This is a genomic window from Dactylosporangium sp. NPDC006015, from assembly GCF_040614215.1.
GTDB lineage: Bacteria > Actinomycetota > Actinomycetes > Mycobacteriales > Micromonosporaceae > Dactylosporangium > Dactylosporangium maewongense.
Map to the genome: position 1 here is coordinate 1 of NZ_JBEXUD010000035.1, position 115,343 is coordinate 115,343.

Here is a 115,343-nt window from a genome sequence, read left to right on the forward strand (position 1 = left end):
CGCGCGCGTTGGCGGCGGCCTGGTGGGGGTTGTTGTGGTGGCGCCTGCAGACCCTCGCCTCGCGCTCGCGCCGCATCTTGGCGTGGGGGGGGGGGGGGGGGGGGGGCGCCCCCCCCCCCCCGACGCCATGCCGTCAGAGGGACGTCATGCGAAGGCCTCGACCGACCAAAGCGAGTAGCCATACGACGTGCCCCGGGCGGTGCCGTAGATCCGCAGGTAGCGGCCCGATCTCTCCACCGTGAGGTCGTCCACGCCGCCGTCCCCTTCACCCGTCGAGTAGACCGTGTCCCAGTTGGTCCCGTCGTTGGACAACTGGACCTCGTAGCCCCGCGCGTACGCGAACTCCCAGGTCAGCCGCACCCGGGAGATCGACTTCGTCGAGCCGAGGTCGACCTGCAGCCACTGCGGGTCGCTGTACAGGCTCGACCACCGGGTGCCGGGGTCGCCGTCCACGGCGTACATCGCCGCCAGGGCCGGGATCTCCACGCTGGACGCGGTCGCGGGCTTCCCGTAGGCCAGGTCGAGCGGGTGCTTGGCGACCTGCTCGGCCGTCTGGATGGCGCCGAGCATGTAGTCCACCGCGGCGATACCCTCGGTGAATCCCGGCACGGTGGCGATCCGGACAGTGGCTTCCTCGAGGCGCTGCCGCAGCAGCTCGGACCGGGTGCCCTGCAGCTCGTTGAAGCACCCTCCGATCGGATCCTTCGTGGTGTAGTTCGTGCAGGGAACGAACGTCGGCTTCTGGCCGGCGGTCGCGGTCGGCTCCGGCTTGCCTGCCTCCGGGGCCTTCACCACGCACTTGCCGTCGCCCGTCACGGACGAGCAGTAGTTGTCGCGAGCGGTCGCGAACGGCGCCAGCACCCGCTGCTCGCCGTGGTCCGAGGGCACCCGCTCCGTCCCCAGCAGGTAGAGCCCGACTCTCTCGTCCTGCCGCATCGACTTCGCGAAGCCGAGCTTCGTGTATGCCTCGAGCAGCATGACGGTCTGGGTGAGCTTCGTGTTGAGGTCGTTGAGCGTCGTACCGGGTGTGAGCAGCTCTCGCGTCACGTCTGCGTAGTACTGCCCGGCTGCGCCGTACAGCCAGTCACGCACCTTCCGCACCGCTTCGGCATTGTCGGAGCGGGTGGCGGACTGCTGGAACGTCGCCTTGTACGTCGACACCCAGTTCGCCCGCATCGCGTCGTCGGGTTTGGTCAGCCACGACTTGCGGGTGTCCCGCGGCGGGTAGACCTGCGCCATTTTCCCGTACGGGATCACCTTCGTCCAGGTGCGCGCGACGACCGGCTGGCCGTTCCACACCTGCTGCACCCGGAACTGCACCTCCAGGTCGGCGTAGAGCGCGTAGGGCTTGTCGGTTTGCTCCGGCGGCTCGGTCATGTTGACCCACGCGGCCTGGTAGCAGGTCTGCACCGGGGTCTCAGCCCGTCCGCGGTTGGCGACCCACAACTCGTTCAGGTCCAGGCTGACCACGTTGCTCGGGCGGGAGGCGGTCATGCCGGACCCGGCGCAGACGGAGATGCCGCCCGGCTCTTCGGCCGGCTTCGGCACCTGCTGGCTGGGCAGTCCGGCGATGTTGACGTCCGTGGCCTGGTTCAGCGCGGCGAGCTCCTTCTTCTGAAACTCGGTGGCCATCGCGGACGCGGTGGTGCGGTAGGTCTCCAGCAACTTCGTGTAGACCGGGTTCAGCCGCGGGCCTCCTGCCGGCTGTGGCAGGCTGAACTGCCGCACCGCGTACTGGATGGCCTCGCCCGCGTTGGTGACGTCAGCCGTCACGCCGTTGACCGTCGACGCCTGCGCCGGGTTCTGCGCGAGCAGCGTCTTGTAACCCTCGGCGGCCAGCAGCCAGAACTCCACCGATGGCGTGTCGCTGACTCTGCTCGTCTGCGGCAGACCGAGATTCGCGTAGGCGTACTGGTTCAGCCATGCGATGGAACCGTACTGCCCGTAGTCGCGCAGCGCGTTCTCCGGAGCTTGCACGCCGAGTGGCGCGGCCTGCGGGTGAACTGTGCTCTTGTTCGACGCGGCACCCTGCAGGGACGTCGCCGCGTCGAAGTAGTAGGTGGACGACATCTCCCGGCCGGCTCTGAACCGGTAGTCCAGCGAGTTGTTCATCGTCGTGATGACGGCGTCCTTCCCGGCCTGCTGGTCGGCCGTGAGGAGTGCATGACCCCAGTAGTCCACCTGCTCCGTCAGCTTGGCGAGGTTGGCCGTGATCGTCTGGAGCTGGGCCTGGGTCGCCTGGTGCAGCTTCACCACCACGTCGAACTGGTCGTACAGCGCGTCGTAGAGATTCCCCAGAGCCGTCTCGATGCGGTTGAACCGCTCGTTCATCTCGTTTTTGAGGTCCTTGACCTGCTCCTTCAGTGCCGTCATCTGCTCGAGGATCTGCTGCTCCGGTGACGGCCCGGACGCGAACAGCGGCAACAGCGACTGGACGGCGCCGAGCACGTTGGCGGCCAGCCCGATGCCGGTCATCGAGAACAGCGCGCCGCTCAGACCCTTGGCCGCGATCGTGGGCAGGAAGTTGTTGACCGCCGTGGCGATCTGGACGGCCGCGTTGCCGGCGACCGACACGAACTTGCCCGCATCCTTGTTAGCGAAGCCGACCAGGATCGACAGCAGCTTCACCGCGCCCGCCGCCTGGTCGATCCACACCTGCCGGGCCGCCGCGTTGGCCTTCGCCACCTCATAGTCGGACGGGCTCGGGTTGGCGCCCTGCACGGGGAACTTGGTGTTCAACCGATCGAGCTCCGCGTTGGTCGCGCCGACCTGCGCGTTGATCTCCTTGAGCAGCTTGGTCAGTTGCCGGTTGCCCTCCGCGAGGTAGAGATCGGAGTTGACCTGGAGATCCTTCAGCGCCTGTACGTCGACGAACGTACCGATCAGCGGGTCGGCCTCGAGCGCCTCCACGGTGGCGTCGGCCGAGACGCCGTACAGGGCGCCGATGTAGCCGTTCCACGCGGCGCGGAACTCCGGGTCGTTGGCGCCGTAGGTGGCCACCGCGGTCCACTGGTTGTCCATGACCTGGAAGACCTGGGTGAGGTATGCGCTCTCGAACTGCGACGCATAGATCTCGTCGACCATCGTCCCGTACTTGGTCAGCTGCTTGCCGAGCGTCTCCTGCATCATCTGCTGCAGGATGGGGGCGGCGATCGAGCCGGCCGGATTCTTCGCGGTCAGCTCGAGAAGCTTGGTCGCCAACAGGTACATCGGGCGTTCCAGGTCGTTGGCGACCAGGTGGCTCTTGTAGTACTCGTTCATCTTGACGCCGTGTTCGAGCACCTGCCTCGCCGTGGCGTTCGGGTTCAGCTGCTTGTAGCCGACCATCTCCGCGCTGACGTACATGTTGCGCAGGCCCTCATGACCGCTCGTCCGGCTGCGCATGTACGCCGAGAACAGGCCCCGGCGGCGCTGTTCCGGGTCGGTCGAGACGGGCGCCGCGTGCGCCGTCGTCGGCAGCACCACCACGCTGCCCGTGCTGACGGCCAGTGCCACCAGCGCAGACGCCAGCAGCCGACCCCATCGGCCGGCGAAGGGACCTGGACGGGCCCTTCGATATCCTATTTTGACCACTTGTTCTCCTTCGTTGTACTTTCCGTGGCGCGGCCGCGGATCATGACCACGGCGCGCGGCCACCGGACAATGCACTCGGATTGGTCGTGCCGGCGGAGCGTAGGTGGGGACACTCAACGTCCGCGTGCAATTCACATGCACAAATGCACAGCGGACCTCGCCCACCGTCGTCGCGTCAGGGGCCGTTCGTCTTACAGGCTCACGTGGGCCGGCCGGCGCCATCCGCGGGCATGGCACGCGAGGCGGGCATGGGCCATGGGCGTGCGCGTGCGGCCGCGGATGCGGCGCCGGCCTGCGCGGCGAAGGTTTGTGCAAGGTGCATGGCAGGCCTGGTCGACACCCTGAGCCACGACTCGACCGGCCGAACCGTTCGGCCGGCGTGGCGAAAGGAAACGGCTTTGAACCGATCGACCATCCGCCGGGCGGCGATCACCGCCCTGGTGCTCACCTGCGCCGGCCTTGGGGTGCCCGCGCCTCCGGCGAACGCCTTCGCGATCTACGTCGTCACGAACGTCAACGACACCGGGGCCGGGTCGCTGCGGGACGCCATCGACATGGCCAACGGCAGCCCCGGGCTCGACTCGATCACGTTCGCCCTGCCCGGCGCCGGGCCGCGGGTGATCGTCCCGCAGAGCGACCTGCCGGCGATCACCGATCCGCTGATCATCGCCGGCTACACCGAACCGGGCGCGTCCCCGGCGACCGCGACCACCCCGGCCACGCTCACCGTGGTCATCAACGGAACGTTCATGACCACCGGCCTGACCATCGACGCCGACAACAGCGCCGTGTCCGGGCTCGTCATCAACAGCGTCGCCGGGGCCGGCGGCGACTGCGGCGGCGCCGGCATCTGCGTGCGCGGCGATCACAACCTCATCCGCGGCAACTACATCGGCACGGGCAACGCCGGCGCGGTCGCCCTGCAGAACAACGACTCCGGCGTGATCGTCCTCGGCGCCGACAACCAGATCGGCGGTGAGCACCCGGCCGACCGCAACCTCATCTCCGGCAACCGGCTGTACGGCGTCGAACTGCAGGGCACCGGCACCAAGGTGCTCGGCAACCGCATCGGCAGCGACGCGACCGGCACGAACGCGCTCGGCAACGGCAGTGGCGGCATCCTGGTGAACGGTGCCGGCAACCAGATCGGCAGCGACGAGGCCGGCGGCGGCAACGTCATCTCCGGCAACCCCGGCATCGGCCTCGACATCGACAACGGCGCCGACTTCACGATCGTCCACGGCAACCTGATCGGCGTCAACGCGACCGCCACCGGGGCCCTCGCCAACGACAGCGGCATCGAGGTGAGCAGCAACTCCAATGAGATCGGTGGCTTCCTCACCGGCACCGCCAACGTCGTGTCCGGCAACACCGGCGTGGGTCTCGAGGTGGACGGGATCGCCGGGTCCAACCAGATCGTCGGCAACCTCATCGGCGTCGCGCCCGGACCGATGGGCCCGGTGGACATCGGCAACGGCGGCGACGGCGTCTGGCTGCGCAGCAGCACCGTCAACTCCCTGGGCACCGACGACGCGGGCGGCGGCAACACCATCTCCGGCAACGACGGCGACGGCGTCCGGGTCGACGGCAACGACCAGGACATCAAGGGCAACCGCATCGGCACGGCGATCGGTGCCGCCGGAACGCTGGTGCCGCTGCCCAACACCGGCAACGGCATCACGGTCAGCGCCGACCGGACGATCATCGGCGGTGACGACACGGGATCGGCGAACGTGATCGGCACCAACCGCGCCAACGGCATCGAGCTCGACGCCGCCACCGACGAGACCGTGATCCGGGGCAACGCGATCGGCACCGACCCCACCGGCGCGATCACCCTGTCCAACACCCTCAACGGCATCCTGATCACGGACGCCGACACCAACCACATCGGCTCGGTCGACCCGCTCGTCCCGCCGAACCGGATTGCCTTCAACGGCCTCGCCGGGATCGCGCTGAGCGCCGGCGCGGTCGGCAACGACATCCTCGGCAACCTCGACTACGGCAACGTCGGCCTCGGCATCAACCTCGACCTGGCGCTGGCGCCGCCCGCGGTCGTGCCCAACGACTTCCAGGACCCGGACGCAGGCGCCAACAACCTGCAGAACTACCCGATCATCACGGCCGCCACCTTCGCCGCGGCTGTCACCACCATCAACTGGCGCCTGAACAGCACCCCGTTGACCATGTTCCGGGTCGAGTTCTTCGCCGCCGCGGCCTGCGGCGTGGGCGGCGTGAGCCCGGCGGAGACCTTCCTCGGCGCCGTCACGGTCGTCACCAACGCCAACGGCAACGTCGTCGCGGCGACCGTACCGCCCGTCGCCACCCCGGCCGGCACCGTGGTCATGGCCACCGCGACCGAGATGCCGGCCGCGGCCACCTACGCCTCGACGTCGGAGATCGGCGCCTGCGTCGTCGTCGTGTAATCCCTGAGGGCCGCCCGGACGTCAACCGGGCGGCCCCAGCGCCAAGCGCAGGTCAGCAGCGGCGTTTCGCCTCCGCCTCGAAGTCCGCCGAGGACATGACCGTCTCGGACACGTTGTCCTCGCCGACCGTGAGGATCTGGCCGTCGGTGAGCGCCGTCACCTCCGAGCCGGTGAAGGTGACTCTCACCGACGGCATCGGTCCGCCGTGCGCCCGCAGGGAATACTCCGTGTCCGGGCTCAGGGCGATCGGGCCGCTCCGGTCGTCGCGCCAGCCCGCCGGCACGGTGCCGAACTGGACTGTGTACGACGAGCGGTTGTCGGACTGGTTCGTGATGTGCCACAGGTCGTCGCTGAAGTCACCCTGGGTCCGTGCCGCTGTCGGTAGAGCTGTCGGCGTGGTGTCGTCATGGAGCACGATGAACTGCGTCCGCTGCCCGGAGCAGAAGCGGACCTCCAGCGACGGCGTGCCGCCGGCGTTGGAGACACCGATGAGCATCTTCGTCGACGGCGCGTGGTGGACCGCATCGTCGCAGGCCGTCAGCCAGGCCAGGCCGGCCGTCACGAGGACGGCCAGCCCGGCGAGCCGATGACGGGGCAGGGTGCGCATGGTCATGAGTATCCATGGGGCCGACTGCCCGTCCCCGGGCGGCTTCGACGGCTGGGTCACGTTCTAGCCCAGGTCCTTGAGCAGGTAGAACGCGGTGTCGCTGCGGTACTCGGCGAGGGCGGCCCGCAGCGCCGCCCGGTAGGCGTCCCGCTCGTCCTCGGTGCGCTGCGGCGCTCGGTACAACGGGAACAACGCCTGCAGGGCCATGTCCCTCCCGTCGTGGCCCACCTCGGGCGCGAGGGCCATCAGCTGCGTCCACGCGCCGGGCACGCGGCCGGCGCAGCGCGTGATCGGGTGGCTGAAGTCGTCGTAGTGGAACCGTCCGGGCTGCGCGCCGACCCGCACGAGCGCCTCCAGGGCTTCGGGCGTGACGCTGTCCATCCGCTCGAGGTGCCACGCGGCCTGCACGGCCCGGCCGTCGTCGGCCCCGTGCAGGTCGGCGAGCACCGCCGCGAGGATCTCGGGATCGGGCCGCAGCCCGGCGCAGACCACGCACCCGCACCGCTTCCGCGCGGCGCCGACGCGGCCGGTCTCCTCCTCGGTCAGCTCGTCGAGCGGCAGCAGGAGGTTGTCGCCCCGCAGCCCGTCGTCCTCCACGAGCCACAGCCGGTCGCGCAGGACCACGAACCGCTCGTCGCCCGCCGTCGCTTCGGGCCGCGGCCCGGTGATGGTGGCCCCGTGCCGCCTGGCGACGTACCCGACCCGCTCCCAGTCGACGGCGACGGCGACGGCGCACCAGTGCGCCCAGGCGAGCATCGAGCGCAGGCAGCTGCCGGCGGGGCTGGGAAACCACCAGTACATCCGCCGGTCCCCGGCCCGATGCGGCTCAGCGGCCGGTTCGAGCCCGTCGAGGTAGTGGTCCAGCTCGTCGTAGGCCTTGCCGCCGAGCACATGGAACCACTGCGCGAACGTCCGCATCTCCTCCCACACCGCCACGCGCGCCGTGTCGACGTCACCGTCGCCGTCAATGCTGATCGAGAACCCGATGCCACCCATGCGCGCGGACGCTACCAACCGCGCGCCACCCGCCCGGCCCACTGGATCTGGGCACCGGCCCTGGCGCAGCCGCTGCGAGGCTGACGGGTCAGCGGGATGCTGATGGCGCGGGCGAGCCGGGCTTCGGTGTCGTGACGGTGCCGGTGAGCTTCGCCTCGCACCGCGGGCTCAGCGAGTGCCGCTGGGCGACGATCGAGCCGTCGACCCACAGGATGCACTGCAGCTGCGGGATCTGCGTGCCGATCACGGCGTCGCCGTCCGGGGCGGCGTTGCCGCCGAGGACCACGGTCGTGACGTCCGGATACACGATGGCGACCTGCGTCGTCCAGGTCGACTGCGGGGTGTCGAACGACGCCGACGCGCCACGCTCGTCGGTGTAGGCGCCGACGATCTTCAATCCGGGACCGCCGGAGTGGAACAGCTCGTAGGTCACCGTGTGGGTCACCTTCGCAGCCGGAGGCGAGTCTTCCGACGGTGTGTTGCAGCCGCTCAGTGCACCCGCCGCCACCAGCAGAGCAGCGACCGGCGTTGCGACCCGTAGCATGCGTGAACTCCCCGTGGTAGCCGACGGTTGGCAGCTTAGCCTCGATGCCTCCTGACGGGGAAGGAGCACACCGAGCTCGACCCCGCGCTCATCGTCGACGTGCCGCGGGGCCGGCGTTCAACCGGTTTGCAGGGCGTCTCGGACCTGTGGGTTCGGCGGTGAGGTGATCGCCGGTGGTCGTCCGCGTACCGCGTCCCAGGCGGCCTTGCCGCTGGCGAAGTAGTCGCGCACGGCCTTGCTGGCCAGCAGGCCGGCGGAGCAGCCGCCGCAGCGGGCGTTCACGCCGTCGGTGTCGATGCCGACCTGCCGGCACAGTGTCACCGCGCGGGACAGGTGGTAGGCCTGGGTGACGACCAGGGCCCGGGTGATGCCGTAGACGTCCCGCGCCCGTACGCACGTGTCGTAGGTGTCCAGGCCGTGCGGGTCGGCCACGATGCGGCGCGGAACGATGCCGAGGCCGGTCAGGTATGCGGTCATCACGGCCGGTTCGTCGCCGGACTCGCCGCCGCCGTCGCCGGATACCAGGATCACCCGGGCGCGGCCGCTGTCCACGAGTGCGGCGGCGGTGTCCAGCCGGCCGGCCAGGCGTGGCGCGGGCGTGCGTTTGTCCGCCGCCACTTCGCCGCCGAGCACGATGACGACGTCGGCGGCCGGCGCATCCGCCTCGTCGTGCACGTGGCCGCGCGCGGCGATCTGTGTCCACAGCCATGGCGCGCTGGTGAGCAGCAGCGCGGCGGCCGCGCCGAGCACCACCCGCCGGCGCCACCGGCGAACCGGTTTCGCCTTCTCCTGTGCGTCCGTCATGCGACGCACACTATTCGCCGGGCGCCAACTCATCGTGCCTCCGGCAGCCCGGGCGCCGATCGGATCACGCCAGCGCCAGGGCCAGGGCAAGGGCACCGACGAGCGGGGCGTCGTCGACGAAGGTGGCGGTCGTCAGCTGTGGCGGGAAGGGCACCGAGCGCTGGAGGGCTGTCGCCACCCGCGGGAGGATGTGCTGGGCGGCACCCATCAAGCCGCCGCCGATGACGACGCGTTGCGGGTCGAGGGTGATGCAGAGGTTGGCGATCGTCCGGGACAGGGTGTCCAGTGCCTCGTCCAGCAGTTCGCCGACGCCGGGTTCGGCGTGCAGTTCGAACAGTTCGGCGGCGGTCACCTCCCGGCCGAGCAGGGCTGAGCCACGGCGGGCCAGGGCGCTGCCGGAGACCGCCTCCTCCAGCGGGGCGTGGCCGTCGGCGAAGGCCGGGGCGGCGGCGGAGTCGCGCAGGTAGCCGATCTCGCCCGCGGCGCCGTGGGCACCGGGCAGGACCCGGCCGCCGGCCACCAGCGCGGCGGCCAGACCGGTGCCCAGGTTGACGTAGAGGCCGATGTCGACGCCGCGGAGGGCTCCCCAGCGCAGCTCGGCGGCGGCACCGGCGTTGACGTCGTTGTCGATCGCGACGGGGGTGTCACCGAACTCGGTCCGCAGGAGCCGGGGCAGTGCCATGCCGTCCCATCCGGGCACGTTCGGGGCCAGGCGGATCACGTCGTCGCGGACCACGCCGAAGGTCGAGACCCCCACCGCTGCCGGGGTGCTGAGCAGGTCCCGCGCGGCCGTCAGGGTGCGCTCGACGACCTGCAGCGCCCCCCTGGAGCCCTGGGTGGGCAGGCGCATCATGGTGTGCGGGCGGCCGTCGGGCGCGTCGACGGCCGCCGTTCCCAGCGCGACCTTGGTGCCGCCGAAGTCGATCGCCAGTACGTGCCGCGTCACCTGGGCTGCCCCCGCCGGGCGAGCGAGTCGATCGCCACGGCTACGGCGAGCACCGCGGCGGTGACCATGTACCGCACCGAGGAGTCGACGCTGAGCAGCAGCATGCCGTTGGTGATCGACTGGATCACCAGGATCCCCAGCAGCGCGGCGTAGGCCCGGCCCCGGCCGCCGAACAGCGACGTGCCGCCGATGACCGCCGCGGCGATCGCCATGAGCAGGGTGTCGCTGCCGCCGGAGCTCTGGTTGACCGCGGCGAGCCGGCTGGCCGCGAGAATCCCGCCGAACGCGGCCAGGGCGGACCCGGCGACGAACGCGAGGACACGGATCCGGGTGATGTTGATACCGGCCCGGCGCGCCGCCTCGGCGTTGCCGCCGACCGCGTACATGTGACGGCCGAAGACGGTGTGCCGCAGCATCAGGTCGAGGCACACGACCAGGGTGCCGAAGATGACGAGCAGCAGCGGCACCCCGCGGTCAGCGGTCAGCACCAGCACCACCACCGCGAGGACGCCGGCCAGGCCGGCCAGCCGCAGGGTCAGCCACAGGCCGGAGGTGACCGGCAGGTCGGCCTCGCGGCGCAGCCGCCGGTTGACCAGTGCGCCGGCGCACCAACCGGCGACGATGAGCGCGGCCACCAGCCAGCCGGCCCACGGGGGCAGCCAGGTGTCGCTCAGCCGCGCGAGAAGCCCGTCGAACGGCAGGTTGATCGTCCCGCCGCGGCCCAGCAGGTACAGCATCAGGCCCTGCCAGCCGATCAGCCCGGCGAGCGTGACGACGAACGAGGGCATCCGCAGCTTGGTGAACATCCAGCCGTGCAGCAGGCCGACCAGCACGGCGCAGCCGAGCGCCGCGGCGACCGCGACCAGCGGGTGCCAGCCGTGGCGCACGGACAGGATCGTCATGACGACCGCGCACAGGCCGCTGACCGAGCCGGCCGACAGGTCGATCTCGCCGAGCAGGATCACCATGATGATGCCGAGTGAGATGGTGCCGGTGGCCGCCATCTGCAGGGCCAGGTTGGTGAGGTTCTCCGCCGACAGGAAGTGCTCGTTGAGGGACCCGAACACCACCGCGATCAGGATCAGGCCGCCGACGACCGGCCATGCGCCGAGGTCGGTACGCGTCGCCGCGCGCAACGGTTGCAGCGGCTTGACGAGTGTCGTGGTCATACGGTGCCTCCGGTGATGGCGGCGACGACGGCCTCCGGGGTGGACTCCGCGGTGCTGAACTCGCCCGCGTTGCGGCCCAGCCGGAGCACCACGATCCGGTCGCTCACCGCCCGGACGTCGGCCAGGTTGTGGGAGATGACGAGCACCGCCAGCCCCCGGTCGCGCAGGCGGCGGATCAGGTCGAGCACCTGCGCGGTCTGTTCGACGCCGAGCGCGGCGGTCGGCTCGTCGAGGATCACGACCCGCGGCTCGCCGATGAGCGCCCGGGCGATGGCGACGGACTGCCGCTGGCCGCCGGAGAGCATCGCGACGGGCACCCGGATGTCACGGATCCGGACGTCCAGCGAGGACAGCAGGTCCCGTGCCGAGCGCTCCATCCGGATGTGGTCGAGCACCGTCCAGCGACGGCGTTCGGCGCCGAGGAACAGGTTGCCGACGACGTCGAGGTTCTCGCAGAGCGCGAGGTCCTGGTGGACGGTCGACACGCCGAGCTGCTGCGCCTCGTGCGGGCTCGCGATCCGGACCGGGCGGCCGTCCTGCTCGATCGCCCCGTCGTCCGCGGTGACGACGCCGGAGAGGACCTTGACGAGGGTCGACTTGCCGGCGCCGTTGTCGCCCACCAGGGCGACCACCTCGCCGTCCGGCAGGTCCAGGCTCACCCCGTCGAGAGCCTGGACCGCACCGTAGCGTTTGCTGATGTTCGAGGCGGCGAGCACTACTGGATTCCCGCCTTGGTGCACGCCGGGACGACCGGTCCGGTGCAGATGTCGGACGCCTTGTAGAAGCCGTCCTTGACGATGGTGTCCTTGATCCGGTCCGCGGTGACCGCGATCGGGTCGAGCAGGAACGCGGGGATGTCCGCGGTGCCGTTGGCGACCTTCGTCGGCGCGGCCGGCTTCTCGCCCTTGGCGAGCGCGACGGCCAGTTCCGCGGACTTCTCCGCCTCCTGACGGATGTCGAGGTAGATGGTCATGTACTGCTCTCCGGTCAGGATCCGTTGCACCGCCGCGAGTTCCGCGTCCTGGCCGGTGATCGGCGGCAGGGTCGGGTAGCCGGCACGCTTCATCGCCGCGATCGCACCGCCGGCCATGCCGTCGTTGGCGGACAGCACGCCGACGATGGTGTCCCGGCCGAGCGCGGTGATGGCCTGTTCCATCTCCTGCTGGGCCTTGTCCGGGCTCCAGTCGGGCGTGTCGAACTCGCGGCCGATCTGGACCTTGCCGTCGAGGACCTTGTGCGCACCGGTCTTGTAGTCGGCCGAGCTGGGGTCGGTCGGGGCGCCGTTGAGCATGACGATCTTGCCCTTGTCGGCCGTCCCGGCCTTGGTCAGCGCGTCGAGCAGGGCCTGTCCCTGCATCTCGCCGACCCGGACGTTGTTGAAGGAGACGTAGTACTCGTAGCTGATCTCGGAGATCAGCCGGTCGTACGCGATGACCGGCACCTTCTTCTGCTTGGCCTGGTTCACCAGCGACGCGACCGCGCTGGCGTCGACGGCGTCGAGCACCAGCACGTCGGCGCCCTGGGCCAGGGCGGCCTCCACCTGCTGCTGTTGCTTGGCGGCGTCCTGGTCGGCGTTGGCGTAGAGCAGCTTGCAGTCGGCGCACAGCGCCTTCACCTTGGCCTCGAACAGGGGCCGGTCGAACGCCTCGTACCGGGTCGTCTTGGACTCCGGCAGGAACAACGCGATCGTCGGCGCGTCGTCGCCGGTCGGCTTGTCTTTGGCGTTGCCGCCACACCCGCTGACAACGGCGGCCGCGACGACGACTGCGACGAACCATCTGGCTCTCACGGAGGGACACCTTTCCTGAGAAGGGTTCTGCAAGCATGCTGAGCCACCTGGCGGACCTTGGCAAGGTCCTTTACGAATTTGATAAATGACCTTTCTTAACTGGTATGGCACGCTGGTCAGGTGCAGACCACCGGCACCGCGAGCACGACCAGCGTGCTGCGGGTGATGAACGAGCGCGCCGTCTTCGCCGAGATCTTCCGGCTGGGCAGGGTGTCGCGCCCCGAGCTGGCCCAGCACACCGGGCTGTCCAAACCCACCGTGGCCGTGGCGCTCACCAACCTCGAACGCGCCGGGCTGCTGCGCCAGGTCGGGATGCGCGCGGGCGCGGCCGGACGCTCCGCGGTGCTGTACGAGGTGCGCCCCGAAGCTGGCTGGGTGTTCGCGGTCGACGTCGGCCGCTCGTACGTCCGCGTCGGCCTGGCCAACCTGGTCGGCACGGTCGTCGCGCGCAAGGACGAGTCGTCGCGGGGGACCCGCGCCCGCGACCTCGTCGCGCAGCTCACCCGCCTCGCCGAGGAGATGGTCGCCACGGCCGGCATCACGCGCGACGACATCACGCTCGCCGTCTTCGGTACCCCCGGCATCCACGACAAGGCGACCGGCGCCCTGCATCTGGCACCGAACCTGCCCGGCTGGGACCGGCGCGGGAGCGTCGAGCGGCTGGCGGGCATCGCCGGCTCGACGTATGTGGTGGAGAACGACGTCGACCTGGCGGCCGTCGGTGAGGCGAGCTACGGGCTCGGCCGCGGTGTCCAGCATTTCGTCTACGTCTCCATCGGCACCGGCACCGGCATGGGCATCATGATCGACGGCAAGCTGTACCGCGGGTTCCGCGGCGCGGCCGGCGAGATCGGCTACCTGCCGGTCGGTGAGGGCGACCCCCTGCTGGACGCGCCCGCCGCGCGGCGCCGCGGCATGTTCGAGTCGGTGGCCTCGGCCGACGGTGTGGTCGCGTTGGCGCAGCGGATGGGCCTGCACGACGCGGCGAACGCGAAGGACGTCTTCGACGCCGCCCGTGCCGGCGACGAGACCGCGCGGCTGGTCGTGTCCAGAGTGGTGGACCATGTCAGCCACGCGCTCGCCGGGATCACGGCGGTGCTCGATCCGGAGCTCGTCGTCCTCGGCGGCGGCGTCGGCAGCCAGCCCGGCGACCTGCTCACCGGCCCGGTCGCCGAGCGGCTCCGCAACCTCGTCGCGCTGCATCCGCCCCGCATCGAGGTCTCCACGCTCGGCACGGACGCCGTCCTGCTCGGCGCGCTCGCCGTCGGCCTGGCCGAGGCACGCGACCTGGTCCTCGACCGGACGGCACCCGCCCGCTGACACCGGCGACGCCGGGGCGGCGGGCCTGCGACCCACCGCCCCCGCGCTCCGGATCAAGGCACCGGCACCGAGACGGTCGGGACGTTGTAGCCGCGCACCCGCAGATGGGCGGGCAACCCGCCCAGATCAGCGGTGGCGTAGACCGCCGTGATCCGGGTCGACTCGCCGGGGAAGAGCGAGACGTAGTTGTCGGTGTAGGTGACCGGCACGACCTCGTTGCCGCCGCTGCCGGCGGTCACCTCCGGTCGTACGAAGAACGCGACGTTGGTCGGGCTCGTGTTGGTCAACGTGATCGTGACCGTCTCCTGCCCGCCGGCGACCGATCGGGACACGCCCGTGGTGACGCCGGTGTTGGCGGCGAGGCTGTTCAGCCCGGTGAGGTTGGCGTAGGTCTTGATGCTGGTGGAGTACCAGTTCTTCTTGTTGCCCAGCGCGTCGGCCGTGGTGGAGTACCAGTAGAGGTTGTTGCTGACGGTCGTGCCGCTGGAGTCCTTCAGCTGGAGGCGGACGAAGTAGGTCGACGTCAGTCCGGTGATCGCCGGCAGCGTCAGGATCGGCGCGGAGGCGTTCGCGGGCGCGCCGACCGCGACGCTGGTGGTGTACTTCTGGGTCAGGTCCGGGACGTTGTACACCGTGGCGGTGGCGGTCAGCCCGGTCCGGCCGGTGAGGGTGGAGTTCACGACGTATGCGTTGCGGGTGAAGTAGTCGTAGGCGATGTGGACCGGCTCGGTGGCCTTCCTGGTGCCGTAGAACGATCCGCCCGGCTTGAAGTAGTAGTCGTAGAGGTTCCAGTGCAGCGCCGGCCAGGCGTTGTTCTGCATCCACCAGATGCTGCCGAACGACTGGGTGTGCTGCCGGGCGCTCCACGCCTCGAAGAACGAGCGGGTGTTCTCGTAGTTCATCACCTCGGACTTCTTCGAGTAGTCCGCGGCGCTGGTCGTGGTGCCGTAGCGCCGGTTGAGGGCAGTGGTGTAGACGTCGGTGTTGTCGAAGACGCTGCCGCCCCGGCCGACGTGGTAGTTCCAGGCCGGGTTGCCGACCGGCCAGGTCTGTGCCGGGGTGAGGAACCGCGAGAGGCTCTCCAGCGGCGGCGGCGCCTCGGTGCCCTCCTCACCGGTGGTCCCGAACGCCGAGCCCTGGCGGGTGAGGTCCCACCACAGCACCGGCGGCTCCCATTTGTAGGGGCCGTCCATCTTCATGCCCGCGTTCGCGTTGGACCAGGTCGCGACGTTGTCCACGGTCGGGTTCTGCCAGTGCAGGCCGGCGGCGATGTTCTTGTACGCGGTCAGATGCGCCGCCGTCGGCGGCTGGTCGCTGCCGTAGTTCCACATGAACGTGCTGGCGTGCGCGCGCAGGGCCCGCATCTGGGTGTTGAGCGATGCCTGGGCGACGGTGGTCTGCTCCGCCGTCCAGCCGCTGTCGTTCTCCCAGGCGCTGCAGCAGACGAATCCCGGCATGACCATGATGCCGGCCGCGTCGGCGAGGTCGTAGAGCTCCTGGTTGCCGAGCGTCCCTTCGAGGCGGATCGTGTTGAGGCCCATGCCCTTCACGTAGTCGACGTGCGCCTTGTTCGTCTTGGTGTCCCACCGTTGCAGCAGGTCCCAGACGTACCCGCCGCCGCGGAACAGGATCGGCTGGCCGTTGACCTTGTACCCGACGAAGGAGGTGCCCTGCACCGTCGTGCGGTAGTCGGTGAACTGCCGGACGCCGAAGTTGACCGTCTTGCTGTCGGACGCCGCACCGGAAACGCTTGCCGCCGTCGTGACCTGGTAAAGCTCGGGGCTGCCGAATTGGTACGGCCACCACAGCACGGGGTTGACGACGTGCAGCTGCGGGTAGCCGGCGGGATCGAAGACGAGCTCGCGGCGCTCGCCCGCCGCCAGTGTCACGGTCTGGCCGGCCGTGATCGTCGGCTGGCCCGGCTTGCTGATGGTGGCGGTGACGGTCGTGGTGACCGGCGCCGCCGTCGCGTTGATCGCGTCGGCGTAGACGGTGAGGTCGGCCGCATTGGTGGCGGGCAGTGGCAGGACGGTCTTGACGTACGGGTCACGGACGGCGACCGGACCCGTCGTGTCGACGGACGTGCGGCCCCAGATGCCGGCGTTCATGTCGGGCGCCTCAGGGTTCCAGTCGACGGTGCACACCGACAGGTCGGCGCAGGCGTGCCGCGGCGGGGTCACCCGGATCGCGATGGCGTTCAACGCGCCGGGCACGATGGCGCCGGTGACGTTGTACTCGTGCGAGACGAACGTGCCGACGGCGTTCGCGTCGAGCTGCGTGCCGTTGAGCCAGACCTGGGCGCGGTAGCTCAGGCCCTGCAGCCGCAGCCAGTAGACCTGCCCGGGGCTCGCGGCCGCGGCGGTGAACTGGCCGCGGTACCACCAGTCCTGGCCGGTCAGGTCCGGCACGGACTGCAGGTTCGTGCCGGCGTAGATGTCGGTGTAGACGTTGTTCGCCACCAGCCCGGCCAGCACGGTCGAGGGCAGGGTGACCGGGCTCCAGCCGGCGGCCGGGTAGCCGACCTGGGAGATCGTGGCGCCGGTGTCGGCCAGGCCGGTGGCGGAGCGCAGGGCCCAGCCCGAGGTCAGCTCGGTGGAGCCCACGGTGGCGGCCGAGGCGCCGCCGGGGCCGAGCGCACCGATGGTCAGGACCGAGGTCACGGTGAGCATGAGCGCGACCAATGCCCGCCGATACATCATCCGATTTCGTGACATTTTGCACCTCCGACGGGTGTGCGGGGCCGCGCGCCCGGTGGCGTTGCGGCTCCGCCGGCGGTTACGAGCCGCTCGGCCAGGTGACCTGGGTCGAGTGGTAGTAGTTGATGCCCATGACGTTCCAGCGTGGTCCCTGCGCACCGAGGCGCTGCTTGAACGCGGTGAGGTTGTGCGTGCTCCATGGCGACCAGCCCAGTTCGGCGATCGCGGGCAGCCGCGGGAAGGCCATGTACTCGATGTCGGCCGTGGTCACGAGCGTTTCGGACCACAGCGGTGCCTCGACGCCGAGCACGGCGGTCTCGCCGGCACCGGTGAGGTAGGCACCCGGGTTCCATTCGTACGCCGTGTTCACGTCGATGAGACCGGCCCACTTCTGACCGAGCCTCGTGTTGTTGCGGTACTTCATGTCCAGGTAGGTCTTGTTGGCCGGGGACATGACCACCTTGGTGCCGTTCGCCACCGCCGCGGCCAGCGGCGCGTTGCTGGTGGTGGTGCCCCAGAACTGGGCCACCGTCGAGGGCGGCAGGGTGGCGTTGGCCACGTCGTGCCATCCGACGACGGTCTTGCCGTGCGCGGCGACGATCTGCTGCACCCGGTTGATGAAGTACGAGTAGTCGGCCGCGGTGGTGGAGCTGGCCTCGTCGCCGCCGATGTGCACGTACGGCCCCGGGGTCAGCGCGGCGATCTCCCCGATCACCTGGTCGATGAACGTGTATGTCAGCTCCAGCGGCACGCACAGCGAACTGAACCCGACCTGCGTGCCCGTGTACCGGGCCGGCGCCACGCCGTTGCAGTTGAGCTGCGCGTACGAGGCGAGCGCGGCATTGGTGTGCCCGGGCATGTCGATCTCGGGAATGACCGTGATGTACCGGTCGGCCGCGTAGTTCACGATCGCCGTGTAGTCCGCCTGGGTGTAGTACCCGCCCGGTCCGCCGCCGACCTGCGTGCCGCCGCCGTAGGTTGCCAGATTCGGCCAGGAGTTGATGGCGATGCGCCAGCCCTGGTCGTCGGACAGGTGCAGGTGCAGCACGTTGATCTTGTACAACGCGAGCTGGTCGAGGTACCGCTGGACCTGGGCCACGGTGAAGAAGTGCCGCGCCACGTCGAGCATCGCACCGCGGTGCGCGAACCGCGGGTGGTCGACGATCTGCCCGCCCGGCACCGGCCATGGTCCGGGCTGGAGGGTCGCCGCGTCGGCGGCCACGGGCAGCAGCTGCCGCAGCGTCTGCACGCCGCGGAACAGCCCGGCGGGCTGGTTCGCCCGGATGGTGATCGCGCTCGCGGTGACGTCGAGTTGGTAGCCCTCGGCGCCGACGCCGGGCGGCGCACCGGTGAGCAGCAGGGCGATCCCGTCAGCCGGGCCGGCGACGGTGGTGACGACCGGCAGCGGCAGCCCGGTCGAGACCCGCAGCCGGGCCGCGAGCTGGTTGGCGATGGCCGCCGCCGGTGCGGAACCGGGCGCGGCGTAGATGGTGGTGGACGCGGTGATGCCGTGGCTGACCCCGGGCGTGGCGGTGGCCGTGACCGGGGCCGGGACGACCGAGCTGAACGCGACAGCGGTCGCGGCGGCGGCGGGAGCGGTGGTGGCGGACAGGAGGGCGGCGACAACGCCGAGGCCGGTGAGGGCCCCGCCGAGTCGTCGTGGCAGGGACGGGGTGGCCATGACGGTCCTCTCGCAGAACGCACCGGCCTGCGGGTGGGCTCGCACCCACCATCAGGCATTTGCATTTGACGATCCCCAGCCCAGCCAGGATGGCACGGGCCCAAGCGAAAGGCAAGGTGCTTTACAAATGGCGCTCGAGTCATGCCTGATCGTGGCGACGGCGCTTGCCTGGCGGCGCACCGTCGTCAGCGCTCCACGCTTCCGTGACCGGCAGGAGCGTCTGACGTCGGCTGCGAGCCGCCGCCTTGCGGACATGACGCGGCCCGCAGCGCACCGGGTGGTGCGCTGCGGGCCGTCGGCTTCGATCCCTGGCTACTTCCCGCCACCGGCGCGGAATGCCACCCAGGCGTCACTCATCCGCTCCGCCTGCCCGGCGGTGAACATGTTCATGCACGAGTCCTGCGAGTAGTCCATGAAGTTGTGGATCGGGTCCAGCCCGGGAGCGCTGCACGTGTCCGCGCCGACCGGGCAGTCGAACTGAGGGATGGCCTCGCGCGGGGTGTCGGCCACGAAGTCGCCGGACGCGGCGCACCCGTGCGCGAAGGTGTGCTCCAGCATCAGCCAGTGCCCGACCTCGTGCGTCAGGGTGTCGCCCTCGGCGTACTTGCCGGCCGTCCCGCCGGGCATCGATTCGTCGAGCATGACCACGCCGTCGATGTAGTCGCGGCCGTTGTTGTACCCCTTCGGGAAGTACGCCCAGCCGAGCAGCCCGCCGCCGATGTTGCCCGCGTACACGTTGAGGGTTCGGGCGTCGCCGGTGTACAGCGCCCGCTTCATGTCCCGCTCGTTCTTGCCCGGCACGACGGTGTACCAGTCACTGTTCACCGTCCAGGTCGTGCTGGTGAGCGAGAACCGGAACGGTGTGTCGGACGCGTCCGCGGCCGTGCGACCCGAGTACGAATCGTTGAGCACCGCCATCTGTGCCGCGATCAGCGTGTTCCACCGATCCTTCTCGGCTGCGCCGAACGGGTGGTCGGAGATCATGTGAAAGACCGTGGGCACGGTGACGCTGCCGTTGGCCAGACGCGGCGAATCCTTGAGCACACCGTAGGCATTCGCTTCGTTCTTCGGGTACAGCTCCGGCTCCTGAGCGGTGGCGCCCTCGCCCACCCTCGCCCCGCTGGCACCCGGGTCGCACGCCGCGGCGCCCGCGGAGGCATGCACGGCGCCGGCCGCGCCGGCCACGCTGGAACCGCCAACCGCCGCCACGAAACTCGCCACGGCAGCGGTCATGACCGCCAGCCGTAGCGTTGATCTTCTGCGCATCGTTCACCTTCCACAGACCGCTGTAAGCAGGCGGGATCGCCGCCTTCCGGCATGAGAACACGCCGCGGTCGTGGCGAGAAGACTTGAGTGCGGCAACCAGGGGTCGTAATAGGGTTGGGCGCGTTGAAGCGAGACGAACGCGGCCACGGTTACGCACATGATCGACGGCAGCAGGAGACTCCTGTGCCGCACCTCGTGGTGCGCGACTCTTCGTCCCTAAGGGCTGACCACAGGTCCAAGATCGCTCGGCGGGGAGCCTCCGTGCGAAACGACGGGGAGCGTCGCGCGCAGTTCCGTGCCGCCGTCCGGCGGGGCCACGACGTCGATCGTCCCACCGAGCGCCTTGACGCGATCCTCCAGACCGGTCAGACCCGAACCTCGGGCGGAGGCGACGCAGCCGCAACCATCGTCGCGGACAGACAGGGTGAGCGCGCGATCCGAGTTGCTGACCCGCACCGTCACGCCCGATGCTCGGGCATGCTTCGCCACGTTGCTGAGCGCCTCGGACACGACGTGGTACGCGGCCACCTCGATGCCCTCGGGAAACCGGGTGTCGATGCGTATGTCGTAGTCGGCGGGAACCGTGGAGCGGCGGATCAGCGCCTTCAGCGCGGGCTCGAGACCCCCCTCGGACAGGATCGTCGGATGGATCCCCCGCGAGAGCTCACGCACACTGTCGGCCAGCTCCTTCAAGCCCTCCTTGACGGACGACAGCTGGACGTGCAGGTCGGACAGTTCCGGCGGGGCGGATGACTCGGCGATGGTCAGTTCGAGGGCCAACGAGATGAGCCGCTGCTGCACCCTGTCGTGGAGTTCACGCTCCAGCCGCCGCCGTGTCTCGTCGGCCGCGGCAACGATACGGGCGCGGGAGGTGGTCAGCTCGGCCTTGTTCTGGGTGTTGGCGATGCTGGCGGCCAGCAGCTCCGTGAAGTCACAGATGCGGGTCTCGGATTCGGCCGGAAGCGGGGCGGGCCGCGTCACGGCGGCGATCGCGGCCCCCCAGAGACGCCGGTCGACGACGATCGGCGCGGCGACGGTCGAGCAGATGCCCAGTTGTCGCGCCAGGTCCGCGGCAGGTCCGAGGACTCGGGCGTAGTCGTCGACCCGCGCCGGGCAGTGGGACTGGAACACCGCCGTCGCTACGACGGAACCATCGAGCTTGTAGTTGACGCCGGGCCGCAGAGCGCTTGGTCGTCTGCTCCAGACGGCGACCACGGTCGCGGTGGAGTCCGGCTCGAAGCGCACCACGGTCGCAAGGTCGGTGTCGAAGATCCTGCCGACCTCGGCGGCCACCGCGGCGAACACGTCGGCCGGCGGCGCGTCCTGCGCAACCAGCGTCGCCACCCGCCGTAACGCCGCCTGCTCGCTGGTGAGAAGGCTCCGCGCCGTCTCCGCCGCCACGCTCCGGCGCTGGGCCATGGCGGCGAACTCGCCGACGGCGGTCGCCAGCAGGAGGAACACCACGGCCTCTGTCAGGTCGCCGCCTGCGGGGATCCCGATCGGATGCGTGGGTGGCAGGTAGTACCAGTCGAAGGCGAGGAAGCTCGCCAGCGCTACCGGGACGCCGAACACGACGCCGGCATAGTGGGTGATCGCGACGATGCCGGCGATGCCGAAGACGATGAGGATCTCGATCGGGATGTACGGCCCGACGTGCTGGACAAGGACGCCCACAAGCGGAAACGCGGTAGCACCTGCCAGGAGAGCGAGCGCCGGTCTGCCACCTGCCCGTATGGCCCGCCAGAGTACGGACGTGCTCACAGCCCCGACATTAACGCGGCGCCGACCCGTTTTCGGCTGCGCCGAACTCAAACGCTTGGCCGGACGGCGAGTCCTGACCGATCGAACGTGTCGACGCCCGCATCCGCCGGGCCGTGCGGGTTCTCGGGCACTTTCGGGATCCGTCTCAGGGCGTAGGCGTAGAGGGTGACCATGCAGATGAGGCTGGCGGTCGATCCGGCGAGCAGGCCCCAAGCGGCGCCGCGCAGGCCGCCGTGGTCGGCGCCGAAGGTGAGGCCGCTGAGGGAGACGACGACGAAGAAGACGTATTGCGCGAAGAGCATCCGGGCGCGGTGCATGCCGCGCATCGCGGCGGTGAAGGGGACCTGGAACAGGTAGAGCGCGCCTTGCAGGGCGATGGGCAGGACCAGTGGGGCGGCTTCGGCGAATTTCTGGGTGTGGACCAGTGCGTAGGAGACGACGGGCCAGAGGGTGAGCACCATGAGCGCGCCGACGACGGCGAAGGCGATCGCCAGTCGGCGGGTCTGGCGGCGCAGGGCGAGGGCGGCTCGGGCGCCTTCGGGGCCGGGTTCGGCGGCGTCGGCGGCATTGCGGGAGACGTGGGGGACCAGCAGGTTCTGGACGGCGGTGATCAGGTTCTGCACGGGTTGGAGCTGGACGGTCTGCACGAAGCGCAGGTTGGCCAGGTCGATCTTGGACAGGCGGCCGGCGACGATGAAGCTGATCGCCAGGACCTGGACCTGGGCCACGACGGCGGTGACGGTGAACCAGCCGGACAGCTGCCTGGTGTCTGCCAGCCAGGCCAGCGGGCTGCCCTGCCAGGGCAGCCGGTGTTCGCGGATGAGGTACACGGTGATGCCGGCGGTGGCACCGAGACCCCAGCCGGTGAGCAGCCCGCCGGCGCTGGAGGTGTGGGTGAGGATCATGGTGACGACCATGACGGCCTGGGTGCCGGCCCAGACCAGGTCGATGCCGAGGGCTTTGTCCGGGCGGCGGTCGGCCAGATAGTCGAAGCGGGCGGTGTCGTGCAGCATGATCGGGACCATGAACGGCGCGAGCCAGATGAGCTGGCGCAGGTCGATCCCGCCGCGGCCGGGGTGGAGGGCCCACAGGACCACGAAGACGACAGTGGTGATCAGGCCGGAGCACAGCGCGGTGGCCAGGCCGTTGCGGGCCAGGCGCACGCGGGGCTCGCCGTCGTGGCGCGATGCCAGCGCGAGCAGCACGTCACCGACGATCGCCCGATTGAGGCACGTCGCGAAGTAGCCCACCGCCAGCGCCAGGGCGAGCGCGCCGAACTGCCCTTTGGGTAGCAGGATCCCACCCAGGAGGGTGTTCGCCGAGTTGGCGGCGGCGATGACCATCTGGTCGAGCAGCCCGGCACCGGCGAGCCGGCCTCGGGCGCGCGGGATGCGCGTCCGCTCAGACGTCCTGGGTCTGGCCGGCATTGTCGACCAGCCTCGGCGGCTGTCCGTCGGTCCGGCTCGCCAGCACCGCGGCGGGAGCGGGCGCGGCGAGCATCGGGTCGTCGTAGTGGCGCTCGCCGCGGACCGTGGTCAGCACGGCGCGGACGAGCAGTTGCAGGTCGAGCAGCACGCCTTGGTGCTCGATGTAGGCGAGGTCCTTCGCCAGCCGCTCCTGCGGCGGCATGTAGAACCTCTCGATCTGGGCGATGCAGGCGATGCCGGGCCGCACCGTGTGCCGTTCGGTGTAGCCGGGCACCGACTCGAGGTGCTTGCGGACGAGCACGGTGCGCAGCGGCCGCGGCCCGACCAGGCTCATCGAGCCGCTGAGCACGTTGATCAGCTCGGGGAGCTCGTCGAGGTGCCAGCGACGCAGCCGGCGACCGACCTTGAGCGTGCGCGGGTCACCGGCCGGCGACACGACCGGTCCCGTGAGCCGCTCGGCGCCGTACTGCATGCTGCGGAACTTGAACTGGCGGAACGTGCGGCCGCCGCGGCCCACGGAGTTCTTGGTGAAGAAGATCGGCCCGGGCTCCTCGAACCAGATGAGCAGTCCGATGATCGGCCACAGCGGCAACGTGAACGCCAGGCCGACGAGCGCACCGGTCACGTCCAGGACCCGCTTGCCCCGCGGTACCGGGCGCACAGTGCAGGCATTGTGATACCTCAGGACCGCGCGCTGGACGGCGGGCGACGGCGGCGCGTTGTCCTCGACGATCCCGGCGGTGGCGCCGCTGAGCACGATCCCGCCGGCGAGCGATCCGGTGATCAGGATCATGGCGACCCGTGCCGGCACCTCGTGGTCGAGGCGCAGCCAGATCCACGGCGCGGCGATCAGCGCCGCGGTGACGACGAAGGCGACCCGGCAGGCCCAGGCCCGAACCCGCTTGGGGACGGAGGAGGTGAGGACGACGGCGGGCAGCAAGGCCAGCAGCAGCGGGAAGAGCAGCCACCAGATTCTCACGGGATTTCGGACCTCCAGAGCAGGCGGGCACGCGCCGTCGTCATCGGTATGCCTTCTCCCGCTCGGCCCACATGGTGAACAGCAGCAGGATCCAGATCTCACGGGCGTGTTCGGCCACGCCGCTGAGGTGGCGCTCGACGATCTCGTTCACCGCGTCGAAGCGCAGATAGCCCTGCCGCCGCAGGACGTCCCGGCACAGGTACTCGCGCACCAGCGGCCGGAACTCGCCGCGCAGCCAATGCGGCAGCGGGGCGTTGAAGCCCTTCTTGCCCATGGCGAGCGTCCGTGGCGGCAGCAGGCCGGCCATCGCCTGCCGCAGCAGCCGTTTCGGTTGCCGGCCCGGGAACTTCATCGAGCCCGGCAACGAGAAGGCGAACTCGAGCATCGACGTGGCCAGCAGCGGGACCCGTACCTCCAGGGAATGCGCCATGCTCACCCGGTCGACCTTCGTCAGCACGTCGTCGGGCAGGTAGACGTGGGCGTCGGTGTACTGGAACCGGGTCAGCCGGTCGAAGCCGGCGCCGGCTTCGTAGTGCGCCTCGTGCGTGTCGTACGTGTCGCACAGCTCGGCGAGCACGTCCGGCTGCAGCAGCCGCGCCTTGTGCGCCTCCCGGAACACGACCCGCCACAGGTAGTGACTGCGGCCGGGCTCCTCGAGGGCGTTGTCGGCGAAGCGACGAGCCTTGAAGTCGAAGCTCGCCCTGGCGCTGGAGCGCGGAAGGAAGCGCAGCAGGCCCGGCACGATCCCGGCCGTCACCGCGCGCGGCAGGTGGCGGTAGTAGCGGGCGTACTTGTCGGCCTGATACGTGAGGTAACCGGCGAAGAGCTCGTCGCCGCCGTCGCCGCTCAACGCCACCGTCACGTCCTGGCGGGCGAGGCGGCACAGGTAGTAGGTGGGCACCATCGACGGGTCGGCGAACGGCTCGTCGAAGGCCGGCAGGATGCCGTCCATGACGTCCGCGGCCGTCGGTTCGACCACGAGCTCGGTGTGGTCGGTGCCGAACCTGGCCGCAGTGAGGGCGGCCCCGGAACGTTCGTCGTACGACCGGTCGGCGAAGCCCACCGAGTAGGTCTTCAGCGTGGCGTCAGGCAGTGCGCGCCGGGCGGCCGCGACGACCGTGCCGGAGTCGATGCCGCCGCTGAGGAAGAAGCCCACCGGCACGTCGGCCGCCAGTTGCTGGCGGACGCATTCGACCGTGAGGTCACGCAGGATCGCGGACGCGCGGGCGGCGGTGAGATGGCGCCGCTGCGGCACGTCGGCGAGCGCCCAGTAGCGCTGCACCGTGCAGCGGTTGTCCTGCCAGACCAGCGTCGTGCCCGGTTCGAGCTTGCGGATCTCCCGGTACATCGTCCGCGGTGCGGGCACGTACATCAGCGACAGGTACGCGCTGAACGCCTGCAGGTCCGGTGTCCGATCGGGGATCGCGCACAGCACCGCCTTGATCTCCGAGCCGAACACGAGGCCGTCGGGGCGCTCGGCGTAGTGCAGCGGCTTCACCCCGACCCGGTCGCGGCACAGGACCAGCCGGTGGTGGGCGCTGTCGTACAGCGCGATGGCGAACATGCCTTCCAGGTGCTGCGCGAAGCCGGTGCCGAACTCCTCGTACAGGTGCGGGATCACCTCGGCGTCGTTGCCGGAGCGGAAGGTGTGGCCGCGCGCGGCGAGGTACTGCCGCAGCCTTTGATGGTTGTAGATCGCGCCGTTGAGCACCGCGTGCACGGTGCCGTCCTCGGACCGCACCGGCTGCCGGCCGTGCAGCACGTCGATGACCGCCAGCCGCCGCACCGCCAGGCCGGCGGTGGCGGTGACGAAGAAACCGTCCTCGTCCGGGCCCCGGTGGGCGAGGCTGCCACACATGGCGCGCAGCCGATCCTCGTCGACGGCAGGCCCGTCGTCGGCCACTACGATTCCGGTGATTCCGCACATGAGTCCTCCGCCTCGGTCGATCGATGAACAGGCGAGCGCGGGTCAGACCGGTGCGGGTTCGGCCGGCCGGTGCGAGGGCACGGGCACGGGCGGCTCCCACAGCCCCACCTTCTGTGCCGACAGCCGCACGAGGTACCGGGGGCCGAGGATCAGGTAACGCCGCCACAGCCGGCGCGGCTCGAGGACCAGCCGCCACATCCAGGCCAGGCCGTTGCGTTGCATCCAGCGTGGTGCGTAGCTCAGCAGCCCGGCGTGATAGTCGAAGGCGGCCCCGACCGCCAGCAGCGGCATGGCGAGCAGCGGCCGCATCGCGTGGACGAACGACTCCTGCCGCGGACAGCCGAGACCGACCAGGACGAGGCGGGCTCCCGATGCGTTGACACGTTCGGCGATGCGCGCGTACTCGCCCGGCTCGGCGTCACGGAACCGCGACGGTTCGGCGCCGGCGATCCGCAGCGTCGGGACCGTCCGGGTCAACGCCCCGGCCAACCTCGCGACGGTCCGCTGCGTGGACCCGTACAGATAGACCGGCAACTCCTCGGTGGCCGCGCGCCACAGCACCCGGTGGGTCAGTTCCGGCCCGCTCACCCACTCGCGCAGCTCGGCCTGGTGCAGCAGGTTCAGCGCCCATCGCACCGGCTGGCCGTCCGGGACGATCACGTCGAAGGCGTTGAGCCGGGCGTTGTGCCGCCGATCGGACACCCCGGTCATCACACCGTGCACGGCCAGCGCGGTCAGGATGAACGGGCGCTGCTGCTGGGCGGCCGCGAACACCTTCGCGACCGCCGCGTCGTAGTCGATGACGTCGACCAACACCCCCATGACGCTGCGTTTTCCCGCGTCGACCAACGCTCTTCCTTTCCTCTCGCCCCGCCGGCACGCGCCGACCACGCCGGTCGGGTCGAGGCAACGAACGCCAGCCTCGACTGCGGGATGCTGAGCGCGCCTGTACCCACGCGGTTGCCGACAAACGCCGGATGGCAGCCGAGCGGAGGTGACTTGTGGTGGGCGGCCATGTGCCCGCGACGTCATGGCGATGTGTCCCTCGGCCCGCCACCCGCGTTATCACCTGTCGTCTTGACAGCTCCGGGTGCCGCTGCGCAGACTGCTTTCACTAACTAATTAGTGAAAGCAGTCTGGAGTGATCGAGTTCCGCATCGACCGGCGCTCGGGTGTGGCGACATATCTGCAGCTGGTCCATCAGACCAGGCACGCGCTCCGGCTCGGGCTGCTGCAGCCCGGCGATCGTCTCCCGACGGCCAAGGAGGTCGTCGCGGCCACCGCGATCAACCCGAACACCGTGCTGAAGGCATACCGGGAGCTCGAACGCGAAGGGCTCGTCGAGCCGCGACCGGGGCTGGGCACATTCGTGCGGCGCTCGCTCGCCAGCGCGGGCACCCAGGCCGACGGGCCGCTGCGCGGCGACCTCGACGGCTGGCTCCGGGCGGCGAAGGCCGCGGGGCTGGAGCGTGAGGACGTCGAGGCGCTGTTCAAGTCCGTGCTCGACACGCACTACTGACCATCGCACCGCTGACCATCGCACCGCTGGTCATCGACACACGAGGGAGCAGGCACATTGGGCACCGACACGGGTCACGTCGCATTGGCGGCGCGCGGCCTCGGCAAGCGGTACCGCCGGGGCTGGGCGCTGCGCAACTGCACGTTCGAGCTGCCACTGGGCCGGGTCTCCGCGCTGGTCGGGCCCAACGGCGCCGGCAAGAGCACGCTGATGGCGCTGTCCACCGGCCTGCTGCGCCCCAGTGAGGGCGCCGTCGAGGTGCTCGGCAGCACCCCGGGCACCGGCGGGACGGACTCCAAGCCGGCGTTCCTCGCGCAGGACAAGCCGCTGTACCGCAGGTTCACCGTCGACGAGATGCTGCACGCGGGCAGGGCGCTCAACCCGCGCTGGGACCACGCGTATGCGCACCGGCTCGTGCAGGACGCGGGCGTCAACCCGGCGGCAAGGATCAGCACGCTGTCCGGCGGGCAGCGCACCCGGGTCGCCCTCGCGCTCGCCCTCGGCCGCCGCCCGCAGCTGCTCATGCTGGACGAGCCGCTCGCCGACCTCGACCCTCTTGCCCGCGAGGAGGTCATGCAGGCGGTGATGGCCGAGGTGGCCGAGACCGGCATGACCGTGCTGCTCTCCTCGCACGTGCTCGCCGACATGGAAGGCGTGTGCGACCACCTGATCCTCCTCGCCGGTGGCCGGGTCCACCTCGTCGGTGACATCGAGGACCTGCTCGCCAACCACCGGCTGCTGATCGGCCCGCGCCGCGCCGAGGGCCACGGGCTGCCCGCCCGGGCGGTGATCGAGGCCCGTGCCACCGGCCGGCAGGAGACCCTCCTCGTCCGTGACGGCGGCTGGACCGCCACGACCGGCTGGGAACAGCTCGAACCGACCCTGGAAGAACTCGCGATGGCATACCTGCGCTCCGCGTCACCGTCCCGCTCGTCCCGCAGCCCGGAGGTGGCGGTCGCATGACCTGGATCGCATGGCGGCAGCAGCGCATGCAGGTGCTGCTCAGCATCGCCCTCATCGCCGTGGTCACGGGCGTGCTCGTCTACTTCCGGTTCGACGCCGTCACCTACATGGCCGATCACGGGATCAGCGGCTGCGTCGACATCGACGAAGGCAGGTGCAGCGCCTCGGCGATGGACGCGTTCGCCGGGCGGTACAAGAGCTACGTGGCGGTCCTCCCGCTCGTGCTGCTGTGCCTGCCGGTCCTGCTCGGCATGTTCGCCGGCGCGCCGCTCTTCGCGCGGGAGTTCGAGCAGGGCACCCACATCTTCGCGCTCACCCAGTCAGTCGGCCGGATCCGCTGGTGCTCGACGAAGCTGCTCATCGCGGCCGTGCCGGTCCTCGCTGGCACCGCGCTGCTCGGGCTCGTCGCCACCTGGAGCCTGCGCCCGTTGAGCTTCGTCGCCCACGGCCGCATGACCACGCCGGGCTTCGAGACGCAGGGCATCGTGGTCACCGCGTACACCCTGCTCGCGATCGCCGTCGGCGCCACCGCCGGCCTGCTCTGGCGCAACACGGTCGCCGCCATGGCGCTCACCATCGCCTGCTACCTGCTGCTGCTCATCGGTGTCGCCGCCGCGGCCCGACCCAACTACACCGACCCGGTCGAGCGCCGCGGCACGGTCGCCGGAGGCAACGCCATCGGCTCGCAGAGCGGTCGCAGCCTCGTCCCCGACGACGCGTGGCGCGTGGGCTCGGCCTACTACAACGCCGCCGGCACCGCCGTCGACTTCGATCCGTCCTCCTGCAAGAGCACCGACGGCACCATCGAAACCTGCCTCAGCCGCCAGCAGATCGCCACCGTCAGCGCCTCGTTCCACCCCGACGGCCAGTTCTGGCGCCTGCAGCTCACCGAGTCCCTCATCTTCCTCGTCGCCGCGACCGCCCTGCTCTCGCTCGGCGCCTGGGCACTGCTCAAACGCCTGCTGTAGCGGCGCCACACCGGGCCGTAGGTGTCCAGGCCGAAGCAGCACGGCGGAGACGAAGCGGCCCATCGCCGGGGGCCGGCCGTCAGCGACGGGTCGCCGAATATGCCGAGTAGACCGACCGGTAGGCGTGGTAGAGCGGGCTCACCGGCAGTTCCCAGGTGCCGAGGTAGTACTGGTAGTCGCCGCCGAACGACAGTTTGAACTTGGTCAGTCCGGCCCACGGGTGTTCCGGCTCGCCGGGCGGCGCCACGCCCAGCGAATCGAAGGTCTTCTGCCCACGATCCTGGGCGTCCAGGACCATCGTGGCGCGCATGATGGCGCCCGGGTGGACGTGCCGGTGGGCGTGCATGCTCCCGGAGTGTCCGACGTGGCGGGTGGTCGGGCTGTCGAAGACGATCGCCGCGGAGACCGGCTCGTCGTGGTGCCGGGCGATGTACAGGGTGGCCGCGTCGCGGGGCAGCAGCACCTGCGCCATGGTCCGGTAGTAGTCGTCCGGGTGCTGGACGATGTGGTTGTGGACGGCCACCTCGTGGACGACCATCAGCAAAGCTTCCACATCGCCGGGATCATGGCTTGCCTCGATGCGCACACCCACCTTGGCGGCATTGCGGTACCGCTGCCGGTTGTTCTTGGACATGTCCTTGAGAATCTGGTCGCGCGGCTTGGTCAGATCCTGCAGCCACACCAGTGAGGGTTGGATCTCCTTCAGCGCCGGCCGATGTTTGAGCCGCTTCAGATCGGCCTTCGTCACCGGCGCCCACGGCTCCATCCGTACGAAGATGGCGCCCTGGTCCTGGGCCAGTGCCTTCAGCTCCGCGATCGCAAGCTGGTAGCTCACCATGCTGTCGGCGACCGGACCGTATGGGCAGTAGAGGCGGGTCGCCTTGTTGGACCGCTCCAGGATGGCGAAGCACTGCCAGCCGGGGCCCTGGCCGAAGAACAGTTTCCGGCCGAGCTGCTGGTTGAACGCGCCCCAGTGGGTGCTCTGCAGGAAGTGCCCGCCGCGGGCGAACAGGTCGTCGTCCCACGACTTGCCGGGCAGCTCGTTGGACCACGCGATGGAGGAGTGCTGAGACATGCGGAGAGGGTCACCTTTCGGGGGGAAAGGAGCGGGTGAGCCGGGACAAGCGCCGCGCTGGAGCTTCCTCATTCGTTGCGTGCCGCTCCAGCGCCGCATGTGCGCCGGTGGCGGAACCGTAGGGAGGCAGTCGTGCGGATCCGATGAAGAAGCCGTCCGGAAGTCGCGAACTGCCGGGATCGGATCGAAACCCAACGCGGGCTTCACAGGTTGCTCATGATCGGCCCGGTGGCGGCGCTGATCAATGGGCGTGTGAGCGCGCGGTGCCTGGCGCGGCGCCGGCGGGACGGGGGACGTCGCGGCCCTCTCGGGGCGCGGCCTCGGCGCGGTGTCAGGCTGCGGACCGGTACGAGATGCGCAGGTCGCCGCAGGAGAGGGTGCGGAAGCGGCGGCGTTCGGCGACGAGGTCGGCGGCGAGGTGGTCGAGGGGGACGTCGGGGGCGCTGGCCAGCCGGGCCGCCACGATGCGCAGCGCGAGCGGCAGGCCGCCGCACAGTTCGACGAGGGTCTGCAGGGAAGGCTTGGAGGCGGCGGTGATGCCGGTGCCCGAGATCGTGGCCAGCAGACGGATCGCGTCGTCGTCGCTGAGCGGGGCGACCTCCACGTGTGCGGTCGCGTCCAGGGCGGCGAGCTTCCGGGTGCTGGTGACGATGGCGGCGCTGCCGCTCGTGGCGCTCAGCAGCGGGCGGACCTGGGCCTCGTCGGTGGCGTTGTCCAGGAGGATGAGTAACCGGCGGTCCGCCGACGCGGAACGGAACCGGGCCGCCGCCTCCTCGACGTCGCTGGGCACCTGGTTCGCCGGGGCGCCCAGGGCCCGCAGGAACCAGCCGAGCACCTGTGCCGCGCCCGCCGTGCGCAGGTCGGCGTACAGCTGACCGTCGGGGAAGACCGGGATCAGCTCGGTCGCGGCCCGGATCGCGACCGCGGAGGCGCCCGCGCCGCTCGGGCCGTGGATCGCCACGACGGTCGGCATCCCGGCCGGCGCGGCGCCCTCGCCGCAGCGCGACGCGACGGTGGCGACGAGCGAGGCGACCTCCCGGTCCCGTCCGATCAGCGTCGGCGGCGAGACGGGCAGCTCCCGCGGCGTCCAGGTGGTGACCGTGTTGACCATGGCCCGGGGCGCGACGACCGGCCGCAGCTCCGCCCGGGGACGCGCGACCGGCCCGCCCAGCGCCGGGTCGCGGGCCAGCACGGCCTGGTGCAGCTGGACCAGGTCCGGCCCGGGTTCGACGCCGAGGTCCTCGATCAGCACGGTGCGGGCGCGCTGGAATGCGGCCAGGGCGGCGCCGACGTCACCGACCCGGTACAGCGCCAGCACCAGATGCCCCCAGAGCCGTTCCCGCAGCGGGTGGCTCTCGGTCAGCCGGCGCAGGTCGGCGATGAGGTCCGCGTCGCCGTTCGTCTGCTGCCGCGCGTTGATCCACTCCTCGACGACCGCCAGCCGCTGCTCGTCCAGCGCGGACAGGCGCCGGTCGAGGAACCTGGAGCGCGGCACGTCCTCACCCGCGGAGCCGTGCCACAGGTCCAGTGCGTCCCGGAAGTACGTCGCCGCCCGGTCGGGCTTGCCGTCGGCGAGCGCGGCGTACCCGGCGCCGGCCAGGTTCGCGAAGACGGCCGTGTCCAGTTCGTCGTCGTCGACCTCGATCAGGTATCCGGGGGGCCGGCCGTGCACCCGGGGGCGCCGCCACCCGTCGATGATGGCGCCGCGCAGTCGGGACGCGTACGTGCGGATGTTGGAGACCGCCGAGTTGGGTGGCTCGCCGTCCCACAGCACTTCGAGGAGTCGCTCCATCGGCACGACGTGGCCCCGCTCGAGCAGCAGCGCCACCAGCATCGCCCGCTGTTTGCTGGGTCCGAGCGGCAGGGACTCCGCACCGCACCGCACCGCGACCGGTCCGAGCAGCTGAAATTTCACGATTGCTCCCCGTGGACAGACAGATGTTCGTCATGGTCTTGCACGAACATGTTCAATATCTGCTGCAAAGTTCGCAAACGCGCGACGGATTGTAAAGACCTCGCCCCCTGCCGGAAACAGTGCGCGGCCGCGCGGGGGGCATGGATCAAGCCGGGGCGGCGGCCGTCATCGGCGATCCGCCGGACCGGTGCTGAACAGGCCTGCGATGTCGTCGGCCCACACGACCAGCAGCGCCCCGATGACGCCGGCGAACCCGGCGACGATGAGACCGGCCGGCTCGGTCCCGCCATCCGCGAGACCCAGCGCGGCGAACGCGGTGAGGATCGCGTTGCGCGCGAGGTGCTCGGGTCCCAGCCGCCGCTGCGACACCCCGAAGCAGCGGCACGGCGCCTGATCCCCTCGCCGCAGCGCCAGTCCGGCGACGGCGGTGAATCCGACCGTCATCGCCAGGGCGGCCACGGTACCGGCGAACGCCGCGCCCGGCACGACGAGCAGCACGGCGATCGTCAATTCGGCCACCGGTACAGCGGCAGCCACCGCAATCCTGTCGGTCAATGCGTGCGCGGCCGGCAGCAGCCGGGCCAGGGACTGCCGGAACCCGGCAAGGTCACGCAGCTTCGCCACCGCCGCGACCGCGAAGGTCACACAGAGCAGCACCTGGGCACCGAACGCCACATACCCCATGCCCCCGCACGGTACGTGCGCCCGGCATACACGACATACATCATCGATACATCCGGCGCCCTCACCGGAGGGCCCGGAACGAGCTCCGGCCGTGCCTGCCCGATGGTGAACGGGCGGGCACGGCCGGGGCCTGGATCGGTCTTTAGCAGCTACCGCACGGGTTGTAGTACGTGGTGACGCCCTGACCCTCGCAGTAGATGCGCCACCAGTACTGGTACGCGCCGGCGCCGCAGTAGTTGCAGCCGTGGCCGCCCGCGAAGCACGCCGCCTGAGCCTTTGCCTTGGGGGCAACAATGCTCAGCAGCCGGTCGCTGATGGTGTTCATGGTCTTGACCATTTTGGCCCTCCTTTCGTCCAGGCCACGCTAAGGACGATCGGTACATTCCCGATGATACGAGCCGTATATCGCGGAGCCGCGGGAATGTATCGGGGAGGTACCCGCAATGTATCCGCGCTGAATACCGTCACCCGGCATGCCGACCTGCCCGAGGAGTTTCTGATGGGTCTTCTTACCGCCGCCGTGGTGATCGTAGGCGCATTGTGCGTGATCGATCTCCTGCTCACCGTGGGTGTCATCCGCCGTCTCCGCGAGCACACCGAGCTGCTCGCCAGCAGCGCCCAGCGCGTCGTGGGCGGCGGCCCGATCCAGCTGCTCGAGGAGGGCACCCAGGTCGCCGACTTCGCCGCCACGACCACCGACGGCGAGCCGATCTCCCGCGAGATGCTCCCGGCCATGAGCGTCGTCGCCTTCTTCTCGCCGGGCTGCAAGCCTTGCGGCGCGATGATTCCCGAGTTCACCAGGTACGCCGCCACCCTGCCGGGTGGGCGCGCGCAGGTCATGGCGGTCGTCGTCGGGGACCCCCGGCAGGCCGGTGAGTACGCCGGCATGCTCACGCCGGTCGCGCGCGTCGTCACCGAAGGGTTCGAAGGCCAGATCTCCGAGGCCTTCAAGTCCCGGACCTATCCCGCACTGTACGTGCTGGACGGTGAAGGAAAGGTCATCAGCAGCGGCACCGAGATGACGGTGCTGCCGAAGCCGTCGATGCGATGAGGCGCAACGCCGCCGAGGCGGGGAGCCTTGTCTGGCGCACCGCTCCCGCCCTGACCGTCTTCTATGGACTGACCACCCTCGTCGAAGCGGTCGCCCCCGTCACGGTGGCGTGGCTGACGAAGTCCATCCTCGATCGGCTCGTCGGTGACGGGCCGATCGCGGCGCTCGCGGCCGCGCTCGCGGCGGCCGGCGTGGCGGTCGCCCTGGTGCCGCAGCTCGGACGGTTCCTGAGCAACGACCTGGGCCGCAGGGTGAGCCTCGGCGCCTCGAAGCGGCTCTTCACGGCGACCGATCGGTTCGTGGGCCTCGCGCCCTTCGAGAACCCGTCCTTCCTCGACCGCCTGCGCCTCGCCCAGCAGGGCGTCAGCTCCGCCGGCAACCTCGTGACCGGGGTCTTCGGGCTCGGCCGCAGCGCGGTGAGCCTCATCGGGTTCCTCGCCGCGCTCACCGTGATCAGCCCGGTGGTGACCGCCGTCGTCGTGGTCGCCGCGCTTCCCTCGCTCTGGGCCGAGTTCGGGCTGTCGCGCAACCGCGCGGGCGTGATGTGGCGGATCGCGCCGCACCAGCGCCGTGAGTTCTTCTACGGGCAGTTGCTCGCCACCGTCGAGGCCGCCAAGGAGATCCGGCTCTTCAACCTCGGGTCGTTCCTGTTGGGACGGATGCTCGGCGAGCGCGGCACCGCCGATGCCGCCGAGCGGCGGATGGACCGCAAGGATCTGCTCACGCGTGCCGGACTGGAGGTCCTCGGCGCCCTCGTCACCGGCGGCGCGCTGGTGTGGGCGCTGCTGGCGGCCCGCCGCAACCAGCTGACGATCGGCGATGTCTCGATGTTCATCGTCGCGGTGGCAGGGGTCCGCTCGGCGCTGAGCGGACTGATCCGGGACGCGGCGGGCACCCACCAGATGCTGCTGATGTTCGGGCACTTCACCGAGATCGTCCACAGTGCCCCGGATCTCACGGTGGCCGCGAAACCCGTTGCGTTGCACGGTTTGCGGGGCTCGATCGAGCTGCGTGACGTCTGGTTCCGCTACAGCGACGACCATCCGTGGATCTTGCGCGGGGTCGATCTCACCATCCCGCACGGCGCCGCCGTGGCGCTGGTCGGGCTCAACGGCGCTGGCAAGTCCACCGTGGTCAAGCTGCTCTGCCGCCTGTACGACCCGACGAAGGGCGCGATTCTCTGGGACGGCACCGATCTGCGTGACGTCGACCCGGCCCGGCTCCGCGAGCGGATCGGCGCGGTGTTCCAGGATCACATGGCCTACGACTTCACGGCCGCCGACAACATCGCCGTGGGCGATCTGACCGCGCTGGACGACCTGGACAGGATCAGCGCGGCGGCGGTCCGTGCCGGCGCCCACGACAAGCTCGCCGCCCTCCCCGGCGGTTACGGCACCATGCTCACGCGGATGTTCGCGGCCGGGCAGGGCATGGACGGGCCCGACACCGGAGTCATGCTGTCGGGCGGTCAGTGGCAGCGGGTCGCCCTGGCCCGCGCCTTCCTGCGCGACGGGTGCGACCTGATGATCCTCGACGAGCCCAGCTCCGGGCTCGACCCGGAGGCCGAGCACGACGTGCACGAGCGCATGCTCCAGCACCGGGCCGACCGCACCAGCCTGCTGATCTCGCATCGGCTCAACGCGGTGCGGGAGGCCGACCGGATCGCCGTGCTCGACGAGGGCGTGATCACCGAGCTGGGCGGGCACGACGAGCTGATCGAGGCCGGTGGCATCTACGCGCGGCTCTTCAAGATGCAGGCGAACGGGTACACGTCGTGATCGTCGTGTCGATCGCCGTGTCGATCGGCGTGGTGCTCGGCCTGGTGGCGGCGGCCGCGATCTGGGCGGGCCGGCGGTTCGTGGTCGTCACCGTCGACGGCGGGAGCATGCTGCCCGCCTTCACCGACGGCGACCGGGTGCTCGTGCGCCGGGCGGCGCTCGGGCGCGTCCGCACCGGCGATGTCGTCGTCATGCGGCACACTCCCGGCCCGCACACGATCTATCACGTCATCAAACGGGCGGTCGCCGTGCCCGGCGACCCGGTGCCGCGCGACCGGGTCCCGCCGCTCGCCGACGTGCCGGAGCCCACCGTGCCGTCCGGGAAGCTCGTCCTGCTCGGCGACAGCCCGATCAGCACCGACTCCCGGCATTACGGATACGCCGAGGAGCGGCACCTCCTCGGCGTGGTCGTCCGCCGGATGGTCACCTCGGCCCCGCCGCGGTGAGCGCCCGGCAGATAAGAATGGTTCAGGCAATACAATAGGCGTGGTTCAGGCAAAGGAATTTGATTGGTTCAGGCAAATGCTTCGTAAATGATCGCGCGAATGCCCTCAAAATGGAGATCACGACACGTCGCGGGTTTCTTTTGTTGCATCGATCATGAACAATTGCTGGCATGAATTTAACGCCCACAGGGTGGCCCGCCATGGTGTCCAGCCGTGCCTGGCCGCGAACCGCCACCTTCGCCGCCGTCGCCGTCGCGGCGCTCACGCTGCTCGTCGGGGTGTCCGCCACACCAGCCGCCGCGGGCGGCGCTGGGAGCACCAGTAGGAGCACCGGCACGTCCACCGTCACCGGCGCAAACTCGAACGTCGCCGCGAAGCCGCTGCCGGCCGCGCCGTCGCACGGGCCGAACGTGCAGCTCGGCACGGGCCTGCCGGTGAAGCCGGCCGTGCCGCAGCGGCAGGCCATGCTGGCCGCCGGCTGGCAGGTGTCCCTCAACGTGCCCGGCATGGCGCCCACCAGCGAGGGCGTGATGACCTCCGTGTTCTGGGTGACGCAGAACGCCCACATCACGGCGACGGCGAACCAGGACGTCGGCCCGACGCCGTACTACATCCGGATCTACCGCAACTCCACGCAGTTCGCGATCTGTGGCACCGGCACCACCTGCTCGGTCGACGCGACCAGTTCGGTGATCGACTCGGCCTGGTTCAGCGCCGACATCAGCGACGCCGCCGGCAACAAGATCGTCGCGTCGAACCCGCCGTTCGTCCTGGTCGACTGGCACTCGACGACCGTCGGGCTGAGCACCAGCCAGACGACGACCAGCATCGGCAGCGCCGTGACGTTGACCGCGACGACGGCGTTCGACGTCGGTCCGTCGCCGTTCTACACCCAGATCTTCGACCTGACCACCGGCGCCCGGGTGCAGATCTGCGGGACCGGCACCAGCTGCTCGGTCAGCATCGCCCAGTCGAGCGCGACGACGCACAGGTACCGGGCGTTCGTGTCGCACAACAGCGCCACCTTCCCACTGCCGGCCGTGCAGGCCACCAGCCTGATCAACTGGGTCACCTGGTCCAACAGCGGGCTCCGGGTCAGCCTGACGGCGCCGGTGTTCACGCAGACGACCGAGACGGTCACCGCCACGGCCAACTCGAGCGTCACGCCGACACCCTGGTACATCGAGATCTTCGACGCTGACACCGGTGTCCGGATCGCGTTCTGCGGCAACGGGTCGGTCTGTTCGCTGACCGGCTACACCCCGCCCACGCCGAACGTCGACACCCATCTGATCGCGTTCATCTCCAGTCTCAGCACGGCCTTCCCGCCGGCCAACATCCAGGCGTCGTCCAACGTGGTCACGACGATGCACTACGTCCCACGCTGACCGCCGCGAGACGGAGGTCGACGGTCCGGGCCATCCGACGCGGCGGATGACCCGGACCGCCCGGCGAGGGTTCACGCCAGATCTGGAATGGGTCGCCCAGGCTCGCGGAGCGCCCGCAGGCGGATCTCGTCGTAGGCGGCCGGCGTGCCCGCGAGCCGGTGCAGCTCCACGGCCCGCTCGTGGTGCGCGATCGCCGCGTCCCGGTCGGCGCGGGCGGCGGCCAGGTTGCCCAGCTGGCTCCAGCCGGTCGCCTCGTCCATCGGGTTGCCGAGCGCCGCGTTCATGGCGATGCCCTTGCGGGTCAGCTCCTCCGCGAGGGCGCCGTCGCCCCGCTGGGACGCCAGCATGCCCAGCTGGTGCCAGGTCGCCGCCTCGCCCGAGCGGTCGGCCAGCCGCCGGTACAGCTCCAACGCCAGCGTGTGGTGCGCCTCCGCGTCGTCCAGGTGGCCGCGGCGTTGGGCCACGTTGCCGAGCTGGTGGTGCCCGACGGCCGCGTCGCGCCGGTTGCCGAGGCGTTCCGCCTCCGCGAGCGCCAGGCGGTACAGGCGCTCCGCCTCGGTCAGGTCGCCCTCCGACTCGGACAGCAGGCCCAGCTGGTGCCAGATCGCCGTGACCGCCGCCGTGTCGCCGAGCTCCTCCGCGATGTCCAGCGCCTGGTGGTACTGCCGGGCGGCGTCCCGCAGGTCACCCCGCTGCTGGGCCAGCTCCGCGAGCTGGTGCAGCTCCCGCCCGACCGCCTGGCGGTCGCCGAGCGCCTCGGCCATCGCCAGCGCCGAGGTGTACCGCGCCCGCGCCGTCGCGAGGTCGCCACGCAGCCGCGCCAGCAGGCCCAGCTGGTGGTGGGACGCCGCGACCGTCGTCCCGTCCGCCGGGAACCGGTCCATGTTGCGCTCGAACGCGGCCGCCGCCTCGGCGTGCTCGCCCCGCAGGTACATCAGCATCGCCAGCTGGTGGTGCACCAGGGCGGTGTCCCCGGCGGACCGGTATAGCCGCTCGGCCTCGTCGTGGTCGCCGCGGTCCTGGGCGACGCGGCCCAGCTGGAAGGCGGTGGCCGCCGGGTCCGGCGCCAGGCGGATCAGGCGTTCGGACTCCACGACGTCGCCGCGGCGGTACGCGATGATGCCCAGCTGTCCCTCGAAGCGGCCGCGCGCCGGGTCGCCGGCGGGCAGCAGCCGCAGGGTGTCGTGGATGACGCCCGCCTCCACGTCCCACGCGCCCAACGCCTCCAGGACGGCACACAGCTCGCCCGTCACCTCGACCGCCTGCGCCACCTCACCGGCGGCGAGCAGGTGGTGCCGGGCCTCGGTCAGGTCGTGGGCGTCACCCGCCGCGGGCTGCGGCCAGCTGTGCACCCGCCAGCGCCGGAACGCCGCGGCCCGCCGGTGCGCCTCGGTCGTGTCGGCGAACGCCCGCAGCCCGGTGGCGGTCGACCGGTGCACGAAGAACTCGCGCATCAGGTCGTCGCCGTCGACGAGTCCACTGTGGACCAGCGCGGTCAGCGCGTCGCCCATCTCGGGCGGTGGGCGCAGGGCGGGGCGCGGCAGCCCGCCGCACGCCTCGACGACCTCCATCAGCTCGGCCCTGGCGAGCGGCGGACTGTCGGGGTCGCCCAGCACGTCGTTCAGGTCGGCCACCGTCACGTCCAACCGGTCCAGCAGCAGCCGCAGCGCGTGCTTGTGCGGCGTCACCGCCGCGTCCGGGTCGGTGTGGCCCACCGCGTGCGCCACGCCGTACAGGTCGACCGGCGAACGGTGGACGCTCAGCCCCACCAACAGGTCGACCGCCCCGGTGACCCGCGACAACCGGGCCAGGTGCTCGCCGAGCAGGATCTCCTCCGCGGCCACGGCGACCACCGAGGCCATCGCGGCGTCGCCGTCCCCGTCCCCAGCTGCGGTCGGGGTCGGGGTGGCCGCCCGCGCCAGCCGGCGGGTGATCTCGCTGGTGCGGCCCTCGCCGTCACCGAGCAGCGCGTCCAGGTACTCCAGGGATCTCGGGTGCCCGCCGACCGTGCGCCACACCGACTCCGGGTCGCCGTGGCGGTCGAGGTTCGGCAGCGACCAGATGAGCTTCTCGGTCTCGGCGAAGCTCAGCGGCGGCACGGTCTCGCGGCGCAACCGGTCCTCCGCGCCGCCCGGCAGCCGCACCGGGAACCGCGACGTGACGAGCAGCCGGCAGCGGCCCGGGTCGCCGGCCAGCTCGGCCAGCAACGCCGCCAGGCCAGGGTCTCGGACCGTGCCGGCGCTGTCGTCGCCGACGTCCAGGTTGTCCTCGAAGTTGTCGAGCACCAGCAGCACCGGCAGCGTGTCGAACACGTCCTCGCGCAGCAGCCGCGACCTGTCCCGCCACGGCTCCGCCACACGGTCGGCGACCCGGGCCGCGTGCGCCACGCGCGGGTCCACGGACTGCGCCCGCAGCAGCTGCACCCGTACCGCCGCGGCGACCGCGCCGAGCACACCGTCCACTGTGGCCGGTCCGACGACCGTCGCCAGCAACCAGCCCGCGCCCAGCGACACGACCAGCTCGGCGGCCAGGGCGGTCTTGCCGATGCCGCCGATGCCGCTGAGCACCAGGCCCGCCCACCGGTCGCCGGTGAACACCCGCGGCAGCACCCGCAGCTGGTGCCGCCGTCCCACGAACGACCGCCGCGCCCCCAGCCCGCCCAGCCGCGGCACCCGCACCGGCGGCGCCGGCACCTCGGCGGCGTCGTCGACGACGGACAGGTCCGGCTGCCCGCACAGCAGCGTGACGACACCCCACTCGTCGTACGCGGCGAGACCGTCGTGTGACTGCTCCAGCGTGCGCTGCACCGACCGGCGCGCGTCACCGACGGCCCGCGCCAGGTCCAGGTTCCGGGTCAGCCCGGCGTACACGGCGGAGAACAGCAGCGTCGCGTACCGGTCGGTGACGCTGGTCTGCGTGCCCACCACGGCCCGGGCGCCGCGCTGCGCGAGCCGCGCCGCGTACGACGGGCCCTGCCCCTCACCGTCCACATCGGAGTAGCAGGCCGCCAGCGCGAGCACCGGCGGCATGCGGCCCGGTGGCACCGCCTCCTCCAGGAAGACGTCGGCGGTGACCGGGCGGGCCGCGCCGTGCTCGTCCTCCAGGTACAGCACGCCGGGCGCGCCGTGGGCGCAGATGTGCAGCACGTGCACGCCGCCCGGCACGTCGAGCGCCTCGCGGATCGCCGCCGTCGTCGCGAACTCCACGACGGACACCCGCGCCCTGCCCCGCCTGGCCCCGCGGACCGCCGCGAGCACGCTGCGCAGTTCGTGCTCGTAGTTGAGCAGCGCCCCGCCGCCGTGCTCCGGCGCCGCCACCGCCACGACGATCCTCAGTGGACCCGGCAGCGCCTCGCCGCGGTCCGCCCCGCCCAGGCGGTACACGGTCACGAGCGGGTGCAGCGCCAGCGGCCGGCCCGACACCGGGTCGGGCAGCGCTTCCCACGGCAGCGCCGCGAACCCGGGCGCGTCGACGGCGAGCCGCACGTCGAGCGTGCCGGCGTCGGCACGACGGATCAGATCGGCGAGGGCGGCGGCGACGGGCGGCGGCAGGAAGGACTCGGCGAGCAGCCTGCCGGCACGCCGCAGCGACATTCGCCCACCGCCCTGCGCGGGCAGGTCGCGCGAGCGCTGGTGCGCCGCCCGCGCCCGGCCGCGGCGCACGTCCTGCAGGGCGTTGACCAGCCCTGCCCTGACCCCGCCGTGCGGCGCCGACACGTCGGTGGTGTCCGTCAGCAACCGCACGGTGGACACGTTCACGGTCAGCGACGCATCGAGGCTCACGGGGAGACTCTGACGGACCGCTCGCCGGTACAGGACCGCTCGCCGGTACAGGACCGCTCGCCGGAACGGGGTCGCGCGGCGGATGAGGGTCAGGCGGCGGAGGTACGGACCAGCGTCCTGATCTGGCGGAGCACGACCGAGATGGCGGCAAGGTCGCCCGGAGACCCGCCGAACTCGCCGATGGCGTTGCGGGTGCGGGCGATCAAGATGGCGTTGCTCTGCTCCCACTCGTGGACGCGGGCCTCGGCGTCGTCGTCGGGGGCCGTCGCGTGGAGGACCTCCGCCGTCAGGGCGGCCAGCGCGGCGTACAGGTCGTAGCGCAGCGCCATGCGGGCGAGCGTCTGCCAGCGGTCCCGGCGCGGCAGGTTGGAGATCTTCGTCAGCAGGTCGTCGACCCGGAACCACTCCGACAGCACGTAGTAGACCGTGGCGACCTCGTTGACGTCCTGGCTGGTCTGCGAGGCGACCTCGACGATGTCCAGGAGGCCGAAGCCGTACATGACCCGGGTCGTCATGTCGGCGACCTCCGCCGGCAGGCCCAGCCCGCGCAGTATGGCCGCGTTGGTGTGCAGCGCCTCGCGCTCCTGGCCGCGGAACAGCGTCTCCAGCCGCGGCAGCAGGCGCGAGATGCCGGGGCGCAGGTGGGCGATCTCGCCGGGGACGTCGATCGGCAGGCGCCGGTTGGAGACCAGCCAGCGGACCGCCCGGTCGAGCAGCCGGCGGATCCTCACGTTGACCGCCGTCTGCGCCTCCGTCGGGATCTGGTTGTCGAGGGACTCGACGGCGCGACGGAGCTCGCCCAGCCCGTACACGTCCCAGATCACCACGGACGCCCGGAGGATGTCGGCGGCGCCGGCTCCGGTCTCCTCGGCGGCGCGGTGGAAGAACAACGGGCCGCCGCGGTTGACGGCCTCGTTGACCACCTGCGTGGTGACGATCTCGCGGCGCAGCGGGTGCTCCGCCATCGCCTCCACGAAGCGCTCCCGCAGCGGGGTCGGGAAGTAGTCGACGAGCACCCCGGTGGTCCACTCCTCGTCGGGCAGGCCGGAGTCGAGGATCTCCTGCTCGAGCACGATCTTCACATAGGACAGCAGGACGGCGAACTCCGGCGAGGTCAGCGCGACGCCGGTCGCGGCCCGCGCGTCGAGGTCCTCGTCGGTCGGCAGCGCTTCCAGCGTACGGTCGAGCTGGCCGCGGCGCTCCAGGTCGGCGATGAGCAGCTTGTGGACCGGCAGCAGCGACCGGGACTGCGCGCGGGCGTTGCCCAGCGTGGTGGCCTGGTCGTAGTTGTCCTTCAGGACCAGCTCGCCGACCTCGTCGGTCATCCCGGCGAGCAGCGCGTTGCGGTCCTTCGGGTCGAGCGTGCCGTCGACGACCGCGCGGTCGAGCAGGATCTTGATGTTGACCTCGTGGTCGGAGCAGTCGACGCCGGCGGAGTTGTCGATGAAGTCGGTCGCGACACGGCCGCCGCCGAGCGCGAACTCGATCCTGCCGCGCTGGGTGAGACCCAGGTTGCCGCCCTCGCCGACGACCTTGGCGCGCAGCTCCCGGCCGTTGACCCGGATGTAGTCGTTGGCCTTGTCGCCGACGTCGACGTGCGACTCGGCGGTGGCCTTGACGTAGGTGCCGATGCCGCCGTTCCAGAACAGGTCGACCGGGGCCGACAGGATCGCGTGCATCAGCTCGTTGGGCGTCATCGCGGTGACCGCCGCCGGGAGGCCGAGCGCCTCCTTCGCCTCCGGGGAGATCGGGATCGACTTCGCCGTCCGCGGGTAGACGCCGCCGCCGGCGGAGATCAGCGACCTGTCGTAGTCGTCCCACGACGACCGCGGCAGCGCGAAGAGCCGGGCCCGCTCCTCGAACGACGTCGCGGCGTCGGGGTCCGGGTCGACGAAGATGTGCCGGTGGTCGAACCCGGCCACGAGCCGGATGTGCCGGGACAGCAGCATCCCGTTGCCGAAGACGTCGCCGGACATGTCGCCGACGCCGACGACCGTGAAGTCGGTGGTCTGGGTGTCGACGCCCAGCTCGCGGAAGTGCCGCTTGACCGACTCCCAGGCGCCCCTGGCGGTGATGCCCATCTTCTTGTGGTCGTAGCCCGCGGAGCCGCCGGAGGCGAACGCGTCGCCGAGCCAGAACCCGTACTCCACCGAGATCTCGTTGGCGATGTCGGAGAACGTGGCGGTGCCCTTGTCCGCGGCGACCACCAGGTAGGGGTCGTCGGGGTCGTGGCGCACCACGTCGGGCGGCGCGACCACCTTGCCGCCGTCGAGGTTGTCGGTCACGTCGAGCAGGGCCGAGATGAACAGCCGGTAGCACTCGACCGCCTCGTCACGGTCGCCCGGCTTCTCCTTGAGCACGAAGCCGCCCTTGGCGCCGGATGGCACGATGACGGCGTTCTTGACCACCTGCGCCTTGACCAGGCCGAGGATCTCGGTGCGGAAGTCCTCACGCCGGTCGGACCAGCGCAGCCCGCCCCGCGCCACCGCACCGAAGCGCAGGTGCACACCCTCGAACCGCGGCGAGTAGACGAAGATCTCGAACCGCGGCCGCGGCGCCGGCAGGTCGGGGATCGACTGCGGGTCGAGCTTGAAGGCCGTGTACGACTTGGGGCGCCCCTGCTCGCCGCGCTGGAAGAACGAGGTGCGCAGGGTGGCCTGGATGACGTGCAGGAAGGAGCGCAGGATGTGGTCCTGGTCGAGGCTGGTCACCGTGTCGAGGTCCTCGTTGATCGCCGCGACCATCTCCTTCGACCACTCCCTCCGCGCCGTCTCGGACAGGTGCAGCCGCAGGTCGAAGCGGGCCGTGAACAGGTCCACGAGCTTCGAGGCGATCGCCGGGTACTGCAGCAGCGTGGTCTCCATGTAGTCCTGCGAGAACACCGTGCCGGCCTGGCGCAGGTACTTCGCGTAGGCCCGCAGGACGACGACCTCGCGCCAGGTGAGGCCGGCCTTCAGCGCCAGGGCGTTGAACCCGTCGACCTCGGCCTCGCCGTGCCAGGCGGCGGAGAACGCGTTCTCCAGGTCGGGGCGCACCTCGGTGATCGCCCGCGCGCCGGGCGGCAGCTGCAGCCCGAAGTCGTAGAGGTAGATGGTGCCGTCGGAGCGGACGATCTCGTAGGGCCGCTCGTCGGTGACCCGCACGCCGAGCGAGTGCAGCACCGGCAGCACGGCGGACAGGATCATCGGCCTGCCGTAACGGAGCACCTTGAACCGGATGTCGCTCTCGGCCCGGGCGCGCCGGTAGACGTGCATCACGAGCTGGCCCGGCTCGTCGAGCAGCTCCAGCTTGGCGACGTCCTGCACAGCCTCATACGGCGTGTACTCGTTCTTGTACGTGTCCGACAGCGCGTCGCCATACCGCTGGTAGAGCAGCTTGGCCTGCTGCTCGTCCTCGAGGTTGCGCTCCAGCACCAGCCGGAAGTCGTCGTCCCACATCCGGGTGGCGTTGGAGAGCCGCTCGGTGAGGCGGCGGACGTTGATGTCGCCGGGCGGGTTGCCGGGCTCGGTGCGCACGATGAGATGCACCCGGGCGAACTTCGACTCGCCGACCCGGGTGGCGTAGTCGACGCCGACGCCGTGGAGCTCCGCGAGCAGGATCTGCTGGATGCGTAGCCGGTTGGCGGTGGTGAACCGGTCCCGCGGCAGATAGACCAGGCAGGAGATGAAGCGGCCGTAGGTGTCGCGGCGCAGGAACAGCCGCAGCTGCTGGCGGCCGGCCAGGCGCAGCACGCCCATGACGGCCTGGAACAGCTCGTCGGTGGAGATCTGGAACAGCTCGTCGCGCGGGTAGGTCTCCAGCGTCTCCAGCAGATCCCGGCCGGAGTGGCTGCGCGGCGACAGCCCCGAGCGCTCCACCACCTCGGCGACCTTGCGCCTGACGACCGGCAGGTCACGGACGCTGGTGCGGTACGCCGCCGACGAGAACAGCCCGAGGAACCGCTTCTCCCCGACCACCTCGCCGTCGGCGTCGAACAGCTTGAACCCGATGTAGTCCAGGTAGGCCGAGCGGTGCACGGTGGCCCGCGAGTTGGCCTTGGTGATGATGATCAGCCGCTGCTCCATCGCCTTGGCGTAGGCCTCGGCGGTCATCGAGCTCAGCACGAGCGGACGGGTCTGGTCGGCCCGCAGGATGCCCAGGCCCGAGCCGAGGACCGCCTCCAGCAGCTCCTCGCCGCCGTCGCCCTTGACCAGTCGGTACTCCCGGTAGCCGAGGAACGTGAAGTGGTCGTCCACCAGCCAGCGCAGCAGCTCGACGGAGTCGGTGACGTCCTTGTCCGGCACCGGCAGCCGCGCGCCGCCGAGCTGGTCGGCCAGCGCGAGCGCCTGCATGCGCATCTTCGGCCAGTCCTCGACCGCCTCACGTACGTCGTCGAGCACCCCGGCCAGGCCGTTGCGCAGCTCCTCGAGATCGGCCTCGGCCCGGATCCGGTCGACCTCGATGCGGATCCAGCTCTCCACGATGTCGCCGGGCGCGGCGTCCTCGGGTTCGACGCCGACCCGGACCCGCTCCAGCGCACCCAGCGGCGCCCGCCGCACGACGACGAGCGGGTGCACCAGCATGTTCACGTCGATGTTGCGCGACGACAGCGCGCTGGTGACCGAGTCGACGAGGAACGGCATGTCGTCGGTGACGATCTCCAGCGACGTGCCATCGGCGGTGCTCGTGCCCAGACGCAGCTTCAGCTCGCCGGGCACCCGCTGCTGGGCCAGCTCCAGGTGCGACCGCGTGGCCTCGACCATCCAGGCCGGCTGGCAACCGGCGAGCTCCTCGTCTGGCACGAGGCGCCAGAAGCGCGCGACCAGCTCGGGGTCGGCGTCGCGGGCCGCCGCCAGGTCGACGGCCTCCGCGACCAGGTGCTCCGCGTCGGGCACGTACCGCTCCGGCTCGTCGTCCCTGATCGCAGGCCCGGTAGTGCCGGCGCTCACCCGGGTGGCTGTGGGCCGGTTCATCGGTGCTTCCCCCTCACCCACGGCACTGTGGGCAAGTGTGTTGATCCGTCTCAGCGGCGGTGCAGTGGCTCGTGGCTTCTCCGGGCAGACGGCCAGGTCTGCTCGAGGGAGGACAAGCAGCCACTTCCTTGTAGTGTCTCTCGGCCTGCCCGGACCGGCCAGGATCCCCGTCGCCGGCGCCGCGAGGTCAGGTGCCGTTGCCGATGGCGCGCTGGTGGGTGGCTTCGGCGATGGAGCGGGGGAGTGCGGCGAGGCCCGGGAGTTGCAGGCCGCCGGGGCCGTACACCAGGTGCGCGATGCTGACCGTGAGCCAGGGGGCTGCCGGGCCGTGCAGCATGATCGGGTCGCCGACCTCGTAGCGCAGGACGAACAGCCACTGGGTGACGTCGCCCTGGAGCTCGGTGACGCCGTTGTGCCAGAAGCTCAGCCACTTGTTGCGGTAGTCGCACATCAGGCGCTGGTTGGTGAGGATGGTCCGGACGGTGGCGTGGTCGCGCCACTGGGCGGCCGCCTGGGCCGCCGCGCGCTGCTTCGCGGACGAGTTCGCGATCGCGGTCGCGGCCATCCCGGCGGCGACGAACGCCGCCGAGCCGAGCAGGAAGGTGCTGTTGCGCTCGTACGTCACCGTGGTCCCGTAGAAGCGGGCGTAGCCGAGCATCGTGTCGGCGTACGCCACCTCGCCCGGGTTCAGGCGTACCGCGCCGGGCGGCAGCGCGGCCAGCTCGCCACCGGCGTGGAGATGCCCGTACAGCTGGCAGGCGCTGGACCATCCTTCCCGTAGGGCGTTCTCGAGTCCGCCGTCCATCCTGTGACCCACGTGTTCCTCCAGCCTTTCCAGATCCCGGTGCTCAGCGGCCCGGCTCGTGGCGCCGCAGCGCCCACCTGGCCGCGCCGGTGAGCGCCACACCCTGCAGCGCGAGGACGCCCATCGCCCACCACCACGCCGCGGCGGTGTGCTTCCACAGCGCGTCCGTGCTCGGGTTCACCACCAGCGAGCGGAGGTCGACGGTGGCCGCCGCGGCGGCGTACCCCCACCGGGACGGTGCCAGCCACGACAGCTGCTCGACACCCGAGCGGCCGACCACTTCGAACAGCCCGCCGCAGAGCACCAGCTGCGCCATCACGAGCCCGACCAGGATGGGCATCGTCTGCTCGCCGGAGGAGACGTACGCGCTGACCAGCAGGCCGGTCACGGTCGCGACCAGCGCGGTCAGCCAGACCACCGCGATCAGCTCCAGCAGCGGCCAGCGCAGCGCGAGCGCCTCGGGGGCACCCGGCCGTCCGGCGAGACCGACGAGCACGAACAGCGCCGCCTGTACCCCGTTCACGACGCCGAACGCCAGCACCTTCGAGCCGAGGTACGCGCCCGGCGCGAGCCCGACGGCCCGTTCCCGGCGGTAGATGGGGCGCTCCCGGACCAGTTCCCGGACGCCGCCCGCCAGGCCGAAGAACACCGCGCCGACGATGAGCACGACGAGGAGCTGGGACGCTTCCGTCCCGCGCGCCAGCGGGTCGCCCGGCACGGCGAACCCGTCGTCGCCGGGGATCACGTGCAGCAGCGCGGCGAGGCCGAGCGGCAGCCCGAGCAGCAGGGCCACGTACATCCGGTCGGCCAGGGTGACGGCGGCGATCCGCCGGGTCAGGATCGTCAGCTGCCGCCACCAGCCCTGCCGGGCCGGTGGTGCCTGGGCCGGTGGCGTCGAGGGCACGACCGGTGCGGCGGCGGCGGGCCGGGGCGTCACCCGCGCGGCGAACCGCGCCGCCCAGCCGTCGGGGTCGTCGTACACCTGCTTGAAGACGTCGGCGTACTCCTGCACGCCGAAGAACGGCAGCAGCTCGCCGGGCGGGCCGAAGTAGGCGACCTTGCCGCCCCGCCCGAGGACCAGCACCCGGTCGCAGACGTTGAGGTGCAGCGGGCTGTGGGTGACCACGACGACGGTCCGGCCCCGGTCGGCGAGGTCCCGCAGGCTCACCATCACGTCCCGGTCCAGCGAGGGGTCGAGCCCGGACGTCGGCTCGTCGAGGAACAGCAGCGACGGCTCGGTGAGCAGCTCCAGCGCGACCGAGGTGCGTTTGCGCTGGCCGCCGGAGAGCGTCTCGATCCGCTGGTCCGCCTGCGCGGTCAGGCCGAGCTGGCCGATCACCTCGTCGATCCGCTGCTCCCGCTCCGCGCTCGTGACGTCGGAGCCGAAGCGCAGCGCCGCCGCGAACCGCAGGGCCCGGCGGACGGTCAGCGCCAGGTGCAGGATGTCGTCCTGCGGCACCAGGCCGATCCGCTGGCGCAGGTCGTCGTACTCGGCGTACAGGTCGCGGCCCTGGTAGACGACCGCGCCCTCGTTCGCCGGGCGGTACCCGGTCAACGCGCCCAGCAGGGTCGACTTGCCGGCGCCGCTGGGGCCCACCACGGCGAGCAGGCTGCACTCGTCGAGCGCGAAACCGACGCCTGAGAGCAGCCGGCGGCCGCCCGCCACGGTGACGCCCAACCCGTCGACGTGCAGCGAGACCCTTCCGGTGTCGACGTACTCCCGCAGCTGCGTGCCGTCGACGACGAGCTGGTGCCGCCCGAACGACAGCAGGTCGCCGGGGCGCAGGTCCGCCTCGGCGATCCGCCGGCCGTTGACGAACGTGCCGTTGCTGGTGCCGAGGTCGACGAGCCGCAGCCCGTCCGGCGTCCGCAGCAGGTCCGCGTGATACCGCGACACCTGCAGGTCGTCGAGCACGATGTCGTTGTCCGGGGCGCGGCCGATCCTGGTGCGGTGCGCGGCCCGGTGGATCGCGGACGGCACCCGGCCGGCCTCGAACCGCGGCCCGGATGCGGCGGTCGCCGGGTGGTTCGCCGCCGTGACCGTCGGCGGCGGCACACCCGGGACCGGCTCCGGGCGCAGGGTGAGCGACGGGCCGTCGGCGGCGCCGAGCCGCACCTGGCAGGGCCGGGCCAGGTCGAGCTCGTCGACCCGGACGCCGCCGGCGTAGGTGCCGTTGTGGCTGCCCAGGTCCCGCAGCCACCAACCGTCGGTGCGGAGGACCACCTCGACATGCTCCCGGGACACCCGGGGGTCGTCGACGACGATCCGGCACAGCGGGTCCCGGCCGATCCGCAGCACCGTCTCCGCCGGCGCGATGCGACGCTCGCCGTCCGCTGAGCCGATCAGGAGGGCACCGGCGGTCATGGGCCGCTCTTCGGGAGTCGCTTCGCCATCGCGGTGGCGAGCTGGATCGCGTCCGACTGGTAGCTGCCGTGCACGAGGTCCATGAAGGTCTGCCCCGTCACCACCACCTCGATGGCCGCCTGACCGCTGCGGACGAACACGATGGCGAGCTTGGCGCTCCCGTTGTCGCTGAAGATCCCGAGCGTCTCGTCGCCGAGCTTCGTGGTCTGCATCTCCGTCCACCCGCACCGGGCGGCGGTGCTGCGCAGCGAGGCGAAGAAGACCTTCGCCTCGTCACCGAAGAAGCCGGCGACGGCCGAGCCCACGAACGGGTAGCCCTCGGCGCCTGTGACCTTGAAGTTGTTCGTCTCGGAACCGGCGATGGCGTCCCCGGCCACCGCGCCGTCGGCGCACAGCTTCAGGCTGGACAGCCCACCCTGGAGATAGTTCTCGTCGGACCTCGAGTTGACCGTGTCGCGCGACGCGCGCATCACCGTGGTGATGTCACCGACCGAGACCAGCGCCGAGCGCAGCTCCGTCACCGGCGGCGGGGGCTTGCTCTTGTCGAACGACCGGGTGGGCCTGGCGCCGGCACCGCCACCGGATCCCGGTTGACCGGTGGTGTCGGTGAGATCCGCCCCGAACTTGTAGGCGGAGAAACAACAAGCGACGACGAGCAACAGGATCGCGCCGAAGATGATCAGCGGCGCCTTGGCGCCGCCCTGCTTCGGCGGTGGGGCACCGAGGTAGCCACCGGCGGCCGGTGGGAACGGCGCCCCGCCGAGGCTGCCGGGCGGCATCGGGTAGCTCACCGGTTGCGGTGCCGGGCCGGCGAAGGAGCCGGGCGGCAGCCGGTATCCGGGCGGGGACGCGGCCGTGGTCGTCGGCGGTGGCGGTGGCGCCGAGACCGGCGCCGGAAGCTGTGTCGGGAGCTGCGCAGTGCCGGCGGTCGTCTCCGGTGGCGGCATCCGCAGGGCGCGGATCCAGCGGGCGGCGCTGGCCGGGCGCGCGTCGGGCTGCGCGGCGAGCATCGCGAGGATGCCGCGCGCCTCCCGGTCCTTCCCCGGCCCGAGCGCCGACGTCAGCCGCTGCGTCATCCCCTGTACGTCGCCGGGGATCGGCGCCTCGCCCGTCAGCGCGTAGTAGACGGTCGCGCCCAGCGTGTACCGGTCGGTCGCGGGGCTGTACTCGCCGCGGGCCAGCGACTCCGGCGCCATGAACGGAGCGGTGCCGAAGATCCGCGAGGTCCGGTCGGTGCCGCGCAGGCGCACCAGCCCGAAGTCCACCAGGTAGACCCGGCCGTCGGCGGCGAGCAGGACGTTCGCGGGCTTGATGTCGCGGTGCAGCACCGGGGCGCCGTTGGTGTCCTGCCCGCTGTGCAGGTAGTCGATCGCCTCGGCGACGGGCTCCAGCGGCGCCAGCACGTCGAGGCCCTGGACCTCGCCGCGCTCCAGCGCCTCCTGCAGGTTGCGGCCCTCGATCCACTTCATCACGAAGTAGAGCCGGCGTCCCGTGGCGGAGGCGCCCTGACCGGCGGGGTGCGGCGGCGGGCCGAGGAAGACCTCCTTCACCTTCACCAGCGCCGGATGCTCCAGCTGCGTGGCGAGCGCCGCCTGCAGCCGCAGCTCCTCCAGCTGCCGGTCCGCGACCGAGTCGTCGTCGATCCGGATCACCTTCACGGCGTACGGGAACGACTCGGCGCCGTGGTGCTCACGAGCCAGCCACACCTCGCCCTCGCCGCCCGCGGCGTGCCGCTGCACGAGCTCATACCGGTCGAGCGCGTCGGCCGGGCCGGCATGACCCGGGCCCCCCTCCATCGACACCAATCCACACCATTCTTTTGCGGCCCTGGGCAACGGCCGCCAGTTTAGGGACGATTCGCCGCCGGCATCGATCACTTGTTAGCGGCTTGTTAGAGGGCCGGTGTCCCGTTTGATATCAATGGCCGGTGGAGTTTGCGCTGCTAGGACCGATGGAAGTCCGGGACGCCGGGCGGCTCCTGCCCGGCGGCAGCGGACGGGAGCGGCTGGTGCTCGCCACGTTGCTGATCAACGCCGAGCGGCTGATCCCCATCGACGAGCTCATCGCCCGGCTCTGGGAGCAGCCGCCGGGATCCGCGAGGGCGCAGCTGCACAACCTCATCAGCGGGCTGCGGCGCCGGTACCGTGTCATCGACACCTCGCTCATCGAGACCAGGCCGACCGGATACCTGCTGCGGCTGGGGCCGCACCGCCTGGACGTCGCGGAGTTCCGTGGCCTCACCGAGCGGGCCCGTGCCGCGGCCGCGGCGGGCGACCACGCCACCGTCGTGGCGGCGCTGGACCAGGCGCTGTCGCTGTGGCGGGGCCCGGCCCTCGCGGACCTCGCCGACGCGTCCTCCGGCGAGGTCCGCGAGGCGCTGGACCGGGAGCGGCTCGCCGCGGCCGAGGCGAAGCTGGACGCCGCGCTGGCGCTCGAGGACTACGACACCGTGCTGCGCGAGGTCGAGCCGCTCGTCGCCGAGAACCCGTACGCCGAGCGGCTCTACCGCGGGCAGATGCTGGCGCTGGCCGGTGTGGGCCGCCGCGCCGACGCGCTCGCCGTCTACCGGCGCGCGTACCGGCGTCTCGTCGACGACATCGGCGTGGAGCCGGGACCGTCGCTGCGCGACACGGAGCGGCAGATCCTGTGGGGACGCCAGACGGGCGGGGCCGCGCCGGCCGGGCCACCGGTGCCGCGGCAGCTTCCCCGGGCGGCCGCGCTCACGGGTCGCGGCCCGCTGCTCGACCAGATCGCCGGGCAACTCTCCGACGACGCCGAGGCCTCCACGGTGGTGCTGCTGGTGGGGCCCGGCGGGGTCGGCAAGAGCGGACTGGCCCTGGCGGCCGGTCACCGGCTGGCGCGGGCGTTCCCGGACGGGCAGCTGTACGCCGACCTCCGCGGCAGCCAGGACACGCCGGCGGAACCGTACCGGGTCCTGGAGCGGTTCCTGCGGGCGCTGGGCGTCGACGGCACCGACCTGCCCAGGGACCCCGACGAGCGCGTCGCGCTGTACCGAAGCCAGTTCGCGCGCGGCCGGATGCTGGTGGTGCTCGACGACGCCGCGGACGAGGCCCAGGTGCGGCCGTTGCTGCCCGGGGCGGGCGCCGCCGTGGTGACCTCGCGGCGGCAGCTGGGAGCGCTGCTCAACGCGGCCCGCTTCCTGGTGCCGGCGCTGCGGACCGCCGACGCGATCCAGCTCCTCGCCGGCGGTGTCGGCGACGCGCGGATCGCCGCCGAGCCGCAGGCCGCGAAGGAGATCGTGCGCCTGTGCGGCGGGCTTCCGCTGGCCGTGCGCATCGTGGCCGCACGGCTGGCGCTGCGGCCCGACGCCGGCCTCGACGAGCTGCGGCGGCGCCTGGCGACGGAGCGCGGCCGGCTGGACGAGCTGGCGGTCGGCGACCTCGACGTCCGGGCGACGATCGCGCTGAGTTACGAGGCGCTGCCGGCCGACACCCGGAAGCTCTTCGTGCGCTCCGGCCTGCTCGGCACGGCGGACTGGCCGGAGTGGGTCGCACAGGCGCTGCTCGACGCGCCGGGCGAGCGGGCCCGCGCGCTGCTCGACAAGCTCGCGGACGTCCACCTGGTGGAGCCGCTCGGCCGGGACGTGACCGGGCAGGAGCGGTACCGGCTCAACGAGCTGGTCGCCGAGTACGCCCACGAGCGCGGCACGTCCGACGAGGCGCCGGCCGAGCGGAGCCAGGCGCTGGAACGGCTGCTCAACGGCTGGCTCGCGCTGGCCACCGAGGCCGGTGAGCTGCTCGGCCACCACGCGGGCGGAGCTGACCTGGAGGTCCCGCCGCCGCCCGGCAGCGGCGCCCGCGCCATGCGGGCCGGCCCGCTCGACTGGTTCGAGACCGAGCGCGCCGGGCTGGTCGCCGGGGTCGACCAGGCATGCCGGTCAGGTCTGCCCGGCATCGCCGGCGGGCTCGCGCTGAGCCTGTCGGGGTTCCTCGGCAACCGGTCCTACGCCGACGACTGGGAACACACGCTCCAGCAGGCGACGGCGTGTGTCCGTTCGCTCGGATCGGACCGGCTCCTCGCCCGCCTGCTCGGCGGCCTGTACGACGCCCACCTGCACCGCGACGAGTACTCCCAGCTGCCGGCCATCGCGGCCGAGCAGCTGAGCGTGGCGCGCCGGCTCGGTGACCCGGAGCTCGAGGTGCGGTCGCTGCGCAACGCCGGCATGGCCGCGGTGCGCCTCGGGCGGTTCGGCGACGCGTTCGACTGGCTGGAGCAGGCGGTGGCGGCGGCCCGCGCCCGGGCGGTCCCCGGCTGGCCGCTCTGCGACGCCCTGGACGGTCTGGGCTTCGCGAACTGGGAGGCGGGCGACGCCGTCACCGCCGTGGCGCTGCTGGAGGAGGCGCTCGCCGTCGACGGCGTGGCGGACCGGTCGCTGCAGCTCGCCCTCGTCCGGTACCACCTCGGCTTGGCGCTCATCGACGCCGGACGGCCCGCCGACGCGGAGCCGGTGCTGGCCGCGGCGCTGCGGACCAGCCAGGAGATGGGCGACGACCTGGGCACGGCGTACCTCGAGCAGGCACTCGCCGACGCGGACCTCCGGCAGGGGCGGTGGACCGGGGCCGCGGCCAGGCTGGGCCGGGCGCTGGCCGGCCACCAGCAGGCCGGGCGCCCCGACGGCCTCGCCGAGACGTTGCGTGCCACGGGTGACCTGGCCGCCGCCGAGGGACGCTGGGCGGAGGCGGCCGGCCCGCTGCGCCAGGCGCTGGACATCTGGCGTCGCATCGGCGCGGCGCCGCAGATCGCCCGCGCGGCGGCCCGCCTCGAACGGGTCTCGGCGGCCTCCGGTGACCACGCCGCGGCGGCCGCCTACCACCGGCAATGGCGCTCGGTCGTCGCCGGGCTGGACGTCGGCGACGCCGTGCTGCGCCTTCCACCGTTCCTCGCCGGGATCTCCGGTACCGACCAGGAGCGGCCGGCGGCGCGTGCGGTTTCCAGCACCGATCCCGGACCCGGCGACGGCTGGTCCGGGCTCCTGTCCGGGATGGTCAGCGACGAGGCGGCCGCGGCCTTCGGCCGGCTCCTGGCGGCGTCCCAGCTGCCCGTCGGTCACCGGCCGGGCATGCTGGACCTCGACGAGGGCCCGGGGCGGGAGCTGCTGGACGCCGGGGTCATCAACATCACCGGCAGCGGCGACGGCCGGTTCGCCCGTGCGGTGCATCCCTCCATCGCGCTGCGCCGGCTGCTCGACCGCCAGCATCGCAAGCTGGCGGTGATGCAGCGGCAGCTGGGCACGGCCTGGGAGCAGTTCGCCGGCATGATGTCGCCGACGGCCGGTCTGGCCGACAGCCCGATCGACGACGACAACGTCCGCGTCATCCGCGACTACCCCGAGGTCGCGCGGCTCGCGTCGGGGCTGTACCGGTCACCGAAACGCCTGCTCCGCGCGACGCTGAACGGCCAGTTCGTCGACGGCGCCCCCACGCACGGGGTCCTGCTCCCACCGGCGGACGCCGTCGCCGCGGGGGTCGAGTTCCGCATGATCTACGACGCGATCCACGTGTCGGACCCCTGGGGCGCGTACAGCGTCGAGCAGTCCGTGCTGGCCGGCGAGCAGGCCAAGGTACGCAAACACATGCCGGTGAAGATGATGCACGTCGACGACACGGTCGCCCTGGTGACCATCGACGCGACCGGCATGGCCGGCGCGCTGCACATCCACTCGGGGCCCCTGCTCGAACTGCTCGCCGAGTGGTTCGACCTGCTGTGGCACGACCCCGGAAGCACGGTGGTCGGCGGCGGGGCGGACGACGCCGGGCTCACCGGCGCCCAGCGCAGGGTGCTCCGCCTGCTGGCCGCCGGCCTCACCGACGAGGCCATCGCCCACCGCACCGGCACCGCCGTCCGGACCGTACGCCGCCACGTCGGCGCGATCCTCAAGGTGCTCGGCGCGGACAGCCGCTTCCAGGCCGGCGCCGCCGCGGCGAAACGCGGCTGGCTGTAGCCGTTGAGCGATCCGGCGTGTGGATCACCTGGCCGGAACCGGACAATGTCCGGAACGGTCCACGCTCCACGGTCGGAGGAGGCGGCATGTACATCCCGAACCGCCGGGACCGGCGCCGGCGGCGCGCCTGGCTCCTGGTCAGTGCCGTCGTCCTCACGTTCGTCAGCCTTCTCGACGGGTGGCTCTCCATCGACGAGGCGCGGGGAGGCGTGGTCGACGCCGAGGTGGTCGGCGTCCGGAACATCTCCTCCGGCCGCCGGGTCTACGACGTCCGGTTCGACGCGGCCGGGCGGGTCTGCTCGACCCAGGTGGACTCCGGCTCCAACCCGAAGCCACGCGACGTGCACGCCGGCGGGACCTCCCGGCTGCACTACTCGGCGTCGGACCCGTGCACCAAGGTGCGCGAGACCGGCGGCCCCAGCCCCGGCCCGCTTCCGATCGTCACAGCGCTCGTCGCGGCCGGGCTCTGGGTGGGGGTGTGGCGGCTCCGGCCGGGTGGTGGTCGCTCATAGACCGGACGGATCCGCCGACAGCCAGGTCCGGTGACGTTCTTCGAGTGTGTCGCGTTCCGCCGGTGTCGGCAGGATGACGTCGGCGCCGCCGTCGTACGGGTGATACAGCCAGCGGAGGTCGGCCGGGGCGAGGATCACTCCGCCGAGCTCGTCGTCCGCGACAGCGCGCAGGATGTCGTCGACGATGCCGGTCTTCCATGGCCGTGTGCTGATGTGCAGCTGGGTGTAAGCCGGGTGTTCGGGGTCTTCGAGGACCGTTTGCCAGTGGACGCCGTCGGCGGCCAGCCGGGCCCGGGTCTGGCGGAGGTCGAAGGACGTGCCGGCGGCGTCGGTCCAGTCGGCGGTGATGACAAGGAGCGGACCTCGGATGTCGAGCTCGTCCAGCACGGTGTTGTGCCGGTGGAGCACGACGGCGTATTCAGACTCGGTGTCGGGGTACCGCTTCGACCCGGGGAGGCTGTGGAACCTGACCCACCGGTTGTTGTACGCGAACGTCAACTCGTGCGCGATCGGCCGGCACTCAGGCCAGCGCCTGCTCCATGTCTCCGCCACGAGGTGGGGGTCCACCGGCTCGTCCTGGTTCACATCGCCTTCCTACCGCAGACCGGCTGGCGGTGGACGGCGATTTCGCCGTCCACTGCTGCGTGGTGGGCATGGGGTCAGGCCGTCGCGAGGGCCTCGGCCTGGACGACGTCGGGGGACGTGCGGCGCACCAGGCGGGCGCCGAGGAGCATGAGCGGCGCGTAGCAGGCCAGGGCGACCACGGCGCCGACGACGGCGGGGAGCATGGCGGCGGCGATGAACGGCACGAGGATCACCGGCACGGTCCACCAGCCGACCACGCCGGCGCGGGCCAGGCCGGCCAGGAGCAGCGGCAGCATGACCACGCCGCCGACGACGCCGGTGAGGCGCCACAGGACCATCGAGGGGTCGGCGGCCACGGTGTCGAAGACCTTGACCGCGTCGGCGAGCGGGACGGCGCCGGGCATCGCGCCGGTGAACCAGTCCGACAGCAGCATGCCCGACATCTGGATCGCGCCGAACGTCGTCAGGGCGACCCCGACGGCGGTGAGGGTCCGGCCGCGTCGGCCGCGCAGCAGGGTCAGCGTCGCCGGCACGCCGAGCGCGATGAGCACCCAGGCGTAGTGGAGGAGGTTCGCCGACAGGACGGACAGGCCGTAGTCGTCGGCGAGGGAGCTGAGGTACGCCGCGGAGGAGTCGTCGGCCTGCGGCGGCGAGGTGAGCATGCCGCCGAACATGAGGAACGGGGCCAGGACGAGGGCGCCGCCGGCAAGCCGGCGCAGCGGGGCCGGCGTGGTGCTGGTGCTGGTGGTGGTGGTGGTGGTGGTGGTGACGTTATCGGACATCGCACTGAATCCTCTCGGGGTTGCAAGCGCCGGTGTTCGGCGTGATGCAAACGCTATGGCGGTGCGACGCCCGGCGGATCGGCGTGCAGGGCCGCTCCGGCTGCGACCTCGGGGCGACCGGCGGGCCCCGGGGTCCTCCCCGGGGAGGACCCCCGGGCCGGCGATGTCGTCCCTGGATCTGATGCCGCCGTGGCCGCGCGCTCGATACCGTCGGGGGCGAGAGGAGGCCCCGGTGCGCGTTCCACGGAGTCAGCGGCAGTGGCTGGTCGTCGGCGGGGTCGCCGGCGTGCTGTTCGCCGCCCTCGCGCTCGTCGAGGCCTATAGCGACCCGCGGGCCACGGACACCCGCCTGGCCGCGGTCGCGACGGTCGTGGTCCTGGCGCTGTGCTTCCCGCTCGCCGCGTGGTTCCCGGTCGCCGCGATGACCGTGGCGATGCTGTCGTTCCCCTACGCGATCCTGATCGGGGGACCGGGGGTCGGCGGCGCCCAGCTCATCGCGGAGCTGGTGCTCGTCGTCCATGCCACGTTCCGGAGCCCGCCGCGGCGGGCGCTCGTCGCGTCGGTCGCCGCCGCGGTGGTGCCGGCCGCCCTGCTCGTCTGGAGCGGCGAGGGCGCGTGGGAGTTCGTGTTCTTCGGCACGCTGATCGGCGCCGCCTGGGGGCTCGGGACGTTGCTGCGCCGCGAGCAGGCGCGCTCCCGGCAGCTCGCGATGCTGGCCGCCCAGCTCGACGCGGAGCGCGAGAACCGGGCCCGTGCGGCCGTCGACGAGGAGCGGGCACGCATCTCCCGCGAGCTGCACGACGCGGTGGCGCACACGGTCAGCGTCATGACGATGCAGGTCGGCGTGGTGCGCCGCCGGCTGGGCGACCGTCCCGCCGAGCGCGACGTGCTGGTCCAGGTCGAGCAGCTCGGCCGGCGTTCGGTGACGGAGCTGCGGCGGGTGGTCGGGCTGCTGCGCCCCGACGACAGCGACGGCCTCGCCCCGCCACCGTCGCTGCGCCGGCTCGACGACCTGGTCGGTCATCTCCGTTCCGCGGGGCTGGACGTCACGCTGCGGGTCGAGGGGGAGCCGGTGCAGCTGCCGGTGGCGCTGGACGTCTCCGCCTATCGCGTCACGCAGGAGGCGCTCACCAACACGCTGCGGCATGCCGAGGCCGGGTCCGCCACGGTGGTCGTGACGTACGAGCCGGCGGCCGTCAGCCTCCGCGTCGCCGACGACGGGCGGGGCGGCGCCGCACCGGGCCCGTCCCCGGGCGGCGGGCACGGGCTGGTCGGCATGCGGGAGCGGGTCGCGATGTTCGACGGTGAGCTGCGGACCGGTCCCCGCGCCGATGGTGGTTTCGAGGTGTACGCGCGGTTTCCGCTCGGCGAGGAGACACGATGATCCGGGTGCTGCTGGCGGACGACGAGGCGATCGTGCGGGCGGGCCTGCGCATGCTCATCTCCGACGAGCCCGACCTCGAGGTCGTCGGGGAGGCCGCGGACGGTCACGAGGCGGTCCAGGCCGTCGCCGCGCTCAGCCCCGACGTGGTCCTCATGGACGCCCGCATGCCGGGGCTCGACGGCATCGGGGCGGCAAGGGCGATCGCCGAGGCGCACCCCGGGGTCAAGGTGCTCGTGCTGACCACGTTCGACGAGGAGGTGCTGCTGGACGGTGCGCTGCGTGCGGGCGTCGCGGGGTTCCTGCTCAAGGTGTCGCCGCCCGAGCAGCTGCTCGACGCGCTGCGGGAGGTCGCCGCCGGGCGCGGGCTGATCGATCCGGCGGTGGTGCCCCGGGTGATCGGCGGCTACGCGCGCGCACCGCAGGCGCCGGTTCGCGCGCCGGCCCTGGACCGGCTCACGGGGCGCGAGGCGGAGGTGCTCGCGCTGGTCGGCCGGGGGCTGTCCAACGCCGAGATCGCCGCGCGGCTGTTCCTCGGCGAGACGACCGTGAAGACGCACCTCGGCCGGGCGCTGGACAAGCTCGGCCTGCGCGACCGTCCCCAGGCGATCGCGTTCGCCTACGAGAGCGGCCTGATCCGTCCCGGCGACGACACCGGCTGACGGGCCCGCCCGCCCCGGCGGCGACGTGGGTGGACGGGCCGCCCGCCCCGGCGGCGACGTCGGTGGACGGGTCGGCCGTCCCGGCTCCGGGGCTGGTTGACGGGCGTCTGGCGAGGCGGCGGCATCGGTTTGACTGGCCGTCCGCGCGGGCAGCAGTAGGACCCGTCCGCGCGGGCAGCAGCAGGGCCCTGCGTTCCAGGTCGATCGGGTCGGCAGTTCGCATCGATGGGATCGTTGCCGCCGGACGCCGCTGACCTTCCGTCGGGGGAATCCGGGGACGATCGTGCGTCGGGCGTCGCCGGGGTGGGTGTGATCCGCCGTGAGAGCGCCGGCCGGTCGGCAGCGGCGAGAGTGCAATCCGCGCCAGTGCGATGTGCCATCAGGCGGACCGACACCTGCGGGCGGTCCGACCTCCCGTGACGGTCTGTCGCGTGAACGGGCCGGCAGCGGGTAGGCGGCAGGTATGAAGATCGGTGTGATCGGCGCCGGCAAGGTTGGCTCCACGCTGGCTCACCTGTACGTCACGGCCGGCAATGACGTCGCCATCGCGAACTCCCAGGGGCCGGACACCCTGCGCGACCTCGAGCATCAGCTCGGCCGTCACGCACACGCCGTCACCGTCGAGGAGGCGGCCCGCTACGGCGACGTCGTGATCGTCGCCGTGCCGTTCTGCCAGTTCGAGGACCTGCCCGCCGATGCGCTGGCCGGCAGGACGGTGGTCGACGCGACCAACTACGTCCCTGAGCGGGACGGGCACGACGCGGAGCTGGAGCGCGGCGACGTGACCAGCAGCGAGCTGATGCAGCGGCACCTCGCCGGGGCGCACGTGGTCAAGGCGTTCAACGCGATGCGCTGGGACCACCTGCGCGACTACGGCCACTCGGCCGGGTCGAACTTCCGGTACGGCATTCCGGTCTCCGGCGACGACCCGGACGCCAAGTGGCGGGTCCTCGACCTCGTCGAAGAGATCGGCTTCGAACCGGTCGACGCCGGGCCGCTCGTCGAGGGCGGTCGCAAGTACCAGCCCGGGACGGAGGTCTACACCGCGGATCTGGAGGCCGACGAACTGCGCGCCCGGATCGGCGTCGAGGCCGCCTGAACCTGCCGGACCACGGGCGGCGCGGCGCGGCGGGGTGGGTCGGCGCGAAATGTCGATCGGGTCGGCGATTGCAGGTTAGCCGAGGTCCGCATGGGTAGCGGGGGCCTGGCTGCACCTGCCTGGACGGCAGGTGGCGGGCGGGAAGGAGGACGGTGGGGATGGCGACACGGGACGGTCAGCGCGTGATCGTGGTGACCGGGGCGAGCGGGGGAGTCGGCCGGGCGTCCGTCCGGGCGTTCGCGGCGCGCGGTGACGCGGTCGCGCTGCTGGCACGCGGCGAGGACGGGCTGGCCGGCGCCGAGCAGGACGTCCGTGCCGCCGGTGGCCGCGCCCTGCCGATCGAGGTCGACGTCGCCGACAACGACGCGGTGCAGGCGGCCGCGGACCGGGTCGAGGACGAGCTCGGCGAGATCGACGTGTGGGTCAACGTGGCGTTCTCGTCGGTCTTCGCGCCCTTCGTCGACGTCGCCGCGGACGAGTTCCAGCGCGCGACCGAGGTCGCCTACCTGGGGTACGTCAACGGTACCCGCGCCGCGTTGCGGCAGATGCTGCCCCGCGACCGGGGCGCCGTGGTGCAGGTCGGGTCGGCGCTGGCGTACCGCGGCATCCCGCTGCAGAGTGTGTACTGCGGCGCCAAGCACGCCATTCAAGGCTTCACCGAGTCCGTCCGCTGCGAGCTGCTGCACGACCGCAGCCGCGTCCGCGTCACGATGGTGCAGCTGCCGGCGGTCAACACGCCGCAGTTCGACTGGGTGCTGTCGCGCCTTCGCCGCCACCCGAAGCCGGTCCCGCCGATCTACCAGCCGGAGATCGCCGCCCGCGCCGTGCTGTACGCCGCCGACCATCCGCAGCGCCGCGAGTACTGGGTCGGCGGGTCGACCGTCGGCACGCTGCTGGGCAACAAGGTCGCGCCGGGGCTGCTGGACCGCTATCTGGCCCGCACCGGCTACGACTCGCAGCAGACCGGCGAGCGCGCGGCCAGGCTGCGGCCGAACCTGTGGCAGCCCGCCGACGCGGCGCCCGGCACCGACCAGGGCGCCCACGGCTCGTTCGACCAGGTCGCGCATGCGCGCAGCCCGCAGCTCTGGGCGTCGCAGCACCACGGCCTTCTCGCCGCGGCGTGCGGCGCGGCGGCGACCGCCGGCGCCGCCGTCTGGCTGGCCCGCCGCCGGGCCTGACACAAGACGGACCCGACACGCAAAGACACGAGACGGACCCGACACGCAAAGACACGAGACGGACCCGACACGCAAAGACACGAGACGGGCCTGACACCCAAAGACACGAGACGGGCCTGACACCCAAAGACACGAGACGGGCCTGACACCCAAAGACACAAGACGGGCCTGACACACAAACGACAGCGGAAGGAGGCACCGCATGACTCCCGGCGCGAACGCCGGCCTGCTCCACCGCCGCGCGTCGACGCCGTGGTGGTGGCGGCGCGCGGTCGACGGGCCGTCGGCGTGGCCGCGACGCGCGGCCGTGGCCGTGCTCGCCTGCGCCGGGATGCTGGTCTCGCTGCGGCTGGCGTTCTTCCAGTACGGCCTGGTGCCGGCGGTGTGGGAGCCCTGGTTCGGCGACGGCAGCATCCGCGTGCTGGAGTCCGGCTTCTCCCGGGCGCTGCCGGTGCACGACGCCGCGCTCGGCGCCGCGGCGTTCGCGGCCGAGTTCGTGCTCGAGCTGTCGGGCGGCACGACCCGGTGGTGGCGGCGGCCGTGGCTGGTGGTGCTGCTCGGGCTGGTCGCCGGCGGCATGGCGGTGGCCGCGCTGTTCCTGGTGGCGATGCAGGCCTTCGTGGTCGGCGCGTTCTGCACGCTGTGCCTGGTCACGGCGGGCATCTCGGTGAGCGTCGCCCTGCTCGTCGCCGACGAGGTGGTCGCGGTGTGGCGGCAGCTGCGCCGCGCTCGCCGGTACGGGCGGTCCTGGGTGACGGCGCTGCGCGGAGGAGTCGTGGGTGCGCACTGAGTTCAAGGTGTTCGGGGTGATCGCCGGGTTCCTGCTGACCGCGTCGGTCGTCTACCTGTGGTGGACCGGCAGCGGCGCCGCCCACCCGGAGCTGACCGGCGGCATCGCGCTGGGCCTGTCCGGCGTGCTGAGCCTGATCTGCGGCAGCTACTTCTGGCTGGTCGCCCGGCGCATCCCGCCGCGCCCGGAGGACCGGCCCGACGCCGAGATCGCCGACGGTGCCGGCCCGGTCGGCTTCTTCGCGCCGCCCGGGTTCTGGCCGTTCGGCATCGCCGTCGCGGTGGCCAGCGCGGCGGTCGGCATCGCGCTGAGCCAGTGGTGGCTGGCCGGCGCCGCCACGATCGGCGCGCTGCTGGCCACGACCGGTCTGGTGCTGGAGTTCTACGCCGGCGCCCCGGAGTCGCGGTGAGCCGCCGGCCGCGCCGGCCGCGCCAGCCGCCCAAGGCCACCCGCGCGGCCCGGGCGGTGGACGAGCGGTTCCAGGCGGCCACGCCGCTGCGCCGGGCGGTGCACAAGGTCTTCCCGGACCACTGGTCGTTCATGCTCGGCGAGCTGGCGCTGTACTCGTTCGTGATGCTGGTGCTGACCGGGGTCATGCTGGCGCTGTTCTTCGACCCGTCGATGCGGCAGGTCACCTACGACGGCTCCTACGTGCCGCTGCGCGGGATGCCGATGTCCGCCGCCTACGACTCGACGCTGCGCATCACCTTCGACATCCGCGGCGGGCTGCTGCTGCGGCAGATGCACCACTGGTCGGCGAACCTGTTCATGGCGGCGATCGTCGTGCACATGGCCCGGATCTTCCTGACCGGCGCCTTCCGCAAGCCGCGCGAGGCGAACTGGGTCATCGGCATCATCATGTTCTGGCTCGGTTTCGTCGAGGGCTTCGCCGGCTACTCGCTGCCCGACGACGGCCTGTCCGGCACGGGCCTGCGCATCGCCGCCTCGATCGTGGAGTCGCTGCCGGTCATCGGCACCTGGGCGTCCACCTCGCTGTTCGGCGGCGAGTTCCCCGGCGAGGTCATCGTCGGCCGCCTGTACATCGTCCACGTCCTGCTGGTCCCCGGGGCGCTCGTCGCGCTCATCAGCGTGCACCTGGGCCTGATCGTCAAGCAGAAGCACACGCAGTGGCCGCGGGTGCGGCACACCGGCGCGAACGTCGTCGGCGAGCGGATGGTGCCCGGGTTCGCCGGTCGCTCCACCGGGCTGGCGCTCATCGTCTTCGCCGCCGTCGCGGCGCTCGGCGGGCTGGTGCAGATCAACCCGGTGTGGCTGTTCGGCCCGTACGAGGCCGCCGTGGTGTCCTCGGCGAGCCAGCCCGACTGGTACGTCATGTTCCTCGACGGCGCGCTGCGGCTCATGCCGCCGTGGGAGGTGCGGGCCTTCGGCTACACCCTGTCGCCGGTCTTCTGGCCCGGCGTCGTGCTGCCCGGGGTCCTGACCATGCTCGCCATCGGCTACCCGCTCGGCCACGCGTGGCGGCACCGCGGCGAGGAGTACCACAACCTGCTGCAGCGTCCCCGTGACGCGCCGACCCGTACCGCGGTCGCCGCCATGGCCGGCACCTTCTACCTGGTGCTGACCGTGTCGGCCGCCAACGACCTCATCGCCGACAAGTTCCAGCTCAGCCTCAACGCGCTGGTCTGGGCCGGGCGCATCGGCGCCCTGCTGCTGCCGGCGCTCGCCTTCGCGGTCACCCGCCGGCTCTGCCTGGGGTTCCAGCAGCAGGACCGCAAGCGGCTCGCCCACGGGATGGAGACCGGTGTGGTCATCCGCACCCCGGACGGGGAGTACCGCGAGATCGAGCAGCCGCTCGCCGCCGCCGACCAGCTGCCGCTGCCGTACGCCGGCTGGGTGGTGCCGAAGCGCATGCAACGCGTCGGGGCCGCCCAGCGGGAGCTGGAGAGGCCCGCCCAGCGGGAGCTGGAGAGGTCCGCCGATGAGTGACCGTTCGGTGCTGCCGATCGACCCGGTGCACACCCCGAGGCTGCCCGGGCCGCTGCGCCGCACCGTGCCCGGGTCGCGGGTCGTGCAGGCGCTGGCGACCACCGACGCGAAGCAGATCGGGGTCATGTACCTCGTGACGTCGTTCGGCTTCTTCGTGATCGGCGGGGTGCTGGCGCTGCTGATGCGGGCCGAGCTGGCCCGGCCCGGCCTGCAGCTGCTGTCGCCGGAGCAGTACAACCAGCTCTTCACCATGCACGGCACGATCATGCTGCTGCTGTTCGCCACCCCGCTGCTGTTCGGGTTCGGCAACTACCTGGTCCCGCTGCAGATCGGCGCCGCCGACGTCGCGTTCCCGCGGCTCAACGCCCTCGCGTACTGGCTGTACCTGACCGGCGGCATCGTCACCGTCGCCGGGTTCGCCACCCCGGGCGGGGCCGCGGACTTCGGCTGGTTCGCCTATTCGCCGCTCAACAGCCACGTGCACTCGCCCGGCGTGGGCGGCGACCTGTGGACGATGGGCCTGGTGGTGGCCGGCGTCGGCACGGTGATCGGCGCGGTCAACATGATCACGACCGTCATCACGCTGCGGGCGCCCGGGATGACGATGTTCCGGATGCCGATCCTGACGTGGAACATCTTCATCACCGCGCTGATGGTGCTCATGGCGTTCCCCGTGCTCACCGCGGCCCTGCTCGCGCTCGAGGCGGACCGCAAGTTCGGCGCGCACGTCTACGACCCCGCGCACGGCGGGGCGATGCTGTGGCAGCACCTCTTCTGGTTCTTCGGCCATCCGGAGGTGTACATCGTCGCCCTGCCGTTCTTCGGCATCATCACCGAGATCCTGCCGGTCTTCTCCCGCCGGCCGGTCTTCGGTTACAAGGGTCTCGTCGGCGCCACCATCGCGATCGCCGTGCTGTCCATGAGCGTGTGGGCGCACCACATGTTCGTCACCGGGCAGGTGCTGCTGCCGTTCTTCTCGTTCGTGTCGTACCTGATCGCCGTGCCCACCGGCGTGAAGTTCTTCAACTGGATCGGCAGCATGTGGCACGGCCAGCTGACGTTCCAGACGCCGATGCTGTGGTCGCTGGGCTTCCTGGTGACGTTCCTCTTCGGCGGCCTCTCCGGGGTGCTGCTCGCCTCGCCGCCGATGGACTTCCACGTCTCCGACACGTACTTCGTCGTCGCCCACATGCACTACGTGCTGTTCGGCACGATCGTCTTCGCCGCGTTCGCCGGCGTCTACTTCTGGTTCCCCAAGATCACCGGCCGGATGCTCGGCGAGCGCCTCGGCAAGGCGCACTTCTGGCTGACGTTCGTCGGGTTCCACACCACGTTCCTGGTCCAGCACTGGCTCGGCACCCGCGGCATGCCCCGCCGTTACGCCGACTACCTGCCCACCGACGGCTTCACGGTCTACAACACCATCTCCAGCATCGGCGCGCTCATCCTGGGGCTGTCGATGCTGCCGCTGCTGTACAACCTGTGGTCCTCCTACCGGTTCGGCCGCCGCGTCGAGGGCAACGACCCGTGGGGCTACACCAACTCCCTCGAGTGGGCCACCACCTGCCCGCCGCCGCGGCACAACTTCAGGAGCCTGCCGCGCATCCGTTCCGTCCGTCCGGTGTTCGACGCCGTGCACGGCGAGCTCGCCGGCCGTGACCACGGCAGCCCGGACCCCTCCGGCAAGGAGGCATGACATGACCGCCGTTCACGGTGCGCCGCCACGCCGCGCCGACGGCGTCTCCGCACCGCAGGTGCTGCGGCAGTACGCCCTGCTGGCCGACGGCCGCCGCGGCGCGCTCATCGGCCCGCGCGGCGACGTGGCCTGGCTGTGCGCGCCGGCCTGGGAGTCGGACGCCGTCTTCACCAGCCTCCTCGGCGGCCCGGGCGTCTATGCGGTCGCCCCGGCCGACGACCGGTTCGTGTGGGGCGGGTTCTACGAGCCGGGCACCCTGATCTGGACCAGCCGCTGGATCACCACCGACGCGATCATCCACAGCCGCGAGGCCCTCGCCCTGCCCGGCGCGCCGCACACCCTGACCCTGCTGCGGCGGGTGGCGGCGATCCGCGGCGACGCGGTGGTGCGGCTGCTGCTGGACGTGTGCGCCGGGTTCGGCCGGCAGCCGTTGCGCGACCTCACCCGCGACGAGCACGGGTGGGCCGGGCGCGCCGGCGACCTGTACGTGCGCTGGCACGGCGCCCCGCAGGCACGGCCCGACGCCTCCGGCGTCCTGCACGGCGAGCTGCGCCTGCCGCCCGGCGGCCGCCACGATCTCATGCTGCAGCTGTCGACCCGGCCGTTCACCGGGCCGGCGCCCGAGGCGGACGAGCTGTGGCCCGCCACGGCGGCGGCGTGGCAGGCGGCCGTGCCCACCCCGGTGGACGGCTTCTCCGGCCGGGACGCCCGGCACGCCTGCGCGGTCCTGCACGGGCTGACCACCCCGGAGGGCGGCATGGTCGCCGCCGCCACGACCTCGCTGCCGGAGCGGGCCGAGGCCGGCCGCAACTACGACTACCGCTACGCCTGGATCCGCGACCAGTCCTACGCCGGGCATGCCGCCGCCGCGGCGGGCGCCGACGGGCTGCTCGACGCGGCCGTGCGCTTCGTCTCGCAGCATCTGCTGACCGACGGGCCGGCACTGGCGCCCGCCTACGTGGCGGGGTCGGGCCGGCCGGTGCCGGACGAACGGGACCTCGCCTTCCTGCCCGGCTATCCGGGGGCGCCGGTGCGCACCGGCAACTGGGTCAACGGGCAGTTCCAGCTCGACGCGTTCGGCGAGGCGCTGCTCCTGCTGACCGTGGCGGCCCGCCGGGACCGGCTCGACGCCGACGGCCGCCGGGCCCTGCACCTGGCCGCCGACACCATCGCCCGGCGGTGGCGCGATCCGGACGCCGGCATCTGGGAGCTGCATCCGCGGCCCTGGACCCATTCCCGGCTCACCTGCGTCGCCGGGCTCCTGCGCGCGGCCGGCGCGGTCACCGGACCCACGGCCGCGCGCTGGCGCGACCTGGCCGGGTCCATCCTGGCCGACACGCAGGCCACCTGCCTGCACCCGACCGGCCGGTGGCAGCGCGCACCGGACGACCCGCGCGTCGACGCCGCCCTGCTGTTCCCCGGGATCCGTGGCGCCGTGCCGCCCGGCGATCCCCGCACCGCCGCCACGCTCGCCGCCGTGCGGGCCGAGCTCACCGAAGACGGTTACGTGTACCGGTTCCGGGCCGACGACGCGCCGCTCGGCGGTGCGGAGGGCGCGTTCCTGCTGTGCGGCTACGGCATGGCCCTGGCCGAGCAGCAGGCCGGCAACCCGGTCGCCGCCGCCCGCTGGTTCGAACGCAACCGCGCGGCCTGCGGCCCGCCGGGCCTCTATGCGGAGGAGTACGACGTCCGGCAGCGGCAGCTGCGCGGCAACCTGCCCCAGGCGTTCGTGCACGCCCTGCTCCTCGAGACCGCCGCGACGCTGCCCGATCCGACGGGCTGAAGAGGTGTGGTCAGGTGCTGAGGATCCGGGCCTTCTGCTGCTCGAACTCGGCCTCGGTCAGCACGCCCTGCGCCTTGAGCGCACCGAGCTGCTGGAGCTGCGCGAGCCGGTCGGACGTGTCGTCCCCGGAAGCGTAGGCGGCCTGTTGCTGGTCCTGCGCCGCCCACCGGCCGGCCTGGTGCCGGGAGACCCGGTTGGACACGGCGGTCGCGGTGCCGGCGACCACGGTGGTGCGGGCGATGCCGCGAAGCAGTCCTGGCATGGTCGGCCTCCTATCGGCTGAACTGTCGGCTGAGCTATCGGCTGACTTCGGTGTCGACGCGCTCGACGGCCGCGAGCAGTGCCTGCACCGGGATCCGTCCGCCGGCGACGAGCTGGCCACCGCCCCGGCGCAGCGTTGTGGCCAGTGGTGCGGCCCACCGGTTCTCGTACACGAGGATGGCCGCCACGCTGCCCTGGTTGAGGACGTCGGCGGCGTCGGCGAGGTCCTCGGCGTCGACCAGCCCGGTCGTGACGCCCTCGAACATCAGCAGGTCCAGCTTGCCGTCGTGGTCGACGTCGGTCAGTTCCAGCCCTTCGACCGTGCCGTCGCCGCGCTTCCTGACGAAGACGAGATCGAGAATCCTGATGATGCCGCGTTCGACGAGGTCGACGAGCAGCGGCAGCCCTTCGCCGGTCACCCGGCCGTCGGGGAACTCCACCACCAGGTAGTCGACCGGACCCATGTCCTCGAGATCCCGCATGCAGAAACCGTGCCGCCGCGCGCCGGGCGCCGGCCTCGCCCGCGCCGGATGACCGGCCCGGGTGCGGCGGGGCGCGCGGACGGCGGGTGCGATGCCGTTCCATCTATTGTCCTAGGAAGCTCTAGGGGTTGGGCAGTCGCTCACGGCGCTGCGGGTGCCGGCCGACGCGTCGTGCGCCGGTCCACCGTCCGGCGGCACGGGTGAAATCCGGGGTGGCGGCAGGGGTCGCCCGGACGGGTGCGGCGCGCGGGCCGGGTCGAGGCGCGGCGGACGGTCGGGCGGGGGCGGTAGCGTAAAGCGAATGTCGTTCTGATCGCCTCTGGTCAGGATCATCCCCTTGTTGCGCAGACCCTGGTCGACCTCGCTCCTCGTCGCCGCTGTGTCGGTGGCTGCCGTCGTCGGCCTGGGGAGTTCGGGGCTGCTGTCCCCGCGGTGGTCGCGGTTCGTCGACGACGCGGGGCAGCTCTCCGCGGCGCTCGCGGCGACCCTCGTCTGCTGGCTCACCGCCCGCCGGCACACCGGCGGTCAGCGGTGGTGGCGGGTGTGGATGGGCGCCGCGACGTGCGGCTGGATGATCGGGCAGTTCTTCTGGTCCTGGTACCGGCTGGTCAACGGCGAGGTGCTGCCGAGCCCGTCGCTCGCGGACGCCGGGTATCTCACGCTGCCGGTGTTCGCGCTCCTGGCGGTCTACACGCTGGCCGCCGAGCGGCCAGCGCAGGGCGCCGCGTGGCGCCGCCGGGGGAGCCTGGTGGTGGTGCTCGACGGGCTCATCGTCGTGGGTGCGCTGTTTGTGCTCACCTGGTCCACCACGCTCGGGGCGGTGGTGCGGGCCGGTGCGGCCACCACGCTCGAGTACTCGGTCGCGATCGCCTACCCGGTCACCGACCTGCTGCTGACCATCATGATCGTCCTGCTGGTCGCGACGACGGCGGCCGCGCCGAACCGGGCGCAGCTGGTCGTCCTCGCCGCCGGGCTGTTCGCGCTGTCGTTGTCGGACAGCGTGTTCGCGTATGCGGTGACCAGGGGCGTGGGCAACATGTCGCCCCTGGCCAACTCCGGGTTCGTCGCCGGGCACGCGCTCATCGCGGTCGCCGCGCTGACGCCCGTCCGGGAGATGCCGCACTGGCCGGTGCGCCCGCGGGCCCGCTGGGGCCACATGATGCTGCCGTACGTGCCGGTCGTCGGCACGGGCGTGCTGGTGATCGTGCAGCTCGCCCGGGGCGTCGAGATGGACGGCACCGAGATCGTCGCCGAGACCATGGTCATCGTGCTGCTGATCATCCGGCAGGGGGTGGTGCTGGTGGAGAGCGCCAACCTCGTCGCGTCGCGGACCCGGCTCGTGCTCGCCGCCGACGAGACCCGCCGGCGGCTCGAACGCGACCTGCACGACGGCGTGCAGCAGCGGCTCCTCTCGCTGGGCCTGGAGGTGCGCCGGGTCGAGACGACGGTGCCGCCGGAGCTGGCGGAACTGCGTCAGGACCTGTCCGCCGTCGTGGACGGGCTGAACGGCGCCGTCGACGACGTGCGGGAGCTCTCCCGCGGCGTACACCCGGCGATCCTCGTGCAAGGCGGCCTGCGACCGGCGCTCAAGGGGCTGGCCCGCCGCTGCGCCGTCCCCGTGGACCTCGAGATGGAGGTGGAGGGCCGGCAGCCGGAGCCGATCGAGGTCGGGGCGTACTACGTGGTGGCGGAGGCGCTGACGAACGCCGTCAAGTACGCCAGGGCGACGGTCGTCCACGTCGTCGTTTGCGCGCAAGGTGGCTACCTGCACGTGACGGTGAACGACGACGGGGCCGGCGGCGCGGACCCGAAGGGAGGCACCGGTCTCATCGGGCTGATCGACCGGGTCGAGGCGCTGGGCGGCACGCTGACCGTCGAGAGCCCCGCCGGCCGGGGCACCCGCCTGCAGGCCGACTTCCCGCTCGGCGAACCGTGACCAGGTCCGGATCGCGGGCAGGAGCGGACGCGGCCGTACCCCACGTGCCGCGGGTGAGATGTCACCCGCATCGGGTGGTGTTGACGGTCGTCAGGAAGGCGAACGGTCGGACGTGTGCATGCTGGACCGGTGCGGACGCGGCCCAGTCCCGCAATCACGCCCTCGCCGACCGGGGGAGGCCGCATGACGGTGACCAGCAGTGTTCGGCGCCGGCTCATGACGCTGTTGCTACCGGACACACCGCCGCCGCTCCTCGTCGGTGTCATCGTCGCGGCGGTGGTCATCACGGCCGAGACGGCCCTGCTCGGGCTGCTGCATGCCACCGAACCGCAAAGGTCGCCGACCGCCGTCATCTACATCCTCGGCGTGGTGGCGTTGACCATCGTGTGGGGCGTCCGGCTCGGCGTCGGTGTGGCGGTGGTCAGCTCGCTGGTGTTCAACTTCGTCCACGTGCCTCCGGGCGGTCTGCACCTGACCGCGGTGCAGGACCTCCAGCGGGCCGTGGTCTTCGCGATCGTGGCACTGGCCAGCGGCGGGCTGGCCGACCTCGCCCGGGCGCGCGCGATGGAGGCGCGGCAGCTGGCGGTCGAGGCGGACATCGTCGCCCACCTCGCCCGCTGCGTCCTCGGCGCGGACGACCTGCCGTCGGCGCTGCGGTCCGGGGCGCGGTGTGTCGCGGCCGGGTTCGGCCTCTCCAGCGCGTCGATCGAGATCGGCGACGCACCGGACCCGGCGAAGGCCGCCGGCGCGACCGTGCTCGAACTGGGCGACGGGAAGCGCCGCCCGGTGTGGCTCGTCGTCCCGGACGACACCCCGCCGGCGACGCTGGAGCGCATCCGCGAGCGGATCGGCCCGCCACTGGAGGAGGTCGTCAGCACCGCCGTGAAGCGCCAGGAGCTCGTCAGTACCCTGCGGGCCAGCCAGCAGGCGACGCAGGCCCTGCTGTCGGAGCAGGCGGCGCTGCGGCGGGTGGCCACGATGGTCGCCGCGGGCGGGCCGCCCGGCACGGTGTTCGCGGCGGTGACGGCCGAGCTGCACCGACTGTTCCGGGGTTTTCACACCGCGCTGCTCCGGTACGAGCCGGACCGCAGCGTCAGGACGGTCTCGGAGCGGGACGAGGGCGGACGGGTGCTGCCCGACCAGCCGAGCCGGCCGATCGAGGGCGAGAACATCGTCGGCACGATCCTCCGCACCCGCCGCACGGCACAGATCGACTACGACACCGCCAGCGGGCCGATCGCCGAAGAGCTCCGGGCCCGCGGCGTCCACCGCGGCCTCGGCGTGCCGATCATCGTCGACGGTGAGCTGTGGGGGGTCACGCTCGTCCTGTCCTACAAGCCGGGGCCGGTGCCGGCCGACGCGGAGAACCGCCTGCTCGCCTTCACCGAACTCGTCGCCACCGCCATCGCGAACACCGAGAACCGCGCCCGGCTCGTCGCGTCCCGCGGCAGGCTGGTCGCCGCGGCGGACGACGCGCGGCGGCGCATCGAACGCGACCTGCACGACGGGCCGCAGCAGCGCATCGTCGCCCTCGCCCTGCGGCTGCGCATGGCGGAGGACGCGACGGCGGGCGACGTGCCGGCGGCGCGGCGCCTGCTGTCCGACACCGTCAGGAACCTCACCGAGATCCACGAGTCGATGACCGACCTCGCCCGCGGCATCCACCCGGCGCTGCTGACCCAGGGCGGGGTCTGCCCGATGCTGCGCACGCTGGCCCGGCGCAGCATCGTGCCGGTCGAGCTGCGGCTGCAGGTGCCGGGCCGGCTTCCCGAGCGGGTGGAGGTGGCCGTGTACTACGTGGTCTCGGAGGCGCTGACCAACATCGCCAAGCACGCGCAGGCGCCGGTCGCCCTCGTCACGGTGGACGCGGACGAGCGGTCCATCTGGCTGTCGGTCCGCGACGACGGTGCCGGCGGGGCCGACCCGGAAGCGGGCACGGGGCTCGTCGGCCTGCGCGACCGCGTCGAGGCGCTGGGGGGCCGGTTCGGCGTCGTCAGCCCGCCGGGGCAGGGGACGACCCTGACCGCGGAGATCCCGCTCGCCCAGCCGGACCCGCACGCCGTCGCGGAGTCGTTCCCGATGGCCGCCGCCGGCTGAGTGCGCGCGGGCCGGTGGTCCGGCGGACGGTCAGCGGGCCGCCCGGTGGCGGAGGCGCTCGGTCGCGATGAAGTCGGTCAGGGTGTCCAGGTCCTCCAGGGCGTGCTGGTTGAAGTCGGCGGCCACGCCGTGCTCCGTCTCGATGGCGTCGACCAGGCGGATGATCGCCAGCGACGACACGCCCATGGCGACCAGCGAGCAGCCGGCCGTGGCGACGTCGTGCGGGGTGAGCCGGTCGTCGCAGGCCTGCGAGACGGCGCCGGCCAGCCAGGCGCGGATCCGGGTGCGGGCCGGGGTCTGATCGGTCCAGACCCGCTCGACGTGGTCGAGGCACTCGTCCCGGGTGCCGCGGTGGCCCTCGGCGACCCAGCCGGCCGGCAGGTCGTCGGCCACGGGCCAGACCGAGTACTGCTCGTCGGCGTTCATCACGACGCGGTGGTCCATGAGGGTTCCCTTCACGATGGGCGGTGGGTGGCGGCCCGCGCCGCCGCGTCCAGGGCGTGCTGGATGTCGGTGGCCGGCGTGTCCAGCACGGTCAGGCCGACCAGGTCGTCGGCGAGGGCGTCGGGCACCTCGTCGTCGAAGCGGCGCAGCACCCGCAGCCCGACCGCGGCGACGGCGGCGACGGCGATCGCGAACACGGCGAACATGAGGCCGAGCCCGCGCTGCGGGCCGGTGCCGAACACGGGGCCGAGGCTGCCCGCGAGGGGGCCGCCGTCGCGCAGCAGCGGGCGGAACAGCTCGGCGCCGAAGGGCGCGACGACCCCGAACCCGATCGGCATCGTCGACCATGCGATCAGCGTGTTCAGGGAGAACACCCGCCCGTGCAGCCGCTGCGGGACCTTGACCTGGATGATCGTGGTGTACACGCCGTTGAGCAGCGTCAGGGCCAGCGCGAGGCCGAGCGCGCCGGCGCCGATCAGGACCAGGTTCTCGCGCAGGCCGGTGACGAGCGCGCACACGGCCAGGCCGAGCGTCGCGACGAGGACGCCGAACATCCGCCGGTGCTGCGGCCCGCCCCAGGCGGCCATCACCAGGCCGCCCAGGAACACGCCGAGCGCGGAGACGAACGACACCTGGCCGACCTGACGCAGCGTGCCGAACGACAGGACCAGCGGCGAGAGCATCAGGAAGATCGCGGACAGCGGCACGTTCAGGACGGCGAACCAGAGCAGCATGCGGCGGAAGTTCCGGTTGCCCCAGACGTACCGGAAGCCGCCGGCGATCTCCGCGCGCAGCGTCTCGTGGCGCCGCCACGGCATGGTGGCGGGGAACCGCACCGCCAGGACGACGACGATCGCGACGAGGTAGGTCGCCACGTCGAGCGTGAGGATGCCGCGCAGCCCGATCGTGGCGAGCAGCCCGGCGCCCAGCAGCGGGGCGAGCAGCTGGGCGAGGCCGGCCCCGAGCTGGCCGATGCCGGCGGCGTGGCCGAGCAGCCGCTTCGGCACCAGCTGAGGTATCGCGGAGGTGTAGGCGATGCGCTGGAACGACAGCGCGATCGACAGCGCCACCGTGGCCGGATAGAGGGCGGCCACGCTGAGCTGCCCGGCCCAGAGCAGCGCGGCCAGCACGGCCTGGACCCCGCCGGCGGCCAGGTCGCCGGCGAGCACGATGCGGCGCCGGTCGTGCCGGTCGACGAGCGCGCCGGCGATCGGCAACGTGATCAGACCCGGGACGAGGCCGAGCACCGCGAACAACGCGAACTGCGCGACCGAACCGGTGGTCAGGTAGATCCAGACCGGGATCGCGAACTCGGTGAGCGCCGACCCGAACATCGACGCCAGCTGGCCGGCGGAGACGGCCGCGAACCGGCCGAGGCTCGGCTGCGGGCCGGTGGCGACCTCACGGCCGTGCGACACACCGTGCCGGTACCAGGTGCGATCCGGCCCGTCGGCCGGCGCCGACGGTCCGAACATGGGCGTGTCGATGATCTCGGCGATCTCGGCGGCCCGGTACTTCAGGAAGAAGTGCCCGGCCTCCCGCAGCACCACGACGGCACTGTCGTCGGACAGGAAGTGCCACTCGCGGAACCGTTCCTCGTAGAACTCGGTGGCCGGGTCGCGGGTGCCGACGACGGTGACGAACGAGGCCCGCAGCCGCTCGGCGCCGGTCGCGTACATCCCGGTGTAGTACCGCTCGGCGTCGACGGAGTCGCGGCGCAGGTTGCGCACGATGTGGCGGGCCTCCGCCGGGTCGAGGCCGCCGAGGTCGGCGCCGATCGAGGTCAGCCAGTTGTGGTAGATCCGGTCGCCGCGCAGCGACTCCATCCGCGCGACCTTCGACAGCGTCCGGGCCAGGCGGCCGCGCGGTTCGGCGAACGGGAACATCGCGCCGATGTACACGGTGCGCAGGTCCCGGCCGGCCGCCTCCAGCCGCCGCGCGAGGGCGACGGCGAGGGCCGACCCGACGCCGCAGTGGCCGTACAGGCTGATCGGCCCTTCGATCGTCGCGAGGATCTCGGCGACGCAGCGGTCGATGAGCGCGTCGAAGTCGAGCCGGTCCTCGATGACGCCGACGTCGTGGCCGGGGATGGCGACCGAGTACACCGCGTACCGCTCGGGCAGCGCGTCCGCGAGGGGCTGGTACACCACGGCGCTGCCGCCGCCGAACGGCACGCAGACCAGGGAGATGTCGGCCTTCGGCCGGTTCGGCGTGAGGCGCCGGATCACCGCCCGCGGGCCGTCGCCGGGCCGGTCGATGAGGGCGGCGAGCTCCCGCACGGTCGGGTTCTGGAACAGGTCGATGACACCGACCGCGGCGCCGGTCCTGCGGAGCCGGGCCACCACCTGCGTCGCCAGCAGCGAGTGGCCGCCGAGGTCGAAGAAGTCGTCGTCGGCGCCGACCGCGGGCACGTTGAGCACGGCCGACCAGACGTCGGCGACGACCTGCTCGGTCGGGGTGGCCGGCGCGGTCCCGCCGCCCGCGGCACGGACCGGGGCCGGCAGGGCGCGCCGGTCGAGCTTGCCGTTCGCCGACAGCGGCAGCGCGTCGAGCTCGACGAACGCGGCCGGGACCATGGCGTCGGGCAGCAGGCGCTTCAGCGCGGCGCGGTCCGGTGCGGCGCCGACGACGTACGCGACGAGCCGCTGGTCGCCAGGGTGGTCCTCGCGGACGACGACGGCGGCGTCCCGGACGCCCGGCTGCTCGCGCAGCACCGCCTCGATCTCGCCGAGCTCGATGCGCTGGCCGCGCAGCTTGACCTGCCCGTCGATGCGGCCGAGGAACTCCAGCGTGCCGTCGGGCCGCCAGCGGGCCAGGTCGCCGGTGCGGTACAGCCGGGTGCCGGGCGCCCCGAAGGGGTCGGGCACGAAGCGTTCGGCGGTCAGCCGGGGCCGCCGCAGGTAGCCCTCCGCGACCTGGACGCCGCCGATGTGCAGCTCGCCGGGCACCCCGACGGGCTGCGGACGGAGCCGGTCGTCGAGGACGTGCAGGGTGGTGTTGGCGACCGGGGCGCCGATCGGCACGCGGTGGGCGTCGCCGAGCGCTTCGGCGGTGACGGCCCAGGCGCTGACGTCGATGGCGGCCTCGGTCGGGCCGTACAGGTTGTGCAGCTCGGCGGCGGGCAGCGCGGCCAGGCAGCGGCGGGCGAGGTCGGCCGGCAGCTCCTCGCCGGAGCAGACGACGGCGCGCAGGCCGGCGCCGCCGGGCGTCGTCTCCTCCGCCAGGAAGGCGGCGAGCATCGACGGCACGAAGTGGAGGACGGTGACGCCTTCGCGGTCGATGAGTGTCCGCAGGTACGCCGCGTCCCGGTGGCCGCCCGGCTGGGCGAGGACCAGGCGCGCGCCGATGATGAGCGGCCAGAAGAACTCCCAGACGGACACGTCGAACCCGGCGGGGGTCTTCTGCAGTACGACGTCGTCGGCGGTCAGGCGGAAGCGTTCCTGCATCCAGGTGAGCCGGTTGACCACGCCGCGGTGGCCGTTGGGCACGCCCTTGGGCCGTCCGGTCGAGCCGGAGGTGTAGATGACGTAGGCGGTGTCGGTGGCGGTCGGTGGCGCCGAAATGTTGAAATTTCGGATATGTCGGTGAGTGGAGCGAGCCGACATATCTGCGGCGGCGGCCAGGGGATCCGCCGTGGTGGGCTGGGTATCGGAGCGGGCCGACGTGTCTGCGGTGGCAGGTTGGGGATTGGTGTGAGCTGACGTGTCCGCGGCGGCCTGGCGATCGGTGCGGGCCAGCAAGTCTGCGGTGGCACGCTGGAAATCCGTGCGAGTCGACATGTCCGCGGCGGCGGGTTGGGGAGCCGCCGGATCGAGGTGGTCGAGGCGGATCACCGGGCAGGTGGCGAACGCGTCGGCGAGGCCGGCCGGCGGGTCGAGGACGAGCACGGCCCGCAGGTCCGCGTCCGTCGCCATGAAGGCCAGCCGCTCGACCGGGTAGTCGGGGTCCAGCGGCACGTACGCGGCGCCGGCGCGCAGCACGCCGAGCAGCGCGCCGGGCAGCTGGAGCGAGCGCGGCGCGCACACGCCGATCCGCGTGCCCGGTCCGGCGCCCACCGGCCGCAGCGCCGCGGCCACCCGGTCGCAGTAGGCGTCCAGCTCGGCGTAGCTCCACGTGGTGCCGTCGAACGTCACGGCCGGCGCGGCCGGGGTGGCGGCGACCTGCGCGGCGAACAGGCCGGGCAGGGTGGCGCCGGCGTCGAACGGGGCGGCGGTCGCGTTCCAGGCGGCCTGCGCCGCGCGTTCGTCGTCGTCGCGCAGGTCGAGCGCGGCCACCGGCGTCAGCGGGTCGGCGACGGCGCCGCGCAGGAGCGCGGTCAGGTGGTTGACGAGCCGCCGCACGGTCGCCGCGTCGAAGAGCGCCGTGTTGTGGATGAACTGGCCCCACAGCCCACCGTCGGCGGTGTCGCTGATGTACAGCTCCAGGTCGTAGCGGGTCGCCCATGACCTGATCTCGTACCCGTCGAGGCCGTCGCCGCCGCCTGTGCCGTAGTTCTGCACCGCGAGCAGCGCCTGGAACAGCGGCGACCGGGACACGTCGCGGGGCAGGTTGAGGTCGGCGACGACGCGTTCGAAGGGCGTGTCGGCGTCGGCGAACCCGGTGAGCGCGGTCTCCCGCACCCGCAGCAGCAGCTCGGTGAACGTCGGGTCGCCGCTCAGGTCGACGGGCATGACCAGCGTGTTGACGAAGCAGCCGATGAGGTTCTCCAGCTCCGGGACGCCGCGGCCGGCGACGGGGGAGCCGATCGTGAGCCGGGTCTGGTGCGCGTGCCGGCCGAGCAGGCAGGCGTAGGCGGCCAGCATCGTCATGTACAGCGAGGCGCCGTGGCTGTCGGCGAGGGCCCGGACGCCGGCCGCGAGACCGGCGTCGAGCTCGAACTCGACGCTGCCGCCGGCGTAGGTCAGCTCGGCCGGGCGCGGCCGGTCCGTCGGCAGCGCGAGGGGCTCGACGCCGTCCAGGCGCTCCGCCCAGCGGGCGACGTCGGGCGCCGGCTTGTCGCGCTGCCAGGCCGCGTAGTCGCCGTACTGGACGGGCAGGGCGGGCAGGTCGCCGCCGTCGTACGCGGTCATCAGCTCGGCCAGCAGCAGCGGCACGGACCAGCCGTCGATCGCGATGTGGTGCACGGCCATGGCCAGGACCGCGTCGTCCGGGGACAACCGGATCAGCGCGGCCCGCAGCGGCTGCTCGGCGGCGAGGTCGAACCCGCGGGCGTGCACCGCCTCGACCGCGGCCCGGGCGGCGGCGTCGTCGGCGACGTCGACGACGGCCAGGTCGACGGCCGGGTCCTCGTCGACGACAAGCGTCGGGATCCCGTCGTCCCGGGCCGGGAACCGGGTCCGCAGCGCCTCGTGGCGGGCGACGACGCGGCGCAGCGCCCCGGCCAGCCGGTCGGCGTCGACCGGGCGCCGGATCCGCCGGGCCACCGGCACGAGGTAGGCGCGGTTGCCGGGCGCGTACTGCTCCATGAACCAGAGCCGTTCCTGCGCGAACGACAGCGGCGGCACCGTGCCGGCCGGCCTGGTGGGGACGGTGCGGGTCGCCGTGCGCCGGCGCAGTCGTTGGGCCAGCAGCGCCTGGCGGGCTTCGTCGACGGTCATCGGGTCTCCGCTTCCAGCAGGCCGGCCACCTCGTCGTCGCTGAGCTCGGCCAGATCGTCGAGCAGCCGCTGCTCGACCGCGGTGGCCAGGTCGGCCAGCCGGCGGTGCGTGAAGAGCAGGCGGATGGGCAGGTCGAGGTCGGTCATGGCGCGCAGCCGGGCGGCCACGCGGACGGCGAGCAGCGAGTGGCCGCCGAGGGTGAAGAAGTCGTCGTCCACGCCGACGCGGTCGAGGCCGAGGACCTCGGTCCAGACGTCGGCGATCAGGTGCTCGGCGTCGGTGCGCGGCGGCGTGAACGGTCCGTCGCTGCCGTCAGCACTCTCAGCACCCTCAAGGGGCGGTGGCAGGGCTCTCCGGTCGACCTTCCCGGTTGGGGTACGGGGGAGCGCGTCGACCGCGACCCAGCGGTCCGGCACCAGGTGGCCGGGGAGCCGGGCCGCGAGCCGGGCGCGCAGCGCGCTGGCCGGTGCGGTGCCGGCGACGTACGCGACCAGGGCGCCGCCGTGCGCGACGACCACCGCCCCGGTCACCCCCGGGCACTCCAGGAGGTGGTGTTCCACCTCGGCCGGTTCGATCCGGAACCCGCGGACCTTCAGCTGGTCGTCGAGCCGGCCGGCGAAGTCGAGGCGGCCGTCGGCCCGCAGCCGCACGCGGTCGCCGGTCCGGTAGCAGCGCGCGCCGAGCCCTGATGGAGGCCACGTGACGAACCGGTCCCGGGTGAGGTCGTCCCGGCCGAGGTAGCCGCGGGCCAGGCCGGTGCCGCCGAGCAGCAGCTCGCCGTACGCGCCGGGCGGCACCGGGCGCAGGCCGGCGTCGACGACCGCGACGCGCACCCCGGGCAGCGGCACGCCGATCGGCGGCGGGCCGGTCGTGTCGTCCGGGCCGAGGTCGGTCGAGGTCGCGATGATCGTGGCCTCGGTGGGGCCGTACGTGTTCACCAGCCGCACGGTGTCGCCGAACCGGGCGCGCCAGCGGGCCACGGCCGCCGCGTGCACCGCCTCGCCGCCGAGGATCACCAGCCGCAGCCGGGGCGGCCAGGCGATCGCGTCGATCTGGGCGACCAGGTCGTGCCAGTACGCGGTGGGCAGGTCGAGCACGGTGACGCCGGCGCCGTCCGGGCCGGCGAGCACGTCGGGCAGGCTGAGCGGGCCGTCCGGCAGCAGCCGCACCGTGGCCCCGGCGCCGAGTGCGGGCCAGAGCTCCTCCGCGTGCGCGTCGAACGCGAGCGGCGCGAACTGCACGACCGTGTCGCCCGGGCCGAGCCGGTAGTCGCGGCGCATCCAGCCGACCCGGGCGGCGAGCGCCTCGTGGTCGACGACCACGGCCTTCGGGGTGCCGGTGGACCCGGAGGTGTACAGCACGTACGCGGCGCCGTCCGGGGCCGCGTGGTCGACCGCCGGCACCGTCCCGGCAGGCGGCGCGACGACCCGGAGACCGTCGGGCCAGGGCGCGTCCCCGACGGCCAGCCCGGCCCCGCTGCCCGTGACGAGCTCCGCGATCCGCCCGGCCGGCTGCTCCGGGTCGATCGGCAGGTACGCGCCGCCGGCCCGCCAGACCGCCAGCAGCGCGACGATCGTGCCGATGTCCCGGTGCGCGGCGACGGCGACGACCGGCGGGCCCGCGACGACCGCCGCGCGCAACGCCAAGGCCAGCGCGTCGGCCCGGCGGTTGAGCTCGGCGTACGTCAGCGACTCGGCGCCGCAGCGGATCGCGACCGTGTCCGGCGCCGCGAGCCGGGGCAGCCCGGGAGCCAGCGGCTGCGGCGGGGAGGGCGGCGGGGCGGCGAGCGAGCCGACGAGCGCCTCGTCGGCGGCGGTCAGCAGCGGCAGCGCGCCGACCGCGGCGCCCGGGTCGGCGGCGATGCCGGCGCACAGCACCTCGAACCGGCGGGCCCAGCGCTCGACCGTCGCCGCGTCGAGCAGGTCGGTGTCGTAGCCGAAGACGAGCGTCAGGCCGTCGGCGGCCCGCCACGCCTCCAGCATCAGGTCGAACTTGGCCTGCCGGTAGCCGGAGTCGAAGAACGACGCGTGCAGGTCGGCGAACCGGTCGACCGGGGTGCCCTCGTCCTGGGTGTGCAGGATGCACATGGTCTGGAACAGCGGCGCCGCCCCGGCGGCGAGGTGCTCGAACGGCGCCTCGGCGTGGGTCAGCGCGTCCAGCACGCACTCGCGGGCCCGGCCGAGCAGGCCGGTGAACGGCTCGGCCGGGTCGACCTGGTTGCGCAGCACGACGGTCCTGGCGAAGTAGCCGACGGCCCGCTCGGTCTCGACCCGGTCCCGGGCCGCCAGGGTCGAGCCGACCAGGACGTCGGACTGGCCGGTGTGCCGGGCGAGCAGCGCCTGGTAGGCCGCGAGCAGCACGGCGAAGAGGCTGGTGCGGGACTGGCCGGCCAGACCCTCGAGGCGGGCGGTGACGCCGGCCGGCAGGTGGGCGCCGAGGAACGCGCCGCGGTGGGTGGGCTCGGCCGGGCGGGGCCGGTCCGTCGGCAGGTCGAGCGCGGTCGGCTCGGCGAGGCGGTCCCGCCAGTACGCGAGGTCGGCCTCCTGGTCGCCGTCGTTCGCCGGTACGGGCGGCAGCGGCGCCAACGGCAGCCCGGCGTAGAGCGCGGCGAGGTCCTCCCGCAGGACGTTGAGCGACCAGCCGTCCCCGGCGATGTGGTGCACGACCAGGCAGAGGACGTGATCGTCGGGGGCGAGCCGGAGCAGCGCGGCCCGCACCGGCGCGCCGGTCCGGAGGTCGAACGGCGCGTTCGTCCGGTCCGCGACGGCGGCCCGGGCCGCCGCCTCCGGCTCGGCCGCGGACTCCAGCGGGAGCTCCTCGAACGGCACGGTCGCGGGCCCGACCTCGACGGCCGGCTCGCCCCCGACCTCCGGGTAGGCGCACCGCAGCGCGACGTGCCGGGCGGCGAGGGCGTCCAGGGCCCGCCGCAGCGCGTGGCGGTCCAGCCGGCCGCGCAGGCGCAGCACCAGGAACATGTTGTACGACGCGTCGCGCGGGTCCAGCCGCTGCAGGAACCAGAGGCGGCGCTGGGCGTCGGACAGCGCCGGCGCGCGGTCCGTCGCGCCGGCACCGGCGTCGCCGGCGACGACCGGGATCCGCCGGGCGAGGGCCTCGACCGCGGGATGGTCGAACAGGTCGCGGACGGTCAGGCCGGGTAGCCGCGCCGCGACCTTGACGGCCAGCAGCGAGTGGCCGCCGAGCGCGAAGAAGTCGTCGTGCGCACCCACCGCGACGCCGAACACCTCGGCGAACACCGCGGCGACGCGCGTCTCGGCCGCGGTGCGCGGCGGCACGTACGCGGCGGCGGCGGACGGTCGCGGGTCGGGCAGGGCGGCCCGGTCCACCTTGCCGTTCGGGGTGAGCGGCAGCGCGTCGAGCACCGTGACCGTGGCCGGCACGGCGTAGGCCGGCAGGGTGGCGCGGGCCGCGTCGCGGATCGCGTCCGGGTCGACACCGGCGCCGGGGCGGGCCGTGACGTACGCGGCGAGCGCGTCGTCGCGGACCGCGGCGACCGCGGCGGCGACGCCCGGGCAGGCGGCGAGCACGGTCTCGACCTCGCCCAGCTCGACCCGGTGGCCGCGGACCTTGACCTGGGTGTCGAGCCGGCCGAGGAACTCGAGGGTGCCGTCCACCAGCCGGCGGGCGCGGTCGCCGGTGCGGTACATCCGTGCTCCCGCCGGACCCCACGGGTCGGGCACGAACCGGTCGGCGGTCAGCCGGGGCCGGCGCAGGTAGCCGAGCGCGACACCGGCACCGGCGATGACGAGCTCGCCGGGCACGCCGGCGGGGACGGGCCGCATCCGGTCGTCGACGACGTACACCCGGGTGCCCGGGATCGGGCCGCCGATCGTGACGGCCGCCGGGTCGCCGGGCACCGGCCAGTACGTCGACCAGATCGTCGTCTCGGTCGGGCCGTACACGTTGGTCAGCCGGCCGACCTTGCCGCGCAGCTCGGCGGCGAGCGGCACGGGCAGCGCCTCCCCGCCGACCAGCGCGGCCGGCACGTCGTGGTCGAAGCCGGCCGCGAGCAGCATCCGCCAGCCGGACGGGGTGGCCTGCACGTCGGTGACGCCGGTCGCGGCGATGAGCGCCCGCAGCGCCGCGCCGTCGCCGGTCTGCGCGTCGCCGGCGACGACGACCCGGCCGCCGCGGCTGAGCGGCAGGAACAGCTCGAGCCCGGAGATGTCGAACGACAGCGAGGTGAGCGCCAGCCAGGCGCGGCCCTCCTGCGGCCCGGTGACGGCGGCCATCGCGGCGACGAACGCGGCGAGCGCGCCGTGCGGCACGACGACGCCCTTGGGCCGTCCGGTGGACCCCGACGTGTACAGCACATAGGCCGGGTCGTCCGGGCCGATGGCGTCGACGGCGATGACAGCGGCGGGCTCGTCCCGCGGTTCGTCGTCGGCGGCGTCGATGAGCAGCGCCGCCGCGCCGAACCGGTCCGCGAACGCCGGCTCGGTGAGCACCGTGCCGACGCCCGCGTCGGCGATGACGAACGCGAGCCGGTCGGCCGGGTACGCCGGGTCGAGCGGCAGGTACGCGGCGCCGGCCCGCCAGACGGCGAGGAGCGCGACCACCATCGCCGGGCGCCGGGACAGCCCGACCCCGATCAGCGGCCCGCGCCCGCGGAGGCGGGCGGCCAGCCGGTCGACCTCGGCGTCGAGCTCGCGGTAGGTGAGGTCGCCGCCGTCGCCGGTGACCGCGACGGCGTCCGGCGTGGCCCGGGCCCGCTCCCGGAACAGCTCGGCGACCAGCGGGGTGGTCTCCCCGGGGCCCGTGCCGTTCCAGCGGGCCAGCGCCTCGCGCCGCTCGTCGTCGTCGAGCAGCCGCAGGTCACCGGCCGGGACGTCGGGCCGCCGGGCCGCGTCGTCGAGCAGGACGAGCAGCCGGCGGATCCACCGCTGCGCGGTGCCGGGGTCGAACAGGCCACGGTCGACCGTGAGCACGCCGACGGCGGCCTCGGGGCCCTGGATGACGTCGAGGGACACGTCGGTGCGGGCGACGTCGAACGGGTGGTCCAGCAGCTCGACGTCGAGGCCGCCGAGGCTCGGCCGGTCCTGCTCCTGCCGCAGGTACATGAGCATGGCCTGGAACAGCGGGGTGCGGCTGCGGTCGCGGGGCGCGCCGACCGCCGACACCACGCGTTCGAACGGGGCCGCGTGGCTCAGCGCGCCGAGCACGGTCCGGCGGGCCGTCCGCAGCAGCGCGCGGAACGTCGGGTCGCCCGACAGGTCCGTCCGCAGGACCAGGGTCTCGGAGTAGCAGCCGACGCGGTCGTCGAGGTCCGGGTCGTCGCGGCCGAGGACCGGCGTGCCGAGGCAGACGTCGTCCTGGCCGCTCATCCGGCCGAGCAGCAGCGAGAACGCCGCGACCAGCGCGGTGAACACGGTGGTGCGCTCGGACCGGGCCACGGTCTCCAGGCGGCGCAGCAGGTCGACGGGGATGTCGAAGACGACGGAGCTGCCGCGGCCGCGGCGCACCGGGGGCCGGGGCCGGTCGGTCGCCAGGTCCAGCACCGGGGCGCCGGCCAGCCGTCCGGTCCAGTACCCGAGGTCCGTCGCGGCGCCCGGGGCGGCATCGTCCGGGACCGGCGGCAGCTCCGGCAGTGCCACGGGGGCGCTGGTGGCGCCGGTGGCGTACGCCTGGTACAGCGCGTCGAGGTCGCGGCGCAGCACCTGCAGCGACCAGCCGTCGGCCGCGACGTGGTGGGCGGCGAGCGCGAGCACGTGCTCGTCCGGCCCGACGCCGATCAGCAGGAAGCGGGCCATCGGGCCGGCGGCGAGGTCGAACGGCCGCGTCACGAACGCGGCGACCAGGTCGCGGGCCTCGTCCAGGCCGGTCGCGGCGGCGGTCTCCAACGGGACGCCGCCGGCGGCCGGCACCAGCACGGGCGCGCCGTCGAGCTGCGCGACCCGGGACCGCAGGGTGTCGTGCCGGTCGGTCACCGCATCCAGCGCGCGCTCCAGGGCCGCCCGGTCCAGGCGGCCGCGCACGTGCAGGACCAGCGGCAGGTGGTACGACGCGTCGGCCGGATCCAGCTGGTGCAGGAACCACAGCCGCTCCTGGCCGGGCAGCAGCGGCCTCATCGCGGCTCCTCCTGCAGCGTCCGGGCCAGCGCGGCCAGGAACCGCGCCGCCTCGCGGCCGTTGACGACGCGGTGGTCGTAGGCGAGACCGACCTGGCTCACGGTGCGGGCCGCCGGCCGGCCGTCGTCGCCGAGGTGCAGCTCGGGCCGCGGGGCGGTGACCGCGACCGCGCAGGTCTGGCCCGGGTACACGATCGGGATCGCCAGGCTCACATCGGCGTCCTGGTGGAGGGTCAGCGTGATCGTCGCACCGTCCAGTTCAGACGGACGGAACGCGCCGCCGGCCGCCGTGACCCGGAACCTGGCGAGGGCCCGGGCGATCTCGGCGACCGTCGCGGTGCCGGCGTCGCGGACCACCGGCACGTACAGGCCTTCGCCGAGGTCGACGGTGACGCCGACGTGCGCGGCGAAGGCCGGGTGCAGGGTGTGGCCGTCGTCGTCGAGCCTCGCGAAGCACATCGGGTGCTCGGCGTGCGCCGCCCCGATCGCGGCGACGAACAGCTCGGCGAGGCCGACGGGCCGCCGCACCGCGCGGGTCAGCCGGGGCATCCGCTCCAGGGCGGCGCCGACGTCGATCGTCATCGCGGTGTACGCGGCGGGGACGGTGGCGTGCGACCGGGCCACCGTCCGGGCGACCGCACGCTGGTTGCGGGACAGGCTTCCGGTCGCACTTCCGGTCGCACTTCCGGTCGCAACGGGCGGCGGCGCTTCGGCCAGGGCGTCGATGTCCGCGCGGCGGACGATGGGGCGGCCGAGCGCGGCGACCTGCTCGGCGCTGACGCCGAGCTCGGCCATGCGGGCGCGGGCCGGCGCGGTGATCGTCGGGCCGTCGTCGCCGGCCGACGACGGGACCGGCGCCGCGCCGGCGGCGGTGGGGTCGTCGAGGACGGCGATCACCTGACCGGGGGCGATCTCGGCGCCGGTCGCCGCGCGGTGGCGCAGGACGCCGCCCGTCGCGGCGGTCAGCTCCTCGACCGCCTTCGACGTCTCCACCTCGGCGACCGGCGCGCCGGCGGGCACCGCCTCGCCGTCCGGGGCGAGCCAGGCGAGCAGCATGTAGCTGTCGTCGTTGGTGTTGAGCTTCGGCACCGCGATCTCAGGCACGGACGGTCCTCACCAGCGCGTCGTGGATGGTGCCGGCGCTCACGAGCACGTGACGCTCCAGGTGTGGTGCGGCGGGGATGACGGCGTCGGCGCCGTGGACGAGCGTCACGGGCGCGGCGAGGTCCGCGAAGTGGCGCGCGTGGACGTGATGCGCGACCTCGGCGCCCCAGGTGCCGCCGGCGGTGCCGTCCTCGGCCACCACGACGTGCGGGACGGGCGGCAGGTCGAGGCGCACCGGGTACAGCCGCGAAGGGACGACCAGCAGTCCGGCGATCTCCTGCTCGATCAGCAGCGTCCGCAGCGCCGCCAGGGCGCGCTCGGCCATGCCGCCCGGCGCGATCAGGACCAGCTCCGGGCGTTCGCCGGTCCCGACGTACGCCACGCCGTCGCGCACCTCGACCGTGAACGGGGCGGCCACGGTGGGCAGCATCCGGCGGGTGTAGAGGATCTTGTCCTCGACGAACACGCACGGCTGCCCGAGTGCCAGCATCTCGGCGAACACCTCGGCCGCGTCGCGGAACGGCGACATCTCGAACACGGCGAGGCCGGGCACGCCGATCAGGTGCTTCGTCAGGCTCTGGCTGTGCGTCGGCCCGTAGCCGCGGCCGCCGCCGCTGGGGCAGCGCACGACCATGCGCATCGGCAGCCGTTCGCCGTACATGGTGACGGACTTGGCGGCGAAGTTGACCAGCTGGTCGAAGCCGAGGGTGAGGAAGTCGGCGAACATGTACTCGACGATCGCGGTGTCGCCGGCCAGGGCCAGGCCGGCCGCGATGCCGGTGATGGCCGACTCGCTGATCGGGGTGGACAGCACCCGGTCCGGGAACCGGGTGGAGAGCCCGCGCGCGACCTTGAACGCGCCGCCGTACGGGTCGAGGAGGTCCTCACCGATGAGGTACGCCCGCTCGTCGCCCGCCAGGACCGTGTGCAGCGCGGCGTTGATGTTCTCGGCGACCCTCATGAGACGGCCCACCCGGCGGCGGGGTGGGCGGAAGCCCCGGCGACGCGGTCCTCCCGCGGCCGGCCGGTCCACTCGGCGGGTGGGCGGGCCGACACCTCGGCGACGACGCGGGCGACGCGGTCCCGCTGGGCGCGGTCCAGGTCCGGCGCGGCGGCGGCCACCGCCGGGTACCAGTCGGCCAGCGCCGCGACCTGGTCGGCGGGGCGGGTGTCGTCGCCCTTGCTGTGCGGGCCGAGCCGCGGGGTGCGGAACTCGACGATGAGCGGCGCGCCGTCGCGTACACCGGCGACGAACGGGGCGAGCTCCGCCCTGATGCGGGCCGGGTCGGTCGCGGTGACCAGTGTGTGGGCCAGTCCGAACGCGGCGGCGCGCCCGGCGACGGTGCCGGCCATGGCGTGCCCGGTGGGCGTCGACTGGGCGATCCCGTTGTGCTCCACCACGACCAGCAGCGGCAGCCGCCACAGCGCGGCGATGTTGAGCGCCTCGTACACCGCGCCCTCGCCCCAGGTGCCGTCGCCGATGTACGCGCAGGCGAGCGCGCCCTGCCGGTGGCGGCGCAGGTGCAGCGCGAGCCCGGCCGCGACCGGCAGGCTCTCACCCTGCACACCGGTGGACAGGTACCCGCGCCGGTGGATGTGCTGGCTGCCGCCGACGCCGTGGCACACGGCGCCGGCCCGGCCCATGATCTCCGCGAGGAGCCCCTCCGGGTCGTCGAACCGCGCGAGGTAGTGGCCGTGCCCGCGGTGGTTGCTCAGCACGTGGTCGTCCGGTCCGAGCAGGCCGCTCACGGCCACGGGCACGTACTCCTGGCCGAGGCAGGTGTGCGTGGTCCCGGACAGCTCGCCGCGCGCGAAGAGGTCCAGCAGCGCCGTCTCGAAGTGCCGGATGAGCAGCATCGCCGCCCGGTCGGGTGCCTCGGTGGGTGCCTCGGCGGGCGCCTCAGGAAGCGCTGACGGCATCCACGACTCCGTTGACCGTCGGGTGGTCGAAGAACGTGTCGATGTCGACGTCGACGCCGAGCGTCTTGCGCATCCGCGCGATGATCTGCGTCGCGGTCAGCGAGTCGCCGCCCAGGTCGAACAGGTCGTCGTCGGGGCCGATGGCGGGGTCGCCGAGCACGTCGCGCCAGATGGCCAGGACCGGCTCCACGAGCTCGCCGCCGCCGGCCGGTGCCGGCGCGGTGGCCGGCGCCCCGGCCGCGGCGGGCGGCACGGAGGTACCCGAGGCGCCCGAGGCGGCAGCGGGGCTCAGGTCGCGCAGCAAGGTCCCCGGATCGGCGGCGACCCGGGTGAGCACCGCGCAGAGGTCGCCGGCGAACCGCGCGGCGACGGGCGCCGCGGCGGCCGAGTGGCGCAGCCGGGCGGTGACCGTCGTGCCGTCGTCGACCGCCTGCAGCTGCAGGTCGCCGCGCACGCTGCCGGCGAACGCCAGCCAGTTGACGGCCGCCGGGCTGCCGTCGAACCGTGGCGCGGCGCCGACCCGGCGGTAGCTGACGGAGACGGGCGCGATCGCGGCGTGCGGCCGCAGTCGGCGCACCGCGCGGGCGAGGGGCACCGACCGGTGCGGGTACATCGCGCGGAGCGTCGCCCGGACCCCGGCGGCGAACTCCGCGAACGGGGAGTCCGCGTCGGGACGCGTGTCGACGGGGAACTCGGTCGCGAACGGGCCGACGGTGTCGAACGCGCCGGGCTCCCGGGTGGACACGTCGACGCCGGTCGTGACGCGTGGGTTGCCGTACGCGCCGAGTAGGGCGTGGACCGCGGCCAGCAGCGTCTCGAACCGGGTCAGCCCGGGCAGGTCGGGCACGGGCGGCTCGAACGCGTGCACCTGACCGGCCCCGTGGTCGCGCCCGGTGAGGACGTGCTCGCCGACGACCGCGGGCAGCGGCTCGGCCCACCGGCCGGACCAGAACTCCTCCGCCGCGGCCCGGTCGCGGGCCAGCCGTGCCGCCTCGGCGGCGAGCTCGTCCTCGGCGGTGCGCGGCAGCGGCGCCGGGATCTCACCGGCGTAGAACGCGGCCAGGTCCCGCAGCAGCACCTCCTTGGACAGCCCGTCGACGACCAGGTGGTGCGCGGTGACGACCAGCGTCCGGCCGAGCAGCGCGAACCGGGCCAGCGGTCCCGCACCGAGGTCGAACGGGCGGGTGGCCTCCTCCTCGACCGACTCGTCCGGCCCCGCCACGCGCAGGACGGGAGCGGTGGTCCGGGTGAGGTGGGTGACGCCGTCGCGCTCGACGACCGCGACGGTCAGCAGCGCGTGCCGCTCGACCACGGCCGCGCAGGCCTTGGCGAGGAGCCCGGCGTCCGGTTCGTGGGCGAACGTGACGACCAGCGGCATGTGGTAGGCGGTGGGGGCGGCACCGGACGCGGCGAGCCGCATGCCGTGCTGGACGGCGGACGCCTGGATCACGTCAGGCTCCTTCGCAGGGATCGTTTGTCGACCTTGCCGCCGCGGTTGCGCGGAAGCTTGTCCACGACGTGGACGAGGGAGGGGATCTCGTGCGGCGCGAGGCGGCCGGCGAGGAACGCCCGCAGCGCCGGCGGGGTCAGCGCCGCGCCGCCGCTGACCACGATCACGGCGGCCAGCTCGACGCCGAGCACCTCGTGGGGCAGCCCGACGACGGCGGCGTCGGCGACCTCCGGGTGCTCGTGGATGGCCGCCTCGACCTGCAGCGTCGACACCCGGTGGGCGCCGGTCTTGACCAGGTCGCCGTCCCGCTCGACGAGGAACAGGAAGCCGTCGTCGTCGACGTAGCCGACGTCGCCCATCCGGACCCAGCCGTCCTGGAAGGTGGCGCCGCTCGTCGTGGTGTCGCCGACGTACGTGCGGGGCGGGGCGGGGGAGCGCATCCAGACGGCGCCGATCTCGCCCGGCGCGCAGGGCCGCCCGTCGTCGTCGGTGACGCGCAGGCCGCCGCCGGCGATCGGCCGGCCCACGCTGTCCGGGCGCTCCGGGTCGTACGTCATGGCGGTCTGCGCCGGGGCGGCCTCGGTCGAGGTGTAGTAGTTGACGATCGTCGCGTTCGGGAACGCGGCCGCGAGGCGGGCGGCGACCGGCCCCGGCAGCGGCGCGGCGGCCGACCCGAGCAGCCGGACGCTGCTCAGGTCGTGGCCGTCGGCCACGGCGAGCAGCTCCATGGCCATCGCGGGGACGACGAACACCGTGCCGGCGGACCAGCGTGTGATGGCGCGCGCGAAGCGCAACGGGGTGAACTGCGGCAGTGTGACCACGGCGGGGTGGGCGAGCAGCGCGGTCATCAGCATGACCTGGGCGGCGTTCGTGCCGATCGAGAACGCGTGCAGCAGGTGGCGCGAGTGGCGGAACGGGCGGTGCCGGGCGCCCGCCCCGTATGTGACGTTGGCGTGGGTGGCGGCGACACCCTTGGGCCGCGCCGTCGTGCCGGACGTGTACAGGATCTGGGCCAGGCCGTCCGATGTGGACAGATCCGCGCCGTCGCCGGTGTCGTCGTCGCCGTCGGCCGTGGCGTGGGTCCACCCGCCGGTCCAGCCGGGCGCGCCGCCGCCGTGGACGAGACCCGTGGCGGAGCAGTCGGCGAGCGCGTGCGCCACCTCGGCGGGCGCCGCGTCGCCGGAGACCGGCACGGCGACCGCGCCTAATCGCTGCACCGCCACGTAGGCGACCGCGAAGTCGAGCCATTCGGCGGCGCCGAACCGCAGGCCGACGCGGTCGCCCGGCGCGACGCGGCGCTGCCGCAGCCGCTCGGCGAGGCCGGTGGCACGGCGCTGCCAGGAGCCGAAGGTCAGCGCCCCGACGCCGTCGACGACCAGCGCCTCGCGGTCCGGCTCCGATGTGGACCGGTCGGTGAGGAGGCGGGGAACCGTCGGCGGGACGGCGTGCAAAACCACGGCAACAGGGTTGCATGATGCAGTGAAGTCCTGCAATATCCATCGCACTCGACTTTAGAAACTGAACAGGAACGGGAATGAAACCGACTCGACGGGGGCCGCTGACCTGCGCGCAACGTGAGTGGTTCCTGGACGTCGGCATCGACGCGGACTCGCCGTGGTCGTCCGCCGCGAACTTCACCGGCGTGGTCGACGGCGCCGGCGCACCGGTCGGCGTCGCGCTGGCCGCGATCGGCGACCTGCTCGACCGGCATGAAGGGCTGCGGACGCTCCTGCCCGTGACCGGCCCCGGCCTTCGTGAGCAGCACGTCCTCCCGGCGGCGGAGCGACTGGGCGAGGTGGTGCGGGTCGCGCCGGCCGGCGCCGAGGCGGACGCGGCGATCGCGGCGGCCGCGGCCACGGCGTTCCGCCTCGGCGAGCAGCAGCCCGTGCTCTTCGTGCTGGCGGTCGCCGCCGGCGCCGTGCGACGGATCGGGATCGTCGCCGACCACTCCGCGGTCGACGGGTGGGGCATGCGGGTGCTCCGGAGCGACTTCTTGCAAGCCTTGCGGAGCCGGATGGGCGGACGTGCGGCGTTCGGCGGTCTTCAGGGCCGGCCCGCGCCGGAGCAGCCCCTGGAGACCGCCGAGTGGGAGACGTCCGCTCCGGGCCGGGCCCATGCCGAGCGGGCCGAGGCGCACTGGCGGCGGCAGCTGGGCGCGCTGCGCGACGGGCTGTCCAGCTGGCGCCCGGACGGCGGGACGGCGCCGGCGGACCCGGTGCTGCGGTCCCGGTGGCTCGCCTCGGCGCACGCCGCCCGGGCCGCGCAGGCCGTCGCCACCCGCGCCGGTGTGCCGGTGTCGGCGGTCTACCTGACCGCGTTCGGCTCGGCGATCGGCCTGGTCGAGGGCTCGCCGTGCGCCGGTGTCCAGGCCCTGGCCGCGAACCGGCTGTCGGCGGGGACGCAGGCGTCGGTCCGCAAGGCGGTCATGCCGGTGCCCGTCCTCGTGCCCGGGGGCGGTGACCTGACCGCACGGCTGGCGGCCACGGCCAGCAACCAGCTGCACGGCCACCGGTTCGCCAACCTCGACCCCGCGCGGGCCGCGGCGATCAGCGCGGAGGTCCTCGGCGAGCTGGCCGGGACGGGCGCGGCCGCGGCCCGGTTCAACTACATCGACGCGTCCATCGTGGGCAGCGCGGCGAACAGCCGCTCACTCGGCGCCGAGGCCATCCCGTTCACCGACCCGGCGGTGCAGGACCGCGTCACCGAGCAGCCCGACCGGCCCGGCGGGTCGCGGTACATCCTGTCGGTCCAGCACCGCCCGGCCGCCGCGCTGATGACGATCGCCTGCCACGGCGACACGGCGTGGGCGCCGGCGGCCGGCGACATGCTCCGGCACGTCGAGGCCGTGCTGGTGCGCGCCGCCGGGTAGGCCGGCCCGGGCGCTGACGGCCCGGGCCGGCGAAGGGGAACCGTCAGGTGGTCGGGATGGTCACCTGACCCGGGGTGTTGCGCTGGGTGGTGGTGCCGTCGCCCAGCTGGGAGTTGCCGTTGTTGCCCCAGCACCACAGGCTGCCGTCGGTCCGGACGCCGCAGGTGTGGTAGTTGACGACGAAGCCGGTCGTCCAGGTGGTGGCGGTGCCGACCCGGGTGGGGGTGGAGCGGTTGGTCGTGGTGCCGTCGCCCAGGCCGCCGGCCATGTTGTTGCCCCAGCACCAGAAGCTGCCGTCGGTGCGGGAGGCGCAGACGGTGTTGTCGCCCGCGTTGGCCTTGTTCCAGGTGGTGGTGGTGCCGACCTGCACCGGGGAGGTCTGCAGCGGGCCGGCGGCGCCGAGCTGGCCGTAGCCGTTGTTGCCCCAGCACCACAGGGTGCCGTCGGTGCGGGTGCCGCAGCTGTGCGCGTATCCGGCGGTGACGCCGTTCCAGGTGGTGGCGGTGCCGACCTGCGCCGGGGTGGTGGAGTAGCTCAGCGTGCCCACCCCGAGCTGCCCGCTCGAGCTGTCGCCCCAGCACCACAGGGTGCCGTCGGTGCGGGACCCGCAGGTGTGCGCGTATCCGGCCGTGACGCTCGCCCAGGTGGACGCCGTGCCGATCCGGACCGGCGAGGTCAGGTAGTAGTCGGCGGTGCCGGTGCCCAGCTGGCCGAGGCGGTTGAAGCCCCAGCACCACAGCGAGCCGTCGGTGCGGACGCCGCAGGTGTGCGCGTCGCCGGTGCTGACGCTCGCCCAGGTGGTGGCGGTGCCGACCTGGACGGGGGCGTTCCGGTTCGTGGTCGTGCCGTCGCCGAGCTGGCCGCGGACGTTCCTGCCCCAGCACCACAGCGTGTGGTCGGCCTTCACCCCGCACGTCTGGCTGCTGCCGGCGTCGATGGCCGCCCAGGTGGTGCCGGTGCCGATCCGGGTGGGCGTGGTCCTGGTGTCGTTGGTGCCGTCACCGAGCTCGCCGCTCCAGTTGCTGCCCCAGCACCACAGCGACGCGTCCGTGCGGATCGCGCAGGTGTGCGCGTAGCCGGCGGCGACGCTGGAAACGGTCGGGGCGGCGGCCGCGGCGGGACTGGCGAAGGCCGTGATGCCGAGCGCGACGCTCGCGATGGTCGCCGCCACGGCGATCGAGCGCCGCAATCGGGCGCGCAGCCGGCCGTCCTGATATCTGCCCATGTGATGTGCTCCCTCACCGATGTCGATGCACGGACCTTGATCGCGGGGACGCTACGGTCGCGCGGGCCCGGAGGGCAACGCCGCGGGCGCCAGGCCGTCACGGGCCTGGACCTGTCGCCGAAACTTACAGCGATCGATCGGCTACCCGGGTACGGCGACGGGTTGACCCGGGACACCGGGTAACGCGGAGGTCGTGCACCGCGTTCAACCCGCTGCTGGATGCGTGGCATCCACGGCGACGAATAGCTTCGGGCCTGGCAAATCCGTTGCCCACGACCAGAGGAGCCAGCATGACCCAGCGAGTCCGCAGGATCGCCGCGACCGCCGTGGCGGCCACCGCCGCGATCGCCGGAAGCCTCGTCGTCGCGTCGCCCGCGAGCGCGGACCCGGTCCGGTGCGGGTCGAGCGGCAGCGACCCGCGTGCCTGGTGCGCGAACGTCAAGGACGCCCCGAACGGGCTGACGATCCGGTCCGGCCCCGGCACCGGGTACAGCCCGGTCGGCACCCTCCGCAACGGGCAGAAGGTCGAGGTCGACTGCTGGGGCTACGGATCCAGTGTCAACGGTTACCGCATCTGGGTCCGCCTGTACTCGGCGGCCGGGAGCCGGTGGGTCAGCGACCTGTACCTGACGACCGGTCACGTGCAGGACTACCTGATCCAGTGCTGACCCGCTGACCGGGGGACACCGGCCCGGCGCCCACTCGGGTGCCGGGCCGGTGCCGTGCCCCCATCCAGATGCAGCGATGAACGACAATGTCCGGATGATCCGTGTACTCGTGGTGGACGACCAGGTGCTCATCCGCGCCGGCCTCGCCGCCCTGCTGCGGGCGGCGCCCGAGGTGGACGTGGTCGGCGAGGCGGCGGACGGCATGGAGGCCGTCCGGCTCGCCGGGTCGCTCCGGCCGGACGTGATCCTCATGGACGTGCGGATGCCGGGCGACGTGAGCGGGATCGACGCCACCGAGCGGATCATCGCCGCGGCGCCGGTCGCGCCGCCCCGGGTCATCGTGCTCACCACGTTCGACCTGGACGAGTACGTGTACAACGCGCTGCGGGCCGGCGCGCACGGCTTCCTGCTCAAGGACACGCCCCCCGAGCGCCTCCTGTCCGCGGTCGCCGCGGTGGCGGAGGGCGAGATGCTCTTCGCCCCCAGCGTGACCCGCCGCCTGGTCGAGGCGTACACCGGCGGCGGGCAGCCCGCGACGCACTCGCCGGAGCAGCTCGTCGAGCTCACCACCCGGGAGCGGGAGGTGCTGCGGCTCGTCGGCAGGGGACTGTCGAACCTCGACATCGCCGGGCGGCTGATCATCTCGGAGGCGACCGTCAAGACCCACCTGAACCGGGCGATGAGCAAGCTCGGGCTGGCCAGCCGGGCCCAGGCGGTGGTGCTGGCCTACGAGACGGGGCTGGTGACACCGGGCCTCGCCGGCTGACCTACCACGCTGGTTGCAGGCCGCTACGACGCGAGGTTGACGGCAACGCGGGTCCGTGCCGCTAATCTGCGTCGATGCGGAAGTCGATGTCCGGGTCGACGCCGGCCGATCGGTTCGGCGGGCTGTCGACGCCCGTGGTCGACGCCCTGTTCGCGTCCGGGCTGACCGTGGCGACCTGCCTGGCCGGCCTGGCGTACCAGCCGGCGGACTGGCGCCGGTTCGACGGGCTCGCCGTCCTGATGGGCTGCCTGACCTGCCTGCCGCTCGCGGCGCGCCGGCGGTGGCCGATGTCCGCGCTGCTGGCGACCTGCGCGGGGTACACCGGCTATCTCCAGCTGGGCTACCCGCCCTCGCTCCTGTGGTGGGGGCCGGTCCTCGGCCTGTACACGGTCGTGGTGCTGCGGCCCGGCCGGTGGGCCGTCGCCGGCTCGGTGGTCACCGCCGCCGTCGTGGGCTTCAGCGGCGTCAAGGCGCCCGCCCTGCCGCCGCTGGTCGTCGTCATCCAGCCGCTGCTGGTGCTGGCCGGCGTCTGGGTGCTCGGCGGCGGGGCCCGGGCCCTCGCCGACCGCAACCGGCAGCTCGCCGTGCTGACCGCCCGGCTGCGCCGGGAGCAGCGGGACCGGGCCCGGCACGCGGTCGCCGAGGAGCGCGTTCGGATCGCCCGGGAGCTGCACGACGTCGTCGCGCACCACATGTCCGTGATCTCGGTGCAGGTCGGCCTGGCCCGCTACGTGTTCGCCTCCGACCCGCCCACGGCGCGGACCGCGCTGGACACCATCGCCGGCGCCGGACGGGAGGCACAGCAGGAGATGCGGCGCCTGCTCATGGTGCTGCGCGTCGGCGTGGACGAGGAGGACGCCGGCCGGTTCGGCACCCTCGTGCCGGGCCTGGCGAGGATCGGGGACCTGGTCGACCGGGTCCGGGCCACCGGGCTGCCGGTCGAGGTCGAGGTGCACACCGTGGACCCGGTGCCGCCGCTGCCCGCGCACCTGGATCTCTGCGTGTACCGGGTGATCCAGGAGTCCTTGACCAACGTGCTCAAGCACGCGGGCCCCGCCACGGCGACGGTGACCGTCGAGCACCGCCCCGGCGCCGTGACGGCCCGCATCGTGGACGACGGCCGGGGCGTCGTGGAGCAGTCGTGGCCGGAGCCCGGTTACGGCCTGCTCGGCATGCGCGAACGCGTCCGGCTCTACGGCGGCACGCTGTCGACCGGCCCCCGCCCGGAGGGCGGGTACATGGTCCAGCTGACCCTGCCGGTCCCGGTCCGGTCATGACCTGGGCCGGACGCGCCCCGCGTCACGCGTCGGTGGCGACGACCTGGTGGGCGCCGATGACGGCGAGCAGCTGGAGCTTCTCGTGGCTCTCGCTGCCGGGGACCGCGGTGTAGACCAGCAGGGAGTGCGACTGGTCGGGGTCGAGCAGCGCCTGGCACGTCAGCTCGAGGAGGCCGACCTCGGGGTGGATGAAGCGCTTGACGTGGCTGTAGTTGACGCCGATCTCGTGCTCGTCCCAGACGGCCTGGAACTCCTCGCTCCGCTCCAGCAGGAGCCGCTGGAGGTGGGCGGCGTAGGAGTCGGGCCCGCGCAGCGTGACCCTCGCGCGGAGCCCGGAGGCGAAGACGCGGGAGTGCAGCGCGTGGTCGTCGGGGTGGTACAGGGCGCGGCACGCGGGGTCGGTGAACCAGCGGTAGCCGATGCTGCGGGCCGGGCCGGTGTAGCGGGTCAGGTCGCCGGTGAGCGCGACGCCGAGCGGGGTCTGCCGCAGCGTCTCGCCGAGCTCGGTGACGACCTCGGCCGGGGTGTCGGCGAGCCGGTCGAGGATGCGCAGTAGGCCGGGGCTGATGTGGGCGCTGGTGGTGCCCCGTACGGGCGGCCGGTGACCGGCGAGCCGGAAGAGGTGGTCGCGCTCGTCGAGCGACAGGTGCAGGCCCTGCGCGATCGAGGCGATCATCTGCTCGGACGGGTGCGGCCCGCGCTCCCGCTCCAGGCGGCTGTAGTAGTCGGCCGAGATGTGGCAGAGCGTCGCGACCTCCTCGCGGCGCAGGCCGGCGGTCCGGCGGCGCTGCCCGCGCGGCAGGCCGACGTCCTCGGGCTGCAGTGACTCGCGGCGCCGCCGCAGGAACCCGGCGAGCCCGGTACGGTCGATCATCCCTCGGTTCTACCACCGTCGCCGGAGCGGAGCCTGGGATTGAGAGGCCGTGGATACGGCCGCGGAGCGCGCGCACAGTGGGGACATGACCCGCAAACCGGACATCACCGTTCCCAGTCTCAACGGACAGCTCGCCGTCGTCACGGGCGCGAGCGACGGCGTCGGGCTCGGCCTGGCCACCCGCCTCGCCGCCGCCGGCGCCGAGGTCGTCATGCCCGTGCGCAACCGCCGCAAGGGCGAGGCCGCGGTGGCGACGATCAGGCAGCAGCACCCGGACGCCGGCCTGTCGCTGCGCGAGCTCGACCTGTCGTCGCTCGCCTCGGTCGCCGCGCTCGGCGCCGCCCTGCGCGAGGAGGGCCGCCCGATCCACATCCTCGTCAACAACGCGGGCGTGATGACGCCGCCGCAGCGGCAGACCACCGCCGACGGCTTCGAGCTGCAGTTCGGCACCAACCACCTCGGTCACGTCGCGCTCGTCGGCCACCTGCTGCCGCTGCTGCGCGCCGGCCACGCCCGCGTGACCTCGCAGATCAGCATCGCCGCGAACCAGAACGCCATCAACTGGGAGGACCTGAACTGGGAACGCTCCTACGACGGGATGCGGGCCTACAGCCAGTCGAAGATCGCGTTCGGCCTGTTCGGCCTCGAGCTGGACCGGCGCAGCCGGGCCGGCGGCTGGGGCATCACCAGCAACCTCGCCCATCCGGGCGTCGCCGCCACCAGCCTGCTGCAGGCGCGGCCCGAGGTCGGCCGGGCCCGCGCCACCGCGGGCGGCCGCCTCATCCGCGCGCTCGGCCGCCACGGGATTCTCTTCGGCACCGTCGAGTCCGCGCTGCTGCCCGCCCTGTACGCGGCGACCTCCCCGGACGCGGGCGGCGGCCGCCTCTACGGCCCGAGCGGGTTCCAGCACCTGTCCGGTGCTCCCGCCGAGCAGCCGGTCTACCCCCGCCTCCGCGGCGAGGCCGACGCCGCCCGCGCCTGGGAGATCTCGGAGCGCCTCGCCCGCGTCACGTTCCCGGCGGCGGTGTCCCCGTTCGGCAGGTAGATGCCAGGTAGGGTCGTCCGCGTGGATCTGGACGACATCGCCGCCCGGCTCGGGGTGGGTGCTGAGGAGATCGCGCGGGTGCACGGCCTGGCCGGGGACCCCGCGCCGGCGGCGTTGCCCGCCAAGGGTGCCGCGCCCGCGATGCTGGAGCGGCTCGGGGTGGGGCCGGACGACGCCGCCGAGATCATGGCGGGGTGGCCCGACCCGGATTCCCCACTGTGGACGGACGAGCTGCGGTGGCTGCTCGACCGCTCGGCCGCACTCGTGCGCGCGGACCTCGGCGGGTATGGCTGGCTGGTGCCCGGGCCGGAGCTGCCGCGCGACCGGGGCCCGGCGTGGCGGCATCTCTACGTGTACGTCTACCTGGCGCTGGTGGACGCCGTCATGGGGTACCACCGCGAGCACGGCGTCGCCGAGGAGGTGTCGTGGGCGACGCTCGCGGACCTCGGGCGCAACCTGGCGGTCGACCGGCGGATGCGGGGCGAGGGCTGGCCGGTCATGCAGGCCTGGCTGAGCCTGCACTGGCGGGGCGGCGTCTACGAGCTGGGGCGGTTGCAGCACCAGCGCGGCGTGGGCGCGATCGACCTGCACGTGCCCGACTCCGGCCCGCTGACGCCGGCGGCGATCGACGCGTCCCTCGCCGAGGCGCGCGCGTTCTTCCCGGTGCACTTCCCCGACGAGGCCTACACGGAGTTCGCCTGCGGGTCGTGGCTGCTGGACCCGCAGCTGCTGGAGTATCTGCCGGAGGACTCCAACATCGTGCGGTTCCAGCGCCGGTTCGAGCTGGAGCCGTACGAGGAGGCGGAAAAGATCGACCCCGACGTCGAGGTGCGGCGGTTCGTGTTCCGGACGCTGACCACGCCGCTCGACCAGCTGCCGCAGACCACCGCGCTGCAGCGCGCCGTCGTCGAGCACTTCAAGGCCGGCGGCCACTTCCAGTGGCGCAAGGGGCGCTTCCCGCTGCGGTAAAGCCCGCACGGATGGAGACGTGGTGGCGGGCGTCGATGTCTAGGGTGCTGGGCAGAGCCGCCTTGCATCGGCTTGATGCGGCGGGTGGTGGAAGGGGATAGCCATGACCGTGCCCGACGTCAACCCGGCAACGCTCCCGCAGGCGGAGTTCGCCCAGGTGGTGAAGCGCAGCTCCGCCGGGGACCTGCGCAGGCTCATGACCGGCGAGCAGCGCCGGGCGGTGCTCGACGAGGTGTTCGTGCGGATGCCCGGCGTGTTCCGCGCCGACCGGGCCGGCTCGGCCAACGCGGTGCTGCACTGGAAGGTCGGGGACCGGCCGGACGGCGGCGCCGACACCTACGAGCTCGTCATCGCCGACCGCACCTGCACGCTGTCGCCCGGGCCGGACCGCACGCCGACGCTGGAGCTCAGCATCGGCGCCGTCGACTTCCTGAAGATGGTGACGGGCAACGCGAGCCCGATCGCGCTGTTCATGCTCGGCAAGATGAAGGCCAAGGGCGACATCGCGTTCACCGCCCGGGTGCCCAACCTGTTCGACGTGCCCAAGGCCTGAGCCACGGCACGAGCCACGGCACGACCGGCACCGGCGGCGCATGATGCACAGCGCCGCCGGTCTTTTCGTGTCAGACGGCCGGTGCGCCGTCGGGCAGGCGGGCACCGATGCAGCGGGCCGCGGTGAGCGCCGCCCAGGAGACCGCCGCCACCAGCGACGCGTCGCGCGGGTCGCGGTCGCGGAACGCGCCGACGGCGCGGTCGCCGACCTGGTAGGCCGACTGCGCGGTCAGCAGGACGAGCCGGCCCACGGCCACCTCGTCGTCGGGCACGCCCGCGAGGGCCGCGTCCGCCCAGGACGCCGACACGCCCGGCGGGCTGCCGTCCCACTCGGACAGCCGCGTCAGCAGCAGGTACCGGATGCGCTCCGGCACCACGGGGACGGCCGCCTCCTCGACGGCCGCGCCGGCCCGGGCGAACGCGTCGGCGATGCGGGTCTGCCCGGCCCACGCCAGGTCCGGCGGCACGGGGGCGGGCGGCAGCAGGTCCAGCGACGCGCCGGGGGAGGCCTCGCGGCGGGCGAAGGCGCCCATCATCCGCCCGGCCACCCACAGCGTGCCGCGGCGGGTGAAGGCGGGCAGCGGCGGCAGCGGCGAGGGCCGCAGGAAGACGCTGACCATCCGGTTGATGTAGTGGAAGACGACCGCGACGCCGCCGAGCTCCGGCAGCTGCTCGGCGGGGAACGGCACCGCGCCGCCGAGGACCGGGTCGCGGGCCCAGCGGGCGATCGCGCGCAGCCGCGGGTCGGCGACGTCGTCGGGCCGGCCGGCGGTGATCGCCTGGGCGTCGGGTCCGCCGCCGAGGCCGGTGAGGGCGGCGCCGTGGATCTCGACGCAGTAGGGGCACGCGTTGGCCGCCGAGACCGCCGCGGCGACCGCCTCCTTCGTCGCGCGGGGCACGGTGCCGGTCACGAGCAGCGTCTCGCGCAGCATCGTCCAGGCGGCGGCGAGCACCGGGGGCGCCGGCGAGTGCAGCGCGACCGGCGGGGCCAGCATGCCGAAGTCGCGTTCGACCTGGCGGTACACCTGACCGACGAGACCGGTCGCGGACGACGGCTCGACGGGTGTCACGCGACCGATGTGGGGCAGCGCGATGCGACCGGCCACACGGGTGAACAGGGACACGGGAAGCCTCACAGGGGTGAAAAAGGAGCCCGCCGGAAGGTGGTCCGGCGGGCTCCAGTGGCCGGAGGGGGCTAGGACCGGTTCAGCACGGGCCGCCGGGCGAAGGACTGGCCGGTGGGCGATGGCGCGCCGTAGGTGACGGCGACGCCGCGGGCCTGCAGCGCCTTGACGATGCCGGGCACGGCGCGCTCGGCGAGGGCGGAGATGGTCAGCGCCGGGTTGACCGTCAGCGCCCCGGGGACCGCGGAGCCGTCGGTGACGAAGATGCCGGGGTGGCCGCGCAGCTCGTGAGAGTCGTCGAGGGCGGACGTCGCCGGGTCGTCGCCGATGCGGCACGACGCGAGCGGGTGGACGGTGTAGGCGCCGATGAGGTCGTTGGTCCACGGCGTCACCGTCGCCAGCCCGTCGCGCTCCAGGATGTCCTTGACGTCGGCGTCGGACAGGTCCCAGCCGCGCCAGGTGTTCTTCGTCGGCTTGTAGGACAGCGGGCCGTGGCCGAGCATCTGCTGCGACATCCGATGGGCGTTGCCGGTCTCCGGCGGCGGGCCGAACACGCCCTCGTTGTCGTCCTCGGACATCGTGAAGATGGTCAGCCACGACTTCCAGGTCCGCAGCATCTCCTTCTTCTCCACGCCGAACCAGCTGGCCGCGGACGGGTCCTTGACCTGCGCCAGGATCGTGCCGAGGCCGGGCGGGAAGTACAGCTGCTCCAGCGAGTAGCGCTCGTACTCCGGCAGCGAGCCGTCGAGCTTGTCCCAGCTGGCGACGGTGGGGCCGCGGCCGATCTGGTACGCCTCGTAGGGCACCCCGTCGCCGCGGTCCAGGCCGAGCACGTCACGGACCCGGTCCTCGTTGAAGATCGCGGTGTTGAGCCGTTCGCCGTTGCCGGAGAAGTACCGCCCGACCGCGTGCGGCATGGTGCCCAGGTCGGCCTCGGAGCGCTGCAGGATGACCGGGGTGGCGCCGCTGCCGGCGGCGACGATGACGATCTTCGCGTCGATCGCGCCCTCGTCGTGCAGGATCCGGTAGTCCTCGTCGTCGACGACGCGGTAGTGCACCCGGTAGGAGCCGTCGTCGTGCCGGGTCAGCCGCTGCACCTCGTGCAGCGGGCGGATCTGCGCGCCGTGGGCGAGCGCGCCCGGCAGGTAGTTGAGCAGCAGGGAGCGCTTCGCGTCGAAGCGGCAGCCGGCCATCATCCAGTTGCAGTTGGTGCACTTGCTGACGTCGACGGCGGACGGCGACGGGTTGGCGGTGCGCCCGGCGTGCGCGCACGCGGCGGCGAACAGGCCGCCGGCGTAGGGGATCTGCTCCCAGCGCTGCGGGGTGATCGGCAGGGCCTCGCTGACCACGTCGTACCACGGGTCGAGGGTGTCGCGGGTGATCGCGGCGGGCCACATCCGGCGGCCGATGCTGCCGTGGCGCTCGAAGACGAACCGCGGCGCGCGGGGCATCGTGGCGAAGTAGACGACGCTGCCGCCGCCGACGCAGTTGCCGCCGAGGATGCTCATCCCGTCGCCGACGACGAAGTCGAACGCCCGCGTGTAGGACGACCCGAGCTTGAAGTCGTGGTCGAACTCGTTGGCCTCCAGCCACGGGCCGCGCTCCAGGACGACCACCTTCGCGCCGCCGGCGGCGAGGTGGTAGGCGGTGATCGCGCCGCCGAAGCCGCTGCCGATCACCAGGACGTCGGTCGATTCCACGTACGTCATGCCGGGCTCCCGGTCGGGGTCGTGTTCGGGTGGATGGGGGCCAGCTGGCGGCCGTAGGAGAACCGCGGGAACCGCCACAGCCCGTCGGCTTCCGGGGTCGCGTAGCCGATCGCGAGCAGGCCGGGGTGGCCCGCCGCGAGCGCGTCGGTGGTGTTCATGTGCGCGGCGCTGTCGTAGGCCATGTTGCTGAACAGCGCCAGCCCGACCCAGATCTGCTTCTCCGGGTGGCCGGGGTCGGTGAGCCGCCGCACGAGCGCGGTGCGGTGCCCGAAGTCCAGCGCCACGAACGGCGGGACGTCGTCGTCGAGGGTCAGGTCGTGTTCGGCGGCGTACTCGGTGGCGTGCATGTCGAGCAGGAAGGCGAACGTGCCGAGCTGCTCGGCGAGCCCGCCGGCGGACCACGTCAGCAGCTCCAGCGCGCCGGCGGCGACCGCACCGCCGCCGGGCGCCGAACCCGCGCACACCCGGTCATCCGGAAAGCGCCGCTCCCCGGGGATGATGGTGTCCGCGTACGCCTCGATGGTCATCGCCTGGAGCGGCTCGATGTCCACATCGGACACACTTGCGGCAGTGGTGTCGGATTGCACGGCAACTCCTGACATAAGGCGAGAAGAGTTAGCGGCATCCTGCCCGTCCAAGCCATCGAAATGCATCTCCGGCTGTGCTGCGGAATTGACGGTTCTTCAATCATGCGCTGTTTGTGTCAGCTCGATGTTCGGCTATGTCCAGCGGCATTGTCGCGTCGCTAGTGTGGCCCAGCAGCGGGGTGGCTGCGGGCAGTGCAGCCCGACGACGACGGGAGGCGGCTGTGGTCATCAGTCGGGTGGCTTCCTCGGTGATCCAGCGACAGGTCAGGTATGTGACGCCGGTGTCGTTACCGGCGGCCTCCGGCGTGGTGGCGCAGGTCTACGCGCAGGTCGCCGACGAGATGCGGCTCGTGGTCCCGCCGGCGCAGCTGCACTCGCCGTCGCCGGACCTGCTCGCCGCCTACTGGATGCTCACCCGCGAGCCGCTCGCCGGGCCCACCGTCGGCCGCGACGCGAAGGAGGCGGTCGCCGCCGCCGTCGCGGTCGCCAACATCTGCCCCTACTGCGTGGAGATGCACAGCGTCGGCATGTACGACCTGACCGGCGAGCACGACGCGGAGGCGGTCGCCGGCGACCGGGTCGAGGCGATGCTCGACCCCGAGCTGCGCGCGGTGACCGCGTGGGCCCGCACCGGGCATCAGCTCGACGACGCCGCGCCGGAGCCGGTGGGGCTGAGCGCCGCCGAACGGGCCGAGCTGCTCGGCGTCGTCGTGGCCTTCCACTACGTGAGCCGCATGGTGAACGTGTTCCTCTCCAACTTCCTGCTGCCGCCGGGGCTCGGGCCCCGCTCGCGGCGGCGGATGAAGCAGGGCATCAGCCGGCTGCTGCGCCCGACGCTGCGCACGCCGCGCGAGGGCGGCCGGTCCGTCGGGCTGCTCGGCCCCGCGCCGATGCCGGTCGACGCGGCCTGGGCCGGCGCCAACCGGGACATCGCCGGCGCGATCGCCCGCTCCTACCAGGCGTTCGAGTTCGCCGGCGCCCGGTCCCTGCCCCTCTCGGTGCGCCGGCTGGTCCTGGACCGCCTGGACGCGTGGCGCGGCGAGGACACCGGCCTGAGCACAGCGTGGTGCGAGGACCTGATCGCCGACCTGCCGGCGCACGAGCGGCCCGCCGGCCGGCTGGCGCTGCTGACGGCGCTGTCGTCCTACCAGGTCGACGAGGGCACGGTGGCCGAGTTCCGCCGGGTCGAGCCCGCCGACGCCGCGCTCGTGGACGCCGTCGCGTGGTCCGCCTTCGCCGCGTCGCGGCTGATCGGCAACCGGATGGCGGCGGCCCGCGCCGTGGCGGCGCCGTTTGTGAGCACCACCGGCAATGTAGAGGAGTCGAAGTGGCGAGAGTCGAGCTGGCGCAGGGACGGCCGGGCGGCCTGAACGGCCGTTTCCACCGCGTCGGGTTGAACCTGTTCATGGTGGTGGTCCTGGCGCACTGGGCCGAGCACCTGGCGCAGGCGTACCAGATCTGGGTGCTGCACTGGCCGCTGAAGGAGTCGCGCGGCGTGCTGGGGCTGGCCTACCCGTGGCTGGTGAAGAGCGAGTGGCTGCACTACGGCTACGCGCTGGTGATGCTGGTGGCGCTGTTCGCGCTGCGGGGGGCGTTCACCGGCCGGGCCCGGACCTGGTGGACGATCGCCCTCGCGATCCAGTTCTGGCACCACATCGAGCACCTGCTGCTGTTCCTGCAGGCGCAGACCGGGCACTTCCTGTTCGGCGCGGCGGTGCCCACGAGCGTGCTGCAGACGGTGTTCCCGCGGGTGGAGCTGCACCTGTTCTACAACACCATCGTCTTCCTGCCGATGGTGGTCGCGGTCATCCTGCACATGCGCCCGAACCGCGCGGAGGCGCAGGCGGCACCGTGCAACTGCGCCAGGCCGCTGGTCGCGGCCGGCGCCGTATGACCATGACGACGTCGAGCGGGGCCCGCGCCCGCGGGCTCCGCTCGGCCCTGCGCTCCCCGGTCGCCTGGGTGATCGGGGCGGTCGCCGCCGCGGTCCTGGCCTTCGCGCTGCTGGCGGAGCCGGCGCCGGCCCGGCTGTCCACGATGGACCCCGCCGACGGCGCGACCGTGACCACCGCACCGGCCGCGGTGACCGCGACGTTCACCGGTGAGCTCGCGACGTACGACTACCACCTGGCCGTCGCCACCGAAGGCGGGTTGCCGGTGACGACCGGCCCCGTCCGGCTGGACGGCAACACCCTCACCGTGCCCGTCGAGCTGACCGGCGGCACGTATCTCGTCGCGTACCACGTGCGGCTGGCCGGCGGCGCGGAGCTGTCGGCGGTGACCCGCTTCGGCGTGGGCGTGGCCGCCGCACCCGTCGGCGGCGACGACCCGGCCGCCGCCGCGGCCGCCGGGCACCAGCACATCAGCGACGACCCGATGAACATGGCGCTGCTCGCCGTCGACGCGGTGCTGCTGCTCGCGCTCGCGTTCGCGGTGCTGCTGCGCCTGGGACGCCGGTTGCGACGTCCCTGAGGCCCGAGGCGCCCGCCTCCGGCCGGACCGATCCAGGTTTGAGGAGGCACGACCATGCCGAGCACACTCGGTTCCCTGCGGCGCCTGGTGCTGACGCCGTCGTTCAAGGAGGTCTCCTTCGCGCAGCGGGGGTTCCCGGTCGAGCCGACCGACGCGACCCGCCGGCTCGAGGCGATCCCGCAGGCGGTCCTCGTCGGCTTCGAGTGGGGCATCGACACCAAGACGCAGACGGAGCTGGTCCAGCGGCTGGAGCTGGTGGAGCCGGAGATGCGCGGCTTCGCCTACGAGGGCGCGACGATGGCGGTCACGGTGCTCGACGCGATGGCCGGCGGTCGTGGCCACCGGGCCCGTGACCTGCTGTCCGGGCCGGCGGTGCCGCACACGTTCCTGACCTACATCGGCATCGGCTTCGCCATGGCCCGGCTGCCGCGGCCGCTGTGGAAGAAGATCCTGCCGGACCTCACCGGCACCCCGTACTACCCGACGATGAGCTGGCTCGCCGTCGACGGCTACGGCTTCGACCGCGCCTACTTCCAGACCGAGCGGTGGGTGGACCGGCAGGAGCGACTGGCGGCCTACCCGTGGCAGGGCCGTGCCGACTACTTCCAGCGCGCCTGCGACCAGGGCATCGGCCGGGCGCTGTGGTTCATCCACGGCGGGCAGGTGCCCGGCGTGGCGGCCGCGGTGGGCCGCTTCGCCGCCGACCGGCAGGCCGACCTGTGGAGCGGCGTCGGGCTGGCGGCGACGTTCGCCGGCGGCAGCGACGCGGCCGGGCTCGCCGCGCTGCGCCGCGAGTCGGGGGAGCACTGGACCCACGTCGCGCAGGGCTCGGTCTTCGCGGCCAAGGCCCGCGTCTTCTCCGGCTTCGAGCCCGAGCACACCGCGGTGGCGGTGGCGGCGCTGACCGACCTGACCGTCGCCCGGGCCGCGGAGCTCGCCGACGACGTGGCGGTGGGCGGCACCACCGTCGAGGGGGAGCTGGACTACGAGGCGTGGCGCCGCAAGATCCGTGCGGCCGTCGCCGTGCCGGCCGCGTCCGTGCGGTAGGAACCGGCACTCGCCGCGTTCAGGGAATGCAACGGTCGCAATGGCGGAGATGACGTCACCTATATAGGTCGACGACAATTTGTTGAAACGGTCTATCTGGGGGAACCCGAAATGACGATGTTTCAATCTCTCCGCCGGCGCGTCCTGACGCCAAACGTCTCGGAAACCAAAATGGATGTCCGGGGCTTTCACGTGAAGAACGCCGAGGCGCGCGACCGGCTGGAGAACGTCGGCCGTCAGTTCCTCGCCGGGTACGCGATCGCCGCCGAGGTCGGGCAGCCGGCCGAGGCGGACGCGCGGCTCGCCGACATCCCGCACGCCTACCGCGGCTTCGCCTACGAGGGCGCGGCCATGGCCTTCGGCGTCCGCGACGGGCTCCCCGTCGGCGGCCGCCGGCACGTCGAGGACTTCCTCGCCGGCCCCGCCGACGACCACATCTACATGGTGTACGTCGGCGTGGGCTGGGCGATGGCCCGGATCCCGAAGTTCCGCTGGAACACGCTGCACGCGCCGGACCCGCTGCTGCGCTGGCTGGTGCTGGACGGCTACGGCTTCCACCAGGCCTACTTCAAGACCCAGCGCTACGTGCACGAGTGCTACCAGGACGAGTCCTTCCCGTGGCCGGCCGATGGGCCGTCCTGGTACGCCGCCCGCGCCACCGACCAGGGGGTCGGACGGGCCACCTGGTTCGTGTGCGGCACCGACCCGCGGCGCGTCGTCGCCGCGTTCGACAAGTTCGACGAGCGCCGCCGCGCCGACCTGTACGCCGGCGCCGGCCTGGCCGCCACGTACGCCGGCGGCGCCGACGAGGCCGAGCTGACCTGGTTCCGCGACGCCGCCGGCCAGTACGCCGCGGATGTGGCGCAGGGCTCGGCGTTCGCGGCCGGCGCCCGGGTCCGGGCCGGGCTCGTCGTGGCGCACAACGAGGTCGCGACCCGGGTCTTCTGCGAGCAGTCCACCGCCGCCGCGGCCAAGGTGACCGACGAGGCGCTCATCGGGCTGCCCTTCGACGACGAGATCCCCGCCTACGAGATCTGGCGGCAGCGCATCAAGCACGCGCTCGTGCCGGCCACGGAAAGGTGACCTGACATGACCAACATCGCCGTGGTGGGCATGGCGTGCCGATACCCGGACGCCACGTCCCCCCGGGAGCTGTGGGAGAACGCGCTCGCGGGGCGCCGCGCGTTCCGCCAGCTGCCCGACGAACGCATGCGGCTGGACGACTACTACGACGCCGACCCCAAGGCCCGGGACCGCTTCTACGCCCGGCTCGCCGCCGTCATCGACGGCTACGAGTTCGACCGGATCGCCTACAAGATCGCCGGCAGCACGTACCGCGCGACCGACCTCACCCACTGGCTCGCCCTGGACATCGCCGCGCTCGCGCTCGCCGACGCCGGCTTCCCGATGGCGGAGGGCCTGCCGCGCGAGCGCACCGCCGTCATCGTCGGCAACAGCCTCACCGGCGAGTTCGCCCGCGCCAACCAGATGCGGCTGCGCTGGCCGTACGTGAGCCGCATGGTGACCGCCGCGCTCAAGGCCCAGGACTGGGACGACGACCAGCTGCAGAACTTCCTGGCCGACTTCGAGGACGCGTACAAGTCGCCGTTCCCGGAGATCGACGAGGACACCCTCGCCGGCGCGCTGTCCAACACGATCGCCGGCCGGATCTGCAACCACTTCGACCTCAAGGGCGGCGGGTACACCGTCGACGGGGCCTGCTCCTCGTCGCTGCTGTCCGTCGCGACCGCGTGCAAGGCGCTCATCGACGGCGAGGCCGACGTCGCCGTCGCCGGCGGCGTCGACCTGTCCATCGACCCGTTCGAGATCATCGGCTTCGCCAAGACGGGCGCGCTCGCCACCGGCGAGATGCGGGTCTACGACCGCGGCTCCAACGGCTTCTGGCCGGGCGAGGGCTGCGGCATGGTCGTGCTCATGCGCGAGCCGGAGGCGGTCGCCGCCGGGCACCGCATCTACGCGTCCATCGCCGGCTGGGGCATCTCCTCCGACGGCAAGGGCGGCATGACCCGGCCGGAGGCCAACGGCTACAAGCTGGCCCTGCGCCGCGCGTACGAGCGGGCCGGCTTCGGCATCGAGACCGTCGCGCTGTTCGAGGGGCACGGCACCGGCACGAAGGTCGGCGACGCCACCGAGCTCACCGCCCTGTCGGAGGCCCGCCGCGAGGCGGACCCGGACGGCACGCCGGCCGCGATCAGCTCGATCAAGGGCATGATCGGCCACACCAAGGCAGCCGCCGGCGTCGCCGGGCTCATCAAGGCGTCCCTGGCCGCGTACCACCAGGTGCTGCCGCCGGCGATCGGCACCCGCGACCCGCACGAGGTGCTCACCGGCGACGCGCCGGCCCTGCGGGTGCTGCGCAAGGCCGAGGCGTGGCCGCGGGAGACGCCGGTGCGCGTCGGCGTCACCGCCATGGGCTTCGGCGGGATCAACACCCACATCGTGCTGGAGAACGCCGCGCCGCGCCGCCGGGTGCCGATGGACAGCCGCACCAAGGCGCTCGCGTCCTCGCTGCAGGACGTCGAGCTGCTGCTGGCCGACGCGGCCTCGGCGCAGGAGCTGCGGGAGAAGCTCGACGAGCTCGTGCACTTCGTGCCGAAGCTCTCCTACGCGCAGCTGTCGGACCTGTCCGCCACGCTGCACAACGGGCTGCGCGACCTGCCCTACCGCGCCGCCGTCATCGCCTCCTCGCCTGACAACGCCGTGCAGAGCCTGCGCCGGCTGTGCGAGGTCCTCGACGCGGGGGAGACCACCCACTTCGCCGCCGACGGCCGCAGCTTCCTCGGCCACGCCAGCGGGCCCGGCAAGATCGGGTTCCTGTTCCCCGGCCAGGGCTCCGGCCGCGGCGTCTCCGGCGGGGCGCTGCGCCGCCGGTTCGCCGAGGCGGAGGAGGTGTACGTGGACGCGGCGCTGCCGGTGACCGGCGACGTCGTCGCCACCGAGGTGGCCCAGCCGCGCATCGTCACCGGCTCGATGGCCGGCCTGCGGGTCATGTCGACGCTGGGCATCGAGGCGACCGTCGCCGTCGGGCACAGCCTCGGCGAGCTCGCCGCGCTGCAGTGGGCCGGCGTGATGGACGAGGCCGCGCTGCTGCGCGTCGCCGCCCTGCGCGGGCGCACCATGTCGCAGCACAGCGCGTCGGGCACGATGGCCGGCATCGCCGCCGGGCCGGAGGCCGTCGAGACCCTCGTCGCCGGGCTGCCGGTCGTCATCGCCGGCTACAACGGGCCCAACCAGACCGTCGTCGCCGGGCCGGTCGACGCGGTGCAGACCGTGTGCGAGCGGGCCGCGGCCGCCGGCGTGCAGTGGTCCCGGCTGCACGTGTCGCACGCCTTCCACTCCCCGCTGGTCGCCCCGGCCGCGGCGGCGTTCGGCGCCGCCCTGGCCGAGGAGGACTTCTCCCCGGTCGGCCGGCGGGTCGTCTCCACCGTCACCGGCGACGTGCTCACCCGCGACACCGACGTCGCCACGCTGCTGCACCGCCAGATCACCGACCCGGTGCTGTTCAACCAGGCGGTCGAGCTGGCCGCCAAGGACATCGACCTGTTCATCGAGGTCGGCCCCGGCCGGGTGCTCAGCCAGCTGGCGGCGTCGGTGACCGACGTGCCGACCGTGGCGCTGGACACCGACGACGAGTCCCTCGCGGGCGTGCTGCGGGCCGTCGCGGCCGCGTACATCGTGGGCGCCGCACCGGTCGACAGCGCGCTGTTCCACGGCCGGCTCATCCGGCCGGTCTCGGTCGGCGCGACGTTCTCGTTCTTCGCCAGCCCCTGCGAGCAGGCGCCGACGGCGCCGGTGGTCCGCCGCAGGGCCGCCCTCACGGTGGTGCCGCAGCCGGCGGCCGATCCGGTCACGCCGGCCGGCGGCGACGTGCGGGCCCCCGAGGACCGGCCGGCGGAGTCCAGCGTCGAGCTGCTGCGGCGTTTCGCCGCCGACCGGGCCGAGCTGCCGATCGAGCTGGTCGGCACGAGCAGCCGGCTGCTGGACGACCTGCACCTGAGCTCGATCACCGTCGGCCAGGTGCTCAACCAGGTCGCCCAGCAGATGAACCTGCCGGTGGCGCAGCTGCCGACGAACCTCGCCACCGCGACCATCGAGGAGCTGGCCGAGGCGCTCGACACGCTCGCCGCGACCGCGCAGAACGGCGACGGCGCCGCGTCCGCGGCCGCCCAGGTGGCCGGTGCGGCACCGTGGGCCCGGCCGTGGTCGCTGGACCTCGACGAGCTGCCGCTGCCGCCGCGCACCGCGCCGCAGGACAACGGCGCCTGGCAGGTCTACGCCGACGCCGGCAACCCGCTCGCCGAGCCGCTGCGCCGCGAGCTGGAGCGCGCCGGGGTCGGCGCCGGGCTGCTGGTCTGCCTGCCCGAGCAGTGCACCGAGGAGCAGCTGCAGTTCGCGCTGCACGGCGCCAAGGCGGCGGTGACCGGCCGGGACCAGGGTCAGGGCACGGCCAAGCGGTTCGTGCTCGTGCAGCACGGCCGCGGCGCGGCCGGCCTGGCCAAGACGGTCCGGCTGGAGGCGCCGCACCTCACCACGACGGTCGTGCACGTGCCGGCGGTCCCCACCGCGGTCGGCTGGGTCGTCGCCGAGGTCGCCGCGACGAACGGCTTCGCGGAGGCGTACTACGACCTCGGCGGCGTGCGGCGGGTGCCGACGCTGCGGGCGATGCCGGTCGAGCCGGCCATCACGCACGTGCCCCTCGCGCGCACCGACGTGCTGCTCGTCACCGGTGGCGGCAAGGGCATCACCGCCGAGTGCGCCCTCGCCATGGCCAGCGACAGCGGGGCCGCGCTGGCCCTGCTCGGCCGGTCCGACCCGGCGCAGGACGCGGAGCTGTCGGCGAACCTGCGCCGCATGACCGAGCACGGCATCACCGTCCGGTACGCGCAGGCCGACGTCACCGACGCCGCCGCGGTCCGCCGGGCCGTCGCCGAGCTCACCGCGGAGCTGGGCCCGGTCACCGCCGTGCTGCACGGCGCCGGGCGCAACGAGCCCGCCTCGGTGACCAGCCTCGACATGGCCGCGTTCCGGCGCACGTTCGCCCCGAAGATCGACGGGCTGCGCGCGGTCCTCGACGCGGTCGACCCGTCCGGGCTGAAGCTGCTGGTGACGCTCGGCAGCATCATCGGCCGGGCCGGCCTGCGCGGCGAGGCGCACTACGCCACCGCCAACGAGTGGCTCGCCGACCTCACCGTGCAGACCGGCCGGGACTTCCCGAACTGCCGCAGCATCTGCATGGAGTGGTCGGTGTGGTCCGGCGTCGGCATGGGCGAGCGCCTGTCGGTGGTGGAGTCGCTGACCCGCGAGGGCGTCGTCCCCGTCACCCCCGACCAGGGCATCGCCATCCTGCGCCGGCTCCTCGCCGACCCGGAGGCCCCGTCGGTCGTCGTCATCAGCGGCCGTACGACGGGCATCGACACGGTCCGCTACGACAAGCCGGAGCTGCCGCTGCTGCGCTTCGTGGACCGGCCGCTGGTGCGCTACCACGGCGTCGAGCTGGTCTGCGAGACCGAGCTGAGCGCCGGCAGCGACCTGTACCTCGCCGACCACCTCCTCGACGGCAACCTGCTCTTCCCGGCGGTGTTCGGCATGGAGGCGATGGCCCAGGTCGCGGCCGCCGTCACCGGCCACGAGGGCGGGCCCGTCATCGAGGACGCGCGCTTCCTGCGGCCGATCGTGGTGCCGCCGGACGGCAGCACGGTCATCCGGGTCGCCGCGGTCGTCACCGCCGACGACACCGTCGAGGTCGTCATCCGCAGCGCCGAGACGCAGTTCGCCGCCGAGCACTTCCGGGCGCGGCTGCGGCTGGACCGCGGCGACGCCCCCGACGGCCCGCCCGTGCAGGCCGACGCCATGCCGGCGGTGCCGCTGGACCCGCGCACCGAGCTCTACGACGGGGTGCTGTTCCAGGGCGGCCGGTTCCAGCGGCTGCGCTCCTACCACCGGGTCGCGGCCCGCGACGTCGATGCCGACCTGGCCGCCGACCCGGACACCCGGTGGTTCGCCGGGTACCTGCCGGACCGACTGCTGCTCGGCGACCCCGGCGTGCGGGACGCGCTCATGCACGGCAACCAGGTCTGCGTCCCCGACGCGACCCTGCTGCCGGCGGGCGTGGAGCGCATCTACCCGGCGGGGGAGGGGCTCACGTCGGCGACCGGGCTGCGGTACTGCGCCACCGAGCGCAGCCACGACGGCGACCTGTACATCTACGACATCGCGCTGCGCGACGCCGCCGGCACCGTGGTCGAGCGGTGGGACGGCCTGCACCTGCGGGCCGTGCGCAAGCTGGACGGCCGGGGACCGTGGGTGGCGCCGCTGCTGGGCTCCTACCTGGAGCGCACCCTCGAGGACCTCGTCGGCACCAGGGTCGCGGTCGCGGTCGAGCCGGACGGTCCTGAAGGTGCCGCCGGCGGTGAGGACCACGTCGAGCAGCGGCGGGCCCGCACCGCACTGGCCGCCGGTCGGGTCTTCGGCCGCGCCGTCGAGGTGCGGTACCGGCCCGACGGCAAGCCGGAGGTCGATGACCCGCGCACGGTCTCCGCGGCGCACGGCGCGGGGCTGACGCTCTGCACCGCCGCCACCGGCGTGCTCGGCTGCGACCTCGAGGCGGTCACCGCCCGCACGGCGCAGGAGTGGCGTGGGCTGCTCGGCCAGCACGCCGGGCTGGCGGACCTCGCCGCCGACCTGACCGGCGAGGACGCCGACACCGCGGCGACGCGGGTGTGGGCGGCCGTGGAGTGCGTGCAGAAGGCGGGCCGCTCGACGCTCGGGCCGCTGAGCCTGATGCCGTCGTCGCGGGCCGGCTGGGTCGTCTACTCGGCCGGGGACGCGTGCGTGGCGACCTTCGCCACCACCGTGCGCGGCGTCGACAGGCCGGTCGTCTTCGCGGTCCTGACCGGAGGGGAGCAGTGATGGAGTCGTACTTCGAGTACCAGCACACGGTCGGCTTCGAGGAGACCAACCTCGTCGGCAACGTGTACTACGTCAACTACCTGCGCTGGCAGGGGCGCTGCCGGGAGCTGTTCCTCAAGACGAAGGCGCCCGAGGTCCTCGCGGACCTGCAGGACGACCTGAAGCTCTTCACGCTCCGGGTCGGCTGCGAGTTCTTCGCCGAGATCACCGCGTTCGACGATCTGTCGATCCGGATGCGGCTGGTGGAGCTGGCGCAGACCCAGATCGAGTTCAGCTTCGACTACGTGCGGGTCGGCGACGGCGGCGAGCTGCTCGTCGCCCGGGGCGGCCAGCGGGTGGCCTGCATGCGCGGGCCGAACACCAGGACGGTGCCGGCCCGTGTGCCGGAGGCGCTCGCCCGGGCGTTGGAGCCGTACACGTCGATGGCCCGGGTCTGAGGGCCTGCGCGAGCAGGAGGTGCGCGTGGACGTCCAGCCAAGGCCGCCGCTCAACGCGGTGACCGATCCGAAATCGTTGCGGCGGGCCCTGGGGGCGTTCGCCACCGGCGTCACCGTGGTGACCGTCGGCGGCAGCACACCGCACGGCATGACCGCCAACTCCTTCACCCCGGTGTCGCTCGACCCGCCGCTGGTGTCGATCTGCGTCGGGCGGCAGGCGGTCATGCACGGCACGCTCGGCGAGGTCGGCGCGTTCGCCGTGTCGGTGCTCTCCTCGGAGCAGGAGAGCCTGGCCCGGTACTTCGCCGACCGCCGCCGGCCGCTGGGCTGGCAGCAGTTCGACGTCGTCGACTGGGCACCGGCACCGAACACGGGGGCGCCGCTCGTCGGCGGCGCCCTGGCCCACTTCGAGTGCGAGCTGTGGCGCACGTACGACGGCGGGGACCACACCATCTTCATCGGCAAGGTCCTGTCGATGCACCGCAGCGTCGACGACGAGGCCCTGCTGTTCCACTCCGGCAAGTTCCACCACCTGAGCCAGGAGCGCACCGAGGTGACGACGTGACGACGCTCGACCGCCCCCGGCTGCTGGATCCGCCCAGCAGCCCGCGGATCACCGCGATGGGCATGCTCGTGAAGATGACCCGCGACCGGATCGGCATGATGACCGACGCGGCGAAGGACTACGGCGACGCGTCCCGGCTCGCGGTCGGGCACAAGACGCTGTACTTCTTCAACCACCCCGACCACGCCAAGCACGTGCTCGCCGACAACGCCGGCAACTACCAGAAGGGCATCGGCCTGGTCCACGCCCGCCGGGCGCTCGGCGACGGCCTGCTCACCAGCGAGGGCGAGCTGTGGCGCAAGCAGCGCAAGGTGATCCAGCCGGCGTTCCAGAGCCGGCGGATCGCGGCGCAGGCCGGGGCGGTCGCGGAGGAGGGCGCCAAGCTCGTCGAGCGGCTGCGCCGGCGGGCCGGGACCGGTCCGGTCAACGTCCCGGAGGAGATGACCACGCTGACCCTCGGCGTGCTCGGCCGGACGCTGCTGGACGCCGACCTCAGCCGGTTCGGCGGGATCGGTGACTCGTTCGCCGCCGTGCAGGACCAGGCGATGTTCGAGCTGGAGACGCTCAGCGCGGTGCCCACCTGGGTGCCGCTGCCCCGGCAGCTGCGCTTCCGCCGGGCCCGCCGGAGCCTGGAGGCGATCGTCGACGAGCTCGTCGGCGGCCGGCGGGCCCGCACCGAGGACCGCGACGACGTGCTGTCGCGGCTCATCGTCTCGGCGGACGCCGAGCCGGACCCGGCCGTCGGCCGCGAGCGGCTGCGCGACGAGCTCGTCACGCTGCTGCTCGCCGGGCACGAGACGACCGCCAGCACGCTCAGCTGGGCGCTGTACCTCATCGGTGAGCACCCGGAGGTGCGGCAACGGCTGCACGAG

General features: G+C 72.9%; 80 protein-coding genes and 1 pseudogene (1 of these 81 running past the window's edge). 38 read left to right on the plus strand and 43 right to left on the minus strand.

Going from position 1 to position 115,343, the window contains the following annotated elements:
- Positions 1–144 precede the first annotated feature (144 nt).
- Positions 145–3,636, minus strand: coding sequence for a discoidin domain-containing protein (locus ABZ321_RS41335; protein ID WP_354901152.1), 3,492 nt, complete (start codon positions 3,634–3,636; stop codon positions 145–147).
- Positions 3,637–3,971: 335 nt separating this feature from the next.
- Here ABZ321_RS41335 and ABZ321_RS41340 point away from each other — a divergent pair, with 335 nt between their 5' ends.
- Positions 3,972–5,999 carry a right-handed parallel beta-helix repeat-containing protein gene (locus tag ABZ321_RS41340; protein ID WP_354901154.1) on the plus strand — a complete coding sequence of 676 codons (2,028 nt, stop codon included), beginning with the start codon at positions 3,972–3,974 and terminating at the stop codon, positions 5,997–5,999.
- 52 nt (positions 6,000–6,051) lie between these two features.
- On the opposite strand, the gene ABZ321_RS41345 is transcribed toward ABZ321_RS41340, so the two are convergent.
- From ABZ321_RS41345 to ABZ321_RS41380, 8 genes are all read right to left on the minus strand, one after another.
- Positions 6,052–6,612, minus strand: a complete 561-nt coding sequence (locus tag ABZ321_RS41345) for a hypothetical protein (RefSeq protein ID WP_354901156.1) — start codon at positions 6,610–6,612, stop codon at positions 6,052–6,054.
- Positions 6,613–6,669: 57 nt separating this feature from the next.
- A complete protein-coding gene (locus ABZ321_RS41350) occupies positions 6,670–7,602 on the minus strand; it encodes a hypothetical protein (RefSeq protein WP_354901157.1) in 933 nt (310 codons plus the stop codon).
- Positions 7,603–7,690: 88 nt separating this feature from the next.
- A complete protein-coding gene (locus ABZ321_RS41355; RefSeq protein WP_354901159.1) occupies positions 7,691–8,035 on the minus strand; it encodes a hypothetical protein in 345 nt (114 codons plus the stop codon).
- A 228-nt stretch (positions 8,036–8,263) separates the two neighbouring features.
- Positions 8,264–8,950: an ElyC/SanA/YdcF family protein gene (locus ABZ321_RS41360; protein WP_354901161.1), complete on the minus strand. Its 687-nt coding sequence runs from the start codon at positions 8,948–8,950 to the stop codon at positions 8,264–8,266.
- 64 nt (positions 8,951–9,014) lie between these two features.
- Positions 9,015–9,896 (minus strand): ROK family protein, encoded by an 882-nt coding sequence (locus ABZ321_RS41365; RefSeq protein ID WP_344508825.1) that lies wholly within the window; start codon positions 9,894–9,896, stop codon positions 9,015–9,017.
- Positions 9,893–11,065 carry a sugar ABC transporter permease gene (locus ABZ321_RS41370; protein WP_354901163.1) on the minus strand — a complete coding sequence of 391 codons (1,173 nt, stop codon included), beginning with the start codon at positions 11,063–11,065 and terminating at the stop codon, positions 9,893–9,895. The genes ABZ321_RS41365 and ABZ321_RS41370 overlap by 4 nt, the downstream gene beginning before the upstream one ends.
- Complete coding sequence (locus ABZ321_RS41375) at positions 11,062–11,781, minus strand: ATP-binding cassette domain-containing protein (RefSeq protein WP_344508821.1); 720 nt, start codon at positions 11,779–11,781, stop codon at positions 11,062–11,064. Before ABZ321_RS41375 ends, ABZ321_RS41370 begins: the two co-directional genes overlap by 4 nt.
- On the minus strand, positions 11,781–12,854 hold the full coding sequence (locus tag ABZ321_RS41380) for a sugar ABC transporter substrate-binding protein (RefSeq protein WP_344508819.1): 1,074 nt from the start codon (positions 12,852–12,854) through the stop codon (positions 11,781–11,783). Before ABZ321_RS41380 ends, ABZ321_RS41375 begins: the two co-directional genes overlap by 1 nt.
- A gap of 120 nt (positions 12,855–12,974) precedes the next feature.
- On the opposite strand from ABZ321_RS41380, the gene ABZ321_RS41385 reads away from it, so the two are divergent.
- Entirely contained in the window at positions 12,975–14,174 is a 1,200-nt protein-coding gene (locus ABZ321_RS41385; protein WP_344508817.1) for an ROK family transcriptional regulator, read from the plus strand.
- Between the two features lie 53 nt (positions 14,175–14,227).
- On the opposite strand, the gene ABZ321_RS41390 is transcribed toward ABZ321_RS41385, so the two are convergent.
- The 8 genes from ABZ321_RS41390 to ABZ321_RS41425 form a co-directional block, all read right to left on the minus strand.
- Entirely contained in the window at positions 14,228–16,873 is a 2,646-nt protein-coding gene (locus tag ABZ321_RS41390; RefSeq protein WP_354901166.1) for a hypothetical protein, read from the minus strand.
- Between the two features lie 76 nt (positions 16,874–16,949).
- The gene (locus tag ABZ321_RS41395) at positions 16,950–18,551 is read right to left on the minus strand and encodes a family 20 glycosylhydrolase (RefSeq protein ID WP_344508813.1); all 1,602 of its coding nucleotides are present in this window, start codon (positions 18,549–18,551) and stop codon (positions 16,950–16,952) included.
- A gap of 312 nt (positions 18,552–18,863) precedes the next feature.
- Positions 18,864–19,784: a zinc metalloprotease gene (locus ABZ321_RS41400; RefSeq protein WP_354901168.1), complete on the minus strand. Its 921-nt coding sequence runs from the start codon at positions 19,782–19,784 to the stop codon at positions 18,864–18,866.
- Between the two features lie 249 nt (positions 19,785–20,033).
- Complete coding sequence (locus ABZ321_RS41405) at positions 20,034–21,578, minus strand: ATP-binding protein (RefSeq protein WP_354901170.1); 1,545 nt, start codon at positions 21,576–21,578, stop codon at positions 20,034–20,036.
- Positions 21,579–21,625: 47 nt separating this feature from the next.
- Entirely contained in the window at positions 21,626–23,005 is a 1,380-nt protein-coding gene (locus tag ABZ321_RS41410; RefSeq protein WP_344508808.1) for a hypothetical protein, read from the minus strand.
- Positions 22,980–23,984 (minus strand): sugar transferase, encoded by a 1,005-nt coding sequence (locus ABZ321_RS41415; protein ID WP_354901172.1) that lies wholly within the window; start codon positions 23,982–23,984, stop codon positions 22,980–22,982. The genes ABZ321_RS41410 and ABZ321_RS41415 overlap by 26 nt, the downstream gene beginning before the upstream one ends.
- Positions 23,985–24,024: 40 nt before the next feature.
- Positions 24,025–25,911 (minus strand): asparagine synthase (glutamine-hydrolyzing), encoded by a 1,887-nt coding sequence (gene asnB / locus ABZ321_RS41420; RefSeq protein WP_344508804.1) that lies wholly within the window; start codon positions 25,909–25,911, stop codon positions 24,025–24,027.
- A 42-nt stretch (positions 25,912–25,953) separates the two neighbouring features.
- Positions 25,954–26,733 carry a WecB/TagA/CpsF family glycosyltransferase gene (locus tag ABZ321_RS41425; RefSeq protein ID WP_344508802.1) on the minus strand — a complete coding sequence of 260 codons (780 nt, stop codon included), beginning with the start codon at positions 26,731–26,733 and terminating at the stop codon, positions 25,954–25,956.
- A 319-nt stretch (positions 26,734–27,052) separates the two neighbouring features.
- Between ABZ321_RS41425 and ABZ321_RS41430 the strand changes: the two genes are divergently transcribed.
- From ABZ321_RS41430 to ABZ321_RS41440, 3 genes are read left to right on the plus strand one after another with little or no spacing between them, the layout of a single operon-like run.
- Complete coding sequence (locus ABZ321_RS41430; protein ID WP_344508800.1) at positions 27,053–27,430, plus strand: GntR family transcriptional regulator; 378 nt, start codon at positions 27,053–27,055, stop codon at positions 27,428–27,430.
- A 57-nt stretch (positions 27,431–27,487) separates the two neighbouring features.
- Entirely contained in the window at positions 27,488–28,393 is a 906-nt protein-coding gene (locus tag ABZ321_RS41435; protein WP_344508799.1) for an ABC transporter ATP-binding protein, read from the plus strand.
- On the plus strand, positions 28,390–29,361 hold the full coding sequence (locus tag ABZ321_RS41440; protein WP_354901175.1) for a hypothetical protein: 972 nt from the start codon (positions 28,390–28,392) through the stop codon (positions 29,359–29,361). The genes ABZ321_RS41435 and ABZ321_RS41440 overlap by 4 nt, the downstream gene beginning before the upstream one ends.
- Before the next feature lie 79 nt (positions 29,362–29,440).
- Here ABZ321_RS41440 and ABZ321_RS41445 read toward each other — a convergent pair whose 3' ends face one another.
- The 4 genes from ABZ321_RS41445 to ABZ321_RS41460 form a co-directional block, all read right to left on the minus strand.
- Entirely contained in the window at positions 29,441–30,436 is a 996-nt protein-coding gene (locus ABZ321_RS41445; RefSeq protein WP_354901177.1) for a peptidoglycan bridge formation glycyltransferase FemA/FemB family protein, read from the minus strand.
- A gap of 331 nt (positions 30,437–30,767) precedes the next feature.
- Positions 30,768–32,351 (minus strand): BTAD domain-containing putative transcriptional regulator, encoded by a 1,584-nt coding sequence (locus ABZ321_RS41450; protein WP_354901179.1) that lies wholly within the window; start codon positions 32,349–32,351, stop codon positions 30,768–30,770.
- A 165-nt stretch (positions 32,352–32,516) separates the two neighbouring features.
- Positions 32,517–33,035 carry a MauE/DoxX family redox-associated membrane protein gene (locus ABZ321_RS41455; protein ID WP_354901181.1) on the minus strand — a complete coding sequence of 173 codons (519 nt, stop codon included), beginning with the start codon at positions 33,033–33,035 and terminating at the stop codon, positions 32,517–32,519.
- A gap of 142 nt (positions 33,036–33,177) precedes the next feature.
- On the minus strand, positions 33,178–33,372 hold the full coding sequence (locus ABZ321_RS41460; RefSeq protein ID WP_344508793.1) for a hypothetical protein: 195 nt from the start codon (positions 33,370–33,372) through the stop codon (positions 33,178–33,180).
- A 162-nt stretch (positions 33,373–33,534) separates the two neighbouring features.
- Between ABZ321_RS41460 and ABZ321_RS41465 the strand changes: the two genes are divergently transcribed.
- From ABZ321_RS41465 to ABZ321_RS41480, 4 genes are all read left to right on the plus strand, one after another.
- Positions 33,535–34,086 (plus strand): TlpA disulfide reductase family protein, encoded by a 552-nt coding sequence (locus ABZ321_RS41465; RefSeq protein WP_344508791.1) that lies wholly within the window; start codon positions 33,535–33,537, stop codon positions 34,084–34,086.
- Positions 34,083–35,864 carry an ABC transporter ATP-binding protein gene (locus tag ABZ321_RS41470; RefSeq protein WP_354901183.1) on the plus strand — a complete coding sequence of 594 codons (1,782 nt, stop codon included), beginning with the start codon at positions 34,083–34,085 and terminating at the stop codon, positions 35,862–35,864. Before ABZ321_RS41465 ends, ABZ321_RS41470 begins: the two co-directional genes overlap by 4 nt.
- Entirely contained in the window at positions 35,861–36,310 is a 450-nt protein-coding gene (gene lepB / locus ABZ321_RS41475) for a signal peptidase I (RefSeq protein WP_354901185.1), read from the plus strand. The genes ABZ321_RS41470 and lepB overlap by 4 nt, the downstream gene beginning before the upstream one ends.
- Before the next feature lie 200 nt (positions 36,311–36,510).
- A complete protein-coding gene (locus tag ABZ321_RS41480; RefSeq protein ID WP_354901187.1) occupies positions 36,511–37,698 on the plus strand; it encodes a hypothetical protein in 1,188 nt (395 codons plus the stop codon).
- Between the two features lie 71 nt (positions 37,699–37,769).
- Here ABZ321_RS41480 and ABZ321_RS41485 read toward each other — a convergent pair whose 3' ends face one another.
- From ABZ321_RS41485 to ABZ321_RS41505, 5 genes are all read right to left on the minus strand, one after another.
- Positions 37,770–41,480: a tetratricopeptide repeat protein gene (locus tag ABZ321_RS41485; RefSeq protein WP_354901189.1), complete on the minus strand. Its 3,711-nt coding sequence runs from the start codon at positions 41,478–41,480 to the stop codon at positions 37,770–37,772.
- 89 nt (positions 41,481–41,569) lie between these two features.
- Complete coding sequence (locus ABZ321_RS41490) at positions 41,570–46,432, minus strand: NAD-glutamate dehydrogenase (RefSeq protein WP_354901191.1); 4,863 nt, start codon at positions 46,430–46,432, stop codon at positions 41,570–41,572.
- 187 nt (positions 46,433–46,619) lie between these two features.
- On the minus strand, positions 46,620–47,237 hold the full coding sequence (locus ABZ321_RS41495) for a hypothetical protein (protein WP_344508782.1): 618 nt from the start codon (positions 47,235–47,237) through the stop codon (positions 46,620–46,622).
- 43 nt (positions 47,238–47,280) lie between these two features.
- Positions 47,281–49,602, minus strand: coding sequence for an FHA domain-containing protein (locus tag ABZ321_RS41500; RefSeq protein ID WP_354901193.1), 2,322 nt, complete (start codon positions 49,600–49,602; stop codon positions 47,281–47,283).
- Positions 49,599–51,398 (minus strand): serine/threonine-protein kinase, encoded by a 1,800-nt coding sequence (locus ABZ321_RS41505; RefSeq protein WP_344508949.1) that lies wholly within the window; start codon positions 51,396–51,398, stop codon positions 49,599–49,601. Before ABZ321_RS41505 ends, ABZ321_RS41500 begins: the two co-directional genes overlap by 4 nt.
- A 155-nt stretch (positions 51,399–51,553) precedes the next feature.
- Between ABZ321_RS41505 and ABZ321_RS41510 the strand changes: the two genes are divergently transcribed.
- Positions 51,554–55,564 carry a BTAD domain-containing putative transcriptional regulator gene (locus tag ABZ321_RS41510; RefSeq protein WP_354901195.1) on the plus strand — a complete coding sequence of 1,337 codons (4,011 nt, stop codon included), beginning with the start codon at positions 51,554–51,556 and terminating at the stop codon, positions 55,562–55,564.
- Positions 55,565–55,650: 86 nt separating this feature from the next.
- On the plus strand, positions 55,651–56,076 hold the full coding sequence (locus ABZ321_RS41515; RefSeq protein WP_354901197.1) for a hypothetical protein: 426 nt from the start codon (positions 55,651–55,653) through the stop codon (positions 56,074–56,076).
- Here the strand turns inward: ABZ321_RS41515 and ABZ321_RS41520 are convergent.
- A complete protein-coding gene (locus tag ABZ321_RS41520; RefSeq protein ID WP_354901199.1) occupies positions 56,071–56,661 on the minus strand; it encodes a hypothetical protein in 591 nt (196 codons plus the stop codon). The genes ABZ321_RS41515 and ABZ321_RS41520 overlap by 6 nt on opposite strands.
- A 74-nt stretch (positions 56,662–56,735) precedes the next feature.
- On the minus strand, positions 56,736–57,443 hold the full coding sequence (locus tag ABZ321_RS41525; protein WP_354901201.1) for a hypothetical protein: 708 nt from the start codon (positions 57,441–57,443) through the stop codon (positions 56,736–56,738).
- 232 nt (positions 57,444–57,675) lie between these two features.
- On the opposite strand from ABZ321_RS41525, the gene ABZ321_RS41530 reads away from it, so the two are divergent.
- The 9 genes from ABZ321_RS41530 (at position 57,676) to ABZ321_RS41570 (ending at position 67,979) form a co-directional block, all read left to right on the plus strand.
- Positions 57,676–58,827 carry a histidine kinase gene (locus ABZ321_RS41530; RefSeq protein WP_354901203.1) on the plus strand — a complete coding sequence of 384 codons (1,152 nt, stop codon included), beginning with the start codon at positions 57,676–57,678 and terminating at the stop codon, positions 58,825–58,827.
- Positions 58,824–59,486, plus strand: coding sequence for a response regulator transcription factor (locus ABZ321_RS41535; RefSeq protein WP_344508770.1), 663 nt, complete (start codon positions 58,824–58,826; stop codon positions 59,484–59,486). Before ABZ321_RS41530 ends, ABZ321_RS41535 begins: the two co-directional genes overlap by 4 nt.
- A 463-nt stretch (positions 59,487–59,949) precedes the next feature.
- On the plus strand, positions 59,950–60,585 hold the full coding sequence (locus tag ABZ321_RS41540; protein WP_354901205.1) for an NADPH-dependent F420 reductase: 636 nt from the start codon (positions 59,950–59,952) through the stop codon (positions 60,583–60,585).
- A 152-nt stretch (positions 60,586–60,737) separates the two neighbouring features.
- The gene (locus ABZ321_RS41545; protein WP_354901207.1) at positions 60,738–61,763 is read left to right on the plus strand and encodes an SDR family oxidoreductase; all 1,026 of its coding nucleotides are present in this window, start codon (positions 60,738–60,740) and stop codon (positions 61,761–61,763) included.
- Between the two features lie 202 nt (positions 61,764–61,965).
- Positions 61,966–62,553 (plus strand): vitamin K epoxide reductase family protein, encoded by a 588-nt coding sequence (locus ABZ321_RS41550; protein ID WP_354901209.1) that lies wholly within the window; start codon positions 61,966–61,968, stop codon positions 62,551–62,553.
- Complete coding sequence (locus ABZ321_RS41555) at positions 62,543–62,962, plus strand: cytochrome c oxidase subunit 4 (RefSeq protein WP_344508764.1); 420 nt, start codon at positions 62,543–62,545, stop codon at positions 62,960–62,962. The genes ABZ321_RS41550 and ABZ321_RS41555 overlap by 11 nt, the downstream gene beginning before the upstream one ends.
- Positions 62,959–64,500, plus strand: a complete 1,542-nt coding sequence (locus ABZ321_RS41560; RefSeq protein ID WP_354901211.1) for a ubiquinol-cytochrome c reductase cytochrome b subunit — start codon at positions 62,959–62,961, stop codon at positions 64,498–64,500. The genes ABZ321_RS41555 and ABZ321_RS41560 overlap by 4 nt, the downstream gene beginning before the upstream one ends.
- Positions 64,493–66,196: a cytochrome c oxidase subunit I gene (gene ctaD / locus ABZ321_RS41565; RefSeq protein ID WP_344508761.1), complete on the plus strand. Its 1,704-nt coding sequence runs from the start codon at positions 64,493–64,495 to the stop codon at positions 66,194–66,196. Before ABZ321_RS41560 ends, ctaD begins: the two co-directional genes overlap by 8 nt.
- A gap of 1 nt (position 66,197) precedes the next feature.
- Positions 66,198–67,979 (plus strand): glycoside hydrolase family 15 protein, encoded by a 1,782-nt coding sequence (locus tag ABZ321_RS41570; RefSeq protein ID WP_354901214.1) that lies wholly within the window; start codon positions 66,198–66,200, stop codon positions 67,977–67,979.
- A gap of 10 nt (positions 67,980–67,989) precedes the next feature.
- Here ABZ321_RS41570 and ABZ321_RS41575 read toward each other — a convergent pair whose 3' ends face one another.
- Positions 67,990–68,241: an SHOCT domain-containing protein gene (locus tag ABZ321_RS41575; protein ID WP_344508757.1), complete on the minus strand. Its 252-nt coding sequence runs from the start codon at positions 68,239–68,241 to the stop codon at positions 67,990–67,992.
- Positions 68,242–68,275: 34 nt separating this feature from the next.
- Positions 68,276–68,722 (minus strand): DUF6325 family protein, encoded by a 447-nt coding sequence (locus tag ABZ321_RS41580; protein ID WP_354901216.1) that lies wholly within the window; start codon positions 68,720–68,722, stop codon positions 68,276–68,278.
- A 340-nt stretch (positions 68,723–69,062) separates the two neighbouring features.
- Here ABZ321_RS41580 and ABZ321_RS41585 point away from each other — a divergent pair, with 340 nt between their 5' ends.
- Together ABZ321_RS41585 and ABZ321_RS41590 are read left to right on the plus strand one after the other, a co-directional pair.
- On the plus strand, positions 69,063–70,658 hold the full coding sequence (locus ABZ321_RS41585; RefSeq protein WP_354901218.1) for a histidine kinase: 1,596 nt from the start codon (positions 69,063–69,065) through the stop codon (positions 70,656–70,658).
- Between the two features lie 183 nt (positions 70,659–70,841).
- Positions 70,842–72,755 carry a DUF4118 domain-containing protein gene (locus ABZ321_RS41590; RefSeq protein ID WP_354901220.1) on the plus strand — a complete coding sequence of 638 codons (1,914 nt, stop codon included), beginning with the start codon at positions 70,842–70,844 and terminating at the stop codon, positions 72,753–72,755.
- Positions 72,756–73,055: 300 nt separating this feature from the next.
- Here the strand turns inward: ABZ321_RS41590 and ABZ321_RS41595 are convergent.
- From ABZ321_RS41595 to ABZ321_RS41630, 8 genes and pseudogenes are all read right to left on the minus strand, one after another.
- Positions 73,056–73,199: pseudogene (locus tag ABZ321_RS41595) on the minus strand (MbtH family NRPS accessory protein); the annotation flags it as partial.
- An 11-nt stretch (positions 73,200–73,210) separates the two neighbouring features.
- A complete protein-coding gene (locus ABZ321_RS41600) occupies positions 73,211–78,796 on the minus strand; it encodes an amino acid adenylation domain-containing protein (protein ID WP_354901222.1) in 5,586 nt (1,861 codons plus the stop codon).
- Complete coding sequence (locus ABZ321_RS41605) at positions 78,793–84,882, minus strand: amino acid adenylation domain-containing protein (RefSeq protein WP_354901224.1); 6,090 nt, start codon at positions 84,880–84,882, stop codon at positions 78,793–78,795. Before ABZ321_RS41605 ends, ABZ321_RS41600 begins: the two co-directional genes overlap by 4 nt.
- Positions 84,879–85,985 carry a 2-oxo acid dehydrogenase subunit E2 gene (locus tag ABZ321_RS41610; protein WP_354901225.1) on the minus strand — a complete coding sequence of 369 codons (1,107 nt, stop codon included), beginning with the start codon at positions 85,983–85,985 and terminating at the stop codon, positions 84,879–84,881. Before ABZ321_RS41610 ends, ABZ321_RS41605 begins: the two co-directional genes overlap by 4 nt.
- A complete protein-coding gene (locus ABZ321_RS41615; RefSeq protein WP_344508744.1) occupies positions 85,978–86,946 on the minus strand; it encodes a transketolase C-terminal domain-containing protein in 969 nt (322 codons plus the stop codon). Before ABZ321_RS41615 ends, ABZ321_RS41610 begins: the two co-directional genes overlap by 8 nt.
- Positions 86,943–87,905 (minus strand): thiamine pyrophosphate-dependent dehydrogenase E1 component subunit alpha, encoded by a 963-nt coding sequence (locus ABZ321_RS41620; RefSeq protein ID WP_354901227.1) that lies wholly within the window; start codon positions 87,903–87,905, stop codon positions 86,943–86,945. Before ABZ321_RS41620 ends, ABZ321_RS41615 begins: the two co-directional genes overlap by 4 nt.
- Positions 87,886–89,355 (minus strand): condensation domain-containing protein, encoded by a 1,470-nt coding sequence (locus ABZ321_RS41625; RefSeq protein ID WP_354901229.1) that lies wholly within the window; start codon positions 89,353–89,355, stop codon positions 87,886–87,888. The genes ABZ321_RS41620 and ABZ321_RS41625 overlap by 20 nt, the downstream gene beginning before the upstream one ends.
- Complete coding sequence (locus tag ABZ321_RS41630) at positions 89,352–90,812, minus strand: class I adenylate-forming enzyme family protein (RefSeq protein WP_354901231.1); 1,461 nt, start codon at positions 90,810–90,812, stop codon at positions 89,352–89,354. The genes ABZ321_RS41625 and ABZ321_RS41630 overlap by 4 nt, the downstream gene beginning before the upstream one ends.
- 77 nt (positions 90,813–90,889) lie before the next feature.
- Between ABZ321_RS41630 and ABZ321_RS41635 the strand changes: the two genes are divergently transcribed.
- Positions 90,890–92,224: a hypothetical protein gene (locus tag ABZ321_RS41635; protein WP_354901233.1), complete on the plus strand. Its 1,335-nt coding sequence runs from the start codon at positions 90,890–90,892 to the stop codon at positions 92,222–92,224.
- A gap of 43 nt (positions 92,225–92,267) precedes the next feature.
- Here the strand turns inward: ABZ321_RS41635 and ABZ321_RS41640 are convergent, their stop codons facing one another.
- The gene (locus ABZ321_RS41640; RefSeq protein ID WP_344508734.1) at positions 92,268–93,449 is read right to left on the minus strand and encodes a hypothetical protein; all 1,182 of its coding nucleotides are present in this window, start codon (positions 93,447–93,449) and stop codon (positions 92,268–92,270) included.
- 290 nt (positions 93,450–93,739) lie between these two features.
- Between ABZ321_RS41640 and ABZ321_RS41645 the strand changes: the two genes are divergently transcribed.
- The 3 genes from ABZ321_RS41645 to ABZ321_RS41655 all read left to right on the plus strand — a co-directional run bounded on the left by ABZ321_RS41645 (position 93,740) and on the right by ABZ321_RS41655 (position 96,160).
- The gene (locus ABZ321_RS41645) at positions 93,740–94,117 is read left to right on the plus strand and encodes an SH3 domain-containing protein (RefSeq protein WP_344508732.1); all 378 of its coding nucleotides are present in this window, start codon (positions 93,740–93,742) and stop codon (positions 94,115–94,117) included.
- Between the two features lie 94 nt (positions 94,118–94,211).
- The gene (locus tag ABZ321_RS41650; protein WP_344508730.1) at positions 94,212–94,883 is read left to right on the plus strand and encodes a response regulator transcription factor; all 672 of its coding nucleotides are present in this window, start codon (positions 94,212–94,214) and stop codon (positions 94,881–94,883) included.
- Positions 94,884–94,957: 74 nt separating this feature from the next.
- Positions 94,958–96,160, plus strand: coding sequence for a sensor histidine kinase (locus ABZ321_RS41655; protein ID WP_344508728.1), 1,203 nt, complete (start codon positions 94,958–94,960; stop codon positions 96,158–96,160).
- 22 nt (positions 96,161–96,182) lie between these two features.
- Here the strand turns inward: ABZ321_RS41655 and ABZ321_RS41660 are convergent, their stop codons facing one another.
- Complete coding sequence (locus ABZ321_RS41660) at positions 96,183–97,034, minus strand: helix-turn-helix transcriptional regulator (protein ID WP_354901236.1); 852 nt, start codon at positions 97,032–97,034, stop codon at positions 96,183–96,185.
- 85 nt (positions 97,035–97,119) lie between these two features.
- On the opposite strand from ABZ321_RS41660, the gene ABZ321_RS41665 reads away from it, so the two are divergent.
- The 3 genes from ABZ321_RS41665 to ABZ321_RS41675 all read left to right on the plus strand — a co-directional run bounded on the left by ABZ321_RS41665 (position 97,120) and on the right by ABZ321_RS41675 (position 99,601).
- Positions 97,120–98,079: an SDR family oxidoreductase gene (locus ABZ321_RS41665; protein WP_354901238.1), complete on the plus strand. Its 960-nt coding sequence runs from the start codon at positions 97,120–97,122 to the stop codon at positions 98,077–98,079.
- Positions 98,080–98,100: 21 nt separating this feature from the next.
- Positions 98,101–99,048 (plus strand): acyltransferase domain-containing protein, encoded by a 948-nt coding sequence (locus ABZ321_RS41670; protein ID WP_354901240.1) that lies wholly within the window; start codon positions 98,101–98,103, stop codon positions 99,046–99,048.
- Between the two features lie 103 nt (positions 99,049–99,151).
- On the plus strand, positions 99,152–99,601 hold the full coding sequence (locus tag ABZ321_RS41675; RefSeq protein ID WP_344508720.1) for an SCP2 sterol-binding domain-containing protein: 450 nt from the start codon (positions 99,152–99,154) through the stop codon (positions 99,599–99,601).
- A gap of 70 nt (positions 99,602–99,671) precedes the next feature.
- On the opposite strand, the gene ABZ321_RS41680 is transcribed toward ABZ321_RS41675, so the two are convergent.
- The 3 genes from ABZ321_RS41680 to ABZ321_RS41690 form a co-directional block, all read right to left on the minus strand.
- Complete coding sequence (locus tag ABZ321_RS41680) at positions 99,672–100,670, minus strand: carboxymuconolactone decarboxylase family protein (protein WP_354901242.1); 999 nt, start codon at positions 100,668–100,670, stop codon at positions 99,672–99,674.
- Positions 100,671–100,795: 125 nt separating this feature from the next.
- Positions 100,796–102,433 (minus strand): GMC family oxidoreductase, encoded by a 1,638-nt coding sequence (locus ABZ321_RS41685; protein ID WP_354901244.1) that lies wholly within the window; start codon positions 102,431–102,433, stop codon positions 100,796–100,798.
- Entirely contained in the window at positions 102,430–102,960 is a 531-nt protein-coding gene (locus ABZ321_RS41690; RefSeq protein ID WP_354901267.1) for a DUF5987 family protein, read from the minus strand. Before ABZ321_RS41690 ends, ABZ321_RS41685 begins: the two co-directional genes overlap by 4 nt.
- Before the next feature lie 341 nt (positions 102,961–103,301).
- Between ABZ321_RS41690 and ABZ321_RS41695 the strand changes: the two genes are divergently transcribed.
- From ABZ321_RS41695 to ABZ321_RS41735, 9 genes are all read left to right on the plus strand, one after another.
- Positions 103,302–104,390 (plus strand): carboxymuconolactone decarboxylase, encoded by a 1,089-nt coding sequence (locus tag ABZ321_RS41695; protein WP_344508714.1) that lies wholly within the window; start codon positions 103,302–103,304, stop codon positions 104,388–104,390.
- Complete coding sequence (locus ABZ321_RS41700; protein WP_344508712.1) at positions 104,348–104,914, plus strand: hypothetical protein; 567 nt, start codon at positions 104,348–104,350, stop codon at positions 104,912–104,914. The genes ABZ321_RS41695 and ABZ321_RS41700 overlap by 43 nt, the downstream gene beginning before the upstream one ends.
- 2 nt (positions 104,915–104,916) lie before the next feature.
- Positions 104,917–105,492 (plus strand): copper resistance protein CopC, encoded by a 576-nt coding sequence (locus ABZ321_RS41705; RefSeq protein ID WP_344508710.1) that lies wholly within the window; start codon positions 104,917–104,919, stop codon positions 105,490–105,492.
- Between the two features lie 54 nt (positions 105,493–105,546).
- The gene (locus tag ABZ321_RS41710; protein WP_354901247.1) at positions 105,547–106,539 is read left to right on the plus strand and encodes a DUF1702 family protein; all 993 of its coding nucleotides are present in this window, start codon (positions 105,547–105,549) and stop codon (positions 106,537–106,539) included.
- A gap of 111 nt (positions 106,540–106,650) precedes the next feature.
- Positions 106,651–107,622 carry a DUF1702 family protein gene (locus ABZ321_RS41715; protein ID WP_344508706.1) on the plus strand — a complete coding sequence of 324 codons (972 nt, stop codon included), beginning with the start codon at positions 106,651–106,653 and terminating at the stop codon, positions 107,620–107,622.
- A 6-nt stretch (positions 107,623–107,628) separates the two neighbouring features.
- Entirely contained in the window at positions 107,629–113,469 is a 5,841-nt protein-coding gene (locus ABZ321_RS41720) for a type I polyketide synthase (protein ID WP_354901249.1), read from the plus strand.
- The gene (locus ABZ321_RS41725; RefSeq protein WP_344508703.1) at positions 113,469–113,906 is read left to right on the plus strand and encodes an acyl-CoA thioesterase; all 438 of its coding nucleotides are present in this window, start codon (positions 113,469–113,471) and stop codon (positions 113,904–113,906) included. Before ABZ321_RS41720 ends, ABZ321_RS41725 begins: the two co-directional genes overlap by 1 nt.
- 25 nt (positions 113,907–113,931) lie before the next feature.
- The gene (locus ABZ321_RS41730; protein ID WP_344508702.1) at positions 113,932–114,471 is read left to right on the plus strand and encodes a flavin reductase family protein; all 540 of its coding nucleotides are present in this window, start codon (positions 113,932–113,934) and stop codon (positions 114,469–114,471) included.
- Between the two features lie 20 nt (positions 114,472–114,491).
- Positions 114,492–115,343, plus strand: the 5' portion of a protein-coding gene (locus tag ABZ321_RS41735; RefSeq protein ID WP_354901269.1) for a cytochrome P450. The gene runs 495 nt beyond the window's last position; only the first 852 of its 1,347 coding nucleotides appear in the window; it begins with the start codon at positions 114,492–114,494; its stop codon lies off the right edge, out of view.

What these genes read in the sequence shown, in the direction of transcription:
- ABZ321_RS41345 (WP_354901156.1), bottom strand. Translation starts at nt 6,612, where the DNA reads ATGACCATGCGCACCCTGCCCCGTCATCGGCTCGCCGGGCTGGCCGTC.
- ABZ321_RS41350 (WP_354901157.1), bottom strand. Translation starts at nt 7,602, where the DNA reads ATGGGTGGCATCGGGTTCTCGATCAGCATTGACGGCGACGGTGACGTC.
- ABZ321_RS41360 (WP_354901161.1), bottom strand. Translation starts at nt 8,950, where the DNA reads ATGACGGACGCACAGGAGAAGGCGAAACCGGTTCGCCGGTGGCGCCGG.
- ABZ321_RS41370 (WP_354901163.1), bottom strand. Translation starts at nt 11,065, where the DNA reads ATGACCACGACACTCGTCAAGCCGCTGCAACCGTTGCGCGCGGCGACG.
- ABZ321_RS41390 (WP_354901166.1), bottom strand. Translation starts at nt 16,873, where the DNA reads ATGATGTATCGGCGGGCATTGGTCGCGCTCATGCTCACCGTGACCTCG.
- ABZ321_RS41395 (WP_344508813.1), bottom strand. Translation starts at nt 18,551, where the DNA reads ATGGCCACCCCGTCCCTGCCACGACGACTCGGCGGGGCCCTCACCGGC.
- ABZ321_RS41400 (WP_354901168.1), bottom strand. Translation starts at nt 19,784, where the DNA reads ATGACCGCTGCCGTGGCGAGTTTCGTGGCGGCGGTTGGCGGTTCCAGC.
- ABZ321_RS41410 (WP_344508808.1), bottom strand. Translation starts at nt 23,005, where the DNA reads ATGCCGGCCAGACCCAGGACGTCTGAGCGGACGCGCATCCCGCGCGCC.
- asnB (WP_344508804.1), bottom strand. Translation starts at nt 25,911, where the DNA reads ATGTGCGGAATCACCGGAATCGTAGTGGCCGACGACGGGCCTGCCGTC.
- ABZ321_RS41425 (WP_344508802.1), bottom strand. Translation starts at nt 26,733, where the DNA reads ATGGGGGTGTTGGTCGACGTCATCGACTACGACGCGGCGGTCGCGAAG.
- ABZ321_RS41440 (WP_354901175.1), top strand. Translation starts at nt 28,390, where the DNA reads ATGACCTGGATCGCATGGCGGCAGCAGCGCATGCAGGTGCTGCTCAGC.
- ABZ321_RS41445 (WP_354901177.1), bottom strand. Translation starts at nt 30,436, where the DNA reads ATGTCTCAGCACTCCTCCATCGCGTGGTCCAACGAGCTGCCCGGCAAG.
- ABZ321_RS41455 (WP_354901181.1), bottom strand. Translation starts at nt 33,035, where the DNA reads ATGGGGTATGTGGCGTTCGGTGCCCAGGTGCTGCTCTGTGTGACCTTC.
- ABZ321_RS41460 (WP_344508793.1), bottom strand. Translation starts at nt 33,372, where the DNA reads ATGGTCAAGACCATGAACACCATCAGCGACCGGCTGCTGAGCATTGTT.
- ABZ321_RS41465 (WP_344508791.1), top strand. Translation starts at nt 33,535, where the DNA reads ATGGGTCTTCTTACCGCCGCCGTGGTGATCGTAGGCGCATTGTGCGTG.
- ABZ321_RS41470 (WP_354901183.1), top strand. Translation starts at nt 34,083, where the DNA reads ATGAGGCGCAACGCCGCCGAGGCGGGGAGCCTTGTCTGGCGCACCGCT.
- ABZ321_RS41480 (WP_354901187.1), top strand. Translation starts at nt 36,511, where the DNA reads ATGGTGTCCAGCCGTGCCTGGCCGCGAACCGCCACCTTCGCCGCCGTC.
- ABZ321_RS41490 (WP_354901191.1), bottom strand. Translation starts at nt 46,432, where the DNA reads ATGAACCGGCCCACAGCCACCCGGGTGAGCGCCGGCACTACCGGGCCT.
- ABZ321_RS41495 (WP_344508782.1), bottom strand. Translation starts at nt 47,237, where the DNA reads ATGGACGGCGGACTCGAGAACGCCCTACGGGAAGGATGGTCCAGCGCC.
- ABZ321_RS41500 (WP_354901193.1), bottom strand. Translation starts at nt 49,602, where the DNA reads ATGACCGCCGGTGCCCTCCTGATCGGCTCAGCGGACGGCGAGCGTCGC.
- ABZ321_RS41505 (WP_344508949.1), bottom strand. Translation starts at nt 51,398, where the DNA reads ATGGAGGGGGGCCCGGGTCATGCCGGCCCGGCCGACGCGCTCGACCGG.
- ABZ321_RS41510 (WP_354901195.1), top strand. Translation starts at nt 51,554, where the DNA reads ATGGAAGTCCGGGACGCCGGGCGGCTCCTGCCCGGCGGCAGCGGACGG.
- ABZ321_RS41515 (WP_354901197.1), top strand. Translation starts at nt 55,651, where the DNA reads ATGTACATCCCGAACCGCCGGGACCGGCGCCGGCGGCGCGCCTGGCTC.
- ABZ321_RS41525 (WP_354901201.1), bottom strand. Translation starts at nt 57,443, where the DNA reads ATGTCCGATAACGTCACCACCACCACCACCACCACCACCAGCACCAGC.
- ABZ321_RS41535 (WP_344508770.1), top strand. Translation starts at nt 58,824, where the DNA reads ATGATCCGGGTGCTGCTGGCGGACGACGAGGCGATCGTGCGGGCGGGC.
- ABZ321_RS41540 (WP_354901205.1), top strand. Translation starts at nt 59,950, where the DNA reads ATGAAGATCGGTGTGATCGGCGCCGGCAAGGTTGGCTCCACGCTGGCT.
- ABZ321_RS41550 (WP_354901209.1), top strand. Translation starts at nt 61,966, where the DNA reads ATGACTCCCGGCGCGAACGCCGGCCTGCTCCACCGCCGCGCGTCGACG.
- ctaD (WP_344508761.1), top strand. Translation starts at nt 64,493, where the DNA reads ATGAGTGACCGTTCGGTGCTGCCGATCGACCCGGTGCACACCCCGAGG.
- ABZ321_RS41570 (WP_354901214.1), top strand. Translation starts at nt 66,198, where the DNA reads ATGACCGCCGTTCACGGTGCGCCGCCACGCCGCGCCGACGGCGTCTCC.
- ABZ321_RS41575 (WP_344508757.1), bottom strand. Translation starts at nt 68,241, where the DNA reads ATGCCAGGACTGCTTCGCGGCATCGCCCGCACCACCGTGGTCGCCGGC.
- ABZ321_RS41580 (WP_354901216.1), bottom strand. Translation starts at nt 68,722, where the DNA reads ATGCGGGATCTCGAGGACATGGGTCCGGTCGACTACCTGGTGGTGGAG.
- ABZ321_RS41590 (WP_354901220.1), top strand. Translation starts at nt 70,842, where the DNA reads ATGACGGTGACCAGCAGTGTTCGGCGCCGGCTCATGACGCTGTTGCTA.
- ABZ321_RS41600 (WP_354901222.1), bottom strand. Translation starts at nt 78,796, where the DNA reads ATGACCGTCGACGAAGCCCGCCAGGCGCTGCTGGCCCAACGACTGCGC.
- ABZ321_RS41605 (WP_354901224.1), bottom strand. Translation starts at nt 84,882, where the DNA reads ATGAGGCCGCTGCTGCCCGGCCAGGAGCGGCTGTGGTTCCTGCACCAG.
- ABZ321_RS41615 (WP_344508744.1), bottom strand. Translation starts at nt 86,946, where the DNA reads ATGAGGGTCGCCGAGAACATCAACGCCGCGCTGCACACGGTCCTGGCG.
- ABZ321_RS41620 (WP_354901227.1), bottom strand. Translation starts at nt 87,905, where the DNA reads ATGCCGTCAGCGCTTCCTGAGGCGCCCGCCGAGGCACCCACCGAGGCA.
- ABZ321_RS41635 (WP_354901233.1), top strand. Translation starts at nt 90,890, where the DNA reads ATGAAACCGACTCGACGGGGGCCGCTGACCTGCGCGCAACGTGAGTGG.
- ABZ321_RS41640 (WP_344508734.1), bottom strand. Translation starts at nt 93,449, where the DNA reads ATGGGCAGATATCAGGACGGCCGGCTGCGCGCCCGATTGCGGCGCTCG.
- ABZ321_RS41645 (WP_344508732.1), top strand. Translation starts at nt 93,740, where the DNA reads ATGACCCAGCGAGTCCGCAGGATCGCCGCGACCGCCGTGGCGGCCACC.
- ABZ321_RS41650 (WP_344508730.1), top strand. Translation starts at nt 94,212, where the DNA reads ATGATCCGTGTACTCGTGGTGGACGACCAGGTGCTCATCCGCGCCGGC.
- ABZ321_RS41655 (WP_344508728.1), top strand. Translation starts at nt 94,958, where the DNA reads ATGCGGAAGTCGATGTCCGGGTCGACGCCGGCCGATCGGTTCGGCGGG.
- ABZ321_RS41660 (WP_354901236.1), bottom strand. Translation starts at nt 97,034, where the DNA reads ATGATCGACCGTACCGGGCTCGCCGGGTTCCTGCGGCGGCGCCGCGAG.
- ABZ321_RS41665 (WP_354901238.1), top strand. Translation starts at nt 97,120, where the DNA reads ATGACCCGCAAACCGGACATCACCGTTCCCAGTCTCAACGGACAGCTC.
- ABZ321_RS41675 (WP_344508720.1), top strand. Translation starts at nt 99,152, where the DNA reads ATGACCGTGCCCGACGTCAACCCGGCAACGCTCCCGCAGGCGGAGTTC.
- ABZ321_RS41685 (WP_354901244.1), bottom strand. Translation starts at nt 102,433, where the DNA reads ATGACGTACGTGGAATCGACCGACGTCCTGGTGATCGGCAGCGGCTTC.
- ABZ321_RS41690 (WP_354901267.1), bottom strand. Translation starts at nt 102,960, where the DNA reads ATGACCATCGAGGCGTACGCGGACACCATCATCCCCGGGGAGCGGCGC.
- ABZ321_RS41705 (WP_344508710.1), top strand. Translation starts at nt 104,917, where the DNA reads ATGACGACGTCGAGCGGGGCCCGCGCCCGCGGGCTCCGCTCGGCCCTG.
- ABZ321_RS41710 (WP_354901247.1), top strand. Translation starts at nt 105,547, where the DNA reads ATGCCGAGCACACTCGGTTCCCTGCGGCGCCTGGTGCTGACGCCGTCG.
- ABZ321_RS41715 (WP_344508706.1), top strand. Translation starts at nt 106,651, where the DNA reads ATGACGATGTTTCAATCTCTCCGCCGGCGCGTCCTGACGCCAAACGTC.
- ABZ321_RS41720 (WP_354901249.1), top strand. Translation starts at nt 107,629, where the DNA reads ATGACCAACATCGCCGTGGTGGGCATGGCGTGCCGATACCCGGACGCC.
- ABZ321_RS41725 (WP_344508703.1), top strand. Translation starts at nt 113,469, where the DNA reads ATGGAGTCGTACTTCGAGTACCAGCACACGGTCGGCTTCGAGGAGACC.